The sequence below is a fragment of the Cyanobium sp. FACHB-13342 genome, assembly GCF_014697415.1.
GTDB lineage: Bacteria > Cyanobacteriota > Cyanobacteriia > PCC-6307 > Cyanobiaceae > Cyanobium_A.
In genome coordinates this window covers 161938-266544 of record NZ_JACJRT010000007.1, presented here as the reverse complement: position 1 = coordinate 266544, position 104607 = coordinate 161938, and the positions used below count along the sequence as shown (strand labels likewise).

The window sequence follows — 104607 nt, the reverse complement described above, 5'->3', positions numbered from 1 at the left end:
CCGCATCGGCCTGGCCCGCAAAGCTGCTTTCGATCTCCTTCTGGATCAGGCTGCGGCGGCTTTCGAGTTGCTGAATCTCCTCCTGCAGGGCCTGCCGCCGTTGGCGCAGTTCGGTGAGGGCCAACGCCGGCCAGTCGGGTTCGGAGCTGGCGGCATCGGGGCCGGGCCCTGGAGAGCTTGCCTCTTCAAGACTGGGGTCGGCAGGGCTGGGGTCGTCAGGCATCGCTGGGGGGATCGGAACGCTCCGGGGGGCTGGGCTGGCTCAGGTGCTGCTCCAGTTGCTCGCGCAGTGTGGCGGCATCGAAGAGCACTGGCAGCAGATGGATGCTGGCCTGTTCACGGAAATAGAACAGCACCGGTAGTCCTGGCCAGAAGAGTGTCCAGCCCAACCAGGCGGCATAGGGGAAGCGGCGCAGCAGGCTCTGCTGACGCCACACCAACAGGGCATCCGGGCCGAACTCCAGCCGCAGCAGCCAGGTCTGCAGCAGCAGAAACAGGCCAAACAGGGCCACTCCCAAACTCAGCCAGGGGGCGCCGCCCCAGAACGGCCACAGGCCAAGGCAGGCCAGTCCCAACACGATCACCCCGAGGGGCACGCCGATGCGCGGGGCCAACACCACGCCGCTGGATCCAGGAGAGAGGGCAGTCATCAGCTGAACAGCAGTTTGGTGAGCAGGGCGTCCATCAGGGCGACGGTGACCAGGATCATCACCACGGCGCCGGTGGTGCTGGTGCCCACCTCCTTGGGACCGCCCCGGGTGGTGAGCCCCCAGCCGCAGGCAATCACGGCGATCTGCAGGCCGAAGACCACCGCCTTCAACAGCATCGATGGCAGGTCGTCGGGCTCCATCCAGGTGCGCACCGAGTTCCAGAACACCGCGGGGGGAATGCTGTACAGCAGGGTGCTGCTCACCTGGCCGGACCAGATCCCCACCCAGAAGAAGAGCAGGCATTGCACCGGCGCCATGATCACCATGGCCACAACCCGGGGCACCACCAGGTACTCCACCGGGTCGGTGCGCAGCATGGTGATGGCGTCGATCTGTTCGGTCACCTTCATGGTGCCGATCTGGGCTGCATAGGCCGTGGCCACCTTGCCGGTGAGCAGGGTGGCGGTGAGCAGCGGAGCGATTTCCCTTGACAGCCCGAGGGCCAGCAGGCCGCCCACCGTGGCACTGGCCCCCTGTTTGGACAACTCCGCTGCCACCTGGATGTTGAACACGGTGCCGGCCGCCAGGGCGGTGATCAGCACGATCAGGAAGCTGCCGGGCCCGGCTTCCATCAGCTCCTGCATCAGGTCGTTGAAGCCGATGCGCCCCTTGGCCACAGCGCTCATCGCCTGGCCACCGATCAGCAGGCTGGCCCCCAAGCGCAGCAGCCAGCGGGGGGCCTTCAGCCAGACGGGACGCTTCATGGCTGGAGGGCTGTCATGGCTGGGGGCCGGTCATGGCGAAGCGGGCCGGTGGAGATGCAGGCCTTTCTCAGGCCAGCGTCGCATCACCAGGAGGCCCACGACGATCAGCACGGCCGGAATCAGACCCATGCAGAGGCGGATGGTGGCAAGGGCGGTGCCCGGTTGCACCAGGCCTGCGCTGGCTTGGTAGCCACTCAGGCTCAGCACGTTGCCGAGGGCGAACACGGCCACGCCGATGCCCAGTTTCTGGGTCACCACCATCCAGGCGGTGTAGAGCCCGGCGGGCTTGTCAGGGTCGGCGTCGACCGCATCGGGCAACAGGGCCCAGGGAATCAGGTAGGCGGTGGAGGCTCCGAGGCCGGTCACCATGATCGTGAGCAGCAGCAGGCCCACGCCGATGCCATTGCTGACGCTGGCCAGGGGCGCGGTGTTGGCATCCAGGGGGATCAGCAGGGTGGCCCCGACGCAACCGGCGATCCACAGGCCCGTGCCCCAGCGCAGGGCACAGACGCGACCATGGCGGCCCGCCACCCGGCTCCAGAGCTGCAGTCCGGCCAGGGCGCTGAGCTGGAAGGGGATCAGGATCCAGGTGCTCCAGCTCTCCGGCAGGTGCATCACCACCGCCAGGAAGATCAGCGACACGGGCTGCATCAGCTGCAGGGCACACCACAGCAGCAGGTAGAGCCCCAGCACTTTGACGAAGCGTGGGTTGCCGGCGATCCGACGCAGCTGGTGGCGGATCGGTTCGGGCTGGCCGGTGGGTCGCTGGCAGCTGCGGGCAAAGGGGGCCAGGCCCCAGCAGCACAGCAGGGTGAACACCGTCAGGGTGAGCCCGGACACCAGGCCCATACGGAGGTACCCCGTGGCTCCCTGTCCGAGCAGCAGGGCGCCGAGGACCAGGCCCGCCAGGCCCGCCAGGATCGACCCGGTGAAGCGGCTGGCATTGAGCTCGGTGCGCAGCTGGGTGGAGCTGGTGAGTTCGGAGGCGAGGGCGGAATAGGGGAGGTTGACGCAGGTGTACAGAGCCATCGCCACCAATTGGATCGCCACCAGCACGGTGAACTTCTGCCAGTCCCCGCCGGGTGGGACCCACCACATGGCCACGAGGGCCAGGCCGAGGGGGATGGCGCTGCCGGCCATCCAGGGCAGACGGGGGCCCCAGGGATGCTTGCTGTGGTCGCTCAGCCAGCCCACCAGGGGATCGTTGATGCCGTCCCACACCTTGAGCACCATCAGCACCAGGCCGGCCATCCAGGCCGGCAGCCCCACCACGGCGGTGTAGAAGACAAACAGATAGAAGCCCAGCTGGGTGGCCGCCATGCCGGTGCCGATGTCGCCCAGGCCATAGCTCCAGACCAGCCGCCGCCGGGCCCCCTTCCCTAGGGATGCAGGGGCTGCCGCTTGGGATTCAGGCGTCAAGGGCGGCGGTGGCGAGCTGGGGGCGCAGGCCATAATGCAGCAGCTTCAGGTTTCGGGCCCCCGGCGGAGGCGGCGAACCGGAGGCGGCACGTACATCTGTACTGCTGCGGGCGTAGTTTAGTGGTAAAACCTCAGCCTTCCAAGCTGATGATGCGGGTTCGATTCCCGCCGCCCGCTTCCCGTTCCGCCGTTGCTGGCCGCTGATGGCGCCCTGTCACTGAGCGCCTTCAGCGGGGCTCCCCCATGCTGCCGACCCGCACGGTGGAGCCCCGGTCGCTGGCGAGCACCTCGATGCCGCAGCGGATGCGCTCCCGGAGGCCGCCCACGTGGCTGATGATGCCGATCATGCGGCCACCCTCCCGCAGCCGGTCGAGTTCGTCCATCGCCAGCTGCAGGTTGTCGGGATCCAGGGTGCCGAAGCCCTCATCGATGAACAGGGCCTCCAGCCGCACCCCGCCCGCATGGGCCTGCACCGTGTCGGCGACCCCGAGGGCCAGGGCCAGGGAGGCCTGGAAGGTCTCGCCCCCCGAGAGGCTGCTCACCTCCCGCTCCTCGCCGGTATAGGCATCGAGCACCCGCAAGCCAAGGCCCGCTTGCCGTCCACCCCGGCTGCCGCCATCGGTGAGTCGCAGTTGGTAGCGGCCGGAGGTCATCAACTCCAGCCGTTGGTTGGCATAGCTGCAGATGTCCCCCAGGTAGGCCGAGAGCACCCAGCGCTGCAGGGAGATGTAGGGAGTGGCCCGGCCCTGGCAGCGGTCAGCCACGCCGCTGAGCAGCTGGGCCCGTTCCTGGACGCCGGCCAGGGCCTCGGCCCCCAGGCGGTGCTCGCCGGCGAGCCGCTGGATCTCGGCCTGGGCTCCCCGGGCCTGGGTGTCGCGCCGGGTGGCTTCCATTCGGGCCCGATCGGCCGCGGCCGTGGCGGCCTGGGCGGCGGCGGTGTCGGGCCGCTGCTCCGGCAGGTCGGCCAGATCGGCGCTGGCCAGTAGCCCCTTGAGTTCGATGACCTCGGTCTCGTAGGCCTGGATGCGTTGGGCCCAGTGCTGACGCACGCTGTCGTCCTTCAGAGCCTCCTGCACGGCCTGGCCATCGGCGAACTCCGATGCGGCCAGGTCCTGGGTCAGGCGGCCTGAGGCCTGCTCCAGCCGACTCGCGGCCGCGGTGCTGGCTGCGGTGCTGGTGGCGAGGTGTTTCAGGGCCGTCTCCAGGGGCCCGAAACCCTGCAGCACCTGCAGGGGATCGACGCCCTCACCCAGGTCCCGGCTGATCGCGGCGCCCAGGTTGGTGGCCCGCTCGCTGGCTTCGACGGCACTCCGCGTCTGCAGGGCCAGCTCCGTGCCGGCGCTCTGGATCGTGTCCTGCAGGGTTTGCAACGCCTGGTCGTCGGCCTGGATCGCCAGCTCCAGGCTGCTGGCCTGGGCCGCCAGCCCCTGGGCTGCGGCGAGGGCCGCCGCCGCTGCCCGAGCGGCCTCTGCGGCCGCCTCGGGATCCGTTGCGGCCACGCCGGCTTTCTCCAGCACCGCCTTGCAGTCCCCCTGGGCTTGCGCCACGGCCACCGCGGCCGCCTCAGCAGCCCGGCTGGCGGCTTGTACCGCCTGCTCCGCTGCCGCGAGTGCCGCATCCGTGCTGGCCGGATCCGTGGCTTGGGCGGGGGCGGGATGGTCCAGGGCGCCGCACACGGGGCACGGTGCCCCTGGTTCCAGGCCCCCGGCCAGTTGGGCCGCCATGCCCGCGATCTGACGCCGCCGGCACGCCTCGAGGGCCGCCTGGGCTTCGGCGAGTTGCCGGTCGGCCCGCCCCTTGGCGGCAAGGCTGTCCCGTTCGCGCTGCTGGGCTCCGGCCAGGGCCTCCGCTGCCCGGGCGCGTTCGAGGCACTCCTGGGCGGCCCGCTCCAGGCCGTTGAGCTGATCCCCCGCCGAGCGGGCCTGGGCCAACCCCTCAGCGGCCACCTGGCGGCTCTGCTGCCGTCGCTCCCGGTCGGCGACGCTGCGGTTGAGGCGTTCCTCCGCCTGGCCCGCGGCGCTGCGGGCCGCCGCCGCCTTGGCCCGGGCCTGCTCCGCCTCCTGGGCCTGGCTGACCAGGGCCGCCACTTCGGTTCGCCGCACCGCCAGGTCACTGCGGGCAGCCGCCAGGGCGTCCAGGCTGGGCAGCGCCATCAGATCGAGGGCTTCCACGGAGAGCGGCAGGGCCCTGGCCCCATCCCGGGCCCGGATCGTTTCCAGGCGCTGGCTCTGGAGGCCGCTCTGCAGGGTGGCCAGCGCCTCCCGGGCCTGCCGTTCAGCCTCCACGCTCGGCCGCAGCTGCTCCGCCCGCTCGGCCCGGCCCAGGCGCTGGCGGTAGTCCTGCACCGCCGGCTGCTTGGCCTCCAGGTCCGTCAGCCGGGTGCGGGCCACGGCCCGGCGATCCCAGCGGTCCGCCAGCTTGTCCATCGCCGCCTGGGCTGTTTGGGCCCCGTCCAGGTGAGCGCTGGCCTGCTTGAGGCCGGCCTCCGTGCTCGCCACCACGGCGCCGATCCGCTCCACCAGGCGCTCCAGATCGGCCTGGGTGGCGGGTTCGGCCTCGGCTTCGCTCTCCGGGGCGTAGGGGCTCCAGGTGTGGGCAGCCTGGCGCCGCAGCACCTCCTGGGCCCGGGTCTGTTCGGCCACGGCGATGCGGCCGGCCTTGGCCCTGTCGTCGAGCCAACCGGCGGCCTGCTCGTAGATCACGGTGTCGAAGAGGGTTTTGAGCAGGGCTTCCCGCTCCTCGGCCCGGGCCCGCAGCACCTCGGCGAACTTGCCCTGGGGCAGCAGAATCACCTGGCGGAACTGGCCCACATTCAGCCCCACCAGTCCTTCCACTTCCCGGCTCACCTCGGTGCTCCGGCTGGCGATCGGCTCCCACTCGCTCCCCGCCAGCCGGAACAGCACCCCCTGGGCCGCCTTCTCGGTGGTGCCAGCCCCGCGGGACTTCAGGGCGGTGTAGGCGGGGGAGCGCTCCACCCGATAGCGGGCCTCCCCAGCGGAAAACTCCAGGCACACCCGCGGCACCGCCGCCGGATCGGCGTGATCCGATCGCAGGGTCTTGATGCTGCGATCCCCCGATACCTCGCCATAGAGCGCAAAGCACAACGCATCCAGCAGAAAGGTCTTGCCGGCGCCGGTGGGGCCGTGAATCAGGAACAGCCCCTCCTGGCTGAGGGCGTCGAAACCGATGTCGACCGGGTCGGCGTAGGGGCCGAAGGCCTCGATCTGGAGCCGATGGGGCTTCACCGCTCCCCTCCCCGGTCAACCGCCTCCAGGGCCTCCCGCAGCAGCTGGGCTTCGGCCGGGTGGGCCTCGCGCCCCTGCTGATCGGCGAAGAAAGCGGCTGCCAGGGCCAGGGGGGAACTGGCCTGGCGCACCTGCTGGTTGCGGCTGCTGGCCGTGGAGCGGAGCACTTCCGGGGGGCGGTGGCGCAGCTCGGCCACATGGGGAAAACGGGCGTGCAGGCGGGCCATGGCCTGCAGGGGCAGCACCTCATCGGTGAGGACGACCCGCACCCGCGCCTCCACCGCGTCGGCGTACTGGGGCGCACGGCACAGCTCCTCGAGGCAGCCTTCGATCGTGCACAGCTTGCGCCCGACCCCCAGGGGCACCCGTTCCACGCTGGCGTTGCCGTTGGCATCGAGCTCGACAATCCGCACCGATTTGGTGTGGTGCTGCTCGGAGAACGAGTAGGGCAGGGGGGTGCCGGAGTAGGCCACCCGGGGACCATCCAGTTGCTGGGAGCCGTGCAGATGCCCCAGGGCGACGTAGTCGAAGCCAGCAAAGGCCTCCACGCTCACCCGGTCGACGTTGCCCAGGGTGAGTTCCCGTTCCGACTCGCTGGTCTGTCCGCCCGCCACAAAGGTATGGGCCACCAGCACGGCGTGGTGATCGGGCCGGCCTTGCCGATCCCGGTGGATTCTGCCCAGGGCGAGCCGGGTCACATCCTCGTGGCGCAGGCGGGTCGGCGCGGCGTTGTCCCCTTCAGGGCCGCGGGCCAGCCAGGGGCCATCCACCGCCGGTTCGAGGTAGGGCAGGGGGTAGATCGCCACCGGTGCCCCGCCTCGGCGGGGCTGCACCAGCACCGGCTGATCCGCCCGCCGCACGTCGCCCCGGATCGTCACCCCTAATGCGGCCAGCAGCGGGTCGTAGATGGACACCCGCACATGGGAATCGTGGTTGCCCGCAATCGCCACCACCGCTGCCCCGTCCTGACGCAGGTGGGCCAGGGTGTCGTTGAACAGCAGCACCGCCTCGGCCGGTGGGATGGCCCGGTCGTAGAGGTCGCCGGCGATCACCACCGCATCCACCTCGGCCTCCCGGGCCAGCTCGACAATCCGCGCCAGGGCCGCCGCCTGCTCCTCCAGCAGGGAGGCGCCATGGAAGTTCCGGCCCAGATGCCAATCGGAGGTATGGAGCAAACGCATCAGGCCATCCCGGCTACAGCTCGCGATCTTTGAGTAGGGGAGCGGCCACCAGCAGCATCAGGCTGCGGCTCTGCAGGGGGGCCCCGGTTGGGTGCCAGGCCTCGGGTCGGGCGGGCAGGTCGTCGCCGGCGGGCAGGGCCGTGTCGATGACCCGCAGCCAGCCCTGGGGACAGCTTGGCAACTCGAAGTGCATGGCCTTGCTGTAGGCGTTCAAGCCACACCACACCAGGGGGCCCTGCTGGCTGTCGTTGAGGCTCCAGGCCAGCGTGTGCGACCAGCTCGCCCAGTCTGGCTTGCCCAGTTCGACCCCGTGCCACTGGCGCCAGAGGTGACCGCGATCGCCGCTGCGGCGCTGGGGGCGATCGTCGAGAGGCAGTTCGGGGTTGAACAGTCCCGCCAGGTGGGCCCGCAGCCTCAGCAGACGCCGCAGGAACAGCTGAAGGGCCTGGTCGCCCGCGTCGGGCTGCCAGTGCATCCAGCCGAGGGGATTGTTCTGGCACCAGGTGTTGTTGTTGCCGCCCTGGCTCCGGCGCACCTCATCCCCCATCAGCAGCATTGGCACCCCCGGTGCCAGCAGCAGGCTGGTGAGCAGGTTGCGCAGCTGGCGTTCCCGCAGGGCCGTGATGGCGTGGTCGCTGCTGGGACCCTCCACGCCGTGGTTCCAGCTGTTGTTGTGGTTGTCGCCGTCGCGGTTGTCCTCGCCGTTGGCCAGGTTGTGCTTGCCGTTGAAACTCACCAGGTCGGCGAGGGTGAAGCCGTCGTGGGCCGTCAGGAAGGTGATGCACTGACCGGGGTGCACCGGGTTGGTGCTGAACAGGTCCGGGCTGCCGGAGAGGCGTTGCGCCATGGTCCAGCAGGTTTTTTCATCGCCCTTCCAGAAGCGCCGTAGGTCGTCGCGGAAGCGGCCGTTCCAGGTGGCTACCCGGCGTGCGGGGAAATCGGCCAGGCGATAGAGGCCGCCACAATCCCAGGGCTCGCTGATCAGCTTGAGGTCGCTGAGGTCAGGGTCGGCCTCCATGTCCTCAAACAGGGGGGGCGCCTCCAGGGGGGTCAGGTTGTCCCCCCGGCTCAGGGCGATGCCCAGGTCGAAGCGGAAGCCATCCACCCCCAGTTCGGTGGCCCAGCAGCGCAGGGATTCGAGGATCAGGCGGCGCACCAGGGGGCGGTTGGCGGCAATCGTGTTGCCGCAGCCGCTCACGTCCTGGTAATCGCCCTTGGCGCTCTGCTGGTAATAGAGGCGGTCGCAGAAGCCCCGCCAGCTGAGGGTGGGGCCGTCCTGGTTGCCTTCGGTGGTGTGGTTGTAGACCACATCCAGCAGCACCTCGATACCGGCCCGGTGGCAGGCGGTCACCAGTTGGCGCACCTGGTCGCGGGCGCTGAGCGGGTCCTCCCCCACCAGGTAGTCGGGATGGGGAGCCATCCAGCTCAGGGGGCTGTAGCCCCAGTAGTTGTGGCGGCCGGCCGGGGCATCGTGGGGGTCGAAGGCCATCACCGGCAGCAGCTCGATGGTGGTGATCCCCAGCTCGCGCAGGTAGGGCAGGGTGGGAATCAGTCCCAGCAGGCTGCCCTGCTGGTCCGCCGGCACCGGACAGCCCGGTCCCTGGGTGAAGCCGCCCACGTGCAGCTCGTAGATCACGCTCTTCTGCCAGCTGTGGCGTGGTCTGGGGGCGTGGTGGAAATCAAACCGGTCGCGCTCGGTCACCACCCCCTTGAGGCAATGGCCGGTGTTGGGTGCGGCTCCCACGGCGGCCCCGCGCTGGTAGCTGCCCCAGCCGGCGATGGCCCGGGCACAGGGGTCGAGCAGCACCTTCGAGGGGTTGAAGCCATGGCCGCCGGGCTGCAGCGGCCCAAACACCCGGTAGCCGTAGCAGCAGCCCAGGCCGACCCCCTCCACTTCCACGTGCCAGTGGTCGGCGGAGCGGTGCCGCTGGTCGAGTTCCACCACCCGCTCCGGTTCCACCGCATCGCCGTCGGAGAACAACAGCAACTCCACCCGGGTGGCCAGGGGGGCAACCACCGAGAAATTCACCCCCCTGGGGGTGAGGCTGGCGCCGAGGGGCCAGGGATGGCCGATGTGCAGGCCCTGGGCAAGGGCAGGACTGTTGAATTGGACAGTCAAGGCACCGAACCTGGGTGTTGCAACGTTAGGCAGCTCCTTTCGTGGGGGCACCCGCCACCCCGTTGCGGTGCCCATCTCCTGATCAATCCCCCCTGCCCTTGGCCCCGCTCTCCCAGCCCCCCGAATCCGGCCGCCCCCCCCAGCTGGTGCGCCCCGGGCTGTGGCTGTTCGCGCCCAGCCGCGACAGTCAGGGGGGCAGCAGCTGGCTGCTGGAGGCCGGGGCCTGGGGCGGCCGCGGCGATCTGTTGGTCGATTGCCCCGGGTTCACCCAGGCCAACCTCGACTGCTTGCAGCGGCGCACGGCGGAGGTGGGCCCCGGCACGATCGTGCTCACCAGCCGTGAGGGCCACGGCCGCTGTCGCCGCATCCAGGAGGCCCTGGGTTGGTCGGTGCTGGTGCAGGAGCAGGAGGCCTACCTGCTGCCCGGGGTGCGGGCCTGCACCAGCTTTGGGTCGGAGCACACCCTGGCGCCGGGGGTGGCCCTGCTTTGGACCCCTGGGCCCACGCCGGGAGCCTGCGTGCTGCATGTGCACACCGGTGCGCTCGATGGCTTGTTCTGCGGCCGCCTGCTGGTGCCGACCGGGCCTTCAGCCCTGGCCCCCTTGGCCACGGCGCGCACCTTTCACTGGGGCCGTCAGTTGGCCAGTGTGGAGCGGCTGCGCCGTTGGTTGCCGGCCGGCTCTCCCGCCTGGATCGCCAGTGGTGCCGGCCTTGGGGCGCTGCGCGGCGACAAGCTCGTGATGGGGGGTGCGGCGCTGCTGGCGGGCCTGGATCTGGCGTCTTTGGCCCCCGCTGGGCGTTGAGCTGAAAGCCTTCTGTGGGGAAATTGTCACGACAACCGTTGCAGCGGCGGACTTTTGTGTTGCAGCCCCGTCCAGAGCCCCATACCATTGGCGCGCTCATCTCAGGGCCGGTCGGGGTTTTCCGACTCGTCACCCTCATCGCGATCCGACCGTCGCAACTCCACCGCAACCCGACCGCCACCCCCGAGGCTTTCCCGTCCTATGAACAAAGCTGATCTCGTCAACCTCGTTGCCGCCCGCACCGAGCTCACCAAGACCGACGTCTCCCAGGTCGTTGATGCCGCCATCGAAACCATCATCGATTCGGTGGTGGAAGGCAAGAAGGTGTCCATCCTTGGCTTCGGTTCCTTCGAGCCCCGCGAGCGTTCCGCCCGCCAGGGCCTGAACCCCAAGACCGGCCAGAAGATCAAGATCCCCGCCAAGCGGGTGCCTGCCTTCACCGCCGGCAAGATGTTCAAGGACCGCGTCCAGGGCTGATGGCCCTCCTGGGCCCAGGCCCAGGCAACGCTTTCTGTAGCGGCCCTGCGGGGCCGCTTTTTGTTGCCGTGCCATGCCCCTGCCCTCCCATCTCCAGGCCCTGATTGACAGGGGGCAGCGCCAGCGTGAGCAGGCGTACCGCGGCCGTTTTGCCCCCTCTCCCACCGGCCCCCTGCACCGGGGCAACCTGCGCACGGCCCTGCTGAGTTGGCTGCATGCCCGGCTGCGGGGTGGCGCCTGGCTGCTGCGCATCGATGATCTCGACACGCCTCGCAATCGGCCGGGGGCGGAGGTCTCGATCCTGGCGGATCTGGCCTGGCTCGGCCTGAACTGGGATGGCCCGGTGCTGCGCCAGAGCGAGCGGCGGGGGCTCTATGCCAGCGCCCTCTCAGGTCTGCGCCGGGCGGGCCGGCTCTATCCCTGTCGCTGCAGTCGCCGCCTGCTGGCCGATGTGTCGGCCCCCCACGGCGCCCTGGCCGTGTACCCCGGCTTCTGCCGGGACCAAGCCAGTGGCTGGGGTGTTGAGCGGGGGCGGCTGCCCAGCTGGCGGCTGCGGCTGGAGGCCGGGCCCTTGGGCTGGGCCGAGGCCTATGGCCCCCCCGGGGTTCTGGATGGCCCTGCCGCCATCGGCGATGTGGTGGTGCGCCGGGCCGATGGCTATCTCGCCTATCACCTGGCCACGGCGGTGGATGAACTCAGCCTCGGCATCAGTGATGTGGTGCGCGGCGATGACCTGTGGACCGCCACCGGTGCCCAGGTGGCGGTGATGGCGGCCCTCGGTGCGACGCCTCCCCGCTACGGCCATGTGCCCCTCTGGCGCGACGGAGCCGGGCGGCGGCTCAGCAAGCGGGAGGGGGCGGAGGGGCTGGAGGGCTATCGGCAGCGCGGCTGGGATGCCGCCGCGGTGGTGGGCGACCTGGCAGCCAGTGCGGGGCTGGTGGCACCGGGCAGCCGTATTAGCGCCGCGGAACTCCTCCAAGAACTCGGCCCGGAGCACCTGGATCGCGCCCTGACGGGCCCCCAGACTTAAGGAAGCTTTCGGGATCAGGTGGGGAAAAGCGGACCACACTTATGGACAACAAAGTGTCCCCAGGTGGGGGTATCGCGATGACCGCCCATCCCTTCTCCAACCCTCTTCAGGCCAGTTCGGTGAGCCATTGTCGATGTCGCCAATGCGGAGGCAGCGGCATGCTGCGTCTCGACGACCAGCGCTACCGAACCTGCCTCGATTGCCTCGGCCAGGGCCAGGTGGTGCGGGCACTTGGGGTGACGCCCGCCGCCATCACGACCGCCGACATCCTGCAGCGACGTGCAGAGGTGGTGATCAGCCTTTCAGCTTCTTCTTCCGCCAGATGAAGAAGGCAGCGGTCGCCACCACCACGGCCAGGGGCGCCGCCGTCAACAGCAGCAGAATCACCGCGGTCCAGTCGGTGTACATCGCTCAGACGCCAAACCGTGGCCATCATCCCAGGAGGCGGTCCCTCTGGGGGCCAAGCCTGTGTGATCAGAACCTCTGTGCACCGATCTTCGGGGCACCTTCCTCGACTCCACCCGTCCTGACTCCCAGGTTCTGGCGATGACGTCTCAGCTCGCTCCGATCCGGCCCTTGCTGCCCCGTCTGCGGCTGGCCTTCCGCCTGGGGCCTGCCCTTGCCCTTGCCCTGGTGGGGCTGGGGTTGGCTCCCGTTCAGGCCGGCGTGGAATTTGACAACTGCCAGCCCGCCGGCGATGGCGGCATCACCTGCGACACCCGCCCCACCGGCAATACCCAGATGGACGATGAGGCGGCCCGCTACGGCCTGTTCAACGAGGCCAGTCCGGGCTGGAGTGAATTCGATCCCGACCAGGGTTTCGAGGACGATTTCGGTGGCAACGAAACCTGAGCGCCCTGCCCCCCACGGCCTGGGGGATTCGCTGGTCGAGCGTCTCCACGCCGTTCAGCAGGAGCATGGCTATCTGCCCCGGGAGGAGTTGCAACGGCTGGCCCGGGCCATGGCCCGCCCCCTCAGTGAGGTGATGGGCGTGGCCAGTTTTTATCACCTGTTTCGCCTGGTGCCGCCAGGGCTGCATCGCTGTGTGGTGTGTCGCGGCACGGCCTGTTTTGTCAGGGGTGCTGAGCGGTTGGAGGCCACCCTGCGGCAGCGGGGGGTGGCCTTTGAAACGGCCAGCTGCGTGGGGGCCTGCGGCCAGGCGCCGGTGGTGGTGCTGGATGGGGCCGTGGGCAGCGGCGACCCCGGGGAGCTGCCATGGCAGTGACCTGGCGCTGCTGCGATGCCACCGCCTGCCGGGCCGCGGGCGCGGCGGCCTTGCGGCAGCGGCTCGAGGCTGAGGTGGGTGCCGAGCGGGTCAAGCCGGTGGGTTGCCTGCGGTTGTGCGGCCAGGGTCCCCTGGCGGCGGCCGACCACGACGATGGCCGCAGCGAGTTGTTCGGTGGTGTGGCTGGGGAGCGTCGCCTCGATTGGGCCCATCCGTTCTTTGCCCTGCAGCGGCCGGTGGTGCTGGAGCGCTGCGGCCTCGTGGATCCGAGCTCCATCGACGACGCCCTGGCCCAGGGGGCTTACGCCACCCTGGCGGCGTGCCGCCTGCGCCCCGCCGCCGAGCTGGTGGAGGAGGTGGTGCGCAGCGGCCTGCGGGGCCGGGGTGGTGCCGGCTACCCCACCGGCCGCAAGTGGCAACTGGTGGCGGCCCAGAGCAACGCCTCCAAGGTGGTGGTGTGCAATGCCGACGAGGGTGACCCGGGTGCCTTCATGGACCGCAGCGTCATGGAGGGGGACCCCCACCGGCTGCTGGAGGGCATGGCGATTGCGGCCCAGGCCGTGGGCGCGGCGGAGGCTTACATCTATGTGCGGGCCGAATATCCCCTGGCGATCGAGCGGTTGCGCACGGCCATCGCCGCCGCCACCGACCGGGGGGTGCTGGCTGGCCTGCCGATCCAGCTGCGCATCGGTGCTGGCGCCTACGTGTGCGGGGAGGAAACGGCCCTGCTCCACTCGATTGAGGGCGGGCGGGGTACGCCGCGGCCGCGGCCGCCCTATCCGGCGGCGTCGGGCCTGTGGGGTTTGCCCACCCTGATCAACAACGTGGAGACCTTTGCCGCCATCCCCGCCATCCTGCGGGAGGGCGGCGACTGGTATGCCGCCATGGGCACGGCGGGCAGCAAGGGCACCAAGGTGTTTGCCCTCTCCGGCGCCATCACCCACACGGGCCTGATCGAGGTGGAGATGGGCACGAGCCTGCGCACCATCGTGGAAGCGATGGGGGGTGGCGGTTTGGGCGTGGTGAAGGCGGTCCAGACCGGCGGCCCCTCCGGCGGCTGTATTCCGGTGGAGCTGCTCGACACCCCGGTGGACTACGCCAGCCTGCAGCAGCTGGGCTCGATCATGGGCTCTGGCGGCATGGTGGTGATCGACGGGTCGATGGCGATGCCGGAGCTGGCTCGCTACTTCATGCGGTTCTGCGTGGCGGAGAGCTGCGGCAAGTGCCTGCCCTGCCGCGCCGGCACGGTGCAGTTGGAGCAGTTGCTGGATCGGTTTGTGGAGAAGCGGGCGTCGCCGGCTGATCTTGCCCAGCTCGAGCAGCTCTGCGGGATGGTGAAGGCCACCAGCCTCTGTGGCCTGGGCCAGTCGGCCCCCAACCCGGTGCTCAGCACCCTGCGCTTCTTCCGCGCCGAGTACGAGGCCGCCCTCGCCCCCGGAGTGGTGCCATGAGCGCGAAGCTGCCCGCGGTGCACGGGTCCATCAATGGTCAGGCCTTCACGGCCGCCGCCGATGCCACCCTGCTCCAGGTGATCCGTGGCGCCGGGCTGCAGGTGCCCACCCTCTGCCATCTCGATGGCCTCACACCCGTGGGGGCTTGCCGCCTCTGCCTGGTGGCGATCGAGGGACACCCCAAGCTCGAACCCGCCTGCGTCACCACGGTGGCCGACGGGATGGTGGTGCACACCCACACACCGGAGCTGGAGACCTACCGGCGCATGGCGGTGGAGCTGTTCTTCGCCGAAGGCAATCACGTGTGTGCCTTTTGCGTGGCCAACGGCTCCTGTGAGCTCCAGGACGTGGCCGTGGAGGTGGGGATGGACCACTCCCGCTTCCCCTACCAGTACCCCCAGCGCCACGTCGATGCCTCCCACCCCCAGTTCAGCCTCGATCACCACCGCTGCATCCTCTGCACCCGCTGCGTGCGGGTGTGCGATGAGATCGAGGGGGCGCACGTCTGGGATGTGGGCTACCGCGGCAGCACCTGTTCGATCATCGCTGGCCTGGATCAGCCCTGGGGCGACGTGGCGGCCTGCACCTCCTGTGGCAAGTGCGTGGATGTGTGCCCCACCGGGGCCCTGTTCCGCAAGGAGGACGGCACCGGCGAGAAGCACCCCCATCCGGAACGCCCTCGGCAGCTTGCAGAGGCGCGGTCGGAGCATCACTGGCAGAACCAATGACCACCCCTCCCCCCAAACTGCGATTCGCCACGGTGTGGCTGGCGGGCTGCAGCGGCTGCCACATGTCGTTCCTCGATCTCGACGAATGGCTCTTTGAGCTCGCCGAAGCCGTGGAGATCGTCTACTCACCGGTGGCGAGTGACACCAAGGTGTTCCCCCAGGGGGTGGATCTGTGCCTGGTGGAGGGGGCGGTGGCCAATGCCGACAACCTCGAGCTGGCCCTGCAGCTGCGGGCCCGCAGCAAGGTGGTGGTGTCGTTTGGCGACTGCGCCGTGACCGCCAACGTGCCGGGTCTGCGCAACCTCTGGGCTGGCGTGGATGGGGGTTCGCGCCAGAGCGTGCTCGATCGCGGCTACCTCGAGCTGGCCGACACCGGTGCCCAGCACCCCCATGCCCCCGGCATCGTGCCGGAGCTGCTGGAGCGGGTGTTGCCGCTGCACGAGGTGATCCCGGTGGACCACTACCTGCCGGGCTGTCCACCCTCGGCAGAGCGGATCCGCACCTTTCTCGAACATCTGCTGCGCGGCGAGGAGCCGGCGATGGAAGGCCCGGCCATGCTGGGTTTTGGTTGAGGGCGATCGCCATGGGCACCGATCCCACCCCCCGCACGATCACGATTGATCCGGTGACCCGGATCGAGGGGCACGCCAAGATCACCCTCCACCTCGATGAGGCGGGCCGGATCGCCGACGCCCGTTTCCACGTGGTGGAATACCGCGGCTTCGAAACCTTCTGCGAGGGCCGGCCGTTCACCGAGATGGCCGGAATCACGGCCCGCATCTGCGGCATCTGCCCGGTGAGCCATCTGCTTGCGGCGGCGAAAACCGGCGACAAGCTGCTGGCGGTGCAGCCCCCGCCGGCGGCCCGCAAGCTGCGCCGTCTGCTGAACCTGGCCCAGCTCACCCAGAGCCACGCCCTCTCTTTTTTTCACCTCAGCAGCCCCGATTTCCTGCTCGGCTGGGAGAGCGATCCGGCCCGGCGCAATGTGTTCGGCCTGATGGTGGCCGATCCCGACCTGGCCCGCGCCGGCATCCGTCTGCGCCAGTTTGGTCAGCAACTCATCGAGCGCCTGGCGGGGCGCAAGATCCACAGCGCCTGGGCGGTGCCCGGTGGGGTGCGCACGCCGATGACGGCGGCGACGGCGGCCTGGATCCGCGAGCGGCTTCCGGAGGCCCAGGCCACCGTGGCCAGGGCGCTGGAGCTCTACAAAGCGCTGCTGGATGGGCCCCTGCAGCGGGAGCAGCGCACGTTCGGCGACTTCCCGTCGCTGTTCATGGGGCTGGTGGCGCCCGACGGTGGCTGGGAATGCATCGAGGGGGCGATCCGCTTCATCGACTCCACGGGCCAGATCGTGGCCGATGGCCTCTCGGAAGACGATTACGCCAGCTTTCTGGGGGAGGCGGTGGAGAGCTGGAGCTACCTGAAATTCCCCTACTACAAACCCCTGGGCTACCCCGGCGGGATGTATCGGGTGGGGCCGCTGGCCCGGCTCAATGTCTGCGAGCGGATCGGCACGGCCTGGGCCGACCGGGAGCTGGCGGAGTTTCGCGCCCGCAGCGGCACCCCAGAGAGCGGCGGCCGGATTGTCACCTCGTCCTTTGCCTATCACCACGCCCGGCTGGTGGAGATCGTGGCCTGCCTGGAGGCGATCGGGCAGCTGGTGGAGGATGCCGAGCTGCAATCGCCCCATGTGCGGAGCCATGCCGGCCTCAACGCCACCGAGGCGGTGGGGGTGAGCGAGGCGCCCCGGGGCACGTTGTTTCACCACTACCGGGTGGATGACGACGGCCTGATCACCCGGGTGAACCTGATCATCGCCACCGGCCAGAACAACCTGGCGATGAATCGCACCGTGGCCCAGATCGCCCGCGCGTTCATCCCGGAGCCGGTCGCCGCTGGCGCCGAGATCCCCGAGCCCCTGCTCAACCGGGTGGAAGCGGGCATCCGCTGCTTTGACCCCTGCCTGAGTTGCAGCACCCACGCGGCGGGTCAGATGCCGCTGCGGATGGCGCTGGTGGATGCCGGTGGGCGGGTGTTGGCGGAGCGGGTGCGGGATTGAGGGAGCCCTTGACCTCAGCACGGCGTCTGGTGATCGGCATCGGCAACCCCCAGCGCGGTGACGACGGGGTGGGGGGCTTGCTGGCCGAGCAGGTGGGAGGCCGCAGCGTGCAGCAGCTCACCCCCGAGTTGGCTGCGGAGTTGGCCGAGCTGGAGGCGGTGTTGTTCATCGATGCCTGGCTGGCACCGGCCGGGGCCGGCCCAGAGCTGATCGCGATTGCCCCTACCAAGGGCGCGACAGGCAGCTCCGCCGAGAGCCACCGGCTCGAACCAGCCCAGCTGCTGGCGATCAGCCAGGCGCTCTACGGCCGCGCCCCCACGGTCCATCTGCTGCGGGTGCCGGCCGACAGCTTTGAACACGGCACGGCCCTGTCGCCCGAGCTGCAGGCCGCCCTGCCGGCGGCCCGTGCCCTGCTGCGCCAGTGGCTGAGCGGCCATGCATGAGCTCAGCCTGATGGAGGCGGTGCGCGATCAGGCGCTGGCGGCGGCCCATGCCGACGGTGCCATCCGCATCACGGTGATCAGCCTGCGGGTGGGCGAGCTGGCGGGGGTGGAGCTCGAGGCGCTGCGCTTCGCGTTCCCGGTGGCGATGGCGGGCACGATCGCCGCCGGCGCCGAGCTGCGCATCGAGAGCGAACCGGCCGAATGCCATTGCGCCGCCTGCAACGCCCCGTTCCCGGCCGCCGATGGCTGCTGCGACTGCCCCCGTTGCGGCGCCATCAGTCGCCAACTGTTGCGCGGCCGCGACCTGCGGCTGCTCGCCCTGGAGGTGGTGTGAAGGGGCGCCATCCTGCCCGGCCTCTCTAGCCTGGATGCAGGCCTTTGCTGATCGCCGTCATGTGCCGCGACTGCTCCTGCGGACAGCCGGCCCCTGAGTCCAACCCTGAGCCGCTCCCCGAACAACCGCGCCGGCTACCGCTGCACACGGCCCTGCTCCAGCGCAACGACGCCGGGGCCGCTGCCCTGCGCCAACGCTTCACGGCGGCCGGGGTCACGGTGGTGAACCTGCTCTCCTCCCCCGGCTCGGGCAAGACGGCCCTGCTGGAAGCCCTGGCCCAACGCCTGGGAAGCGCCGAGGGCGCCGCGCCGCGCCTGGCGGTGATCGTGGGCGATCTGGCCACCGACAACGACGCTCGCCGCCTGCAGGCCGCCGGGGTGCAAGCGGTGCAGATCACCACCGGCCAGGCCTGCCACCTGGAGGCGCCGATGGTCGCGGAGGGGGTGCATCGCCTCAGCCATCAGGGCGTGGCGCTGGGGCAATTGGAGCTGCTGGTGATCGAGAACGTGGGCAATTTGGTGTGCCCCGGCGCCTACGACCTCGGCGAAGGCCTGCGGGTGGTGCTGCTCTCCACCACCGAGGGCGAGGACAAGCCGCTCAAATACGCGCCGATTTTCCACGGCGCCGATCTGGTGCTGATCAGCAAGATCGACCTGGCCGAGGCGGTGGGCTTCGACCGCGCCGCCGCCCACGCCGCCATCGCCCGCGTGGCGCCCCACGCCCAGGTGCTGGAGGTGTCCGCCCGCAGTGGCGCGGGCCTCGACGCCCTGATCGCCGCCCTCGGGTTGGCCACACCGGCGGTGCGATGAGCCAGGCCCGCCTGCGCCTCTGGTGCCGCGGCGTGGTGCAGGGGGTTGGCTTCCGGCCGCTGGTGCACCGCCTCGCCAGTGAGCTGGCGCTGGTGGGGGAGGTGGAGAACGTCGCGGGCGCCGTGCGGCTCGAGTTGCAGGGGGAGCGCCGGTGCCTCGAGCTGCTGGTGCGGCGGTTGCCCGAGGCGTTGCAGCCCCCCGGCGCGTTGGAGCCATTGGAGCCGGACTGGCTCCCGCCCCGCGTTCCGGCGCCAGCTGGCCTGCGCATCGCCGCCGCTGCAGGTCAGCCGCTGGGGGAAGGCCTGGTTGCCCCGTCCCTCGCCGCCGACCTCGCCCCCTGCACCGCTTGCCTGGCCGAGCTCCACGACCCCGCCAACCGTCGCCACCGCTACCCCTTCATCAGCTGCAGCGCCTGCGGGCCGCGCTACTCGATCGCCACCGCCGAGCCCTACGCCCGCGCCCACACCAGCCTGGCGGGCTTTCCGCTGTGCGCTGCCTGCCAGCGGGAGTTCGATGATCCGGCTGATCGCCGCTTCCACGCCGAAACGATCGGCTGCCCCACCTGCGGCCCCCGGCTGGCGTGGCACGGGCCCGGTGGCGAGGCTGGTGGTGAGGCGGGTGGTGACCCCCTCGATCAGGCCCTGGACCTGCTGGCCGCGGGGGGCATCCTGGCCCTGCAGGGGGTGGGGGGCTTCCAGCTGCTGGTGGATGCCAGCAACGGGGCGGCGGTGGCCCGGCTGCGCCAGCGCAAGCACCGCCCCGCCAAGCCCCTTGCCCTGCTGGTGGCCGATCTGGAGGCGATCACAACCCTGGTGGAGCTATCGACGGACGAACGGCTCCAGCTGCAGCATCCGGCGGCGCCAATCGTGCTGCTGCGCCGCCGCCTCGGAGCGCCTGAGGCCCTTCCGGGTGTGGCGCCGGGCAGCGCGGCCCTGGGGGTGATGCTGCCCGCTTCGCCCCTGCACCAGCTGCTGGCGGCGGGGTTTGGCCGGCCCCTGGTGGCCACCAGCGGCAACCGCAGCGGTGAACCCCTCTGCTGCGATCCCGCCGAAGCCCTGGAGCGCCTGGCGGGTATTGCCGATGGCTTTCTGCTGCACAACCGTCCGATTGCGCGCCGCCTCGACGACTCGGTGCTGCAGGTGATCGAAGGGCGGCCGGTGCTGTTGCGCCGGGCCCGCGGCTACGCCCCCAGGGCCCTGGCCCTGCAGGCTCCGCCGGGCACCGCCCTGGCCTTCGGTGGCGACCTCAAGAATGCCCCCGCCCTGGCCCAGGGCGGCCGGGTGTGGCTGGCGCCGGTGCTCGGCGATCTGGCCGGCGGCCGGCAGATGCAGCTGATGCAGCAGGGGGTGGACCAGCTGTTGGGGCGCTATGGCTCCCAGCTGGATGCCCTTGTTTGCGATCTCCATCCCGGCTACGGCAGCCACCAGCTGGCGGCGGGGGCGGCCCGGCGGCGGGGGGTGCCGCTGCAGACGGTGCAGCACCACCGGGCCCATGGGCTGGCGGTGGCGGCGGAGCACGGTCTGGAACTGCCGCTGCTGGTGTGGGCCTGCGATGGGCTGGGCTACGGCGACTCGGCGGGTGGCCACCGGCTCTGGGGCGGGGAGCTGCTGCGGCTCACCGCTGCCGGCGCCGAGCGCTGGGCCTGCCTGCGGCCCTTCCCGCTGCCGGGAGGGGAGCGGGCGATGGCCGAACCACGCCGGGCGGCCCTGGGCTTGCTGGTAGCCACCGGGCCCGGGGCCCTGGCCCACCCCGGCGCCGCTGCTTGCCGCAGAGCCTTTGCGGAGGGGGAGTGGGAGCTGCTGCTGCAGGCCCTGGCCACGGGTTGCAACACTCCGCTCTGCTCCAGCACCGGCCGGCTGTTTGATGCGGTGGCCTCCCTGCTGGGCCTGTGCCAGCGCAGCAGCTTTGAGGGGGAGACGGGGCTGCGGCTGGAGGGGTTGGCGCTGCAGTCTGAGCCGATCCAGCCTGTGCCCATGCCCCTGCTGCCGGCGGCGGGGCTAGAGCTGGGCTGGCTCGATTGGGCCCCCCTGGTGCGCAGCCTGTTGGACTCCGGTGCCGCAGGGGTGTCGCCCCGGCAGCGGGCCGCGACGTTTCACGCCTCCCTGGCGGCGGGTCTGGCTGGGGCGGCGGCCCAGGCGGCGGCCCGCAGCGGCAATGGGCCCGTGCTGCTGGCCGGTGGCTGCTTTCAGAATCGCCTGTTGCTGGAGAGAACCAGCGCCGCTTTGCGGGCGGCGGGCCTGGAGCCCTACTGGGCCGAGCAGGTTCCCTGCAACGACGGCGGTCTGGCCCTGGGTCAGCTTTGGGCAGCTTTGGCCAATCTCCCTATAACGAAGGAAAGCGTGGAGGCCTCCCCATGTGCCTGGCCACCCCCGGCCTGATCCTCGCGGTGACCAGCCCCGCTGCCGCTGCCGGGCCCGGTGAAGCCTCTGAGCCGGACCTGTGGCGCCGCGCCGAGGTGGATTTCGGTGGGGTGCGTCAGTGGGTGAGCCTGGCCTGCCTGCCGGAGGCGGAGGTGGGGGATCGGGTGCTGGTGCACGTGGGCATCGCCCTGAGCCTGGTGCTGGACGAGCCATGAGTGCTGCCCTGGCCACGGCACCCCAGCTCACGATCGACGGCAACGAGGCCGTGGCCCGGGTGGCCTATCGCCTCAACGAGGTGATCGCCATCTACCCGATCACGCCGGCCTCGCCGATGGGGGAGTGGGCCGATGCCTGGGCGGCCGAGGGGCGGCCCAACCTCTGGGGCACGGTGCCCGCCGTGGTGGAGCTGCAGAGCGAGGCGGGTGCCGCCGGCACCGTGCACGGTGCCCTGCAGGCCGGGGCGCTCACCACCACCTTCACGGCCAGCCAGGGGCTGCTGTTGATGATCCCCAACCTCTACAAGCTGGCGGGGGAGCTGACGTCAGCGGTGTTGCACGTGGCCGCCCGCTCCCTGGCGGCCCAGGGGCTCTCGATCTTCGGCGACCACAGCGATGTGATGGCCACCCGCGGCACGGGCTGCGCGATTCTCGTCTCCTCCTCGGTGCAGGAGGCGGGCGACTTTGCGGCCCTGGCCACCCGGGCCAGCCTGCGCAGTCGCCTTCCGTATCTGCATGTGTTTGATGGCTTCCGCACCTCCCACGAAATCCAGAAGATTGAGCCCCTCAGTGACGACCAGCTGCGCCAGCTGATCCCCCCCACCGAGATCAGCGCCCACCGGGCGCGGGCCCTCAGTTCTGAGCACCCGGTGATCCGCGGCACCAGCCAGAACCCCGACGTCGCCTTCCAGGCGCGGGAATCGGTGAACCGCTTCGTCGACGCAGCGCCCGGGCAGCTGATCGAGGCGATGGACCGTTTCGGGGAGCTCACCGGTCGCCACTACCGCCCCTACGACTACGTCGGCCCCGCCGATGCGGAGCGGGTGCTGGTGCTGATGGGCTCCGGCTGCGAGACCGCCGTGGAAACGGCCGAGGCGCTGCAGGCTGCCGGCGAGCGGGTGGGGGTGCTGAAGGTGCGGCTGTTCCGCCCCTTTGCCGCCCGGCTGCTGGTGGAGGCCCTGCCGGCCAGCACCCGGGCGATCGCCGTGCTCGACCGCTGCAAGGAGCCGGGTGCCCCCGGTGAACCCCTCTACCTCGATGTGGTGGCGGCTTTGGCCGAAGAGTGGGTCGCGGTGCATGGCGCTGCGCTGCCGGCGGTGTTGGGCGGCCGCTATGGGCTGTCGTCGAAGGAGTTCACCCCGGCGATGGTGAAGGCGGTGTTCGATCACCTGCGGCCGCTGCTGGCACCCTTGCCGACGGCTCGGGAGGGCCGGCCGATCAACCACTTCAGCGTGGGGATTGACGATGACGTCACCCACCGCTCCCTGCCATTCGACGATGCCCTCGAACAGGGCTTCCACACCGACCAAGCCGAGGTGCGCGCCGTGTTCTACGGCCTGGGCTCCGATGGCACGGTGGGGGCCAACAAGGCGGCCATCAAGATCATCGGCGAGGGCACCGATCTTTGGGCCCAGGGCTATTTCGTGTACGACTCCAAGAAATCGGGGTCGGTCACGGTGTCGCACCTGCGCTTCGGCCCCCGGCCGATCCGCTCCACCTACCTGATCCAGCGGCCCACCTTCGTGGCCTGCCACCAGTGGGACTTTGTCGAGCGTTTCGATCTGCTGGCTGGCATCGAGCCCGGTGGTGTGTTGTTGCTCAACAGCCCCTTCGCCCCCGCCGACACCTGGGCGCGGCTGCCGGAAGCCCTGCGCGCCCAGATCCGCAGCAAGCGGCTCGCGGTGCACCAGATCAATGCCTATCAGGTGGCGCGGCAGGCGGGCATGGGGCCCCACATCAATACGGTGATGCAGGCCTGTTTCTTTGCCCTCAGTGGCGTGTTGCCGCGCCATGAGGCGATCGAACGCATTCGCGCCTCGATTCAGCACAGCTATGGCCGCAAGGGCGAGGCGGTGGTGGCGATGAACCTGGCGGCCCTCGACGCCAGCCTCGATCACCTGGAGCCCCTCGATTGGCAGGCCCTGGACGCCGCTGCCACGGCCCCGATCCCGGCACCGTTGCCGCAGGACCGCCTCGCCACGGCTCCGGCGTTTGTGCGCACCGTGATCGGGCCGATGCTGGAGCGCCGCGGCGATGCCCTGCCGGTGAGCGCCCTGCCTTGCGACGGCACCTGGCCGGTGGGTACGGCCCGCTGGGAGAAGCGCAACATCGCCGCTGCGGTGCCCGTCTGGGAAACCGACCTGTGCGTGCAGTGCGGCAAGTGCGTGATGGTGTGTCCCCATGCGGTGATCCGCGCCAAGGTGGGCGCCCCGGAGGCCTTTGCCTCCGCCCCCGAAGGCTTCCGCACCGCCCCCGCCCGCGACCCCGCCTTCGCCGGCCAGACCTTCACCCTGCAGGTGGCCTCAGAAGACTGCACCGGCTGTGCCCTGTGCGTGGAGGTGTGCCCCGCCCGCGACCGCAGTGAGCCGCAGCGCAAGGCGATCAACATGGCGCCGCAGCGGCCGTTGCGCCAGCAGGCCCGCGGCCACTGGGACTTCTTCCTGCAGTTGCCGGAGGTGCCGCGCGCCGATCTCAACCTGCACAAGATCGGCCAGCAGCAGCTGCAGCAGCCCTTGTTTGAGTTTTCCGGGGCCTGCGGTGGCTGCGGCGAAACCCCCTACCTCAAGCTCGCCTCCCAGCTGTTCGGCGATCGGATGCTGATCGCCAACGCCACCGGTTGCAGTTCGATCTATGGCGGCAACCTGCCCACCACCCCCTGGAGTGCCAATGCCGAGGGGCGGGGGCCGGCCTGGAGCAATTCCCTGTTTGAAGACAACGCCGAATTCGGCTACGGCATGCGGGTGGCACGCGACCAGCAGCGCCAGATGGCCCTCGATGGCTTGGAGCGGCTGGCGGGCCAGCTGCAGCCGGAACAACTCCCGCCTTCCCTGCTGGACGCCCTGCGCTGGGCCGACCAGAGCGATGAGGCCGGCATCGTCGAGCAGCGCCAGCGGGTGGCGGCCTTGAAGCAGCGGCTGCAGGCCGTGCTGGAGAGCACCCCAGGCGACGCCATCGCCGGGGAGGCCCGCCAGCTGCTGGAGCTGGCCGATGCCCTGGTGAAGACCAGCGTGTGGCTGGTGGGCGGCGATGGCTGGGCCTACGACATCGGCTTTGGCGGCCTCGACCACGTGCTGGCCAGTGGCCGGGATGTGAATGCCCTGGTGCTCGACACCGAGGTGTACTCCAACACCGGCGGCCAGGCTTCCAAGAGCACCCCCCGCGGTGCGGTGGCCAAGTTTGCGGCGGCGGGCAAGGCGGCCCCCAAAAAAGACCTGGGCCTGATGGCGATGACCTACGGCACTGTCTACGTGGCCAGCGTGGCCATGGGGGCCCGCGACGAGCACACCATCCGCGCGTTTCTGGAGGCCGAGAGCTACCCAGGGCCTTCGCTGATCATTGCTTACTCCCACTGCATCGCCCACGGCATCGACATGGCCCAGGGCATGGCGCACCAGAAGCTGGCGGTGGATTCGGGCCGTTGGCTGCTCTACCGCTACGACCCCCGCCGCGCCGAGCGGGGCGAGACACCCCTGCAGCTCGACAGCCCGGCGCCGAAGCGCTCCCTCGAGGAGGCGATGGAGCGGGAAAATCGCTTCCGCATGCTGCGCTACAGCCAGCCGGAGCGGGCCCGGGCCCTGGTGCGCCAGGCCCAGCGCGAGCTGGCGTGCCGCTGGGCCACCTATCGCGCCCTGGCGCAGCCCACCCCCAAGCCATGACCCCCGATCTCGCCACCACCTACCTCGGCCTGCCCCTGCGCACCCCCCTGGTGGTGGGGGCTGCGGCTCCCCTGAGCGACGATCTGGCCCAGCTGCAGGCCCTGGAGCGGGCTGGGGCGGCGGCGATCGTGCTCCATTCGCTGTTTGAGGAGCAGATCGAGCAGGAACAGCTCGACCTGCATCACCGCCTCGGCCAAGGGGCCGAGAGCTATGGCGAAGCGCTCACCTACGTACCGGAGCCATCCCTTTTCCATGGCGGAGAAGATCTCTACCTGCGCCAGCTGGAGCAGGCCCGCAAGCATCTGGCCGTGCCCCTGATCGCCAGCCTCAACGGCACCACTCCCGGCCGCTGGGTGGAATCGGCCCGGCGGATCGAGGCGGCCGGTGCCTCGGCCCTCGAACTCAACATCTACGCCATTCCCACCGATCCGGAGCTCTCCAGCGCCGCCATTGAGGCCGGGGTGGAGGAGATCGTGCGCCAGGTGCGTGCTGAGGTGGGCTTGCCCCTGGCGGTGAAGCTGAGCCCCTTCTTCACCAACCTCAGCGCCATGGCCAAGCGCCTGGCGGCGGCAGGGGCCGATGGGTTGGTGCTGTTCAACCGCTTCTACCAGCCCGATATCGACATCGAGACCCTGGAGCTGCGGCCCAACCTGCTGCTGTCCACCCCCCACGACCTGCGCCTGCCGCTGCGGTGGATCGCCCTGTTGCATGGCCGCCATCGCCTCGATCTGGCAGCCAGTGGTGGCGTGCACCGCGGCACCGATGTGGTGCGGCTGTTGATGGCCGGTGCGTCCGTCACCCAGGTGGTGGGGGCGCTGCTGCGCCACGGCCCCGAGCGCCTGGCGGGTTTGGAGGAGGAGCTGGCCACCTGGTTGATGGAGCACGAGGTGGCCTCGGTGGCCGAGCTGATCGGCTGCATGAGCCAGCGGCGCTGCCCCAACCCGGCCGAATACGAGCGGGCCCAGTACATGCGGGCCATCGCGGGGTACCGCCCGGCGGAGGCGCGCCAGGCGCCGGGGCCCTGGTGAGCCCCGCCGTGGCTGGTCGGGTGGGGGAGCTGGCGGCGGCGCTGGCGGCCACGGTGAGCCGTCCCTGGACGGTGATGGAGGTGTGCGGCGGCCAGACCCACGCGATCCTGCGCTGGGGTCTCGACCAGCTGCTGCCGCCGGGGCTGCGCTTGATCCATGGGCCCGGATGCCCGGTGTGCGTGACGCCGGCCGAGCGCCTCGATGCTGCCCTGGCGCTGGCGGCCCAGCCCGGGGTGATTCTCTGCTCCTACGGCGACATGCTGCGGGTGCCGGGCAGTGCCACCGCTGCTGGGGGGGCTGATCCCGTGGCGGCAACCGACCTGCTCGGCGCGCGGGCTGCTGGCGGTGACGTGCGGCTGCTGACCTCGCCCCTGGAGGCCATCGCCCTGGCCCAGGCTGCCCCCGATCGGCAGGTGGTGTTTTTGGCGGTGGGCTTTGAAACCACCGCCCCGGCTACGGCCCTGCTGCTGTGCCAGGCCCGGGCCCTGGGGCTCGCCAACCTCTCGGTGCTGCTGGCCCACGTGCGGGTGGCCCCGGCCATGGAGGCGCTGCTGCTGGAGCCCGCCAACCAGGTGCAGGGCTTCCTGGCGGCGGGCCACGTGGGCGCGGTGATGGGCACCACCGAGCTGCACCAGCTGGTGCAGCGTCACCGGGTGCCGGTGGTGGTGACCGGCTTTGAGCCGGTCGAGGTGATGGCGGGCCTGCTGCGGTTGGTGCAGCTGCTGGAGGCGGGCACGCCGGCCCTCGCCAATGCCTACGGCCGGGTAGTACGGGATCGGGGAAACGCTGCGGCCCAGGCCCTGCTGGAGGAGGTGTTTGAAGTGACGGATCAGCCCTGGCGCGGCCTGGGCCCCATCGCCGGCGGCGGGTTCGCCCTCGCCCCGGCCTACCGGCACTTCGATGCCCTGGCGCGCCTGGCCCCCCTGATGCCGAACCCGGGGTCTGCGGTCAGCGATGCAACTTCTGCCGCCTCCAGCCCCTGCATCAGTGGCCGGATCCTGCAGGGGCGGGCGATCCCGTCGGAGTGCCCGGCCTTTGGCGGCTCCTGCACCCCCGAGCACCCGCTGGGGGCGCCGATGGTGTCGAGCGAAGGAGCCTGCGCCGCCTACTACCGCTACCGGCGCCAGGCCGCATGAGGGGTGGCATGGCTGAGCGCATCCAGTTGGCCCATGGCGGCGGCGGCACCCTGATGCAGCAGTTGATCGACCAGGAGTTGCGGGCGCTCTACGCCGATCCGACCCAGGTGCTCCACGATGCCGCCCTGCTCCCGTTGCCCCCTGGCCCGTTGGCCTTCAGCACCGATGGCTACGTGGTGCAGCCCCTGGAATTCCCAGGCGGCGACATTGGCCGCTTGGCGGTAGTCGGCACCGCCAACGATCTGGCCATGGCCGGGGCCCGGGCGCTGCACCTGAGTGTGGCGATGATCCTGGAGGAGGGGTTGCCCCTGGAGCTGCTGCGACGCGTGGTGGCCTCGATGGCCGCGGCGGCCCGCGAGTGCGGCCTCACGATCGTCACCGGGGACACCAAGGTGGTGGAGCGGGGCAAGGCCGATGGGGTGTTCCTCACCACCAGTGGCGTCGGCCTGGTGGAGGCCCCTGAGCCGATTGATCCCCGGGCGATCCGCCCAGGAGACCAGCTGTTGGTGAGTGGCGACCTGGGACGCCACGGCGTGGCGATCCTGGCGGCGCGCTATGGCCTGAACCTGGTGCCGCCGGTGCTGAGCGACTGCGCCCCCCTCTGGCCCCAGGTGCAGGGACTGCTGGCGGCGGGCGTGCGGATCCACTGCCTGCGCGATCTCACCCGCGGCGGCCTGGCCAGCGCGTTGCAGGAGTTGGCCGTGGCGGCCGGCGTTGAGCTGGCGATCGAAGAGGCCTGTCTGCCGGTGGCCGAACCCGTGGCCCGCACCTGCGACCTGCTCGGTTTTGAGCCCCTGCATCTGGCGAACGAGGGGCGTTTCGTGGCGGTGGTGCCGCCCGAGGCCGCCGACCTGGCCTGCGCGCTGCTGGCCACCGGCGGTGGGGCCTGGATTGGCACGGTGCGACCGGCCCCGGGTGCCGGGGGACAGGTGTGGCTCACCACGGCCTTGGGCACGGACCGTCTGCTGATCCCGCTGAGCGGCGAGTTGTTGCCCCGGATTTGCTGAGGCCCGGTCCGGGCCCGTAATTGTTTAGATTTCACAACTGATCCGGTTGGCATCCGCCCCGGTGGAGGGTCCATGGACCTCACGCCTTTTCTCAACAGCCTGGAGGGCACCACCCTCGACCAGGTGCTGATTTCAGTGGCCATCAGCGGCAAGGTGGCCATCGCCATGAAGGGCCGTTTCCTGCTGCGCTCCGTGTGCGAGAGCTTCAAGGACCGCACCCGTATCGGCTGCGCCGTCACCGATGAGGTCACCTGCCTGAGCTACCTGGAGCGGGAGCCCTATGAGCTGCTGATCTGCACCGACTACCTCGAGGATGGCAGCGGTTTTGAGCTGGCCCGCAAGGCCCGCGCCGCCCAGCCGGGCCTGCGGGTGGTGGTGTTGGCTCTGGGAGATGTGATCCCGGCGCAGTATGTGGATGCCCCGTGGCTGGAGGCGGTAGTGGCGGAGGCCGATTTCATCGGCGATCAGCGGCCCCTGCAGGCGGCGGTGCTGGCGGTGATGGGACACCACTCCTACCGAAGCCCCTCGCTGCGCTCCGGCACCCTGCCCTATCTGAGTTGCCCCCGACTCACCAAGCGGGAATACGAGGTGCTGGATCTGCTGGCCAGTGGGCTCACCGATCGGGAGATCGCAGAGAGCCTGGTGGTGAGTGAGGAGACGGCGAAGACCTACACCAAGCGTCTGCTCAAGACCCTCGACGTCAACAATCGGCTGCAGGCGGTGCTCAAGGGCATGCGCTGCGGCATGGTCCAGCTTTAAGGGGCAGCCCCTCAATTGTCCCCGTATGGGGGGATCGGGAACCGGTCCGTTGGGCGCAAAGTGAATCCAGTGCCCACCTGGGTTCTGCGCTGACCCGAAGGCCGCCGGTTCCATGCCCCCATCCCTGCCTGCCCCCGCTCCCGGCCTCACCATTGGTGAGCTCGAAGCCAACTACTCCCTTTACTGCAAAGCCCTGCGCCTGCTGATCCGCGAGGGCAAGTCGATTGCCAAGGTGCGCCGCACCGTGTGCTGGCAGCGGCTGGAGATCCTCCACAACTGCCTGCCGGGCCAGTACCGCGAGCCCGACTACCTCTTTGCCCTGCTGCAGCGGGAGCTGAAAACCAGCCTGTAAGGGGTCACCGCCTGCCGCTCAGTCACCCAGGAGCCAGAGGGCCAGGCCACCGCCCCGTCCCCGGGCCAGGAGCCAGGCCGACTCCCCTTCCCCCTCCCGCGCGATGAGCGCGAAGAAGGGGCGCTTGCGGGGCTCCGGCGGCCCCGCAATGGCCTGCCGCCACAGGGTGTGATCGCCGCAGCGCACCTCGAGCTGGGTGAACCAGAACACCAGGAGAGGCCGCCGCCCCCGCAGCTGTCCTTCGCCGCTGAAGCAAAGCTGCAGGCCACCCACCTGCACGCTGTTGAGCACCGCCAATCCATCCCCCTCGGGGCTGGAGGTGATGGCCAGGGTGGCCTGGAGAGCGCGGAGCAGGGCGGCGGTTCGGATTTGGGGCTGGGTTTGCCGTTTGCTCCAGAGCTGATCCAGGCGCCAGCGGCCCTGAATGGTTTCGCGGGTCAGGCCGGAGCCCTGGCTGCGGCTGCGGCGCTCCCGTGCCAGCACCTCGTTGCCGCTCAGTTCAGGACGTGTCGGGCGGCTGGGGTTCAAGGTGGCTCAGTCGAAGTTGGCCTTGAGATATCGCTCCAGAAATGAGCCCGGAGGCAACTTGGGAGGGTCTTCAAACTTCATGCCCAGGTAGGTCTGGAAGGCGTCGTCGGAAAACCACATCAAGCGGGCCTGGAAGGTCACCAGACCCGTCCCCACCACTTCGGTGAGGGTGAGGTCGGCCAGGGTGCCCACCGGCAGATCCACCTGGCCATTGGCGATCACGCACAGGCCGGTGTTGCTGAGATCCCACAGGGTGGTGACCCATCGGCGACCGTCCGGGGCCTGGATCGATCCCCGGGGGGCGATGGCGAAGGGGATGACCTTGCGTTCGTCCTGACGATTGTCGGGGGTGCCTCGGCGGCTGATGCCGCTGCGGCGGTCCATGCCGCTGCGCCGTTCCTCCTGTTGCTCCTCGTTGAGCCAGTCTTGAACGCCCCGTCGCTCCTCATTGCTACGCCGGTCTCCGCCGCTGCGCCGCTCGGCCCCGTCAAGCTTCTGGAACCGACCTTCCCCCTCCATGGCTCTGCTGGTGACGTCGGTCGTGGGTCCCGACTCCTTTCATAGCTGACAGGTTCAGCCAGCGAAAGGGGGAACGGGCCACTCGCCCCAATGGCCAGCCGTTGGGGGCTAGATCGGGGTCCAAATGGACCGAAGCGAGTGAATTCCGGCCAGCCTTGGCTACTCAGCGAGGTCGGTCGCTTCTCTAAGGGTGGCTGGCGATGGCCAGAGCTGCCCTGCTGAAGCGTGGTGGTGCTGGTGGCCAGAGTGGAGTGATTCCGAACTCAGAAACAGAAGGGCAGGAACTGGGTGCGGCAGGCGGCGTAGCCGTCCACAAGGGCGCCCAGTCCGATCTGGTGGGCAATCCCCGAGCCCGTGAGTCCTTCGATCACGATGCCAATCACGATGCCGAGCATGGCGGCGCGACCGTTGAAGCGCTCCACCCGTTGGAGCTGTTCCATGTGAATCAGCTGTTCAGCACGATGCTGAAACCACTTGTCGTTGGCGGGGGTGTTGGTCATGGGGTGGGGGGATCAGCGGGATTTTGACGTCAGGTCGCTGGGGCGGCTCAGCACGTAGGTGGTCATGCCCGTGAGAACAACCACGAGGGCGATGACGGCGGTAATGGCAGCGGTGTAATCGGTGCTCATGGCGATCAACCCAGACCCAGCTGGGCGAGGATGGTCTGGCCGGTGAGCAGTTCGGTGCCGAGGCCGATCACGAAGCCGAGCATGGCCAGGCGGCCATTCCAGCTTTCGGCGAAGGCCACAAATCCAAAGCGGGGAGCGGGCTGGGCCATGGGTGTTGCGTTATGTTACGAAGACTGTAACAGATTTTTAACAGACTGAGAAGGACCCTGCCCCGTCTGAACGCCCCCTGATGGATTCGAACCATCGACCGGCTGCTTAGAAGGCTCAGGGTGTAATCACTGTAATCCCTTGCTGCATCTGGCGGTTGTGGCTCTAGTGCTTTGGGTGTGAGAAGTTATGTGAGAAGTTTTTCTGGTTTCCCGCGCTCCGGGCGCCTGGGGAATCTCTGGGCTTCGAGCAGCTGCTTCCAGGGCAGCTGCTCGATAGAGGGGATTGGAGAGGCATGCGCACATGCGCCCCGGAGGCTGCGGCGGGGCTAGAGAGCTGTGCTGGATGCGCTAACTCCCCCTCCCCCTTATTCAATGGAAGGGCCGGTTCCTTGAGCAAGGCGAGGGCTTAATCAAGGTTCCCGCGGAAGTGGCCCTGTCGATGTGCGGCGCCAAGTCACCAATCCGCTTTGAGCGCTCTTCTCCACAGCGTCCGGCTTGCCGATGTCAGCCGTGCCAAAAGTTCTGCGGGCACCGGCAAGGCTCCGTTCGGCAGCGGCCGTCCTTCAGCGTGCCACGGCAGTGCCGTGGCGTGTATCGGCCAGCCGCCGCCGCCCTCCGCGCCGGGGCCGGTGTGGGGTGGCGGGCTCAGCTGCTCTCCCGCGGCTGCGGTGGCCTAGGGGCTGCTCACCGGCGGTAGCTGCCATAGGGGCCCCAGCGATTCTCTCGCAGCTGCGCGGCGGGGCGGGTTGATTCGGCTCAGATCTGATGGTCTTGATTCTCAGCGAGCCGGGGCTCCTCTATGGAGCTCAGCTTTTCGTAGATCCATTGCATCGCAGTGGCTCTACTGCCTCCAGAGTGCATCTGTACTGGTAGAATAAGGGTTGCGCCAAAGGCCCCGAGCCCATCGCCTGCGGCAACCTCATCCCCTGATCTCGCCATCAAAGCCGCGTATCTCTGAGCGGTTGTGATGCCCCGATCAGTTGTCACTTTTGGCAGCTGATTCCATGGCTATTTGTCATTCACTCGAGCCACGTTCGGGCTCTGCTTACTCGCTTGTGATCGCGGCTGGTGGCGGCCGTGATCTGGCCTGGCCCCATCAACGGGTTGCCGCTGAGCTGCTCGCCCGTAGCGGCGGCCGGCTGGTGCACCTGCTGCTCCATGGCGGTGCCCGTGGCGCCGATGCCGCCATCGGCCGTGCTGCTCACCAGCTGGGCTGGTCGTCTCTGGTGATGCCGGCCCAGTGGGAGCGCCACGGCCGGGCCGCCGGGCCAATCCGCAATCGCGAGCTGCTCCAGCAGGCCATTGCCCGAGCGGAGGCTCACACCTCCCCCGGCTCGATCGCTTCGGTGCTGGTGGTGGCCTTCCCCGGCGGCGCAGGTACCGCCTCGCTGGTGCAGCAGGCCCGGAGCATGGCCGCCCGATCTCCAGTGCCGATCTCGGTTGCGCAAGTCAGCCCCTCGGCTGGGCTCTGGGCTGTTCCTGCCTCCGCCCGCTCCTGAAGCCTTCCGCCCTATCGGCGCTCCGTTCTGTATCTGGTCCATTCATTCCCCACACCCTCATGGCTGTTCTCACTCCCATCCCCGCCACTGCGCTGCCAAGCGCACCTCACGGTGCGACTGCTGTCCTGGAGTCGGCTCCCTCAGCGGCAGGTCCGGCCTGCTCTCTGGAGCGATCAGGCTCTCTCTGGCAGCTGGGCATCGAGGCCCAAGAGCTCACCACCGCGATCGGCCAGCTGGCCGAACAGCTCGAAACCGATGACCCCGAACAGCGTGCCCTGGCTCTGACTGAGCTAGAGGCGGCACTCCTTGCAGAAGAGGGAAACAAGGCGGCCCTGGCCGCTAAGGCCGATGCCACCTGCTGGGTGATCGAACACCTGCGTGGCCAGGCCGCTTACCGCCAGCAGCAGGCCAAGCGCCTCAGCGATCTGGCCCGCTCCGATGCAGGCCGAGCCGATGCCCTTGAGGAGTCGCTGATCTTTGTCCTCACCCAGCTGCAGCCCAGCGCCACCCGGTTCTCGTTCCCGAACCACGAGCTCAGCAGCCGCAAATCCACGGCCGTCGTGATCGACGACGAGCAGGCCCTCGATTCCGAATGGCTCGCCGTCACCACCACCAGCAAGCCCGACAAGGCAGCCATCAAGGAAGCCCTCAAGGCCGGCCGCCAGATCACCGGCGCCCAGCTCCTCTCCCGCCGCAGCTGGCGCATCCACTGAGGGGGGCAGAGCCCCCCGTCGACATGGGCCTGCTGCACGGGCGGGTCCACATCTCTCAAGACCGATCTCCAACCCTCCTCATCTCGGAGCACCGCCATGGCCCCCGCTGTCTTCTCCACTGAGCAGATCGCTGCTCTCTCCGCACCCCTTGATCGCGCCAAGGTCCAGACCCGCAGCCAGGCTGGTCGCTCCCTGGCCTACCTGGAGGGATGGCAAGCCATCGCGGAGGCGAATCGAATCTTTGGCTTCGATGGCTGGCAGCGCGAAACCATCGGCGTGCAGTGCGTCTCTGAGCGGGAGCGCACTCTGGGCAGCAGCAACCGCGCCGGCTGGGGTGTCACCTACACCGCTCGCGTTCGTATCCGTGTCGGGGATGTCATCCGAGAAGGCAGCGGTGCCGGCCACGGCATCGACGCTGACCTGGGCCAGGCCCATGAGTCCGCACTCAAGGAGGCCGAGACCGATGCCATGAAGCGGGCCCTGATGACTTTTGGCAATCCCTTTGGCCTGGCGCTCTACGACAAGCAGCAGCGGGAGGTCACCAGCTCAACTGCTCCCACATCAGCCCGCCAAGCACCGGCTTCTCAACGCAACAGCACTGCTGCCGAGCCCACGGCCGAGGTGGGTCTGGATCCCCTCGATCCGGAAACCGTCCAGCAGATTCTTGCCACGGTGCGGGGCCTGCCTCGCCCGGAGCTGGAGGGCTTCACCAAGGCGTTCCGCAAGCGGTTCCAGGTGCCAGCTGATGCCCCTTCGATCGCCGATCGGATCTGCCAGCGGCGTCACCACGACTGGATCGAAGCGTTTCTGGTGTCGCACCGATCGCTGCACCCTGCGGGCCAACGCCAGGCGCTGACGGCCTGAGCATCAGCGCTGCAGCAGCCAGCGCAGCAGCGACAGGCCGATGATCAGCCCGATGCCGGTGTTCCAAAGCCAGGACGGGCGCTCGGCCAACCGCTTCAGCCAGGCCGGCAGCTGATCACGCCACTGCTCCAGGGCCAGCACCGCCAGCAGCAGCACCAGCAGGGGGATGCCAATGGCCAGCACGAGTTCGCGGAGCATCGACACGCATCCTTTGCCTGAACCGTATTCAGGCTCAAGGGATGCGGCCGCCAACCCCAGCAATGCGTGCTAGTACAGACGTACGCATCTGGAGTCGGTCGTGGATGTTCCCTCGTCTCGGTCTATGGCCCTTGCGCCCAGGCTTGAAAACCCAATCGAGGAGTGGCCTTATCTCGACAGCGAGGTGCTGGTGAAGACCCGTAGCCGCAAGGTCTGCATGACCTGCCACTGGTTTCGCCACCACGCCGGGGTGAACTGCATCCCGGTGCTCACCTGCCAGCTGCACCAAGGGTTGATCGCCCATGGCGAGCATCTCACCAGCCGCTGTCAGGGTTGGACCGATGACATGACGCGTCAACAAGGCTGGGCGCCTGAGGTGGCTTGAACGGCCGATGAACGTGACGGGCAGGCACGGCCGACCGCCGCTTTCCCCGCAGGAGGGCTGGATCAGTGATGGCCGTCAGGTCCTGCATTTCCAGCCGCGCCGCTACGACCGCTGGAGCCAGAGCCTGGAGGTGACGCTTGGGGAGTTGATTCCCGGGCAGGCGGCACCCCTCCTGAAACGTCGCAAGGAGCTGACGCGGGAGCAGGCGATCAAGCTCTGGCAGCAAAAACGGCAGCAGGGCTGGCGGGCCTGTGAACCGCAGTGGAGCCCGCCGCAACCGCTGCGTCTGAAAACAACCCACTGAGACGCTTTCAGCCCGCCAGCATGGGTTCACGTCGTGGCCTGGCTGTGTTGTTCAACCCCTTTTGCCCGCTCAGCACGGCCAAGGTGCTGGCCCTCAAGGCCACCGTGCTGCTGCTGCTCACCCTGCTGATCAAGGCAAGGGTGCAGATCGCGGCTGGCTCGGCCTTGGGGATCTTGCTGCTGTTGGTGCAGACCCTGGTGTTCCTGGCCATCAGCGGTGGCTTGGTGCTGGCGGCTGGTGGAGCAGCGGTCTATGCCACGCAGCGGCGCCGGCCGGCCGCAGCCTGAGCCCGAGCCATGGCCGTTGAAATCGCCCTGGCCATGCTGCAGCAGGATGGCCGCTGGCTGATGCAGCTGCGCGACGAGATCCCCAACATCGTCGCGCCCGGTTGCTTGGGACTGTTCGGTTGGGCACCTCGCGCGCCGCACTCACCGCCCACGTGGTTATCAATCCTCAGCAACTGACGGCGGAAGGGCTCAGTCGTGATCAACTGCTGATCCTGGCGCAGCAGCAGTTGGCACGGCTGGGGGTTCGGAAGAGCACCCTGCAGCTGGAAACAATCCATCCAGTTGGGGAGTCAGTGCGCCAGTTGGCCCCCCGCGAACACTGAGCGCCAGCACAGCGCCTCATCACGGTCATGAACCTGGAGTTTTGCCGCCGCAGGCTTCCCAGCTGTTGAGCAGGCCAAACAGTTCAGATTGGAGGTTCTGCATCGCGACGATCTTCTCGCCGATCTCGCCGGCCTTGCTGCGGATCCGTGCCTTCAGATCACTGCAGGTGCAGATGCCTGAACGCCGCGCCTCGAGGATCCGGCGCACATCCGGCAGTGAGATCTCCATCGCCCGCAGGGTGCGGATCAGGGCGAGTTCAGCGAAGACGCCCTCATCAAACAGGCGGTAGCCGCCCTCGCTGCGGCTGCTCGGCTGAATCAAGCCCTCGTCGCAGTAGAAGCGAATGGTTTTGACCGTCAGGCCCGAGCGGCTGGCCACCGCGCCGATCTTTTCGAGCGCCCCGGGCAGCAGGCCCGCTGGATGTCGCGCAGCCACTTGACTCTCCCCCCGCTGGAGGGTGCAGGCTAAATGCTGGACGTTTCCCCTGCTGTTTTCATGCGACTCGCCGCCGTCTCCACTGCCCTGCTGGGCCTGCTTGGGGCTACAGCTCCGGCCCTGGCCCAGATGGATCCCCATCAACACCATCAGATGGCTGTTCCGGCTCCCGCGCCGGGATCAGCGCCGGCTGCCACACCCATGGATCACAGCGCCCACAACCATGACGTGGGCCCAGCGGGAAGCACCTATGACCTGCGCTGGCTCGATGCGATGGTCCAGCACCACACCGGCGCGCTGCGGATGAGTGAGTTTGTCTTCGACATCGGTGTGCCCGGTGTGGGCTCGCTGGGGAAGGACATCTGGCGGGATCAGGCCCAGGAGGTCAAGGCGATGGGGCAATGGCGTAAGGCCTGGTATCCCGAGGCCCCCGTCTATCCCGTGGCCCTGAAGGCCGGTGGGGATCCCAACAGCATGGGAAGCCTTGAGCGCATGAGTGCTGCCCAGATTCAGGCGATGCAGATGACGGGCTCCACGCCAACAAAGGACAACCGCGTCACCTGGTTTCTGGAAGGGATGATCGCCCATCACGGCGGTGCGCTGGTGATGGCTCACGATGCGCTCAAGAAGAGCAGCAACCCCACCATCCAACGCCTGGCGCGACAGATCATCGTCGCCCAACGCCGCGAGATTCTCCAGCTGCGCCGCATGCTCAGGCATGACGGGCTCGACAAGCCTGAGTACTACCAGTTCGATGCACTTTTCTCCTTCTGATCACCACCCGCGTCCTGTCAATCCTCTCCAGATGGCCTACCTGTTCTCACAGGTTCGGATCCATTGGATCCGCAAGCAACATTTCGCGGTTGGTGCCTTGGCACTGTTGTCTGTTCTGCAGCTGCCCAACCAGGCCCTGGCCCATGCCAAGGGCATGTACAAGACCCAGGCAGAAGCGGAGCAGCGGGCCAAGGAGCTCGGCTGCAAAGGCACACACCAGACCAACGGACTGTGGATGCCCTGCAGCGGTGAGGCGATGCTGCACAAGGAGCTGCGGCAGGAATGATGCCGATGCCGCGCGCCCTCAACGCCAGGTTCCGCCGCGCCCACCGAGTAGTGGTGCCCCTGGCGGCTGCCCCCCTGCTGCTCACGGCGGCCAGTGGCTCGCTTTACAGCCTGTTGCTGGAGCAGGGAATCGATGCCTTCTGGCTGGTCAAGATCCACACCGGCCGGTTTGGGCCGATCAACCTGCAGCCGTATTACTCGTTGCTCCTGGGTGTCCTCACCCTGGTGGTGATTGTTTCCGGGACTGCCATGCTCCTCTCCAGCAGCCGGACCCGAGCCTGATCGCCGCTCAGCGGCCGGCGAGCATCACGGCCCCCATGGCGGCCATGATCAGGTTCTCGGCGAAACTCACCACCCCAAGGGGTGTTTTTGAGTTGCCGCCCACACAGGCGCAGTTGAGCGCCAAGTGATCGCTGAACACCGCCTTGCCCACCGACACCATCCCCATCGCCCCAAGCCACACAGCTACGGCGCCCACCAGCTGGGAAGCGGCGGCGGGCTCGGGTTGGAGCAACACGCCGAGGCCCACCAGCAGCTCAATACCTGGGTAGAGGCGACCCCAGGGCCGCCAACGCTGGCTGAGCAGGTCGTACTTGCGGAAGCTGGCCGCAAACGCGTCCACATCCATCAGCTTGAGCATGGCCAGCAGGCAGATGGCGAACCCCATGAAGCCGCTCACCCCGGCGCTCAGCGCCAGCGCCATCAGGGCCGCAGTGCTGAACACCGCCACCACCGGCGTGTAGGAGATCACGGCCGTTTCCGGCCGGACGCCGAGCCGTGCGGCCAGCTCGGTGTACCCGCCAATCCGCTCAGGGCCGGCAAAGATCTGGGGCGTGGTCGCCACCCCCTGGGCCGCTTTGAAGGAGTCCACCGCCTCAGTGCTGGTGAGGCGATGGTCCTCAAAGGGAATGTGCCGCTCCTGCAAGAGGCGCACGGCCCGCAGGCCCCAGGGACAAGGGTGGTCCGGCAGATCCATCCGGTACAGGCGGACGGCATGGAGGCTGGTGGCGGCCATGGACGACGGGGAGGACAGGATCCCTCCAGCCTGAGGTCTGCAGCTACTGGAGAGTCAAGAGCGGTTGTGCTCGCATTCACCCCGCCGGGGTGCGGTTCCCCGCAAGATGGGCCCTGATGCCAGGCCCGTAAGAGAACTCATGACACCACCACCCTCCGCCGTGGCCCTGGCGGAGGCCTCCCGTTTCTGGTTCCAGCTCGGCTGGGTGAGCTTCGGTGGGCCGGCCGGCCAGATCTCCCTGCTGCACCGTGAGCTGGTCGACCAGCGGCGCTGGCTCTCAGAGCGGCGCTACCTGCATGCCCTCAACTACTGCATGCTGCTGCCCGGGCCGGAGGCGATGCAGCTGGCGACCTATCTCGGCTGGCTGATGCATGGCGTGCCCGGCGGCCTGATCGCCGGCGCCCTGTTCGTGATCCCCTCGGTGTTCGTGCTTACGGCCCTGGCCAGCATCTACGCCCTCTGGGGGCAGCTTCCGCTGCTGGCCTCGGTGTTCGCGGTGCTCAAGCCGGCGGTGCTGGCGATCGTGCTGATGGCGGCCTGGCGCATTGGCAAGCGAACCCTGCACAGCCCTTTGTTGGTGGCACTGGCGATCCTTGGCTTTCTGGCCCTGGCCCTGTTCAAGCTGCCCTACCCGCTGGTGGTGCTCGTGGCCGGCTTGATCGGCCTGGTGGTCGCCCGCTGGCGGCCCGCCTTGCTGCAGACGGGCGGCGCCCATGGTTCCGCGGCGGCCAAGGCAGACGCGGCTCAGGCGGTTGCTCTGCACGACGACCACACCGAAAGCCCTGAGCACGCCCGCCTCTCGCGCCGGCGGCTAGCCACCACGCTGCTGATCTGGGCGCTGGCTCTGCTGTTGCCCCTGGCAGGCCTGGCGATCGCCGGCGGCTGGAATGGTTCGCTGGCGCTGATGGCCCGCTTCTTCACGCGAGTGGCGTTGCTCAGCTTCGGGGGGGCCTATGCCGTGCTGCCCTACGTGGCCCAGGGGGCGGTGGAGCAGTTCGGCTGGCTTTCGGCCAGTCAGATGCTCGACGGGCTGGCGCTGGGGGAAACAACGCCCGGGCCGCTGATCATGGTGGTGGCCTTCGTGGGCTTCATGGGCGGCTGGAATCAGTCGATCGCCGCTGGTGCAACGCCCTGGCCCCTGGCCCTGGCGGCGGTGGCGGTCACGGTGTGGTTCACCTTCCTGCCCTCCTTCGGTTTCATCCTGGCTGGGGCGCCACTGGTGGAAGGGAGCCGCGGCGACCTGCGTTTCGGGGCGCCGCTGAGTGCCATCACCGCCGTGGTCGTGGGCGTGATCGCCAGCCTGGCGTTGTTTTTTGCCGGCCCGGTGCTGTGGCCCGGCGGTGCCTTCAACCCATGGGCGCTGCTGGTGGTGGGGGTGGCGTTGTTTGCCCAGCTGCGGCTGCGTTGGAGCGTCCTTCAGGTGATCGGCGCTGCCGCCCTCGTTGGAGCGCTGCTCACCGGACTGGCCAGGCTCACGGGCTGATCCGGTGTAGCCCGATGCACAAACGCAGGCCAGATGTTGCATCTACGGTCAAGGCACGATGATCCCCCTTGGTCGTGCACCACGACGAAGCGTTTCTGCGCAGAGCTGCTGAAGCCAAGGCCAGGGTTCCCGGGCTGGTTCCAGAGGACTTGGAGCAGCAGCTTGAGCGCGGAGCCATCCTGATCGATGTGCGTGAGCCGGCTGAAATCAAGTCCGGCACGATCCGCAACGCCCACAACATTCCACTGGACGTGTTGCTGCAGGAGATCGAGACAGTCATCCCCGATCGCTCGGTCCCGATTGTGTGTTTCTGTACAGGCGGCAACCGCGGTGCGATTGCGGCGGCTGCACTCCTCGACCACGGCTACCCCAACGTCCAGACCCTGGAACGTGGACTCGGTGGTGTGCCCGATCGGCTGCTTGAGAAGGGGTAAAGGCAGGTAAAAGCAGAGCCGCACGACTCGGTAGGGAGGTTGGAAGCGCTGGCTGGTTCGTCTGCCTTGCAGTCAGAACACGCCAGAGCCACCACACTGAATTCAGTCAGGCTCCTGCCATGGACGCTGCAGCGGCGACATCCGGCTCGATGGCCAAGGATCCGATCTGCGGCATGGTGGTGCCCGTGGCCACGGCCCTGTCGGCCAGGCGGGGTAGCCGCACCTACTACTTCTGCAGCCAGGGCTGCCGGCAGAGCTTCCTGGCCCCGGAACAGGAGCTGCGGCGGATGCGGCGTCGCGTGAGCATTGCCCTCTCCGGGGTGCTGGCGCTGGCGATCCTGCGGGCCGCCGCCTTCATCGCCCTGGCGGCGGGCGTCAGCCTGCTGAGCTGGGCACCCGTGGCCCAACTCCCCTGGCTCACCTGGGGGGTTTGGCTCTTCCTGCTGGCCACTCCCGTGCAGGTGATCGGCGGCTGGGGCTTCTACACCGGGGCCTGGGCCGCCCTGCGCCGCCGGGCCCTGAACATGGATGTGTTGATCGCGCTGGGCACCTCGGTGGCCTACCTCTACAGCGTGGTCGTCGTCTTTGCGCCCCAGTTGCTGCCGGTCGGCATCGATGAGCGGGGGGTGTATTTCGAGGTGTCGGCGGTCGTGATCGCCTTCGTGTTGATGGGCAAATACATGGAGGAGATCATCAAGCAGCGCTCCTCGGCGGCGGTGCGGCGGCTGCTGGATCTGCAGCCCGCCACCGCCACCGTGATCCGCGAGGGCCAGGAGATGACCGTGCCGGCCGAGGCCGTGCAGCGGGGTGATGTGGTGCTACCTGCATGCCCTCAATTACTGCATGGTGCTGCCGGGGCCGGAGGCGATTCAGCTGGCCACCTATCTGGGCTGGCTGATGCATGGCATCCCCGGGGGTCTCATCGCCGGTGGTCTGTTCCTGGCGCCATCGGTGCTGGTGCTGCTTTGCCTCTCCACGCTCTACGCGGTCGGAGCCCAGCTGCCCCTATTGGCTGCCGTGTTCTGGGCGCTCAAGCCGGCGGTCCTGGCGATCGTGCTGCAGGCCGGATTGCGGATCGGCCGCCGCACCCTGCACCATCCAGCCCTGGTGCTGGTGGCCGCTGCGGCCTTCGTGGCCCTGGCCTTGCTCAAGCTGCCCTACCCGCTCATCGTGGCAGCGGCGGCGCTGCTGGGTTGGGGCGCCGGACGCTGGAAACCTCAGTGGGTGCAGAAGCCCAGGGCCGAATCCCGCCAAGGCCAGGCGGCCAAGGCCGCTGCCGAGCCGCCCGCCATCCATGGCGACGACACCCCCATCCCGCCCCATGCCCGGCCCTCGCACCGGCGCCTCGCGCTGATGTTGCTCGTCTGGGGGCTGGCCACCCTGGTGCCCCTGGCCCTGCTCAGCGCCGGCTTCGGCGAGCAGGGTCTCCTGCCCACCATGGGGCGCTTCTTCAGCCGGGTGGCGCTGGTGAGCTTCGGCGGTGCCTACGCGGTGCTGACCTACGTGGCCCAGGCTTCGGTGGAACAGTTCGGCTGGCTCAGCGCTGCCCAGGTCGTGGATGGCCTGGCCCTCGGGGAAACCACACCTGGGCCGTTGATCATGGTGCTGGCCTTCGTGGGCTTCATGGGCGGCTGGAACGGCGGGGTGTTCGGCCCCCCTGGCACCTGGATCGGGGCAGCAGCGGCTGCTCTGGTGACGATCTGGTTCACGTTCCTTCCCACCTTCGGGTTCATCCTCTGCGGCGCTCCGCTGGTGGAGGCGACCCGCGACGATCTGCGCCTCGGCGCCCCGCTCACGGCGATCACCGCAGCGGTGGTGGGCGTGATCGTGAGCCTGGCGGTGTTCTTCGCCGGGCCTGTGCTGTGGCCAGCTGGCGAGCTCGATGCCCTGGCGCTCCTGCTGGCCGCCCTGGCGCTGACCCTGCTGCTGCGCTTCCGCTGGGGCGTCCTGCCCCTGATCGGTCTCGCCGCCCTGGTGGGACTGGGGCGCGGGGTGCTGCAGCTGGCGGTGGGCTGAGACTCCAGGCCTCCAGCCGCTGGACGGGCATGGTGCCTCCGATACCGGCTCAACGACTCAGGGTCCTTGATTGCGTCGGTCGTGCCTCAGGGATTGTTTGCTCGTCATGCGGCGACGGAGAAGCTGCATTGCCGACCGTTCAGCCGCCACGCAGCACCGAACTCAGCAACGAGAGGTTGATCGACACAATCACACTGGCGCACAGCCAGCCCGCGACCTGCAGCCAGAGCGGTGATCGGAGCTCGCCCATCAGGCCGCGCCGCCCGCAGAACCACACCAGCGGGATCACCGCGAACGGCAACTGCAGGGACAGCACCACCTGACTCAGCACCAGCAGGTTGGTGGTGGCCCGCTCACCGAACAGGATCACCGTGGCCATCGCCGGGATCAGGGCGAGGCCGCGGGTGAGCAGCCGCCGCTTCCAGTCCGGCAGACGGATCTGCAGGAACCCCTCCATCACGATCTGGCCGGCCATGGTGGCGGTGAGCGTTGAGCTCTGGCCCGCCGCCAGCAGCGCCACCCCAAACAGCACGCTGGCCAGAGAGGTGCCCAGCATCGGCGTCAGCAGCCGATAGGCCTCGCTGAGGTCCGTGACCGGCTGTGGCAGTCGTCCGTAGAAGCTGCCGGCGGCCAGCACCAGGATCGAGACATTGATCAGGAGGGCCAGGCTGAGGGCGATCAGCGTGTCCCAGGTGCTGAAGGCCAGGGCCCTGCGCGTTTCCCCCGCCGCCGCGCTCCAGTGGCGGGTCTGCACCAGGGAGGAATGGAGATAGAGGTTGTGGGGCATCACCGTGGCGCCAAGAATGCCGGCTGCCAGAAAGAGCTGCGTGCCGTCTCTGAGGCTGGAGGATTGGGGAAGGAATCCCTGGCCCACCTGGCCCAAATCCGGCTGCAGCAGAAACATCTCCACGGCGAAGCAACCGCCCACCAGGGCCACCAAGGCGATCACAAGCGCCTCGAGGCGTCGGACACCGAAACGCTGCAACGCCAGAAGCAGCAGGGTGTCGGCCGCCGTGAGGCCCACCCCCCAGGGCAGGGGCAGGCCGAAAAGGAGCTGCAAGGCGATGGCGCTGCCCACCAGCTCGGCCAGGTCGCAGGCGATGATCGCCATCTCGGCCAGAAGCCAGAGGGGGATCCGCCAGGACCGCGGCAGCAAACGGCTGCAGGCCTCGGCCAGGTCCATCCGTGTGGCGATGCCCAAGCGGCAGCACAGCGACTGGAGCACCATCGCCATCAGGCTGGAGAGTCCGATCACCCACAGCAGGCGGTACCCGAACTGGGAGCCTGCCGCCAGATCGGTGGCCCAGTTGCCCGGATCCATATAGCCCACGGCCACCAGGTAGCCGGGGCCCAGTACCCGTAGAAAGGTGCGCAGCGTGCCTAAACCGGCCGGAACGTCCACGACCCGAGGGGTGACGGGGGCGGAGTTGCCGAGTGGTGCATCAGGCATGGGGCAATGCCGAGGAGCTGGACGTTAAGGCGATCAAGGCTGTGAACCTGGTTGGGTATTGCTGACCTGACGACCGCTCTGGACAACAAACAGCAGCTTGGTCAGAACGCGCGGGATCCCTTGTAGCCACTGAGATCAGCCAACTGATCCAGTGATTTCACGCCAGAATCGAGCGTGCCATTGATCTCCCAGCTGGGGTAACCCTGAACGCCCTTCTGGGCGCAAAGCGTGCTCTGGCTGTTCTGGCCATCGGGAGCGCACTCAATCACGCTGATCTTGGCCGTTGCTTGCTTGCCAAAGAGCTCTTTTTGCTCACGGCAATGGGGACACCAATAGGCGGTATACAGCTTGGCGCCAATTGCGCTGAGGTGCTCTGCCAATTGGACCCTGGCGGGGCTGCTTTCCGCCTGGACAGCTGGAGCTGAGCCTGGACCGCCACTGATAGATGGTTGATCGGCCATGGCCGACCAGCCCAGGCCCAGAAGCAAGACGAGCAAAGCCGTGATCACGACACGGAACACGGTGGATGATCGCTCCTCTCCTCTGGCCATGATCAAGGCGAGAACAAAGAGAGAAAAGGAGAGAGCAGCGGATAGAACGCAAAATGCGCAGAATGCCTTTATCTGCAGCGCCATGATTCCCATCAGCACCGCGCTGAAGCAGGCCATTCCAGTGGTGATCAAGACCAGCAGAGTGACTGTCAGCGGCTCGCTCGTTCTGTTGTTTTTCCCGATCGGCAACAGTGGAAGCACAGCCAACAGAATCACCAGGCCATAGGTCAAGGATCCATACAGTGAGAGCGGCTGTCCCCAGATTGAGCCCCAGGCACTGCTGAGAACCTTGTCGCAGCCATCGCTGCCGCCCGGACAGGACAGGCTGCCGATCCAACCCCAGCGCTTGGCGGTGATCGAGCCGGTGTCGATCATCCCAATCGTGGCCAGAACGGCCATGCACAGCCGCGCCCAGGGCCGGCATTGGTGCTGGCCGGTTCGACGGCGGGAGAGTCGTTGGGTGAGCGAGGTGCTGTTCACAAGGATGGACGGTCGGCCTCGCCATTGAAAAGCCTAATGTGGCTTCAGGGTCAAGGGCCTAGTGTCGCGCCAGGGAGGCTTGTCCGCCCGACTTGTCAACCCAAGGGGAGGAATCCATGCAGATCGGCGAGTTGGCACGGTCTACAGGGGTGAAGATCGAGACCATCCGCTATTACGAACGCGAGCACTTGCTGCCGGTGCCGCAGCGCACGGATGGCAACTACCGCCTCTATTCGCCGCGGCATGTGGAGCAGTTGCGCTTCATCCGCTACTGCCGCAGCCTTGACATGAGCCTGGAGGAGGTGCGCATCCTGATCGGAGCGCGGGACGCACCAGCCGGGAGCTGCCGGACTGTGAACGCCTTGCTGGACGAGAAGCTGGCCGAAGTTGATGCGCGGGTCGATGAACTCCGCCAGCTACAGCATCAGTTGCGGAACCTCAGAGGGCTTTGTCCGCAACCTGATGAGGAGAAGACCTGCGGCATCCTGATGGAATTGAACCGTTCGGCTCGCATCGACAAGGATCAGATCTGATCGTTCCCGCCCACGCTCAGCCCTTGATCTTTCCTGGCGTGGGTGTGCGGAGCAGCCGCAGGCCATTGGCGATCACGATCAGGCTGGTGCCCATGTCCGCGAAAACCGCCATCCACATCGTGGCATTCCCGGCCACGGTGAGCACCAGAAAAATGATCTTGATTCCCAGCGCCAGCGCGATGTTCTGGCGCAGGATGCGAAAGGTGCGGCCAGAGAGGGAGATTGTCTCCGGTACGCGCGTCAGATCATCGTTCATGATCACCACATCGGCCGCTTCGATGGCGATGTGGGTGCCCGCGGCCCCCATCGCGAAACCGATGTTCGCCTGGGCTAGGGCCGGCGCATCGTTGATGCCATCGCCGGCCATGGCCGCGAATCCATAGCGGGCCTGCAGATCGGCCACCGCCTCGAGCTTGTCCTGAGGCAGAAGATTGCTTTTCACCTGCTCGATGCCGGCCACGGCCGCGATCGCACCGGCTGTGGCTGCGTTGTCACCCGTGAGCATCACCGGGGTGACGCCGAGGGCCCGCAGGGCTTTCATAGCGGGCGCGGAGCTGGGCCGAACGGTGTCGGCTACGGCGATCAGGGCGAGCACGCCGGTGTCATCCGCCAGCAGGCTGAGCGAGCGGCCCTGGCGCTCGTGAACCTGCATCGATGCTTCCAGTGCGCTGGAGCAAAGCCCCAGCTCCTCGATCCAGCGGTGGTTGGCCAGCATCAGCGGTCGCCCCTCGATCACGCCCCGCACCCCCCTTCCGGGGAGGGCCTCGAAGGCCTCCACGGCCAGCCGCTCGCCATCGAGGCCTGCGGCAATGGCCCGCGACACCGGATGGTCGGAGCGCTCCGCCAGGCTGCTGGCCCACTGTTTGAGAAGGCCAGCGTCTGCGCCTTCTAGGCGAGGGGAGAAGGCCACCAGCTTGGGCTGGCCCAGGGTGATCGTGCCTGTCTTGTCGAGGGCCAGCACCTTGATCTTGCGGGCCTCCTCGATATAGAGGCCGCCTTTGATGATGATGCCGCGACGGGCGGCGGCGGCCAGGCCGCTCACCACCGTGACTGGTGTGGCGATCACCAGCGCACAAGGGCAGGCGATCACCAGCAGCACCAGGGACTTGTAGATCGCCTGCATGGGGGTGAACCCCAGCAAGGGCGGCGTCAACAGAGCAACCGCCAGGGCCACCACGAACACCGCCGGGGTGTAGCGGGCCGCAAAGCGATCGACGAAGCGCTGGATCGGGGCACGGGAGGCCTGGGCTTCCTCCACGACCTGGATGATGCGCGCCAGGGTGCTGAGCGAAGCAGGTGCCGTCACCTGGATTTCCAGGGCGCCGCCCTGGTTGATCGTGCCCGCAAACACCTCATCCCCTGGGCCTTTGTCGACCGGCAGGCTTTCGCCGGTGATCGGTGCCTGGTTGATCGCACTCTCGCCGCTGAGCACCGTGCCATCGAGCGGCAGCCTCTCGCCCGGGCGGACACGCACCACATCGCCGATGGTCACAGCACTAGCCGGCACGCGCTGCCAGCGGCCATCGCTCTGGCGGATCTCCGCCTCATCGGGGGCCAGGGCCATCAGGCTGGTGATCGCCTGGCGGGCCCGCTCCACCGCCCGAGCTTCGATCGCCTCGGCCACGGCATAGAGCGCCATCACCATGGCGGCTTCCGGGAAGCGGCCGATCAGGAAGGCGCCCGTGACCGCCACGCTCATCAGCGCATTGATATTGAGCCGGCCCTGGCGGAGGGCCGCGAGGCCCTTGAGAAACACGGAGAAGCCCGCCAGGGCAATCGCGGCGATGGCGATCCCGCTCTCCAGCAGCTCATGGCCCGGGAAGGCGGGAACGACCAGATGCAGCAGCTCCGCTGAGATCGCCAGCACCAAGGCACCACTCAGGCGGAGACGTTCACGTCGCTGCCCCAGACGCGTCTGGGCCAAAGACGGCCGCTGATCGGGGCTGATCGGCTCCGGGTTGAATCCCAGCCGCCGGATCGCAGTAAGGGCGGAGCTCAGTGCAGCGGCTTCGGCATCGATCGCCAGAACGCGCTCGGCGAGCAGGAACCTCAGGCCGCGGATGCCGTCAACACCTGCGAGGGCATGGCGGATCTCGCCTTCCTCCGTGGCGCAATCCATGGCGCTGATCCGAAACAGCGCTTCTCTGCCGCTTGCCGGCTCCGGCTGCGGCTCCGTGGTGGCTCCGGCCTTCTGTCCGCTGGTTCCGCTGCTGCAGCAATGTTCCGCCATGGTCCTGTCATCCAGACCCCAGCAAACAGCCTGTAGTCACTCCAGGGTCAAGGGTTTGGACGGCACCGGGTGGCCGCTGGCTGGCTGTTGATCAACGCAGCTGGGGACACTCCCCTTCCCGCAACTCCTGAGCCAGCCCATCGGCCTGCCGGGCCAGCTTGGCTCCAGCCGCCGTGTAGAACCTGAACTGCTGGCGGTTGACGTAGAGAACCCGCTGGCTGCGCAGCAGCTGTTCTTCCACCTTGTAGCGGCAGTCGATCAGGGCCTGGTAGTCGATGGTCAGCGCGTTGCGGTCGTTGGCATTGGCCTGATCAGCCTGCTGGCTGAGGACCGGGCAGATCCGTTCGCGGATGGTGCGGACCAAGGCGATTTCGGCCTTCATCGCCTGCTCGGCCAGGGCATTGCGTTGATCCAGCAGGTTCCGACACGCCTCCGATTCAGCCGCCATCGCCGGAGCTGCCAGCCAGCAGCAGGTCAGCGAGAGGGTCAGGACCTGGCGCATCCACGGATCGCTTCGATACCTGCGCCCGTGGCTGCTATCGCCGTGACCCTTCTGAACCTGTTGCATCAGAACATTGTCCTGGGGGTGAGGCCCTCCGCAAGCCTCAGCCGCTCCTCATGGGGCTCAGAAGAGGCGATCACGCCAAGGATGGCGCCGTGATCTGCCCGGTCCTGAGGGTGTGATCCAACGGCCGTGCGGTGAATCCGTGAAGCAATGCCACGAAGGACCCTCGGACCATGCCGGCGTGGCCAGGGTGGAGATCAAGACTTCGGCAGCCTTGGAGGACGGATCCATGGCCCAGGTCCACCAGCGCTCCCCAGGGAAGCGATCCACAGTTGGTGTCTTGCTGGCGGCCTCAGGAGCCTGTGCCCTGGCGTGGATGATCAACACCCCTGGCCTGGCCCAGGGCTGGGGTGGAGGGCAGCGGCCTGGACCCGGTGTGGGCTGGGATGGGGCCGGACGAATGGGGCCGAACGATCAGCGCTTCATCGTGATGATGATTCCCCACCACGAGGGGGCGATCGCCATGGCGGATCTCGCCCTCAACCGCGCGAAGCGGCCCGAGATCAGGGAGCTGGCCAAGCGCATCAAGGCCATCCGCCGGACGACTGGGATCAGCTCTTGCAGGAAGCCACACAGGCCGCAGAACGCCTGCAGCAACTGAGGCATCGACTGCCCTGAGCTGACCCTGAAGCTGGCTGGCTCGGGGCCTCTCCAGTCTGAGGCCCTCCTGCGGTCGGGCCTCCGCTGGGATCGGTCCCGTCGCTGCGCCGCTCTCGGCGCCGATCGTCATGGCCACACGCTCTGCTGCTGGCATCCCGGCTTCCGCGGAATCACCGTTCTGCTCGCCCGAGGAAGATCCGTTCCTGCTGCTGGAATCCACGCTCCGCTCCGTGCAGGAGATCCTGCTGCGCCGGCGCGGGCTGGCGCTGCGGCGCACCTGGATCGAGCAGCCCTATGGAGAAGAGGAGATCACCCTGCTGGAGGAAGAGGTGATTCCCGCGATCCAGCAGTGCCTGGCTCGCATCGATGAGCTCGATGAGCGGCTGCTGGCCGAGCAGGAACTGCTGCGGCGCTCCCAGCTCGAGGCGCAGCGGCGGCTGATGCTGGCCTGAGGCCATCCCGGCCCGGCGGGCGTGATCATCATGCAGCGCCGGGCCTTAGCTCAACACGTACACATCGCCGCTGGTCTGATCCAGATACAGATCACCCGGCATGGAGCCGGGAATGGTGGTGGGTGCACCACTGCCGGTGAACCAACCGGTGCCGCGGTTGCCCTGGGGGCCACTGGGGCCCTCCACGCCCTGCAGGCCCTGGGGGCCGGGCTCTCCCTGCAACCCTTGCGGTCCTTGGGGGCCAGCGATGCCCTGGGGGCCCTGGATCGAGCCACCATCCACCCAGGTGCTGCTGGTGGCGTCCCAGACGCGGAAGGAGTCATCCGCCTGCACGATGTAGGCATCGCCCTGGGCGGCATCGGCGGGCAGATCCGCCAGGGTGGGCACATGCCCCTTAAAGGTGATGCCCAGGCCCGGGGCACCCTGGATGCCCTGCTGGCCCTGGGGGCCTTCTGGGCCGGCGACGCCCTGTATCCCCGCTGGTCCCTGCGGGCCTTGCACGCCCTGGGCACCATCGGCACCGGGTTGGCCTTGCACCCCCTGGGGGCCCTGGGGGCCGGGATCACCGTGCGGACCCTTGAGTGAACCGGAGGGAATCCAGGCCATGACAGAGCAGCGGCCCAAGGGCCAGAGAGAACACTCCCTATTGCCGATGGTGAGTTGAGCGGAGCGCAGCTCAGTGCTGCAGCACTTGCCACCAGGAGCCGCGCAGCACTGTCACCGCGGTGCCGGCCACCTCTGAGCGAAAACGCAGGCTGAGGTTGCCGGCATTGGCGCCGTTCTCCACCGTGCCGCTCACCTGGGCCCTGAGCACCGAGCTGCCGGCGGAGCTGGTACCGATCAGGGGTGTGTCGTAGCTGCTGGCGGTGAGGTTGCGGAAGGTGGTGAGCGATTCACCGGTCACCAGGTTGTGGAGCACCGCCTGCGGCCCGGCGGGGCCAGAGAGGGTGGTCACCAGACCGGTGTTGTTGGCGCCGCTGGAGAAGTAGAGCTCCGCCGCAAAGGAGAGCACCTGCTGTGCCGCCAGTGGTGTGGTGAACAGGGTGAGCCAGCTGGTGCTGGAGCTGGTGCTCAACGCCGCCGGTAGCCGCGCCAGCCGCAGCATCGAGGGCCCTTTGAGATTGGTGCTGTGGGTCCAGGGCATCAGCTCAGCTCCAGTTGGTAGACATCACCGCTGCGGGTGTCGAGATAGAAGTCACCGGCTTGGGCATCAGGGAGCACTCCGGGTGGCCCCTCGCCGCTCCACCAGCGGGTGCCGCCGCCACTGCCCGGCGGGGTGGCCCAGAGGCCATCGGCGCGTAGGAAGCGGATGCTGGAGCCATCGCTGGCGGGTACGCCGCCGCTGCTGGTGCCGCCACTCCAGCGCTGCAGCTGCCACTGCTCGCGGCGCCGGCCATCAAACGGTTGGCCGAGCAGGCCACTGCCGGGGATGAGCGGCTGAATCGCACCCGGCGGCAGGGGTGGCGTTGGCGGCCAGATCGGGCAGCCCAGCAGATGCACTGCCAGCTCGGCGCTGATGCCGCTGCCGCTCAGTTCCGCCGAAACCTTCCAGTCCTGAGCGCAGGCATAGGCATGACGCAACCGCGGCATGTTGTCGCCGCTGGGCCATGGCCAGGTTTCAACGGTGCCGTCGCCCCAATCCAGCGACAGCGCCGCTGGCAGTGGTGGCCGTGCTTTGAGCAGCAGCAACACCGCGGTGCTGCCAGCTGGGTCCAGGGGCACAGGTGCATCCGGCAGCCAGGCCAACTCCAGCGGTGCGGCGGGGATGGGAGCGCGGCGGTAGCCCTGCTGCTCCCAGCGGGGCACCTCAACGGGAGGCACCCACACGCTCTCGCCCGGGCAGCCCAGGGGCGGCAGCAGCCGGATCAGCTGCGGGCTGGCTGCTGTGCTGCTCGCTTGGGAGGGCAGAAAGGAGCGCACGGAAGCGATCACCCCTCAAAGCAGCGGGTCGTCGAGCAGCAGCGCCTCGTCTGTGGCGCTGGTCTCCAGCTCCCAGTTGGCTGCCAACTCGGTTTCGGCGACGTCTGGGGTTGCGTCAGCTGTGATCGGCTCTGGCGTTGCTGCGGCCGGCGGTGCCTCGATCAGGGCTGTAGGGGCAGCTGGCATCGGCGTGATCTGAACGCCGGTGGCGGCAGCGATCAGGGTCCAGCCCTGCTGCTGCCAGCCGCCCAGGTGCACTGGCCAGATGAAGCGCTCACCGCTGCCGTTGCTGATGCGCACCAGGCCGGCCGGCACGGTGGGATCCACCAGGTCGTGGCGGGTTGCGGCGGCGGGTGGCAGCTCGATCGCCGTGGGCTGCGCCGGCAGCGCCTCGGCTGCCGGTTCCTCTGCAGGGCTGGAAGAGCGTTTGCGGGCCATGGGCTCAGGCCGCAATCGTGGCCGTCAGGCCCGCGTGCATGCCCGCCGGGGTGGTCGGGGTCACGAGCGCCTTGGCGAAACACACCGCCGGCAGGTCGAGGTTGGGGAGATCCGCCGGTGCGATCTGGATGTCGTGCCCAGAAAGGAATGCCTCCACCCGGCCGCCTTCTGCCGGTAGGGCAACGCGGACAGCACTGATCCAGCTGCCGGTGGTGCCATCGCGCAGCACCGGTGCCAGCAGCAGCTCCACCTCCACCGCGGCAGGCGCGCCGGGGTGGGAGGCCACCAGCGAGAAGCGGGAGGCCGCATCGAGCTTGGTGTTGAGCAGCACCTCCTCACCGGAGAGGAAGGTGTGCTCGCTGTTGCGGATGGCGCTGCGGTTGGTCCAGCCCACCAGGGTGGTCTCCGCATCGATCAAGGGGTTGCCGTTTGTGAGGGCCATGGCTCAGGCAGCGGGGGTGATGTTGAACAGACGGCCGGCGGCACGGGGCTGCAGCACGGCAAAGCCCACGTACCAATCCACGCGGGTGCGGAACACCGGGGCATCGGGCACCTCGCCCAGATCGCGCACCGAGATGCCGTAGCGGCCCTGGAACGGACCCTGCAGGCCGGTCACGCCCTGATCACCAAAGGTGCAGCAGTAGATCGAGCTGGTGCCGCCCGCCTCGTCGTAGCCCATCACCTCGACGCCCTGGGCATCGCGGTCGACGGTGAGGATGTCGCAGTCCTGGTAGCGATGCACCGTCATCCCGTAGGAGTTGGTGCTGGTCTGGTACACACCACCGCCGATAGAGGCACGGGCGAGAGCATTGAGCTGGCGGCGCATCGCCTTGCTCATCACCAGCACCTTGCTGCCGCCGTAGGCGTTCACTGAATCGATCAGCTCATCAAGCCGATCGAAGTTCAGCGGTGCACCGGGTATGGCACCGGTGGCGTTGTTGATCGCCATCGGGTTGCCGGGCGGCAGGCGCTTGCTCAAGCCGTCAAAGGCGCGAGGGTTGCTGGCGGTGTCGCCGTTGATCACGGTCGCCTCCAACGTCAGGCGCATCGAGCGCACCTTCATCTCGATCTGGCTGGCGCGGGCCTCAGGGCCCATCAGGTCCACGATCGAGCGGTCCACATCGACGTCTCCGCCAAACAGGTGCACCGCTTCTGCGCGCTGGTCCACCACGCCGTAGCTCTGGGTGTAGCCCTCGTTCACGGCGCGGAAGCCCACCGAGGGCAGCTCCTGCTCGGCGGAATAGAAGAGGCCGCTGCCGGCGATGTTCATGAACGGCAGCCGGGCGAGCAGTTCGCCCTCCGAGAACGTCTTGAGCACAGCGAGGTGCTCAAGACGGTGCTCGTATTTTGCTGCCTCGATCAGGGTGAGGCCCATGGCACAGGTGGGGCCAGGCCCCAGTGATGTCAGGGGCTATTGCCGAGGCGACACGAACTGCCCCACAGGAGAGCGTTCAGCCTTGGCCGCCGATCACCCGCTGCAGCACCTGCTGGCAGTTCGTCTGCAAGGCCAGTGGCAGCCGTCCGATGCGCCGTTTCACGAGTGGCATGGCCAGCGTTGTCATGCGGCTGAGCCGCAGCCTTGAGCTCACCTTCAGGCCGGTGTCTGAGAAGCCTGGATGGTCGGCTGGGATGTCGAGCTCATCGCTGGCCGTTGGGCCGCTGATGTTGGAGCTGATGAAGGCCAGCAGCACATCCCCATGGCGATCACTGGTGGTGATCACCAAAGCCGGGCGAGGCTTGGCCGCCGGCCCATCCGTGAAAGGGAAGGCGACAAGCACGATGTCGTAGCGGCTGAGCATCAGCCGGCAACGATCGCTTCTCCGTCGGAGAAGCTGTAGAGCTCAGGTTCAGCGGCCAGGTCGTCAAAGGCTCCCCCGGCCATCGCCATCTCAGCCAGGGCACCGTGACTCAGGTCACTGTTGTCCTGCTCCAGCTGCCTGAGCAGCCAGCGGCGATCGTCAGCCGGCAGGCTGCGGATCACGGCGAGCAGGTTCTCGGTGAGCTGGGGGTTGGTCATGGCCCCCAGGCTAAGCAATCTGAACCGCAGGGATCACGGGCGCGGCGGTCTCAAGCAGCCCGACAGGTGACACGCAGGCAGGCCTGGATCAGTGGATGGATGCTGCGGCAACAGCAGAGGACTGCCCTGCTGCCATGTCTGCAAGCTCTCCCGCTCCGGCTGCCGTCACGCCTGCTGTCCAGGCGCCGTTCAGTGCTGAACGCTGGCGCCAGTTCTGGGACCACTGGAAGGCTCAGCCTCAGCAGCTCGCCGGCATCGAGCAGTTGCGCCAGGCGGTCATGGCGGCCGATCCACAGGTCCTCACCGAGGCCGCCCTCTGGCGGCAGACCTTTTCATCAGCTCCCCCAGCCTCGGCCCATGCCAATCCGCTGCCGGTGGCCTGGGAGAACCAGAACGACAACGCTTCAGGCACCGGCTATCGCGAGTGCTTCTCCAGCAGTTGCGCCATGCTCGCCCGCTTCTGGGGCAAGGTCAGTGGCGATGACGCCTACAACGTCATCCGTGCCCGCTATGGCGACACCACCTCGGCAGAAGCGCAGTTGGCGGCGTTGCGGTCCCTGGGGCTGACCGCCCACTTCGCCACCAACGGCCAGCGCGCAACGCTGGAGGAGCAGATCAAGCTGGGGCGGCCAGTGGCTGTGGGCTGGCTGCACCATGGCCCCGCTTCTGCACCCAGCGGCGGCGGTCACTGGAGCGTGGTGATCGGTTTCACCGAGACAGTCGCCATCCACAACGACCCCAACGGTGAGGCCGACCTGGTCCACGGCGGCTACACCGCCAACACCAATGGAGCAGGGCAGCACTACAGCTGGAAGAACTGGCTGCCGCGCTGGCAGGCCGATGGCCCCGGCACCGGCTGGCTGCTCACCTGCCATCCCTGACCCCAAGGAGCACAGCCATGGCTGGTGGGGAAGGATTTGATCGCGAGCGCTTCCTATTGCGGGCCGTGGCTGGGGTGTTCATCGCCCAGTTCGCGCTCTATGCCGCTGGCCTGGGCGGTTGCTTCTGGCTTGGTCTGCAGCGGCGGCTTGGCCCGGTGTGCAGCAGCTACGCCGAGAACCTGCAGCAGACCTTTGAGGCGGCGGTTGGAACCAGCCTGGCCTTGCTCGGTGGCGGCAGCATCGTCAGTGCCCGGCGCCGCGATCCAGACAACTGATGTCCGGGTCCAGCGGTCCGGCCATGGGGTCAGCGAGGAAGCACCAGCACTGCCCCGGAGCGCAGGGCTGCGCCCTGCTCGCCCCGCCCTGGCAAGGGCTGACGCGAGTCGGCTACGCCGACCCTGGCCAGGGCGTGTCGTCCGGGGCGATGGGACAGGTGTTCCTCGCCTCAGTCCCATGGCCTCCTCTGCTCCTCTGGCTTGTCCGATCCGTCAGCTCGTGCTGCACTGCTATCCGGCTGGGCTCAAGGTCGCCGCTGCCGAGCGCGTCACGGTCTTCTATGGCCGCCGCGGCAAGCCCGTGAAGAAGCCGCGTTTCATTCCAGCTGAGCTGGCCCATCAGCTGGCCCGCAAGCTGGCCGCCAAACGACTCGGCACCGTCTCGGTGCTCTGAGGCGGCGGCCTTGTGGCCCGGCGTTGCCGGGCCTTTCTGCCCTTGGCCAGCCCACCTGCAGACCAGTGGCTGATCTCAGAGCCAGGGCCGGTAGAGGCTCCGTTGCCTGCGCGCTGCAGCACGAGCGGGAGCTGAGCCGAACTGGGGGCTGCTGCCATTGCGGCGCCGCCGCACCCACACGCCCTGACGGATCAGGCGGCGGTCGGCCTCATTGGCCTGCTGGATCGCCACCAAGCTGCCGTAGCCGGCTTTCTGCCTTGCATGAGCACGATCCCTAGCCTGGCTGCGATTCAGCGCCGGCACCACGGTGGCGGTGGAGCGACGGCTCCAAAAGGCCAGGTAGTAGTGCCAGCGCGTCATGACGCTCAGCTGCGCGGGCTGCGGCCATTGAGGGCAAAGCCAGCCCGGTAGAGCTCGCTGGCGCTCATCGCCTGCGGATTGATCACCTCCCCAAAACCGCTGGCGCCGAGGCTGCCGGCTGGAGTGCCCGCGGGCAAAGCGCCCGTGCCCATGGCGCCGCGCTGCTGGAACAGAAAGCCATACACGGGGTGGATGCGCAGCTGATCGAGGTAGTCGGCTGTGGTCATCGGCCGGCCGTCATCACCCAGCAGCGGCTGGCCATGGCCATCAAGGGGTTCGAGCACATCGCCGCCGTCCTTGCTGCTGCCCAGCCGGAAGCAGTCCCAGAGCATCGAGCGAAACACCTGAAAGAAGGTGCCGCGCCCATCGCCGCCGGTGCGCCCTTCCGCTTCTGAGAAAGCCCGCTCCAGCAGCCGCTCCTTGCGCAGCTCCTGCACCCGCTCATGGGCGGCATCGCGTTCAGCACTGACGGCGGCCACCCGCTTGGCGGCGGCCTCCTCCATCTGGCGTTCCCGCAGCTCCAGCTGCTGCTCGAGGTGCTGCTTCTGGCGTTCGGCCTCCTGCAGGCGGGCGTACTCCTCGGGATTGATCTCCGAGAAGCGGGTCAGCTGCTGCCGCAGCCCGCGCAGTTCTTTTTCGAGGTTATTGCTGCGGCGGCGCTCGGCCTTGAGGGCCTCGCTGAGGCCATCACCACCGGCCCCCTGGGTTGGTTCATTGGAGGTGGGTGCAGGATCCGAGCCACTGCTGTGGTCGCCCTGAGTGCTGTCCTGCTCGCTGGTCTCAGAGCCCTGGAGATCCAGGAGTTCGTTGCCATCACCTCCGCTGCGGGTGGTGGTGGTGCTGGGGGTTGTGGAAGCAGTGGCCATGACCCGTCTCGGCTGTCAGTGGATCGGCAGCCCATCGCGGCGCTGCCATCCCCTGTTGCCGAGGCAGGAATCAGACGACTCGATTCGGCTTGAGCGTCCCGAACACCCGCTCACCAATCAACGGCTGCACCAGGGCGCCGATGCCCCCAGAGCCGTAGTCGGCGCCAAACTCCAGCACCACGAAGGCCGTGTGCTGGGCGTAGGGATCCACATCAGCTGCGCCCGAAGGGTTGAGCAGGCTGAGATTGCCCAGCCAGATCAGCCCCTCGCAGGGGGCCACCACGGTGCTGGCACCGCTGGCAACGCGGCGGCCGTTCTGCTGCCAGCTCAAGGTGCTGCTCAGCCAGATGGCGCCTGGGTGAGGCGGCAGGCGGGTAGCCCGGCAGATCGTGCCGCTGTAGGTGAAGTCGCCGGTGTCGACCCCAGGTCCGTTCTCCTTGGCCGAGATGTAGCGCTGCCGGCTCAAGAAGCACTCGAGCACATGCGACGCCACCACCGCTGAGGTGGTGTCCCCTGGGATGGCGTTCTCCGCAAGAAGCAGGCGTGCATTGGCAAACGGCTGCAGGGGCGTCGCTGGCCAGGGCTGATCTGAGCGCGGATGCTGGCTGCTGGTGAACCGTCTGGGGCTTGTGGTCATCGCTCAACCCCGCAGCATCGGCGTGGTTCCCAGCAGCCCTGCGGCCTCGGCGGTGAACTGCATCCAGCTGTTGAGCGCAGGCAGGAGCAACAGCAGCTGCTCGGCGTAGCGGCGCCGCTGTCGCAGCAGGGCCATCGCGGGCGAACTGGGGCTGGCGTAAGTGGTCTCGCTTTCTTCGCGCAGCAGCGCTGTGTCGTAGGCGATCACGTCTGCTTTTTGCAGGGGCGCATCTCCAGCTGCGGCCACCGAGCCGGCGATCGGTCCCGAGTGGCTGCGCTTCTGAATCGGCTGCTCCTGCTCGCAGCCGCCGGCCAGCAGCTGCTGATCAATCAGGGCCACCGCATCCAGAAGCGCTCGGGCGCTCAACACCCCGGCCGGGTGCTGGCGCAGCAGATCCGCCATTGCTCGACCGATGGCATCCAGGCAGGGAACGGTGGCGGGCAGCGCCAGGCACTGGCGGATGGCCTCTTGGTCTTGCTGTTGCCACGTCGCACCACTTGAGGGGCTCGGTGCATTGCTGCTGATGGTCATGCAGAAGCCGGCGTGACACCGGCCAGATCCCCCAGCCATTGCCGCAGAGCCTGCTCGCTCACGATGCCGCGCTCATGCAGCTGCAGCATTTCTGCCACGGTCGGTTGCGGCTTGGGCGCTGGGGCGAGTGGGCTGATCTCCACCAGCAACGCCGGACCCTGCTGCAGGGGAACCGGTTCACCGGTGATTGCGCACCAATGAGCCAGCAACGACGAAAACATGGAGGCCTTCTGGATCGCCTGGCTCTGCAGCAGCGCATAGGCCTGCGAGGCCGCCAGCGAGATCTCGGTGGCGGTGCGTGGAGCCCCCTGGGCGCCAGAGGGAATCAGGGCGTCACGACGCATGCCCTGGTCGAGGGATTCCAGCCAGGCGCGGTGCTCGGCCAAGGAGCGGGCTTGGATCTCCACGAACTGGAAGCTGGCGCCCTCCGGCAGGTCGATCACGCTGTTGGGGCCCAGCACCACCGGCTCGCTGGTGCCACTGCCCATCGGGCCCACGACCCCTGTGCGCACACCCACCGGCAGAGCCGTTCGGTACAGGAGCTCCTGGTAGTCGCTCTGGCAGCGGAAGTGGTTGAGGTACTGATGCGCCAGACCCAGATGCGGCAGATCGCCCTCCCCAAAGGCAGCGCCATCACTGGCGTACCAGATCAGGGGCAGCTGGCTGATACCCCGGTAGTGCTGTAGTTCAGAGCGTTGCGGTCGCCAGCCAGATGGGGCCTGCGGGTCTGCCATGAGCTCGATGGTCTCGACGCTCATGCCCTCGCCATCGAGGGCAACTGATCCGTAGAGCCATGGATGCTGAGGTCGATCCGGGTCCAGGGGCTGGTCCTGGGCCTTGGGGTTGGGCAGCCGGAAGCTGACCGCGTCAGGCAAGGACTGGGGGCCAGGCAGGTGCCAGTTCAGGACGTCGCGGCGCTCCAGCAGAGCAAGGCGCGGCAGCGAGAGACGATCACCACGGCGCAGCGCCTGCTGCCGGTCGCCCTCGCTGGGCCAGAGGTGCTCAGGCGGCAGGACACCTATCTGCGCTGCCCCATCGCGGAGCACCAGCACGTCGGCCCGTTCGAGGAACACGCCCAGGTCGGTGCCGCGTCCATCCACATCACTGATCACCGCCTGCAGCGAGGCCGGCAGCTCCCGCCAGTGGCTGGAGGCCAGCATCCCCGCGAAGGTGCGCAGCGCATCGCGGAAGAACCCTGAGGGCAGGGCTGCCTCCAGCCGTCGGCGGTAGGCGCTCTCTGGCTCCCGTTCGCCGCGGGGCAGGTAGTGCTCCTTGCGGTCTGCGAGGAGGTCCCAGCAGTCCTGGATCAGCTCCAGGCGGGGGAGCAGGGCGGCCAAACGGGGGTGCAGAGGCCAGTGGCGTGGGTCTGGCGCGAAAGCAGACGGCACGGCGATGAGCAACGCTTTGAGCTATTGCCGGTATCGATAGTGGTCCTCAATCCGGGCGACGTTTCGTGTCCAGCAATAACTGCATGCACTAGCGCTACGCATCTGACTATCCACGATGATTTTGGTTTGCAAACGCCAAGAACACGAATGCAGGCATGATTCTTTTGTTGATTTCATGACTTACGGAAAATCCTGAGAAGCGAAGACATGCCCTCTTTCGGCTGGAATGCGCTCTGAGCGAAGGCGGCACAGCCCTATGCTGATTGGGAGTTTTATCTGCAGCCATGAACGATGACGCCAAGTCGAGGCTGATTAAGCACCTTGAGGAAAAATGGAGCTCCCAGAATTGCCCAATGTGCGGGCGCAGTAGCTGGAATGTTCCCTCCGAGGTCTATGAGATTAGGGAGTTTCATGGCGGAGGCCTAGTTGTTGGGCCCGTTCCAATTGTTCCCATACTTCCCGTCACTTGCTCAAACTGTGGGAACACAGTTCTTGTGAACTCAATTGTTGCAGGAATAACAAGCGCATCAGAGGAGGAAGGCGATGACTGACGAATCAAAGAAATTTGACGTCTCGATCGAGTACAGGATTCTCGGACTACGCAATCGAGTCGCTATTACGCTACCGGTCGACGAGTGGAACGATCTACGGAAGAAGGTCGCAGATATTGCCGATGGTGGATCACACTTTTATGCCGCCGGCAATTTACTGATTGGCTTCGGACTGTCCGCTCTACTTGCGGGTGGAACATTCCATCTTGCGCCACCCAAGATTTGCCCTCAAAGAAGCGCCAATGCCCAAGCATGCGTCCAGGATGAGGTTGTGACTTATTTGCCCGAGCTGGCTTCCTACACCGTTGGGCTAATTGCGCTATCTACGGGTGCATTGGCGTTCTTCTTTGGAAGAGAAAGTGTAAAGCTGCAAAAACGAAGCAAGCTAAGTGTCTGCTCAGACATGGACATGATCTTAAAGAGATACGAGGATCCATAGCCGCGCCTATTCTTGATGCGCTCGCGAAAGAGATGTCCCATCTCTTTCTGGTTCCGTCCTCCTTTTGGGCCCCAAGAAGGGGCCTGGATAATTCTGAAGCCGATGACAAAGGTGATTGATAGCCTGATTAGGCCTGCAAAGATCGAGGAATTAGAATTGCTTGCCAAGCTCTATTCGAAGCAGCTGTCGGCAACTGGATTTGGTAGTTGCAGCGAGCCAGGCAAGTGCGATGCTTTGATCTCGCTTGTGAAGTCCTTATGCGAAGAAAAGAAATTATGGGTAATAAGTGATAGCATTGGCCCTATCACACTGGGGCACTACGAGCCAGATTTAGCGCATGTCGTTGCGGTTGTCACCCGCGACGACATGGAGCGAAAAGGATATGGGACGAGGATGCTGCGTGCCCTGACAATACTTGACCCATTAGTGAAGGTTTGTCCAGTAACTAGTTCAGGAAAGGCACTGGCGAGAAAGTGCGGATTTTCCCCGAGAGACGAAGATGATCCTTTTTGGTTTTATAGCACTTCATCGATAAAGCTTTAAATGAGCTCCTCGTGTAACTCATGCATTGGAACTTTGAAAAGTGGCCAAAGCGGGCGACAGGGGATGGATCAATAGCTCATTTTGTTATTTACTGGAATGTGATACTACTTCGGCGGGAATAGGGCAATAAAGCGGAGCTCGTCTAAATTTATTCCTGCTTTTCGCTCTCCATCGCCACAACCCGAACCGCGCATGCTTGGCAGATTCCAGCCCAGCGATCAGCCGAGAGCCCCAATTGTTGCGGGATTTCGTGGGCTACAACCCCTTCTCTCAAAAGTTTCTGCCCCCGCGCATGCAGCTCCCGCCAACGCCCTGGTACCGAGATCAAAAAACCCTTATCCCGCAGGTAGTGGGTGATCTCGCCGTTCACGAACGGCCGGGCGTAGGCGATGAAGTGATTGGGACTGCGGCCCGGGCGATGGATGTCGTAACGCCGTGAGGCTTTGATCAGCCCGATTGCCGCCAGCTGCTCGAGGTCTTCTTTCGGGTGCCCGGTGCGGCGCGCATAGTTGGCCGCCACCTTGGCAGCAAAAGGCAGGTGCTCCACCACCAAAGCATCAGCAGCGGCATGAGGCGAGCGCAAAGGGCCTCGCGAACGAACTGATGTCGTTACGCGAGCAATGGTCTGCTGGGGCCTGGGGATGTGGGCCTGTGGTGTGGGGATCATCAGGAATGGGGGTAGGTCCCTCAGCGGGAGAACAGCAGCGGCCGGGGCGTGGCCTTGCCCTGGCTGCGCCAGTGCTGGCTCTGCAGCCAAATCACGCCCTGGCAGAAGGCATCCACCAGGTCGTCGTGGGCCCCGTTGGGAAAACCCAGCAGTTCGCTGATCAGGGCGTCGTTGCCGCTGCGAAACGCCAGCTGGCCGGCTTCCAGCAAGGGAGCCACCGCATGGGCGCGGCTCACCTTGCTGCCATTGGGCCGCACAGCAATCAGGCCAGGGATCTGGCGGCGCAGCAGCTGGCAGACGGCCGGGCCATTGGCCGCGTCTTCGATCAGCACCGCACCAGGACTCAGGCGTTTGTCCAGAGACGCAAGGGTCTGGCCGAGGAAGTTGACCACCCCCGGAAGGTCGAGGCGGTGGTGCTGGCTCCAGATCACCTCGATCCGGTGTTTGTCGTCTCTCTGCGGTTCGGCCGGAGAGCGCACCTGGGCGGCACTGGGGTGGAGCTGTTCACCCCGTGCCAGGGCCTGGGCTGCAGGGTGGTGGCGGGTCTCCTGATCCGGGAGCAAGCCGAGCAGGCAGAAGCCGCAGTAGTCGTTCTCAGCTCCCCCCTTGAAGCTCAGGTCACAGCTCAGAACCACCGTTGCAAAGGGCCGTTGCACCGGCCGACCGTCTGGTGAACGGTTGCTCGCAACGGTGCGGATCCAGGCGCGTTGAAACAGCAGGCCCTCTGCCGGAGAGGGGCGCTGCTGATACAGCGCGTTCCACCAGTAACTGCCGGTGCGGATGCGGATCTGCTCCAGCTCCACCAGCGGGAACCGTTCCGGGCAGAGCGGCTCACCGGGCTGGCGCCAGTCCGGCTCGACGGTGCATGTGGCCGGGAACTTGATCTGCTGCTGGGGCGGTTGAGCTATGGCCGGCAAGTTCAGCACCTGCCACTGCTGCGGAGCGTCACCGCTCTCCTGCGCCAGCAGCCAGCCGATCAGATCGTCCTGGTGCCAGCGGGTCAGCACCACCACCTGCGCGGCTCCAGCACTGCCGTTCACCCCCGGTTCAGCTCGCGTGAGCCAGACGGACTGGAACCACTCGATCAGCTTCTGGCGTTGGCCGGCGGAGTTGGCGTCTTCTGGACCCTTGTAGGGGTCATCGATGATCCCCAGCGCGTAGCCCTTGCCGGTGAAGGGGCCGCGTACGCCGGCGGCGATGCAGCCACCGCGCTCGGGCGTCAGCCAGTTGCCCACGGCGGTGGAGTCCTTGGAGAGGGGATGGCCGACGGCACGGTAGTAGTGCCGTGCCTCACGGCTATGGGCATAGGCCAGCTCCGCCGAATAGGAGGCGATCGCGCAGAAGCGTGTGGGGTAGCGGCTCACCCAGTAGGCCGGAAACAGCTTCGAGACCAGCAGTGATTTGCCCATCCGCGGGGGGCAGCAGACGATCAGGCGGTTGAGCTCGCCCTCGGCCACCCGCTGCAGCAGGGCGATCAGGCGCTCGGCCCAGGTGTGGAAGGCGTAGCCGGGATAAGCGGCCACGATGAAATCACGGAAGGCCTGCTGGACCTGGGGGCCGTTCTGCTGGCGGCCTGGATCCGGACCATCCAGCAGACCCCAGTCGGCCCAGCGGTCGCTGGCCGGATCAACAAGCAGGCCTGCCATCAGCTTCTGCCCCCTGCTGCCTGCCCGTCCAGTGCCTTGAGAGGGGCCCGCAGCAGCCCACCGATCTCGGCGATCACCCGAAAGGCTCCCACTGCAGCTGAGAACTGCTCGGCATCCATCGCCCGCCGAGCGCAGTCATTGAGGGCAAAGATCTGCTCGGCTTGGTGGCGGCGCCGGTCGCTGATCAGCTCCTCCACCATGCGCTCGCGGGCCAGGTTGAGGTAACGATTGATCGTCTGGGTGTTCTTCACCCCCCAGCTTTCACGAGCTTTTTCGGCGATCAACGCCAGCGGAATGCGCTGGGCGATCCAAAGCTGCGCTTCTGCCACACGCCGCTCCACCTCCAAACGCGAGGGCCGAGGGGGTGGCTGCATGAGCAGTCCCCGCGTGCGGCGCGGGGGGTTGGCATGCCCGATCGGGCGGGCGGGGTCGGTGGGCTCATACAGCGGCTGGCCGTTGTCGTCTTCTGCGCTGGCGGCAGAGCGCAGCTCTTCCACCGGATCAGGGGCGCTGTACTGGTGGGTGTGCCGCGCCATGAGTCAGAACGGCAGTGCCGGCGTCTTGGGGGCACGGATAGTCCAAAAGGGTTTGCCGCGCTTTTCAGTGGCGCTCCCTTGCTGGATGGCGGACTCCTTGGCGGCCTTGAGCTGCTGCTCGATCAGTTGCACCACCGGCGGGAAGTCGTAGCTCAGCCGCCCGGGGCTGTGGGCAAAGGCCCAGTCGTTATGGGAGAAGGCTGGATCCAGCTCGCCGGCGGCCATTGCCGAGTTGAGGGCCTCCAGCAGGGGCTCAAGTTGCTGCTCCAGCTCCTTCTGCTGCGCCTTGATCGCGGTGACGACATCCAGCAGGGCATCGAGATCATCCGCATCTGCGGGGGATGCCGATGGAGCAGCAGCGAGCAGGAGGTCCGCCATCAGAGTGCGCTAGATCGTTGACCCGGACAAATCCGAGCCTGCTCAATCTAGCGGCTCTGCATCACGAGCCAATGTCCCGATCTGCCTCGCGGGTGCCTGGACGATCAGAAGGGTCGGTGGCTCAGGCAGTAACGGCTCCAGGCCGCAGCCCAGGCCGCCAGGCATTGCTCACGGCTGTAGAAGCTGCTGGTGAACGCCTCGCCTGGCTTGCTCCAGATCGTCTGGCCCAGCTCGTAGTGGTTCCCCTGAGCGGCCTCCAGCACCATGTAGCCGCCGAGCTGGGCGGCGGTGGAATAGGGCCTGCCGTGGGCCGAGAGGGTCTTGAGGTCGTAGAGCACCCGCACCGGCTGGCCGTGGCGTTCACTCAGTGCCGGTGACACATAGGCCCCATCGAAGGCGCCGGCGATGTTGCGAGTAAGGCAGCAAGTGAGCCGTTCGCTGGCGATCACCTCCACCTCCTCCCAGAGCGGCAGCTGCAGCAAAGGCAGGATCCAGTCGCGGTACTGGTGATGGCCTGGCATGGTTTCGGCATCCAGCAGGGCCTCGCTGGCGCTCTTGCCCACCAGGAAGCGGGCCTGGCTGTAGTGCTCCAGAGCGGCATGCACCGTGGTGCCCCGCGGCTGCCAGATCGGCCGCTTGGCTTCGATGGCTCGTTTGGCGGTCTCGCTGAGGCCGTGGGCCAGCACGCCGGTGATCGACACCGGAAACAGGTGATCGCCCAGCCAGTAGCGATGGGCCTCCTCATCCCGCCAGAGGCCGGGGATGGGATCAAGCCAGGTGGAGGTGGAGGTGACCATGACCGTTTCAGCTGTGACGCGGCGTGACGATCGCCGTAACAGCCGAGAGGGCGGGCCAGCAAAAGCGTCTAGGGGTGGCTGTAACGCTGTAACCCTTTTTCAGAGATAGAAGCTTTAGCAAGCAGCAGTGTCTGGTTGAGCAGGTGTGCATTCGTCTTTGAATTCATAGGGGGCTCTATCGGATCCCCGGAGCGTTACAGCGTTACAGCAGCCCAGATCGGTTGCGGGGCAATTGATCTGGGCGTTACCTCTGCTGTTATGTCCGGCCCGTTTGTGACGGCTGCTCGTTACAGCTCGGTCAGGGGAATGGCGACCGCACGGCTGACCATGCCGGCGCCACAGAAGCGCACCGGTCCGGCCCGTTGCGCACCAGCCAGGCGCAGCAGCACCACCGGCCAGCTGTTCTGCCAGGCGGTATCAGCAAGAAACTGCTCGATGGCCTTGGCGGTGTTGCTCACCAGCAGCCGCTCCTGATCCACCCGCAGGCCATGGCGCCCAAGGGTCTGGGCGGCCAGGCCCGCGCTCACGTCGATGCAACTGGCATGGCAGGCGGCCAGCTCCACCAGTTCACCGATGGTGCGGGTGACGGGTTTGTCGTCGGTCTCCACCCGCACCTGCCGCTGCAGGATCGTCTGCATGCAGCGGGCCTCATCCGGCACTTCGGTGCTCTGGCTGTAGCTCTCCCAGTCGTGGCAGGCGATGCAGTGCTCCGCCTCCTCCTGGGTGGGTACCGCATCACTGAGCAGCGACCAGGCTCCGGCCATCAAGGTGCCGTACTGATCGCCCAGGCGCTGGGAATCGAAGTGCCGTGCCGCCGCAGCGGAAAACACCACGACCGATTGGCGGATCACCGGGATCAACGACACGGTGCGGGCGATCAACCGCCGCGCCAGCTCCGGGGTGATGTGGCGTTCGAGATCGCGATCGAGGCTCTGCCAGTGCACCTCCCGCTCCTCCTTGCCCATCTCGGTGGGGCTGCGCAGGGTCAGCTGCGCGAACCGGCTCTTGTCGGCACCCTGCTTGAGGGCGGTGGCGATCGAGGACATCAGGAACATCGAGCGCACCCGGTAGCGGCTCACATCACCGCTGGGGGAACCCTTCAGCATCTCGGCGCTGCTCTCGCTGCTGGCCACCCGCGCCAGCGAGAGGATCGCCTGCATCCGCTGCTGATCACCCTTCTCATTGCTCTCCGCCTCATCGAAGACCACGGGCACGGCGTCGCAGCAGATGGTCTGGCGCAGGCCGGCTTCTGTGGTCGCGCCCACCACCACCAGGCTCAGATCGCCGAGTAGCGGCGCCACGAAGCGATCGAGGATCTGGCTCTTGCCCGAGCCAGCGCCGGCGGTGAGCCAGAGGTGGGGCCGCCAGCGCAGGGCTCCGCAGATCGGAGCCAGCACCACCCAGCCCAGGAGCAGGGTGCCGGAGGCCGGCACCTCCCAGCGAAAGCGGTTGGCGATGCCCACGATCACGGCCGCCTCCTGCACGGTCAGAGGCTCTACGCCGCACGGTCCCTCCAAGCGTTTGAGGCGCTGGTAGATGTGCCGCGAGCGGAAGGGTTTGGTGATCGGGTGCTCCCCCTCGGGGGTGATTAAGCGATCACCGAGGTGCAGCACCGTGCGGCCTTCATCCCACCAGGCCCCGCGGCCGCGGATGCGCTCCACTGCAAAGATCCCCATCGCGGCCGAGCTCTTGTGCAGATCACTGGCCGCTGCCGGCCAGTTCACACCGGTGCGGCTGGGGTAGAGGCTCTCCCAATACTCCAGTGGTGCCAGGGCCACCAGGTGGGTGGCGGTGTGGCAACCGCGGGGCAGGCGGATCACCTGACCGGTGCTCCCCGGTTGATAGAAGTTCGCGTCGGCGTCGTACCCCAGGCACTGAAACGGCGTGGTCGGCCTGGGGGTTGCTGCCGGGGCCAGCGCCGGCAGCGAAGCACCATCGCCGCTGCCACCAGCACCTGTCTCTGAGGGTCTCCATGGCTGGGCTGCTTTCGCCAGCTGCCGAGCAGCCTGCCGGGGTGTCCAGTCGGCATCGGCCAGATCCCAGCCTTGGGGCAGATCTGCCGGTAGGGCCACCAAGTGCAGCTCGCAGTCGAGGGGATGCAGCAGGGCGGCCAGGCTCTGCATGGCTTCCACTCCGGCCGCATCCGCATCAGGCCAGAGCGTCACCGAGCGGCCGGCCAGCGGCGTCCAGTCCGCCTTGGCGATCGCCTTGGAGCCGTTGGCCCAAGTCAGCACCACATGGTCTGGGAACAGACGAGCGGCCGCATCGGCGGTGCCCTCCCCTTCCACCACCAGTACCGGGGCCTCGGGGCGCTGCTGCAGATCTGGCAGTCCGTAGAGCGGCCTGGGGGTGGGCCAGTCGCAGCTGAAGGCATCACGGCGGCTGGGGCGATGCCAGTCCCCGTCCAGCCAGACGCGATGCAGGAAGGCTTTGCCGCCGCTGCGCAGCCCGATCCGCTGGATCCAGAACAGCACTTCCCCTGCGCGATTGCGGTAGGCCCACTGGGCGGTGGCCCCGCGGTTCAACGGTGGCGGCGGGGCATCGGCGGGAGGTTTGTCAGGCATCCGCCAGGGCTTGCCGTTTCGGCTGGTGGCCCTGCCGGCACTGGTGCCCTGGTGATCAGGCACCAGGCCAAGGAAGGCCTCCACCTGCCGTGCTGCCTCCACAAAGCTCCAGCCCTGCCGGCGCATCAGCAGGTCGATGCCGGAGCCAGCGCCGCCGCGCTGGTCCTTGCCGCCGCACTGGTTGCAGAACCAGGAGCCGCTGCCGTCCTTGTCGTCAAAGCGGTAGCGATCCCTCCCTCCACAGAGCGGGCAGGGTTGATGGCGATTGCTGAGCTGCTCGCTGCTCAGCCCCGCCAGAGCAACCAAAATCTCCGGCCAGCGGCCCTGGGCCGCAGCAATGGCATCAGGGGCCATGGGTTCCGGCTCACCTGCTCGCTGCTGAGGTCGCGGCGGGATTCGGTGATGCCCGATCCGGTCTGTCCAGCAAGAGTTCGCGGTCCATGGCGGCATCCAGCACCTGCCGCAGTGCCGCCGAGCGACTGAGGGAGCCGTGACGCCTGCGGGCATCCAGCCAGGCGAGTTGCTGCTGGGTGATCGAGACACTCACCGGCAGGGCGTAGTCGGGCATCAGGCCATTGCTCGTGGTCTGCAGCCTAATAGCCTTGGCCATGCCTCGCTAGCCTGAGCCAAAGAAGGCGAGTGGCTAGCAGTCGTCCCGCTTGATCTGGTGCCAATGCCGTCAATCGTTCTGCGTGACTACCAGCTGCAGTTGTTGGTCGATCTCCGCGCCGCACTCAAGGCCCACCGCCGGGTCTGTGCCGTGATGCCCACCGGCGCGGGCAAAGGCCAGACCATCGGCGCCATCGCCCGCGGCGCTGCCCGCAAGGGCAGGAAGGTGCTGGTGCTGGCCCATCGGGCCGAGCTGATCGAGCAGCTCACGGGCACCGTTCGGGCCTGGGGGCTGGAGCCCGATGTGATCGCCCCTGGCCAGAGGCTGCAGGGCCGGCAGGTTTCCGTGGGCTCGGTGCAGACCGTGGCCCGGCGGCTGGGGCAGCTGCCTGTGCCGGATCTGATCATTCAGGACGAGGCCCATCACCTGGTGGCCGGCAACGTCTGGGGCCGGATCATCAACACCTGGCCAGAGGCGCATCTGATCGGCAAGACCGCCACGCCCGAACGCCTCGATGGCAAAGGGTTGGGCGTAGAGGCCGGCGGCTTTTTCGAGGCCCTGGTGCTGGGGCCCTCTGCGGCCTGGCTGGTGGAGCAGGGCTGGCTGGCCCGGCCCAAGGTCTTCTCCTGGCCAGGTGCCAGGAACAGCAAGGGGCAGGGTCCCGAACTCCAACAGCGGATGGGCGAGTACGACCTGGAGCAGGCGGCGCGCGCCTTCGGGGACCGGGCCGCGATCGGTGATGCGGTGTCGCACTACCGCCGCCGGCTGCACCCCGGCACGGCCATTTGCTTTTGCTGCACGATCCAGCACGCCGAGCAGATGGCTGGCGCCTTCCGCGCTGCAGGGATCAGGGCCGCGTCGGTGAGCGGTGGCACGTCAGCGGAGGAGCGCAAACGGTTGATCGCCGGGCTCGGCACCGGCGAGGTGGAGGTAATCACCAGCTGCATGATCATTTCCGAGGGCACCGACATCCCCTCGGTGGGCGGCGCGATCCTGATGCGCCCCACCGCTTCCCTGAGCCTCTATCTGCAGATGGTTGGCCGGGCCCTGCGTCCCGCACCGGGCAAGCAGGAAGCGGTGATCCTCGATCACGTCGGCAACGCCCATCGCCACGGCCTGCCCACCGATGAGCGCGAGTGGAGCCTGGCTGGCCGCCGCCGCCGGGAGGGCGTCTCGATTCCGATCAAAGACTGCCCGGTCTGCTTCTGCAGCTGCCCCAGTGCCGCCCAGGTCTGCCCCGACTGCGGCCATCTGTTTCCTGCCGAGGACCGCGATGAGCAGCGCCGTGGGCTTCAACTGCTTGAGGGTGAACTAGTCGAGATCAGCGGGTCGGATCGGCACCGCCCCAAGCTCCAGCAGGCCCGACCACGCCGGACGCACCCGGCCGCCGGCTGCCGCACCTTCGAGGACTTGCTGCAGCGGGAGCAGGAACGCGGCTACAAGCCCGGCTGGGCCCGCCACGTCTGGGCAGCACGGCAGCGCAGCACGTAATCGCTGGGCAAGCGAGCAGCCGCCAGAGGCCTTAGCGTTGACTGCAATGCTGTCAGTGCAAGCGGGAGTCATCCATGGCCAGCCTCACCATCCGCAACCTCGACGAGCGCACCAAAGCGCAGCTGCGCATTCAGGCCGCGCGCCATGGACGCTCGATGGAGGAGGAAGCCCGCACGATCCTCCGCACCGCCATCGAAGCCCGGCAGCCTGTCGCTGGAGGCAAGGGCCTGGGCACTCGCATCCATGAGCACTTCGCCCAGCTCGGTGGCGTGGAGCTGGAGCTGCCAGCAAGATCATCCCTGCCTATCCCCGCGCAGTTTGAGGGCGAATAGGAAGCGGAAACCTCGGGAGATCAGGCACCACAGGAAAGGAGTTTGCGGTGATCGTGCTGGATACCAATGTGATCTCAGAGCTGATGCGGCTGCAGCCGGAACCGCGGGTGCTGGCCTGGGCCAATGGCCTTGATCCAGAGGCAGTGGCGATCACGGCGATGAATGAAGCTGAAATCCTGCACGGTCTGTCCCGGCTGCCGGATGGCCGCCGTAAGCAGCAACTGCAGCAGAGCTGGGATGCGCTGGCGACCGAATTATTTGCGGGCCGAATTTGGCCCTTCACCAGCGAAGCGGCCCACTGGTACGGCGAACTGCTGCAGCGGCGGGAATGGCTGGCCCGACCGATGGCGACAGCGGATGCGGTGATCGCAGCCACGGCGCTGGCCCATGGCGCTCCCCTGGCCACAAGAAACGTGGCCGACTTTGCCGAGATCGGGCTGGAGTTGATCAATCCCTGGGACGTGCGCTGATCATCCCCTTCGCCCTGCCCGGCAACAGGAGGCATGGCCTCCTCCCCCAGCGAACACGAGATCCAGCAGCGCATCCGCTTGGCCTGCGGCCGCGGACCAGTGCGGCTCTGGCGCAACAACACCGGTGCCCTGATCGACCAGCAGGGGCGCTTCGTGCGCTTCGGGTTGTGCAAGGGCAGCAGCGATCTGATCGGTCTGCGCTCGCTGGAGATCACGCCTGAACTGGTCGGCCAGCAGATCGCTCAGTTCGTTGCCCTGGAGATCAAGACGAACTGCGGGGTCATCAGCACTGAGCAGCGCGCCTTCCTGCAGGCGGTGCAAGATCTCGGCGGCCTTGCAGCCGTCTGCCGCTCGGTTCAACAGGCCCAGGCAGTCCTGAAGCTGAGCGCCGTCGGCGAGCAAACGGCATGACTCGGCCCGAGCTTCGCGGGCAGCTGCAGGCGCTCGCTCGCCGTCATCCCGGTGCACACCCGTACACGCTGGCCCTGCGCTTCCAGGCTCAGACGGGCCGGATCCTGAGCGGCCAGCAGGTCAAACAGCTGCTGGCCGAGCCGGTGAACCACTCAATCCATGCCGCCAAGTCTTGACAGGCTCTGGCTTGCAATGGCAAGTAGGTCGTAGAATCGGGCTATGACATACGACATGGACCTGACGGGGCGCTCCTACCAGGCCGTCCTCGACTGGCAGCAGGAGTCACGTCGGGCCTTCGGGAAGATGCTGTTGAACTGGCGCCGCCGCAACGGCTGGACCCAGTACACCGCCTGTGAGTGGGGCGCGGAAGCGAAGTTTGAGGTGATCTCCTACGGCAACCTTTCAGTCATCGAGCAGGGCAAGGCTGGCGAGCTGCGCCAGAAAGCTTTTTTCCAGCTCGAAGAACTGAACCGAAGGTTGCTGGATAGCAATCGACGACTGGAAGGGGTCAAATCCCAGCGCATTCGAGAACAGCTCGAATATGCAGAGCCATTACGGGGCAACGACGGAAAACCCTGGGATGCCGTTGATTTCTGGAGCTGCTACATCGGATATCTGGCCGTCCCAGAGACTTACCAGGCAGTTCTCTCTCCCACGTTCTCGTCGAAAGAAGCCGAAGATCTCTGTCAGAACTGGAGGCGCCATGTGCGTCGTGTGATCAGAACGCGCGACGCCGACGTCACCGATGCCTTGGAGCAGCTCGCCGCGTCGGTGCCGGAGATGTACCGCAAGCGTTTTCGAGAGGTCCTGGCCCTCGACGACTACTCCACTTCCGAACTGGCGCAACTCTGGGTGCAAGACGAGCAGTTCCTTCCTGACGAGTGGATCCGAGCCTGGGAAGCCGACGACCCGGCAGGAGCGCCCAAGCCTGCCACCCGGCGACGCAGGAAGGAACCCGGATAAATCCGAGGACGCCAACCGATTGCGGCTCGCGTTAGAAAGCCGCTAAGCTCAGGCCAGCGGGCACGAGCCCGACACCCTGATGCCATGACGCAGATCCCCGCACGCGCAGACGTGCCAGCCGGCGCCCTTGAGTTGCTCGGCGAAAAAGGCAGCGCCGAGCGCGCCCTCACGGCCGCCCTGGCCTCCTTCCAGGAACAGGTGCAGGCTGTTCCGTCCCTTGACCTGGCCGCCGTGGTCGAAGCGGCCAGGCCGGCATTTGCCCAGGGCATTGCCTTCAGTAGCCAGCTGGTCGACATCCGTGGCCGCCACAAGCTGCGGGTCACGGTGATGCACGCCGGTGGCGCCGAGGTCAGCAGTGAGGAGTGGGCCGACGAGGTCGACGACCCACTTCAGGCTTCCGGCTGGATGCTGGCCATGCTGCTGGGCATTCCTTTGGACAAGCAGGCTATGCCTGTAGAGCCTGAGGCAACTTCTACTGTTGAGCTCGCTTCTGCTGGTGCGCAACGTCCCGCTCTGCCGGCGAAGACGTCCTCTGTTGAGGCATCCGAACCCTGTGCAGGCGCCGGTGGCGGTGATGTCGCTCTCGAGCCACTCACGGCCCAGGAGATTGAGGCCACGCACCAGCGCATCCTGGCCCTTCCCCAAGCCGCGCGGCGTGAGCTGACCACGGCGTTCCGTGAGCACTTCCAGGTGCCGCGCAATGCCCGCTCGATCGGTGATCGCATCACCCAGCACCAGCACAGCGCCTTCATCGACCGCTTCCTCGAGGAGTTCGAAGGCGCTCAGGCAGCTGCCGAGCCGTGAGCAAGCCCCGTCGCTATGGCGAGCAACCCCGCTCCCGGGCCGGTCGCCATGTCATCCAGACCCAGGTGCGCACCGACGTCTACCTGCAGGTCCGCGAGCTGATGGAGGCCCGCAACCTCTCGGCCAGCGGCGCCGTGCATCACCTGCTGCGCGAGCGCCTTGGCCTGCCGCCGCTGGCCCCATTCGATCAACCCCTCGCGTCCACCGTTCACCCCGAGTCAACCCATGGCTAAGACGATCTTCCGCACGCCCCTCGCCGAAGTGCGCTGGGCTCACCTGATCACGCCCCGGCACCAGCTCGACAAGAGCAAACCCAAGGCCTGGACCTGCGATCTGCTGCTTCCCAACAGTGACCAAACGGCGCAGTCCTTCCTGCTGGCGATGGAGGACCAGTTCATTGCTCTGCATGGCAGTCGCAAGCGCCGCGCCGAAAAGGGCTTCCCCTGGAAGCCGGATAAGGAAAAGCCCAGTGAGCTCACCGCGGTGCGCTTCAAGGTGCCGCAGTTCCAGCGGCGTGATGGCTCCCTGTCTGAGGGCCCCCGCATCGTCGATGCCAAAAAGCAGCCCTGGGATGGGGCCGCCATCGGCAACGGCTCCAAGGTCGTGGTGGCCTTCGACATCTACGACTGGGATGGCGAAAACGGCTGCGGCATGACCTTCCAGCCCCGCGCCGTCCAGGTCGTCGAGTTCGTTCCCTACGAGCAGGTCGATCCCACCGAGGGCTTCGAGGAACAGGAGGGTTACACCGCTGGAGGCGGCTGGGTTGTGGATGACGACGAGGAGGCCGCCTTCTGATGGCTGCTCCTCACTTGGTCAGCAACGGCGGCGCTGGGCGCCGCCCCCAGCTTCCGGCGTTCTGCCGCACCCGCCGGCCCACAACCGTCGCCGTCACGGTCAACAGCCTCACCGCTCTGCGACTGCTGGTGGTGGTGGGGCTGCTGTTTCAGCTGAGCACCCTGCTGCTGGTGATCGCCGGCCCCGTGCCGCCGCGGCTGCGAGCGGTCAGCACCAACAGCCCTTTTCCCCCAGCAGCAGGCGTCGCCGCCAGTGGGGCCCAGCCCATTTCACCGACCTCAGACCGATGAACACCACAACAACGTCGTCCCATCCCTCCACAACTGTCGCTCTGATGAGTCAGCAGGCTCTGGTCTCCCGTTCCTGGAACGGCACCCCGATCTCTCGGCGCACCAGCGATGGCTACGTGAATGCCACGGCCATGTGCAAGGCCAATGGCAAACGCTGGAAGGACTACCGCGAGTCCGACCGGTGCCAGCACTATCTGGATGCGCTGGAGAGCGTGGCCGGAATTTCCGTCCACGCCCTGGTTGAGTCCCGCTCAGGCGGCGCCGGTGGTGGCGGCACCTGGGTTCATCCCCAGGTCGCTGTCGACCTGGCCCGCTGGATCAGTGCGCCGTTCGCGGTGTGGATGGATGGCTGGTTCCTGGAGAGCGTCCAGCAGGCCCAACCGACTCCCGTCGAGACCCCTCCAGCTCGGATCCGGGAAGCCGACGTGATTGCCCTGGTGGAGCGGAGCATCAATCTGTTCGAGCGGCTGGGCGGCCTGGATCAGCGCGACCAGCTTCTGTTCAAGGACATCGTCCGCAGCAACGTGCTGACCGCCAGTGCTGGGTTGCTCCCCGGTGCGCCGACTGACGAGGAGCTCACCTTGGGAGATGCCTGGCTGGAGGTGTTCCAGCAAGCGCTGCCGCGCAGCCAGTTCTGCGCCGCCGGCAAGCTCGTGGCCAGGGCTTACCGCGAGGAGTTCGGCGAAGAACCCCCGTGTCGCCAACAGTTTGTTGACGGGGCCCCGCGCCAGGTCAAGAGCTACCGCCGCAGCTGGTTGGTCGACACGCTCCAGCGCTGCTGCGCGCAGCTGGCGAGGGCCTGATGGACACCCAGGTCACGACCACCCGCCAGCGGGTCTGGATCAGCACAGCTCAGGCCTGTGAGCTGCTTGGTATCAGCCGCGAAACCCTGCGTCAGCTGCGGCTGCGCGGGGTGCTGCAACCCGGCAAGCACTTCCGCCGCTGGGGCTGCACCGAAGGCAAAGGTCCCCTGCAGTGGCATGGGGAGAACATCGAGGCCTCGATCACCGGCTGGAGCCGCCGCCATCTCAAGCAGTGAGTGAGGTTGCAGGCGCGGCCGCTCTTCCTACGGTTCGTGAGAGCGGCCTGCCGATTGCCTGGTGTCTCTGCGAGCGCGTTTCATTGCCGTTCTGATCGGAGTGGGGGCCCTCTGCGGCAGTCCGGCTGTCGCCCAGGTCCTGAAGATGGACTACCAGAACAACCGCATGAGCGGTTCGTTACGCAGTGGCGCCTTGGAGGTCAACGCGCAGCAGCAGCGGCGGATCAACGAGTCCGGATCGAATGTGCTTCAGCCGGTGGCTGTCGTTCGTGTGAATGGCAACGAGGTCGGTCGGCTCGTTGGCGCTGAGAAATGGGGTGGCAGTCCAGCTGCGGTGGTCCAGATCGCAGAAATGGATCCGGAGAACCCCTACCCCGAAGTTCTGCTCTCTTCCTTCACCGGAGGTGCGCACTGCTGCAATCAGATCCAGGTGCTCACCAGCGATCGCAGCGGGCAGAGCTGGCGTGAGGTGACACTCGGGCCCTTCGACGGGGGCGATTCACCAGCAGAGGACCCGTTGCGGAATGGCCGCTTCCTGATCGTCGATGTCGACAACCGGTTCCTCTATCGCTTTGCCTGCTACGCCTGCAGCACCGCACCTGCCCGCATCTGGCAGCTGCAGGGCGATGCCTTTGTGGATGTGTCCCATCGGCCTGAGTTCAAACCACTTCATCGCCGCAACCTGCAGCGCATGGCCGAATGGTTCCAACAGAAGAACCCTGAATCACCCAATGGGTTTTTGGCCGGTTACGTCGCCAACAAGGCGCTGGTGGGCGAGCTGTATGACGGCTGGGATCGCATGACCCAGCGCTACGACTCCTCAGACTGGGGGTTGAAGGAGTGCAAGGGCGACCTGGATGACAACGGCAAGTGCCTGGGCCGGGAAATCGTCTACAGCTCTTTCCCGGAAGCCTTGCGGGCCTTTCTGATCGACACTGGTTACATCAAGCCAACCGGTGAGCAGTAGCGCTGCACAGCAGCAGGCTCAGGGCGTCATGCCACTGAGCCGTTGGGCCGCTTTGCTGAAGGCGTCATCCACCACGTCATCCCCACACCAGCGGCTGTAGGCCGCCAAATGGGTCTGAACGCTGTGACCCATTGCGGCGGCGACGACCTTGGGCGGCAGGTCACAGATCACGTGGGCCCGGTGGGCGTAACCGTGCCGGCAGGAATAGAGCACCAATTTTTCTCCCTGGGTTTCGTACTGCTGGCGTAGGTGTTGCCAGTGGTCTCTCCGCAGCAGGTAGCGACTGAAGGAATCCGAGCCGAAGCCAGCTCGCATGGGCGGGAGCTTTGCCGGATCAAAGGTTTCGAGGAGCTGCCATTCCGTGGCCCATTGGTCACAGGGCAGCAGCCGCAGGGGCCTGGGCTTGGTTTTGCCGCGAGAGGCAACCTTTTCATACGTGCACCAGAGCCGCCCCTGGCGAAGCTGCAGATGCTGCAGCTCTTCGGGTCGCAGACCAAAGGCGCAGAGCAGTTGAAAGGCAAACCGCCAGCGCGGGTCTGGGATGGCCTGCACCATCGCCAGGATGTCTGGCACGGCGATTGGCGTCGTGACCGCTCGGCTCTCCCGTGACCGGCCGATGATTGTTGAGAGGTCAGGCGGCGGAGCCCATTGGGCTGGAAGCAGCTTCTGGCTGGCCGCCCAACGCAGCAAAGCAGCGGTGTACTGGATTTGCAGTCTTCTGGTGCGACAGCCAGGGCGCTGACTCCACAGATCAGCTTGCGCTTCCAGCAGTTGGGTTGCGTCGCGGGCAGCCGGTGGCCCTTTCGCTGTCTTGAGGACCAGCGCCATTCGCGGCTTGTAAAGCCGTTCCCAGGTCGTTTCCTTGATTTCACCGCTGCGCAGCTTGTGCTGCTGGTAGCGGCGGATCAGGCCGGCCCAGTCAATCGAGATAGGGCGGCTGGCTGTTGCTGGAGATGGAACGCTCTGCTGCAGGTTTGAGGGCTGGCTGGCCATGGCTTCTGCCTGGCGCCTGGCCTCAGCCTCAGCCTTCGCTGTACTCAGCTCGGCGACGGAAAGCTCGAGAGGGGCCCCGTTTTGGAAGGCCTCGTAGACCGTCACCACGCCGTCTCGGATGGCTTCGAGTTGGTCCGACTCCCAGGGATATGGCAGGAGCAGCTGCTTGCGCTGCCCGTCCCCGGCGCGAGCCGTGATGTGAAGCCGGGCACGTCCCCTGAAATTCGACACCGTCCAGCCACTGCGGCAGCCCCTCTGGCCGAGGGCCCGCAGGACGCCGCCGCGGAGCAGAACATCCCATTCCGGGACCGCTGGCATGTGAGAAGGTATGTGAGAAGGTCCTTCTCACAGCCTGGCATGGGCGAGCAGAAGCCGGCAAAGCCTGTCAGCCCAAAAGCCAGTGTCAGAAAGGCTTTTGGGCCGAGAAAGCAGGCCCTGACTGAAACGCCCCCTGATGGATTCGAACCATCGACCGGCTGCTTAGAAGGCAGCTGCTCTATCCAGCTGAGCTAAGGGAGCTCGTGTGTTCATGATCGCGCACGCGGCCAGTCGCCCCTTTCAATCAGCCGTCCGCCAGAGTGGAAACCTTCTGGTGTGTGGGTCGTGCGTTCTTCCTCGGTGCTGGCTGGTGTGGCCCTGCTTGCCCTGGGAGCGCCTCTGGGGGCCCAGGCGGTCAGCCTCGAAGAGGCTTGCGGCAGGTTTGCCAGCAAGATCAGTGCGGCCCAGGCCGCTGGCGATCGCCAGAAGGCCCAGACCATCTACCAAGAAGGCAGCCAGCGCATCGCATCCAAGTTCAACCGCGCCACCTGTTCCAACGTCAAGCCGCCCACTCCCTGAGTGCCAAGCCGCCCTTAGAGTGGTCTGCTGCGCACGTTTCGTCCCATGGCTGCCACCCGGCTCACCGACAGCCAGAAAAGCGAGATCGTGGCGCGCTTTCGTGCCGGTGAGGGCAGTGCCGAGTTGGCGGAGGTGTATGGCTGCACGGCCGGCACGGTGAGCCGGGTGGCCAAGGCAGCCCTGGATCCGGCCGAATATGAACAGCTCAAACAGCAGCGCGGTCGCCCCACCAAGCCTGAATACACCGCTGAGCCCAAAGACTCCGCCACCGGAGACGTTTCCCTCAACCCAGCCAATTCCGCCACCGCGGAAGACGCCTCGGTGCTGGCGATCGACGATGCCGACGATTTCGGCGACGACTTCAGTGACGACTTCAGCGACGACGACTCCGCCGATCAATTCGTGGAGGTGCCGGTGCTGCTGGGAACCCACGCGGGCGAGCCAGCCCAGTGCCTTCCCCTAGCGCAGGCGCCCCTGCCGGCCAGCGTTTACATGCTGGTCGACAAGACCGTGGAGCTCCAGGCCAAGCCGCTCAAGGAATTCCCGGAATTGGGGCAGCTTCCTGATGGCGAGGAGGAGCGTCAGGCCTTGCTGGTGTTTGCCAATCCGCGCCAGGCCAAGCGCCACTGCGGCCGTTCCCAGCGGGTGATCAAGGTGCCCGACACCCGGGTGCTGGAGCGCACCGCCCCTTACCTGATCGCCCAGGGCATCAGCCGGGTGGTGATTGAGGGCAGCCTCTACTCCCTGCCTGGCAGCTGAGCGTTGCGGGGGGCCAGCAGCGCCGCGCTGCAGCCGCCGCTGATCACGCCGATCACCAGGGCCACCCCCACCAAAAACCCAGCCGGCAAGGGAGCGGTGCGGCTGAAGCCCAGGTTGAGGCTGGGGCGTTGGTCGAGGTTCTGGGCGCCCAGGCAGAGGATCGCCAGCAGCAGGCTGCCGCCCATCAGGCTGGCCATCAGCAGGCGCGCGCGCACAAACATCGGGCCAATGGGGCAGCTGCTGGCGGCAGTCTGCCGCTTCAGCTGTCGGGCTGCAGGGCGTGCTGGTGCAGCAGGGCGTAGAGCTCCCGCTTGCTGTGGCCGGTGCGTTCGGCCAGCACCTTGGCGGCGGCGTTGCTGCTGTGGCCCGCGGCCTGCAGGGCCTGAAGTTCGGCCATGAGGCTAGCGGCATCCCAGCTTGGCGGCGGTGGCGGCGTGGCGCCCCCCAGCACCAGGGTGCACTCCCCCTGGGGCGGCGTGCGGCGGAAGTGCTCCAGGGCTGCGGCCACCGTGGGGCCTACCTGCTCTTCGTGCCGCTTGGTGAGTTCGCGGGCCACCCGCAGGGGCCGATCCCCCAGCACCGCCAGTAGGTCCACGAGCAGATCCTGCAGCCGGTGCGGCGCCTCAAACAACACAACGGTGCGGGGCTCGGCGGCCAGCTCCTGCAGGCGCTGGCGGCGCTGGGTGGCCTTGGGCGGCAGAAAGCCCTCAAAGCAGAAGCGGCCGCTGGGCAGGCCGCTGCTCACCAGGGCGGTGGTGACGGCGCTGGGGCCGGGCACGCAGATCACCGCCACGCCTGCATCGCGGGCGGCCGCCACCAGCGCCTCGCCGGGATCGGAAATGCCCGGCAGGCCCGCATCGCTGATCACCGCCAGGGCCTCACCGGCGGCCAGGGCAGCCAGCAGTTCGGGGATGCGGGCGGTCTGGTTGTGGGCATGGAAGCTCACCAGCCGGGGCCCCTGCTCCTTCTGGCGCAGGCCCAGCTGGTGCAGCAGCAAACCACTGCGGCGCGTGTCTTCGCAGGCGATGCGGCTGACGCCGGCGAGCACCTGGCGGGCGCGGGGCGAGAGGTCGGCCAGGTTGCCGATGGGGGTGCCCACCAGATAGAGCACGCCGGGGGCGGGTTCGGGGGCTTGCACGGCGGGGGCGTGGGCTTGGGTGCGGGCTCCTGCACAATGCTGATCCCTGCCCCACCATGATGCCGGCTGCCCTCCCCCTGCCCTCGGGCATTGCGCTGGAGGGGCTGCTGGCGGAGCTGCGCCGGCTCAGCTGGGGGGCGGCCGACATCCTGCTGGCCTACGGCCGCGGCGAGCAGCCCCCCTACGGCTTTCCCCGGGCACTGCGTGTGGATGAGGGCGGCGAGGGCCCCGTGAGCGCGGCCGATCTGGCGGTGAACCGCTGGTTGCTGGAGGGGCTGGCCGCGGCGTTCCCCGCTGCCGATTGGACCGTGCTGAGCGAGGAGACCGCCAAGGAGCAGCTCATCGATGGCCAGCCCCTGGACGCCGAGTGGCTGTGGATCCTTGACCCCCTCGATGGCACCAAAGACTTCCTGCAGGGCACCGGCGAGTACGCCGTGCATCTGGCGCTCGTGCACGGCGGCACACCGGTGCTGGGGGTGGTGCTGCTGCCGGAGCTGGAGGAGCTGTGGCTGGGGGTGATGCCCTCCCTTAACGGGGCCAGCGGCGAGGCCTGGTGCGAAAACCGCGCCGGGGCCCGCAGTCCGGTGCGCTTCAGCGGCCGGCGGGCGTTCGGCGAGCTGGTGCTGGTGGCCAGCCGCAACCACCGCGATCAGCGGCTGGAGCAGCTTCTCGCGGCCCTGGCCCTGGGCGACACCAAGGCGATCGGCAGCGTGGGCGGCAAGGTGGCCACGATCCTGCGCGGCGACACCGATTTCTACATCTCCCTCTCCGGCAAGAGCGCTCCCAAGGATTGGGACATGGCTGCCCCCGAGGCGGTGCTGCGGGCCGCCGGCGGCGCCTTCAGCCATGCCGATGGGCGACCGCTCAGCTACAACACCGGCGACATCCGCCAGGCCGGCTGCCTAATCGCCAGCCATGGCCTGTCCCATGCCGAGCTGTGCACCAAGGCAGCGGCAGCGCTGGCCACGATTGATCCGGGTTTTGGAGTGTAACGGCGCGGGCATTTTTGTGTGAGTGGGGTGGTGATGTCGGTTGTTCTGGCTACCTTCAAGACTCCTTGACTGCGCAGCGTGACGGCACCTGCATCGCTGCACCGCCCATGGCTAAATCGCTCTTCTCTCCAACGACTTCCAGGTTTGTTTGAGAGTCCATTGCGCTGGTATCTGGCTTTGCTGTTGATTGGGGCCGTTGCCTCGATCGGCGTCGGCAATCCAATTGGCAAGTTTCAGATCCATCGGCTTGTGGAGGTTGGGCTGGCCCTTGGGATGCTGGCCTGGTGTTATCGGCCTCAGGCAGCCTCCTGGTTGGGTCGGCCAGTCGCCTCAGGTTGGTATGGACTGGGGCTGCTGGGGTTTTCGCTGGTCACGGTGGTGGCCAGTTTGTTGGGCCCCATTCCCTGGATTTCCCTAGGTTTTCTGGGATTGGTGTTGTTGCAGTTCGGGCTGATGCCATTGCTCGTGGAGGCTTGGCGACAGCGCACGGATGAGGGTTTTCGACTCCTGGCCCTCTTGGCTGTAGCCCTCGTTGGGATTGATGTGGGCCTCTGGCTGGTGATGCGGGCCTTTGAACTGCAGCCCTACGTCTGGCTGCGTCGACTGGCTCCGGGGGGCCGCGAGTTGCTTGAGGTTCCCTATCTCTATCTCAATTCCCGCTGGGCCAATCAGATCAGCGTGCTACTGCTCTGGACATTCATCCCATTGCTCCAGCAATTGCAGCAGGGCCTGATCCGGTATCGACGCAGGTTCTGGTGGGGGATCTGTTGGGCGGTACCGGTGCTCTGCTGTGCCCAATTTGTGCTCAGTCGTGGTGATGGGGCTTTCCTGGCAATGGGCCTTGGCCTGGCGGCCCTGTGGTGGCAGTGGCGTCGCAGCCCCGCCCCTCAGCGTGTGCTCTGGGTAACTGCTCTGCGCATGGGGCTGGTGGCGATGGCCATGGCGGTGGGTTTCTCGCTGCTGCTCGATGCGGGAAGCTTCCTGCAGGATTTCGCCAGCCGTAACGCGCAGGAATTCACCACTTCGCCGCAGACCTCTGGAATCCAGACCTCCGGCGTGCGTCTGGCCACTTGGGTTCTTTACCTTCGCAAGACCTGGCTCTCTCCTGTGTGGGGCCAGGGAATCCAGGCGATTCCCTGGGGATCCAGCCTCTGCGGGCCCCATAACATCTGGGTGGCTTTGCTGTACTGGTGCGGGTTCGCTGGCACGGGCTGTGCTCTGTTGCTCACCACAGGTTTTGTGCCCTGGGCAAAGACCCAATGGCGACAGGCCTCGCCGATGGCCCTCCCTTTCCTGGTGTCCTTGTTTTTTTACCAACTCGTCGACGATATTTGGTTGAGACCTCTGTCCTTGGCCTTACTGCTGGTGCTGATTCCCAGCCTGTTGCCCGCTGCGGCTGTTGCGTTGCCAGCTCCGCGCCTAGTGCAGCGCTTTACCCCCCGCTTTGGGCAGTGTCGATTGCTTGCGCTGATTGGGGTGTTGTTGATTGTTCTGTCGGTGGTGCTGCCTGGGGGCGTTCGCTGGGGACCTTCGGATTTGGTGTCCTTGCCCAGTACGGCCTGCTTGCTCTTTTTCTAACGATCACCGGCATCGGAAACGGGCAATGGGAAGGCGAACTGGGTAGCTGGCTAGATCGCCCATAACCCCGGTTGGCTCTTCCATGCGCACGAGATCCCATTCATGTTGTCGACCAGGAACCTCTCCTGGCTCGGTTTGAAGACAGAGCTGGCGGATATAGCTCCGTGCCAAGTTTTCTCGGTGGCGATGGGAGTAGAGGTTGTCGATGAATTTGCGCCAGCGTTGGGTGTGAACCCGATGCCCTAGGCGACGGGGATTTCCAGGGCCCGTGAAGGGCTCAAGCCCAGGCACCACGAAGCGCCTTTGGTGGCCGAGTGAACCTGGCGAAGAGGAGCCTGTCTCCACAACTTCAAACCAGTAATCAACGGGCTGGGGAAGGGGCGCAAACATTTTCCAGTGCTGGTGAATGCCAAGGGCCTTGATGGGTTCAAGTTCGGGGGCCAGGCCTGCTGGGCGGCTGCGGTCGCTCACTGTTGTGATCAAGGCCAGGGTGATCAGAAGGATCAACAGGGGGTTGTGGATCCGCTCGAGTAACCGGTACCGCGGTGGTTTAGGTGAGGGGACGTCGGGTTGTGGGCTCTGGGCCTGGGTGGTTGGCCTGCCTGGTTGGAGGCAGGCGACCAGCGGCCAAAACTCTCCAGGGATCAGGGCCACCAGACCGGCGAGGCTGATCCAGGGAAACAGTCCGAGTTCCAGAAAGGGGATGAAGCCCAGGTGCATGGTGGCCAGCACCATGAGGCCGCCCAGCCGCACCTGCCAGATCCGGGTGGGCCAGAGCAGGGCGATTGGTGCCAGCAGCTGAATGGCATAGGCCGTGATGGAGCTGAGGGTGGTGAATGGCTGAAAGCGGGCCGCCCAGGCGCCGAAGCGGGTCGCGAAATGATCCAGGTTGAGGGCATACCAAACGGCATCCCGCTGGATGACCCAGTGGTCGACACTTTTGTGGCTCACCGTCACCCAATAGATCAGGCAGATCTGCAGGGTGAAGGTGATGCTGGCCAGGGAGTACACCCCGTTGGGCGGCGGGGCTGCTGGCACCAGCCCCTGACGGGCATCCAGCGACCAGTGTTGGCCTAGGGGCAGAAAACAGGCCCAGATCATCATCACCATCAGGCTGCGATCGCCGCCATCGAGGATGTAAGGGTTGGCGTTGTGCAGCGAAAGGGTGAGCAAGGTGAGCGCAATGAAGCTTGGCCTGCTGCGCCAGCCCACCAGCACCGCTGCGGCCACTCCCATCTGCACAAGTAGAAGGGTGATGGCGGTTGTGCTCCCCCCGTGAAGCCGATGCACCGACCACAACCAGGCGGGGAACAGGGTGGGATCTTCGGGGTTGGGGAGGCCGCCGCTGCCGAGAAACACCTGCACAAGCGAAAGCCTTGTGCCCAGGTCGATGATCACCACCACGGCGATCAGGATCCGAAACAGGGCCAGGGAGCGGGTGTCGAGTCGGAACGGGGTGGCCAGGGGAGAGGAGATTTGCATGAAAAAAGCCGGCCACAGGGTGACCGGCTTCAGGTTGGCAGAGGTGAGCCTGCCTCGCTTCAGGCCGGTGCAGGGGCGTCCGCCTGGGGCACGCCGCGCAGGGTGAGGTTGATGCGGCCGCGGTTGTCGATTTCGCGCACGCGCACGGTCACCTGATCGCCCACGTTGACGACGTCTTCCACCTTTTCCACCCGGGCTTCGGAGAGCTGGGAGATGTGGATCATCCCCTCCTTGCCGGGCAGGATTTCCACGAAGGCACCGATCGGGATCACCCGGGTGACGCCACCGGTGAACACCTCGCCTTCGCTGATGCGACGGGTGAGGCCTTCGATGATGCGCTGGGCCTCTTCGGCCGCGGCACCGTCGTGGCTGGCGATCGTGACGATGCCGCCGTCCTCGATGTCGATCTTTGTGTTGGTGCGCTCGGTGATGCCCTTGATCGTGCGGCCGCCGGGGCCGATCACGGTGCCGATCAGCTCCGGATCAATCCGGAAGCTGAGCAGGCGCGGGGCGTGGGGCGACATGGTGTCGCGGGGCTTGTCGATCGCCTCAAGCATCTTCTCGAGGATGTGCAGGCGGGCCGGACGGGCCTGGTTGATCGCATCGGCCACGGTTTTCACGTCGAGGCCGGTGATCTTCATGTCCATCTGCAGGGCGGTGATTCCCTTCTCGGTGCCGGCCACCTTGAAGTCCATGTCGCCGAGGAAGTCCTCGATGCCCTGGATGTCGGTGAGGATGCGAACCTGGTCGCCCTCCTTGATCAGGCCCATGGCGGCGCCGCTCACGGGGGCCTTGAGGGGCACACCGGCATCCATCAGGGCCAGGGTGCTGCCGCACACCGAGCCCATGGAGGTGGAGCCGTTGGAGCTGAGGCACTCCGACACCACGCGCAGCACGTAGGGGAAGGATTCCTTGCTGGGTAGCACCGGCACGATCGCCCGCTCGGCCAGGGCGCCGTGGCCGATCTCGCGGCGGCCGGGGGAGCGCATCGGCTTGGTTTCGCCGGTGGAGTAGGGGGGGAAGTTGTAGTGGTGCAGGTAGTGCTTCTCGGTGGACGGGTTGAGGTCGTCCATCTCCTGGGCGTCGCTCGGGGTGCCGAGGGTGGCGCAGGAGAGCACCTGGGTGAGGCCACGCTGGAACAGGGCCGAGCCGTGCACGCGCTTGGGCAGCACGCCGGCGGCGGCACTGATCGGACGCACCTCGTCGAGGTTGCGGCCATCGACGCGCTTACCGTCCTTGACGATCTGGGCGCGCATCAGCTGCTTGGTGAGGCTCTTGTAGCTGTTGGCCAGGGCCTTGCCGCTAGCGGCGGCGCGGATCGGGTCGTCTTCGGCCAGGGCGGCGATCTTCTCGCTCACCTCGGCCTTGATCGCGTCGAGTTTTTCGTCGCGCTCGGGCTTGGTCTGGGAGAACTGCTTGAGCACCTCACCGATGCCCTTGGCACATTCCTTCTCCAGGAAGCTGGGCAGGGTGGCGTCCACCACCTGGGCCTCGGGGATCACCTGCTCGATGCCGAGTTCCTTGAGCAGGTTCTGCTGGGCCTTGATCAGCTCGCACACCGCTTCGTAGCCGAAGTCGATGGCCTCGATCACGTCCTGCTCGGGCAGCTGGTTGGCGCCGGCTTCCACCATGATCACGCCCTCGGGCGTGCCGGCCACCACCAGATCCAGCTCGCTGCGCTCGATCTCGCGGAAGCTGGGGTTGAGCACGAAGTCGTCGCCCAGCAGGCCCACCCGCACCGCGGCCATGGGGCCGTGGAAGGGGATCTTGGCGAGCAGGGTGGCCATCGAGGCGCCGGTGACGGCGAGCACGTCGGGTGGCACCCGCTCATCGAGCGATAGGCAGGTGGCCACCACCTGGATGTCATCGCGCATCCAGCTGGGGAAGAGGGGCCGCATCGGACGATCGATCAGGCGGCAGGTGAGGATCGCCCGCTCGGGGGGGCGCGCCTCGCGGCGGAAGAAGCTGCCGGGGATGCGACCGGCGGCGTAGAGCCGCTCTTCGTAGTCGCAGATCAGGGGGAGGAAATCGATGCCTTCGCGACCGCCGGAGCGGGTGGCGGTGACCAGAACCGAGGTATCACCACACTCGACCATCACCGAGCCCCCGGCCTGGGGGGCGAACCGACCGGTGGTCAGCCGGATCTCCCGACCATCGAAGGAGATCGACTGAGTTTGTCCTTGCACGTGAGCTTATGTCCTGTTGTTGTCAAGGACCATTCTCGCATTTGGCCTGCGGCCACAGGGGATTTCCTTCGCTTTTTCTCGCGTTTGGCCGCAGGCAGGCCCACAAAAAAAGGCGCCCGCAGGCGCCTGAATCAATGGGGTGAGCCAGCCATCACCAGGACGACTTGACCACGCCGGGCAGCTCACCCTTATGGGCGCGCTCGCGCAGTTGGTTGCGGCAGAGGCCGAAATCGCGGTAGACGCCCCGGGGCTTGCCGGTGGCCCAGCAGCGGTTGCGCACGCGGGTGGGGGCGCTATTGCGGGGCAGATCCTGGATCTTGCGGTGGATCTCCAGGCGCTCCATGGGATCGGCAGCAGCGTTGAAGGCGGCCATCAGGGCAGCCCGCTTGGCGGCGAAGCGCTGCACCATCTTCTTGCGCTTCACATCGCGCGCAATCATCGACTTCTTCGCCATGCGGCCTGGGCTGCGATCGGATACGTGATTTGAGCTTACCCTGCGGGCTTGCCCCCCATTGGGCAGAGGTCGGCGATCGGGCAGCTGCCGCAGCGGGGGCTGCGGGCGGTGCACACGGCGCGGCCGTGGAAGATCAGCCGGATGGAGAGGTCCTGCCAGTGGGCCTGGGGCACCAGTTTCATCAGGTCGGGCTCGATCCGCCGCGGCTCGCTGTGGCGGCTGAGCTTGAGGCGCTGGGCCAGCCGACTCACGTGGGTATCCACCGTGACGCCGGCGTTGATGCCGAAGCACCAGGCCAGCACCACCGAGGCGGTTTTGCGGGCCACGCCCGGCAGAACCAGCAGCTCCTCCATGGTGCGGGGCACCTCGCCGCCGTGGCGCTCCATCAGCAGGCGGGAGGCCCCCACGATCGCCTTGGCCTTGTTGCGGAAGAAGCCGGTGGACTGCACATAGGGCTCCACCTCGGCGGGCTCCACCGCGGCGGCGGCGGCCGCATCGGGGAAGCGCTCAAACAGGGCCGGGGTCACCAGGTTGACCCGGGCATCGGTGCACTGGGCCGAGAGCATGGTGGCCACCAGCAGCTCGTAGGGGGTGCGCCAGTCGAGGGAGCAGGTGGCGTGGGGGTAGAGGGCGCCGAGGCGCTCGAGCAACTCGGGAGCACGTTTGCGGGCACTGGCCAGGCGGGGCATCAGCGCGCCAGCAGCTGCTGCACCGCCGGCAGCTGGGAGGTGTCCTTCACGATCAGCACCACGCTGAGGCCCACCAGAAACACAAAGCCCGACTGCATGAATGCCATCTGGAAGCGCTCGGGCAGGGGCTTGCCCCGCAGGCCCTCGAGCAGCAGCAACACGAACTGGCCGCCATCGAGCAGGGGCAGGGGCAGGGCATTGAGCACCGCCAGGTTGATCGAGATCAGGGCGGTGAAGATGAACAGGCTGCTGCCGCCCTGCTTGGCCAGCGAGGCGCCCATTTCCACGATCTTCACCGGACCGCTCACCTGGCCGGCGGTTTCACCGAAGTGGGTGGCGAGGGTCACGAAGCCCTCCACGGTGCGGCCCAGCAGCAGCTGGAAGTCGTGGTTGGCCTGGCGGAAGGGCTCCAGCGGGCCGCGGGCGGGGCGGAAGGCCTCGGTGCCATTGGGTTGGAGCTGGGCGCCGATGCGGCCGATGCCGCCGAGGTCGGCGGGGGTGAGCTGCAGGGGCACGGTTTGGCCGTTGCGCTCGGCGTCGAGGCGCAGGGTCTGGTCGGGGGCGGCCTTGATGCGCTCCACCAAGGCCGCCACGGCGCTCTGGCCACCGCCGAGGGGGGTGCCATCGAGGCTCACGATGCGGTCGCCGGGCTGGAGGCCGGCGGCGGCAGCGGCCTGGCCGGGCTGCACGCCGCTCACCAGCACGCCGGGGGTGGCGCTGAAGCCGGCGGGGATGCCGAGCACCAGGCCCTGGCCGAGCAGCACGGCGTAGGCCAGCAGCAGGTTGGCGAGTACGCCAGCGGCAATCACCAAGGCGCGCTGGGGCAGGGGCCGGTTGGAGAGCAGGTTGGGGTCGTTTTTGGGGATGGGGCTGTCGTCGTCGTCATCGGGGAAGGCGACGAAGCCGCCGAGGGGAATGGCGCGGAGGGCGAATTGCACGCCGCGGCGCTGGCGCTCCAGCAGCACCGGCCCGAAGCCGATCGAGAAGCTGCTGACGCGGATGCCCTGCCAGGTAGCGGCAAAGAAATGCCCCGCCTCGTGCACCACGATCAGCCCCGCCAGGATCGCCAGTGCTGTGAGAACGCCCATCCAGGCCCTGCGGTGAATGGATCCATTGTGGTGGGTTCGGGGCGCCTGCCGTTAAGTCAGCCTTGCTGGTCCAGCTGCCTGGAGCTCCTGGGGCGGCGTTTTTTGAAAAGCATTGCGCCGCAAGCCGTCTCGGCGCGATGGCTCGCCGTTTTGGCCGGTAAAGTCCCCCATCCGATCGTTGCGCTGCTGCATGGCCCGCCCCCTCGCCGCCCTGGCCCTTGCTGCGTTGCTGCCTGGCCTGTTGCCCGCCGCAGCTGAACCGACCACGCCTGAGGCCGAAGCCCAATCCGAGGCCAAGACAGAAGCGCTCGCGGCTGAAGCCCAGAATCCGATTGCCAACCTGATCAGCGTTCCCTTCCAGAACAACCTCACCCCGGGGATGGGCCCCAATCAAGACAACACCCTCAATGTGTTGAACATTCAGCCGGTGGTGCCGTTTGCGCTCAGCAAAGACCTCACCCTGGTGACTCGCACGATCCTGCCGGTGCTGAGCCAGCCCACGGCTGCCGGCACCCAGAACGGCATCGGCGATCTCAACCCCAGCTTTTTCTTCGTGCCCAAGGGCAAGGGGCCCTGGACCCTCGGCTTCGGCCCCACCTTGGTGTTGCCCACCGCCAGTTCCGACAGCCTGGGCAGCGGCAAGTGGTCGGCGGGGCCGGCGGCGGTGGCGGTGTACAGCAAGGGCCCCTGGGTGGCGGGCGCGCTGCTGAACAACGTGTGGTCGTTTGCGGGCGACAGCGACCGCGGTGCGGTGAGCGCCTTTCTGCTCCAGCCGTTCATCAACTACAACCTGGCCAATGGTTGGTATCTGGTGACCTCGCCGATCGTCACCGCCAACTGGCGGGCGGCCAGTGGCAACCAGTGGATCCTGCCGGTGGGGGGTGGTGTGGGACGAGTGTTCCGGGTCGGGAGTCAGCCGATCAATGCGTCCCTGCAGGCCTTCGCGAATGTGGTGAAGCCCGACAACTTCGGTGACGTGACGATCCGCGCCCAAGTGCAGTTCCTGTTCCCGAACTGAGGCCAGCAGCCCAAGCGCTGCCCGGTGGTGGTGCTGGTGCTGGATGAATCCCGGGGAGGCGACATGGTGGCGGCCCGGCGGGGGGTGGTCTCGGTGGAAGATCTGCGCGGCCGCAAGGTGGCGGTGACCCCCTCCACCCTGGGCCCCTACGTGCTGAGCCGGGCGCTGGAGGAGGCGGGCATGGGGCTGAAGGATGTGCAGGTGGTGCCGATGCCGATGGGCGAGATGGCGGGGAGCCTGGCGAGATCTTCGATGTGCTGGTGGTGGATCCGTTGTTAGCGCTGCGCCACCGCAACGACCTGGTGCGGCTGCTGCGCACCTGGCAGGACGCCCACGACTACGCCGATCGCCATCCCGACGAAGCCGACCGGCTGATGGCGTTTCGCGAGAAGTTGAGCGTGTTGCGTTTCCGCGAAGCGGAGAAGGGCCTGTTCTATCCGAGCCTGCGGGAGCAGGGGCCCTTGCTGGAGCCGGGCGGGGTGCTGGCCGACAACCTGGCCGCCGTCAAGCGGGTGCAGGTGCACCTAGGCATGGTGAAACCCGGCGCCCCGATCCCCCGGGTCGACGATGAACCCCTGCGCCTGGCGCTCGGACGGACGTGACCCACCGAGCTGGCCCGCAAAAGCCACATCACGTTGCCCGCAAAAACCGGATTTGAAGCCCCGCATGTCCTGCATCAGCGAGCCTGAGTGCCTGTCTGCAGCCCTCGGATCGTGGATGGCGACCTGCGGGAGCTGTTGGGATCTCGGCGAGGGTTATGGCTCCATCCGCCTCCTGCAATGGGCTACACAGCCACCGGCAGTTGGGTCTTGAAGGGCTCGGCCAGCAGCTTGGCAAGACCGCCGGGGTTGCGGATGTCGACGCAGAGCAGGGTGGGGCCCATGAACTCCAGGGTGTAGCCATCCCCTTCCAGCACTAGATCGGGTATTCCCCGCAGGCTGGGGTGGCGAAACAGGATGGCGCCGCTGTCGGCATCCACGAGGCGCTCCATTCCTTCGAGTTGGGTGCTCAGGTGTTGGGGTTGATCCATCGTCCTGCTCCCAGGCGGTTGGTCACGGTTCGGTGGTCTGTGGGGTAGGTGGTGATCACCCTTTCTTCATCTTGGCTGAGGATGGCGATCCATGGGCGGTTTTCCCAGACGGTGACCACCACCGTGGCAGCTGTGCTCAGGTCCAGATGTCGCTGCCCTTGCTCGAAAGCTTCCTGCCAGCTGATCAGGCGATCACCGCAAATTCCGTAGGTCTCGAGCTTGTCGATCGCGTGCCGGCTGAGCTGCATGACTCCGCCATCACCCCCCGCTGATCGTGTCGCCGCCGAAGTAGGGCACCAGGGCGGCGGGGAGCTTGACGGAGCCGTCGGCTTGCTGGCCGGTTTCGAGCAGGGCGGCCATGGTGCGGCCCACGGCCAGGCCGGAGCCGTTGAGGGTGTGCACCAGCTGGGTGCCCTTGCCCTGCTTGAAGCGGATGGCGGCGCGGCGGGCCTGGAAGTCGTTGCACACCGAGCAGCTGGAGATCTCGCGGTAGGCGCCGGCGCCGGCCAGCCACACCTCGAGGTCGTAGGTGCGGGCAGCGGAGAAGCCCAGATCCCCGGTGCAGAGCTCGATCTTGCGGTAGGGCAGCTCGAGGGCCTCGAGCACGGCTTCCGCGTCAGCGGTGATCTGCTGGTGGGCGGCGGCCGACTCGTCGGGATGGCAGAACCAGTAGAGCTCCACCTTGTTGAACTGGTGCAGGCGGATAAGGCCGCGGGTGTCGCGGCCGTAGGAGCCGGCCTCGCGGCGGAAGCAGGGGGTGTAGGCGGCGTATTTGAGCGGCAGCTGCTCGGCGGCGAGCACCTCATCGCGGTGCAGGGAGGTGAGGGGCACCTCGGCGGTGGGGGTGAGCCAGAGGTCGTCGTCGGCGCAGCGGAAGCTCTCCTCGGCGAACTTGGGCAGCTGGCCGGAGCCGGTGAGGCTGGCGGAGTTCACCAGGATCGGCGGCAGCACCTCCCGGTAGCCCTTGCCGGCGTGCAGATCGAGCATGAAGCTGATCAGGGCCCGCTCGAGGCGGGCGCCGGCGCCCATCAGGGTGATGAAGCGGCTCTGGGCGATGCGCACGGAGCGCTCGGTTTCAAACAGCCCCAGCCGCTCGCCGATCTGCCAGTGCTCCTCGAGGCCGTCTTCCAGGCGGGGGCTGCCCCAGCGCTTGATCTCCACGTTCTCGGCCTCGGAGCGACCATCCGGCGCCTCGGGGGAAGGCAGGTTGGGCAGGGCGCTGAGGGCCTCGCGCAGCTGGAGTTCGAGGGCCTTCTCCTGCTCCTCCAGGCCCGCCACCTGCTGCTTGATGGCGTTGCCCTGGTCCCGCAGGGCCTGCACCTCGGGGCTGTTCGGTGCCGCTCCCCCCTGGATCTGCTGCCCCACCGCCTTGCCGATGCGGTTGCCTTCGGCTTGCAGCGTGCTGCGCTGTTCCTCGAGATCGCGCTCCTGGCGGGCGATCTGCTGGAGGGGGCCAAGATCGAGCGCCATGCCGCGCCGGGCCAGCTGGGTGGTGATCAGCTCAGGGCTGTCGCGCAGGAGGCGCTGGTTAAGCATCAGCTTCAAACTGTATAATCGCTTAACATAACAAGCAAGTGCAGGCTGAAGGAGAAGGTTGCGCCAGTGAGCGTAGGACTGAGAGAGGAATAATCTTGCGCTAAGCGTCGGAGTAGCCTAAGATCTACAAATACACCTAAGCTCAAGCAGTCAGGCGATGAGCCCCAAAAAACCAAATCCAATTATCTTTGCTTATGCTTTGCGCGCTTTGAAATACAAGCGCCATGAAGCCGGTTCGATTATTTTAGCAATACTTGCTTTTTTGGTTGTTATAATTGGTGCTGTGGCATTAGCATCCAGGGTATCTTCTGGTTATTTCGGTGCAGTTTCACAGGCTAGAAATCGCGAGGCAAGAGATGCTGCAGAATCGGGGGTTATTCAGATAATCGAAGAGCTTAACAGAGAAACAAACAGAAAGGCCTTGGTTGCAGGAAATAGCGTTGCTTGGTTAAAAAGCAATCCTAATCTTATCAACGCTTGCACCAAATTAAACTCTAGTGGAGTTGTTTCAGGCGCGGGAACTCAAATCTCTGACAAGTTAATTAATTATAAAAATCCCTCCATATGGCATAACGTAGTTTCTGGAAACACAGCTAGGCAATTTCAGCTTGATTTCGCTGGAACAGCTGTTGAATATAGGAATACAGATCGTTCCTTGCTTGCTTCAATCACTCCTGGGCTCGAGGCGGGTAGTCAAAAGAGTTTAATTAGGATTTCTGTGATTGGAAGAGTAATGCGAAACGGTCAAGAAGTTTCGCGAGCCCGCATCACTCGTGAATTTGAGGTGGTTCCCAAGTGCTGTCGCAGGTCCTTTGGGCAAAATCTAATTGGTGCTACTAATTATGGAAATGATAGCCTAAAGTGCTTTTCCGATGAATCCGCAGGAAATGGACTCATAGTTGGAATGAGCAATGGGATTGTTGATAGTAGCAAAAATACGCTGACAATTTTAAATGATAGCGTACCTCCTAAGCAAGTTAGCCAAGCAATATGCTGGGACGGAGGAACGCTGAATCTTGGGGGGGAAGTAACTAATCCAACACCAAATCCCACGTGTGGTGATGGAATGAGAATAGGTGGGGTTGCCGGTAATCCAAACAACACTGGCACCAGTCTGGTTCCAGTTGAGTTTCCTCTTACAATACCACCATTTCCTGTTGGCGGAGCCGAATCTTGGCCTGTTGTTGACGCATCTACCCGCAATCGTATAACCATAGTAGACGGCAAACCTGTTCAATGCAAATCAGATGGTACAGATTGTGTTGAATTGACAAATTGTCTTCCCTCGTCTCCCGGAGTATACGCTTGTCGCCTAAGTCAAATCTCAAAGATTGGCAATAACGGCCTTCTAATTGATTCATCGAATGGCCAATTTGAGTTTTATTTTGATGATAACGCAGCCAAAGCTGCTTCAAAGTTGCCGAAAACCGAAGCCACTAAATACATAGATTTGACTACGGGAACAGCGTTCTTGCGTCATGTTAAGTGTGCTCCAGGTGTAAGTCCTTGCAATACAAGCGCAACCATATTCGACTCCCAAAGAGTAACTGCCTTTGCGTTTAGTTCGGGTTTAGGTACATTTGAGCTTCAGGGTAATAATGGCTTGGCTATGGACATCATTGCCCCGTACGGATCGGTTGACTTTATAGGTAATTCTTCCTTCACGGGGAGGATATGGGTTAGCTCGTTATATATGAATGGCAGCGTTACTTTGCAAGTTCCTAAGACAAATCCAGGGTTTTGTGAAGCATCGCCTGACGGCTGCCCCCCGAAAGTGGGAGCATTGATTGACTATGTGGCTAGAAGTTATGCACAAGCTTCTGGCTTCTAGGGATGCCTATTGCATGAATCAAATGAAATACATTATCACAAGAAAATCTAAAAAAAACCTGAAAACTCCGATCGGATTTACTCTTATTGAGTTGTTGGTTGCGGTTCTGTTGCTCGCCTTGCTTATCTCTGCAGTTGCCTCATTATTTGGGATTACGGTTCGCTCCACATTGCGAACTGGTAATTTGGCTAAAAATCAATCTGCAATCGATTCAGATATATCAAGGCTCCGAAAAATATCTGAAGAATATACTTGCTGCTCGGGTGTTTGTGCGTGGCCAAAGCCCAACTCATGTGCTGCAAACTTTGGTTTTTCTGACTACTACTTTCCACAAAATCCTGCAAATCGGCAAAGTTTTGTCGATTCCTGTAAAGGTGGTGGTGGCGTAACATCTGCTCCTGATCTCACGGCTTCATTGGTTAACGAGCTCAGAAAAGTTCCTTTATCGACAAATGTCAGTCGAACTGTCGCTAAAGCAAGTGCCGCTTCTGGTGATCACCTAATTCTGGTGACTTATACTGCTGATGGCATTAATAGGGCATATAATATATATCCTGTTGTTGCAGCGTGGTGTCCATGAAGCATTCTAAGCGAGTTGGTCTTCCCGTCCGCCTTATTGCGTCTAATATTAGAGCTTTCAGTCTGGCTGAGCTTTTGGTAGTGGTAGCCATTATTGGAGTACTCTCTTCAATTATTCTTGGCATTAGCTTCTCTATTCTGAGGCGAGAGAGGGCTAACTCTGCGGCTATTGAGATTACTGGATGGCTTGAGAATTTGCGCAACATAGCGATGAAACGCGTAGATCCTGATGCTGAATCGGGCGGCTGTCCTGTTATTTTCTCTGAAAAAACGGTAATAAGTTCTCGCGATGCAATTGCTTCGTCGCCATGTCTTCCCGATTCTGATCTAAGGCTAGAAGCGGCTTCTGTAAGCGAATTTGACTTTCAATTTTCTGTGTTAAATGCAAGTTCTAATTCAAATGAACCCGATATTGTTTTCACTCCCCGAGGTACTGTGTTTTCTTCTGATCAAGAATCGCCGGTGCTAATAAAAATATTCCCCGAGGGCGGGCCGCTTAGATGCATTAGAATAGATGAAATCCTCGGAGTGGTAAGAATTGGGAAAAATAATTCGGCCCCTTCTATTTCAGTTGACTGCAATGACTTCTCGAGGTATTAGGATGCAGCTTTCTTGTATTGTGTTCGCCAGCCTTTTGTTTCGCAAGTTTGAGTCGAGGCGCGTCCAGCTGAACTATAGTTATGGTTTCTCTTTGCCTGAGCTTCTTGTTGTATTGTTGATTGGTGGGTTAGTAATTCCTGCAATAACTTCGCTGATGGTGCAGCATCTTCAGACTTCTGTGCGTTCTGAAGTTCAGCAGAGGTTGCGTGAAGAGGCTGGCAGGCTTGGCTATCTCTTGCAGGTTGAATCGAGTGAGGCAAGAGAAATAAAAGTTGCGCAAAATATGCCAGAGTGTGGTATTGCAAGCGGGATTAAATCTATCATTACCCTATATGTTCCCTGGCCCGAAGGTGACGTTCTTAACCCATTAAATACTTCCTACATACATTATTATCAAGATGGAGATAATCTGAGGCGTTGTGGACCCAGGACAAATGTTAATGGAACTCTAGACCACGGATTCCCTCCCGCTGGGCCTGTTTATGTGGATGCGATGCTTTCTAGGGACACTTTGTTAGAGCCAGTATTTGCGGCAAATGCATCTTGCAATAATGAAATAACAGATGGGCTTAGGCAGTTTGTTTATCAAATCAAGCAATCATCGACCTCTGCATCAAAATTCGCGATTGGTTGTGCTGTTGCTAGGGCAAAGTCTTTTTACGTTCAGGATCCGCCTCCGCCTCCGTAGCGCTCAATATCTAAAGAACTTGCACCACCTCGCTCACCTCGGGAATTGCCTCACGCAACTTCCGTTCAATGCCCATCTTGAGGGTCATGGTGCTGCTGGGGCAGCTGCCGCAGGCTCCCTGGAGGCGCACCTTCACGATCGGTCCATCGATTTCTACCACTTCCACGTTGCCTCCATCAGCCATCAGGTAGGGCCGGAGTTCATCGAGGGTGCGCTCCACGTTTTCGAGCGTCAGCGCCCGGGGGTCATGGCCAATGGCTTCAGGGGCGGTGGTGTCGCTGCTCATCGGGGCCAACTTGCTTTGAAGCCAGTCTACCCGGGGCGGTTCAGTCGAGGTGGAAGTGGGCAAACAGGTTGGGAGCCGGGTCTTGCCGCCCGTTGCTCTTCCAGCGCAGCACCAAGTCTTTGAGGTCTTTGTCGTAGCGCTTGCGCTTCTGGGCAATGCGAATCAGCAGCCATGCTCCTGGCACGATCAGCGGAAACAGCAGCAGCACGGCGATTTGAATATCCCGGCGGCTGTAGCCCTTGGCCGGGAAGCGGCGCCCCGTGGTGATTGCCCAGGCCAGGGCCCGGGTTTCCTCCGGCAGGTTGCGGAAATTGCGCTTGTTGGATTGGTCGTTGGCGTAGGGCGTGATCTCCAGCTTGGCCTTGCGGGTCACCTCCCGGGCAATCTCCCGCCGCAGGGCGATCACTTCCCGGGCCTTGGCCAGGGACACCCGGGCGATGGTTTGCCCCTCAGCGCTGATCAGGGTGAAGCTGGTGGGGCTGATTCGCGACTGCTCGAGCGACGCGTAGATGCCGTCGGCCAGCTTGCCCTCCTCCCGCGCCACATCCTGGGCGGCGGCAAATAACAGGTTGAGCCCTTCCTCCCGGCCCACCCGGCGGCGCTCCTGCTCGTTGCTGCCTTGGGTTGGGAGGTATCCAGGCGCCATGGATATAGCTGGTTTGAACAACTCTTGCCAGCAACTCTATGGCCCAGTGGGGAACCGAGCCAAGGCGGTGGGTCGGCAGGGGGATTGGCCCTGCTCGGGCGGGCCCCGTCTCCTAGGCTGGCCCCAGCCCCCATGCAGCCTCCGCCGGCGCGATGACCGACGTTCCCGTTCAGCGGATCCGCAATTTCTGCATCATCGCCCACATCGACCACGGGAAATCCACCCTGGCCGACCGTCTCCTGCAAGACACCGGCACCGTAGCCGCCCGGGACATGCAGGAGCAGTTCCTCGACAACATGGAGCTCGAGCGTGAGCGCGGCATCACCATCAAGCTTCAGGCCGCCCGCATGGAGTACACCGCGGCCGACGGGGAGACCTACATCCTCAACCTGATCGACACCCCCGGCCATGTGGACTTCTCCTATGAAGTGAGTCGCTCCCTGCAGGCCTGCGAAGGGGCCCTGCTGGTGGTGGATGCCTCCCAGGGCGTGGAAGCCCAAACCCTGGCCAACGTGTACCTGGCCCTGGAAAACGATCTCGAGATCATTCCCGTTCTCAACAAGATCGACCTCCCTGGAGCCGATCCCGATCGCATCGCCGAAGAGATTGAAGCGATCATCGGCCTCGATTGCTCCCATGCCATCCACTGCTCCGCCAAAACCGGCCTGGGGGTGCCCGAGATCCTCCAGGCCGTGGTGGATCGGGTACCCCCCCCGCCCGACAAGCTCACCGAGCCCCTGCGGGCCCTGATCTTCGACTCCTACTACGACCCCTACCGGGGCGTGATCGTGTACTTCCGGGTGATCTCCGGCTCGATCAGCAAGCGCGACAAGGTGCTGCTGATGGCCAGCAAGAAAACCTACGAGCTCGATGAGGTGGGGGTGATGGCCCCCGATCAGCGCCAGGTGGACTCGCTCCATGCCGGCGAAGTGGGCTACCTGGCCGCCTCAATCAAGGCCGTGGCCGATGCCCGCGTGGGCGACACGATCACCCTGGTGGCCAATCCCGCCGCCGAGCCCCTGCCCGGCTACACCGAGGCCAAGCCGATGGTGTTCTGCGGCCTGTTCCCCACCGACGCTGACCAATACCCCGACCTGCGCGAGGCCCTCGACAAGCTGCAGCTCTCCGATGCGGCGCTCAAATACGAGCCCGAAACCAGCAGCGCCATGGGCTTCGGCTTTCGCTGCGGCTTCCTGGGCCTGCTGCACATGGAGATCGTGCAGGAGCGGCTTGAGCGGGAATACAACCTCGATCTGATCGTCACCGCCCCCTCGGTGATCTATCAGGTGAACATGCTCGATGGCAGCACCCTGATGGTGGACAACCCCGCCACCCTTCCCGATCCGCAGAAGCGCGAATCGATCGAAGAGCCCTACGTGAAGCTCGAGATCTACACGCCCAACTCCTACAACGGCACCTTGATGGAGCTGTGCCAAGACCGGCGCGGTGAATTCATCGACATGAAATACATCACCACCGACCGGGTGACCCTCCACTACGAGCTGCCCCTGGCCGAAGTGGTGACCGACTTCTTCGACCAGATGAAATCGCGCACCAAGGGCTACGCCTCGATGGAATACAGCCTGATCGGCTACCGCAAAAATGAGCTGGTGCGCCTTGATGTGCTGATCAATGGCGAGAAGGCCGATCCGCTCACCACGATCGTGCACCGCGACAAGGCTTACAACGTGGGCAAGGGGCTGGTGGAGAAACTCAAGGAACTGATTCCGCGCCAGCAGTTCAAGATCCCGATCCAGGCGTCGATCGGCAGCCGGGTGATCGCCTCTGAGAGCATCAGCGCCATGCGCAAGGACGTGCTCGCCAAGTGCTACGGCGGTGACATCTCCCGCAAGAAAAAACTGCTGCAGAAGCAGGCCAAGGGCAAAAAGCGCATGAAGGCGATGGGCAAGGTGGACGTACCCCAGGAGGCCTTCATGGCCGTGCTCAAGCTGAATCAGTAGGGCGTCCTCGTTTCTTCTCGTGATTGAAGGGGGAAACAGGTGCTCTCTTGAACGCTGTACAGGCTGTACAGGCTGTACAGGCTGTACGGATTACAGGAGAGGCCAGGAATCAGGCCACCCATTTGTGGGGCAGGCCCAGGACCTCTGCAGCGTCGATCAGCGCCTTGTCGGCTGTCGTCAGGGTCAAACCTTCACGCTTGGCGATAGCCAGGTGCAACGCGTCGCCGCTTCGCAGCCTTGCCTGGCTTTGGCCCTGCTGCAGCCACTGCCGAGCTTGCAGGAAGTCGATGCCCCGTGGTTCCAGCAATTGCAGCCGTTCCTGCCGGAAACACTCAAATTCTGAGTGAATCGTTGCGGCACGCTCTGCCGTGAGGTCACCGCGTCGTACGCACAGGGCTACCACGCCGGCAAATTCGAGCAGCATCCAGTGGCTGATCCACAGTGGCGTCTTGCCTTGGTTGAGCAGCCACTGTTCAGCGGCTGGATAGCCGCTGTCTCCAAGAAACAGGGAGAGAAGGATGCAGCTGTCCACATAGGCATGGGCCACCGCTGGCACGCTCATTCCTCGTCCCGCAGTTCGCGCACCAGTGCCACCGCGCTCGAGGTTGAGGGGGCCTGGTTGTGATGGAAGCGTCTGAGCCGCTCGACCCAGGACGATGCTGGCTCCGCTGCGAGGGGCAGCGCTTCGCGCACCAGCCGTGCCACCGGTTGCCCGCGCCGGGTGATGACCACCTCATCACCCATTTCCACCGCGTCCAGGAGCGCGGAAAGCTGGGCTTTCGCTTCCGCCAGGCCAACGGAGCGCATGGTCAACAGGTCAACTGGTCAGGTTCAGCCTAGGGGCTGGTTGGCTTCGGCGCTGCCCCGTAGCGGGCGGCCAGGTCGGCGACGGGTAGGGGCTTGCTGAACCAATAGCCCTGGAAATACTGGATGCCCAGCTCCCGCAGTACCCGGAAGGTGGCCTCGTCTTCCACCCCCTCGGCCACCAGGTGCAGGGCCATCTGGGTGGACATGCCGGCGATCACCTCCACGATCTGGCGGGCGTAGGGGTCGTCGTGCAGCGCCAGCACGAAGGAGCGATCGATCTTGATCTCGTTGGGCTGCAGGGTGTTGATCAGGTTGAGGGAGGAGTAGCCCGTGCCGAAATCATCGAGGGAGAGCTCGATGCCGGCCTGGCGCAGGGCCTGCAGGTTGGCTTCGCTGGTGGTGGTGCGCTCCAGGATCGACACCTCGGTGATTTCTAGTGTCACCAGGGCCGGATCCACGCCCGAGCGCTCGAGCATGCCCAGCAGCCGGACCTGCAGCTGGGGGTCGCCCAGCTGGGAGGGGCTGATGTTGGTGGAGAGGCGCAGCGCCGGGTTGGATAGTGCCTGGCGCAACTCCAGAAAGCCGTCGAGGCTGGCCTGGAAGAGGTAATCGCCGAGTTCGCGCATCATCCGATAGCGCTCGGCCATGGTGATGAACACATCCGGGGCAATGAAGCCCCGGCTGGGGTGGTGCCAGCGGGCCAGGGCCTCCACGCCGCGCAGCCCCTGCTCCCCATCCACCACCGGTTGGAACGCCATGCTCAGGCCACCGGAGCGCACGGCGTCCCTGAGGTCGGCGTAGAGCTGGTAGTCGTCATAGCTGCCCTTGGTGGTGGCCACGTCGAACACCGCGACCCGGGCATGTTGCTGGTGCTTGGCCAGGTCCATGGCCACATCCGACTGGCGCAGGATCGCCTCCGGATCGCTGCTGTCGGGATCCACCACGCTCACGCCGATGCTGATGGAGATGTCGATGCTGACGCTGCCCAGGTCGGCCAGCTCCTCAAACATCGCCATGATCCGGCAGGCGAACAGGTGGGCATGGGCCTTGAGGGTTTGTTCGGAGGGGTTCTGGATCGCCGAGAGATCCATCAACACCGCAAACTCATCGCCGCCCAGCCGGGAGAGGAAATCCCCGGCGCGAATCGTGGTTTTGAGCCGTTGCGACACGGCCATCAGGGCCCGGTCGCCCGTGGCATGGCCGTAGGTGTCGTTGATCGCCTTGAACTTGTCGACGTCGATGAACAGCACGGCGAAGCGCTTGCGGCCCCGCTTGGCGCGGGCCAGCTCAATCTGCACCTGCTCGATGAAATGGCGCCGGTTGGGCAGTTGGGTGAGGGCATCCAGCAGGGCCAGCGAGCGGGCCGATTGCAGCAGCCACTCCATGCGGCTGGTGAGCTGGCTCATCTTGAATTTGATCTCCCCCCGCTCAAAGCTGTCGGGCTGCATGCCCAGCTGCTGCAGCATGGCGTCGAGGTCGCGGCTGGTCTGGCGGATCCGGCCGGCGGTTCGTCGTTCCTGGCGGGCCTGCACCAGCAGCTGACGGCGCCGGTCGAGCATCAGGATGATGCGGCTCACCAGCAGCCCGGCCAGCAGGAGGGCGAGCAGCAGGAGCTCCTTGCCGAGGTGCCGGGCCAGCAGGGCGATCAGCAGGCCGGTGAGCACCACCAGCAGCAGCAGCATCCGGCGCTGCCGCGCGGAGCGAGGGGCATCCTGACGCTCCTGCTTCCACCAGGATTGGAGCGGTTTGGGCACGGCGGGCAACAGGGGGCGCATTGGCGGGCGCATCGCAGCTCGCGCGTGGCCACAAATTAGCGGCGTTCTCAGGATTTGGCCCCTGTGGGAATGCTGAGCGGGTTCCGTTGCAGGAGGGGGTATGCCCCGTCGCGTCCATCGCCCCGCCGCCGATGGCGGCTTTCTGTTGCCGTTGGCGGCCAGTACGTCGCTGGTGTTGGTGCTGAGCAGCCTGTCGCTGCAGGCCGCCGCCCTGCAGGCGCGCGGTCAGGTGCAGGGAGGCCAGCGCCTGCGCCAGGCGGAAGATGCCCTGATGTCGGCGGCCCAGCACTGGGTGGCTGGTGCGGCGGGCCAGCTCGCCGGCGGGGAGCTGGAGGGGCAGACGGGCCAGGTGGGGTCGGTGGCCTATCGCCTCGTGGCCTGGGAGGGCCCCCGCTGGCCGGAGCCCGCGGGGCTGGACGGGCTGCAGCGCAGCCAGGCCGTGGCCACGCTCGAGCTGGTGCCCACGGCCGAGCAGCCGCGCCCGTTGCGGGCCGCCTTCGCGTTGGAGTTGGCTCGGCCGGTGGCCCCTGCCGCCGGTGGGGTGCGGCTGCTGGCGCTGCGGGAGCTGGGGCTGCGCGGCCGCGCGGCCCAGGGGGTGGCGCCATGAACCTGGTGGAAGCGCTGGTGGCCTCGGCGATGCTGGTGAGCTCGTCGAGTTGCTCGCTGCAGCTCTGGGCCGGTAGCACCAGTTGGACGCGCCAGGCGGAGGGGCGTCAGCAGCAGCTGGCCCAGCTCGATGCCGCCCTGCTCAGCAGCCAGAGCCAGCTGGTGGCCTTGGCCGGTGCGCCGATCGCAGCCGATTGCACAGCGGCCAGCACCTGGCTGGCGGCCCACTTGCAGGCCCAGCCCGCTCTGCCGGGGGTGGAGCTGCAGGTGCGGGCCGAGCCCGGGGCCCTGGTGCGGCTGCAGGTGGCCGGTGGCGAGGGCGCGCAGCGGCAGCGCTGGTTCAGCCCGGCGGCCTATGGGCTGTGCGGGGAGTCCCAGCCGGCGGAATCGATCGCACCGGACACCACCTCAGCGGAGCCAGACCATGGGGCGCTCTGAGCCACGCCAGGCCGGGGCGGGCTTCAGCCTGCCCGAGCTGCTGGTGGCGGTGGCGGTGCTCGGCCTGTTGGCTGCGCTCGCCCTCGATGGTGGTCAGCGCAGCCTGGCCCGCATGCGGGTGGAGACGGCCACGCGGCGGCTGGGCTGGGGCCTGGAGCAGGCGCGCCAGCAGGCCCAGAGCCTGGGGCAACCCTGTGCGCTGGAGTTGGGCCCCGCGGGTTGGCGTGAGCCCAGCGGCGGCAGCTTGCCGGGCTGCGGCGGGGTGCTGGCCGATGGGGATGGTGCGGGAGAGGCCGCTGGGGTGGCGCTGCAGCACAACCTGCCTGCTGCCCTGCGTTTCAGCAGCAACGGGCTGGTGCTCGACGGCGGCACCGTGGTGGTGAGTGCTGCGGGTACGGAGTTGCGCCGCTGCCTGGTGATGTCGCTGCCGCTGGGGGTGGTGCGGCTGGGCCGTTACACCGGCCCGCTGGGCGACGACCCCAGGAGCAGCGCCTGCCGGGCGGAGGAGACGTTGTGATTTGCCTTCCTTTGCGAGCGGCTCAGGGGAGTAGGGGCTTTTCCCTGGTGGAGCTGCTGCTGGCCCTGGCGATCGGCTGCGGCCTGAGTGGGGTGCTGCTGCATGCGCTGGTGGCGGAAGGTGCCAACAGCCAGCGCTTTGGCCGGCTGTTGCGGGAGCGCGCTGTGGCCCAGCGCACCCTGGAGTTGGTGCGGGGTGATCTGCTCCAAGCAGGCGGGCTGGCCGATCCGCTGGTGGTGCGCCCCGCCTGCAACCTTGCCGGCCGCACGGTGGTGCTGCATTTGGCCCCCGCTGCGGGCAATCCAGACGCCGTGCCGATCACCTACTCGCTGGGCAAGCCCGCCGAGCCGATCTGGCGTGGCCGGGTGCTGATGCGCTGCGGCCCGGCCTACGGCCTCCATGGCGAGTTGGGTCGCGGCGCGGCCCAAAACCGTGTGGTGATCGATGCGCTGGCGCCAAGCGAGGGATTTCGGGCCCAGCCCGATGGGCCTACTGGGCTGCTGCAGCTGGAGCTGCAGCAGGTGTGGGGCGATGGGGGCAGTTTGCACACCCAGTTGCCGGTGGCGCTTGCCTTAGCTGAATGACCATTGAGAGCTGTGGTGGGTTGCTGCCCTCGAAGCGTTGATCGAGTTGTTCAGTCTCGGTGTTCTCGCCCTGGAACAAATTGGTCGTTTTGGGGCTGCACCACATTGGCAAGAGCGGCATCCCCGACGGCGTGCTGCTCAATCTGATTGGACACCACCACGAACGGCTGGGAGGTGGTGGTTGTCGATAATGACTTCGGGTGGATTCGATTTTGCTGCAGGATTGCATTGCCGCTCCATGCAATGTTTGCCATTCATTTCCAGGTCGCTGGTTCACCTTCGAAGAGGGGGAAGGCGACTGAGGGCTCTGAATTTATTCGAGTTGAATCGACTTGGGTATATGCAAAGAAAAACCCGGCCTTGAAGGCCGGGTTTGAGTCTTTATTGGATTAAGTAATCGTATTGATTACCAAGTTCCAGTTGTGCAACCAAAGTCAGCGGTGCATGATTTAGTCACAGTGCCATCGGAAGAAATGCTAGTCCTGTATGTCCAGCCTTTGCCGTCAACTTCGGCTTCCCATTCGCCAACGGGGTTTGCGGCTGGATCGCAGTCACTTGCTTGGTCGCTTTCGGAATCAGGTGTAAGTATAATAGAATTGCCACCGCCACCGGTGGTTTGATTCCAAGGCCCGACGGGATCTACGAGGTAGGCTTGGCACTCTTTTGCTGCCGCAGAAACCAAGGACTTTGCAGAGTTGGCCTTGGCCTTGTCGGCTTGATTTAGGTATGCCGGCAGGGCAATGGCGGCCAAAATGCCGATGATGATAATAACGACCAGCAGCTCAATCAACGTGAAGCCGGCCTGCAGGGGGTTCTTGGAGCGTTGGCGCTTGGCCAGGGTGGAAATCAGCAGGTGGTTGGAGCTCAGGCTTGAGGCCATGGAGTGAGGGCCTGGACAGCCCGGATAAATGAACTTCCCTAAGTTTGAGGGATCGGGCTGCGATGGAACAGGGTGGCAACCTGAGCGTTTTCTGAAAATTGGCTGAAAATGCCGGCATCGCTCTCTCTGGTGCAGGCCGCCCTCGATGCGCATCTCGCCCTTGCGGCTCTGGCTGCAGTCCACCTCGTTGTTGGCGGTACTGGCGGGCTACAGCTTGCTGCTCCTGCTCAACCAGGGTGTGGCCGGCCTGCAGCGGCGCCTGGCCCATGAGCAGCTCGTGGGGGAGTTGGTGGGCGAGCTGCAGAGTCGGGCCACCAGCGGCGATCAGCTGGAGCCATTGCTGCGTCAGGCCCTGTTGCCCAGCCTGCGGCTGCGGGTGCTGCGCGGGGCTTCCTCTAGGGCCAACCCTCCCGAGTTGCAGCAGGGCGATGGCGAGGGCTGGCTCACCAGCACCCAGCCCCTCCAGCTTGAGGATGGCTCCACCTTCACCCTGATGGTGGAGCAGAACGTTTCCGCCTCGCTGCAGCAGGAGCGTTTGGCGTTCTGGCTGCTGGCGGTGGCGGCGGGGGTGTCGAGCCTCTTTACCAGTGGCTTGCTGCGGTTGGTGCTGCAGCGGGGCCTAGTGCAGCCCCTGCAGGAGTTCACGGCTCTGCTCGATTCCACCCAGGCCCCGCCGGTGCCCGGCGACCAGATTCCCGTGGCCGACCAACCGGAAGAGCTCCAGCCGATCGCCGCGGCCTTCAACGATCTGCAGGATCGCCTGTCCACCTCCTGGGAGAGGCAGCGCTCCTTTGTGGATGGGGTGGCCCATGAGTTGCGCACACCGATCACCCTCATCTCGGGCCATGCCCAGCGGCTGTTGCGGCAGCCCAACCTGGAGGTGGTGGCCCCCTCCCTGCGGCTGATTGAGCAGGAGTCCCAGCGCATGGGCAACCTGGTGAGCGATCTGCTGGATCTGGCTCGCCAGGATTCCGGCCGGTTGGTGCTGCGCCGGCGGCCGATCTTGGCCGACGAGGTCCTGGTGCAGGCCTATGAGCGGTTGGCCCCGAGCAGCGGCTGGCGCTTGCAGTTGGAGCCCCCAGCATCAGAGCTGCCGGTGGGCCTGGGTGATCCGGAACGGCTGCAGCAGTGTCTGGCGGCCCTGATTGAGAACGCCCTCCACTACAGCCCCACGCCCCTGCCGGTGAGCCTGGCGGCTGATCAGCTCGGCGATGCCCTGGTGCTGCATGTGCGGGATCAGGGCCCGGGGGTGGCTCCCAGTGAACGGGAGACGATCTTTGAGCGCTTCGCCCGCGGCAGCGCCGCCATCAACGCCAACAGCCGGGGCAGCGGCATCGGCTTGGCCGTGGTGCGCCTGCTGATGGAGGGGATGGGTGGCTCCGTGATGGCGGCCGATGCCCCCGGCGGCGGCGCTGATTTCCAGCTGTATCTCCCGGTGGTCAGGTCTTTGGGGGTCCCTCCTTCAACATGAAGCCCACGCCGCGCACCGTCTGGATCAAGGTGGGCTGGCCCTCGCGCTCCAGCTTGCGCCGCAGCGCCCGGATGTACACATCCAGCACGTTGTCGTCGCCCACCCACTGGTCGCCCCACACGGCGCTGAGGATGGCTTCGCGGCTGTGCACCCGGTTGGGCTCGCGCAGGAGCAGCAGCAGCAGCTCAAATTCCCGGCCGGAGAGC

The 104607-nt window shown here is 66.4% G+C and carries 133 protein-coding genes and 2 tRNA genes (2 of these 135 cut by a window edge); 75 read left to right on the top strand and 60 right to left on the bottom strand.

Translation table 11 applies throughout. From position 1 onward, the window contains the following. The 4 genes in view from H6G16_RS05245 to H6G16_RS05230 are tightly spaced (at most 48 nt apart) and all read right to left on the bottom strand, a layout consistent with a single transcriptional unit that may run on beyond the window. On the bottom strand, positions 1 to 223 hold the beginning of the coding sequence (locus H6G16_RS05245; RefSeq protein WP_190389228.1) for a DUF3086 domain-containing protein. 716 nt of this gene lie to the left of the window's left edge; 223 of the gene's 939 nt are visible here — the first part of the coding sequence; its start codon is at positions 221 to 223; its stop codon lies beyond the left edge, outside the window. Beyond that, positions 216 to 650 carry a DUF3119 family protein gene (locus H6G16_RS05240; protein ID WP_190389227.1) on the bottom strand — a complete coding sequence of 145 codons (435 nt, stop codon included), beginning with the start codon at positions 648 to 650 and terminating at the stop codon, positions 216 to 218. The genes H6G16_RS05245 and H6G16_RS05240 overlap by 8 nt, the downstream gene beginning before the upstream one ends. Further along, positions 650 to 1396 carry an ABC transporter permease gene (locus H6G16_RS05235; protein ID WP_190389290.1) on the bottom strand — a complete coding sequence of 249 codons (747 nt, stop codon included), beginning with the start codon at positions 1394 to 1396 and terminating at the stop codon, positions 650 to 652. Before H6G16_RS05235 ends, H6G16_RS05240 begins: the two co-directional genes overlap by 1 nt. A gap of 48 nt (positions 1397 to 1444) precedes the next feature. Next, positions 1445 to 2833, bottom strand: coding sequence for an MFS transporter (locus H6G16_RS05230; protein ID WP_242036183.1), 1389 nt, complete (start codon positions 2831 to 2833; stop codon positions 1445 to 1447). A gap of 106 nt (positions 2834 to 2939) precedes the next feature. On the opposite strand from H6G16_RS05230, the gene H6G16_RS05225 reads away from it, so the two are divergent. Next, positions 2940 to 3010, top strand: a tRNA-Gly gene (locus H6G16_RS05225). Positions 3011 to 3060: 50 nt separating this feature from the next. Here H6G16_RS05225 and H6G16_RS13270 read toward each other — a convergent pair. Genes H6G16_RS13270 through H6G16_RS05210 form a run of 3 tightly spaced genes read right to left on the bottom strand, consistent with a single transcriptional unit; the run spans position 3061 to position 9339 of the window. Further along, on the bottom strand, positions 3061 to 6078 hold the full coding sequence (locus tag H6G16_RS13270; protein WP_190389225.1) for an AAA family ATPase: 3018 nt from the start codon (positions 6076 to 6078) through the stop codon (positions 3061 to 3063). Next, positions 6075 to 7259: an exonuclease SbcCD subunit D gene (locus H6G16_RS05215; protein WP_190389224.1), complete on the bottom strand. Its 1185-nt coding sequence runs from the start codon at positions 7257 to 7259 to the stop codon at positions 6075 to 6077. The genes H6G16_RS13270 and H6G16_RS05215 overlap by 4 nt, the downstream gene beginning before the upstream one ends. Positions 7260 to 7272: 13 nt before the next feature. Next, positions 7273 to 9339, bottom strand: a complete 2067-nt coding sequence (locus H6G16_RS05210; RefSeq protein ID WP_242036210.1) for an isoamylase — start codon at positions 9337 to 9339, stop codon at positions 7273 to 7275. Positions 9340 to 9476: 137 nt separating this feature from the next. Here H6G16_RS05210 and H6G16_RS05205 point away from each other — a divergent pair, with 137 nt between their 5' ends. The 21 genes from H6G16_RS05205 to H6G16_RS05105 all read left to right on the top strand — a co-directional run bounded on the left by H6G16_RS05205 (position 9477) and on the right by H6G16_RS05105 (position 29250). After that, complete coding sequence (locus H6G16_RS05205; RefSeq protein WP_190389222.1) at positions 9477 to 10181, top strand: MBL fold metallo-hydrolase; 705 nt, start codon at positions 9477 to 9479, stop codon at positions 10179 to 10181. Between the two features lie 201 nt (positions 10182 to 10382). After that, the gene (locus tag H6G16_RS05200; RefSeq protein WP_094561421.1) at positions 10383 to 10658 is read left to right on the top strand and encodes an HU family DNA-binding protein; all 276 of its coding nucleotides are present in this window, start codon (positions 10383 to 10385) and stop codon (positions 10656 to 10658) included. A 73-nt stretch (positions 10659 to 10731) separates the two neighbouring features. Then, positions 10732 to 11688 (top strand): tRNA glutamyl-Q(34) synthetase GluQRS, encoded by a 957-nt coding sequence (gene gluQRS, locus H6G16_RS05195; protein WP_190389221.1) that lies wholly within the window; start codon positions 10732 to 10734, stop codon positions 11686 to 11688. 77 nt (positions 11689 to 11765) lie between these two features. Continuing rightward, on the top strand, positions 11766 to 12014 hold the full coding sequence (locus H6G16_RS05190; RefSeq protein WP_190389220.1) for a hypothetical protein: 249 nt from the start codon (positions 11766 to 11768) through the stop codon (positions 12012 to 12014). Positions 12015 to 12234: 220 nt separating this feature from the next. Further along, positions 12235 to 12540: a hypothetical protein gene (locus tag H6G16_RS05185; RefSeq protein WP_242036182.1), complete on the top strand. Its 306-nt coding sequence runs from the start codon at positions 12235 to 12237 to the stop codon at positions 12538 to 12540. Continuing rightward, positions 12524 to 12913, top strand: coding sequence for an NAD(P)H-dependent oxidoreductase subunit E (locus H6G16_RS05180; protein ID WP_190389219.1), 390 nt, complete (start codon positions 12524 to 12526; stop codon positions 12911 to 12913). The genes H6G16_RS05185 and H6G16_RS05180 overlap by 17 nt, the downstream gene beginning before the upstream one ends. Next, on the top strand, positions 12904 to 14364 hold the full coding sequence (locus H6G16_RS05175) for an NADH-ubiquinone oxidoreductase-F iron-sulfur binding region domain-containing protein (RefSeq protein ID WP_190389218.1): 1461 nt from the start codon (positions 12904 to 12906) through the stop codon (positions 14362 to 14364). Before H6G16_RS05180 ends, H6G16_RS05175 begins: the two co-directional genes overlap by 10 nt. Further along, entirely contained in the window at positions 14361 to 15092 is a 732-nt protein-coding gene (gene hoxU / locus H6G16_RS05170; protein ID WP_190389217.1) for a bidirectional hydrogenase complex protein HoxU, read from the top strand. The genes H6G16_RS05175 and hoxU overlap by 4 nt, the downstream gene beginning before the upstream one ends. Then, a complete protein-coding gene (locus tag H6G16_RS05165) occupies positions 15089 to 15664 on the top strand; it encodes an oxidoreductase (RefSeq protein WP_190389216.1) in 576 nt (191 codons plus the stop codon). Before hoxU ends, H6G16_RS05165 begins: the two co-directional genes overlap by 4 nt. Positions 15665 to 15675: 11 nt before the next feature. Beyond that, positions 15676 to 17151 carry a Ni/Fe hydrogenase subunit alpha gene (locus H6G16_RS05160; RefSeq protein ID WP_190389215.1) on the top strand — a complete coding sequence of 492 codons (1476 nt, stop codon included), beginning with the start codon at positions 15676 to 15678 and terminating at the stop codon, positions 17149 to 17151. Positions 17152 to 17159: 8 nt separating this feature from the next. Then, positions 17160 to 17594, top strand: coding sequence for a hydrogenase maturation protease (locus H6G16_RS05155; RefSeq protein ID WP_190389214.1), 435 nt, complete (start codon positions 17160 to 17162; stop codon positions 17592 to 17594). Continuing rightward, positions 17587 to 17928, top strand: a complete 342-nt coding sequence (hypA, locus tag H6G16_RS05150) for a hydrogenase maturation nickel metallochaperone HypA (protein ID WP_190389213.1) — start codon at positions 17587 to 17589, stop codon at positions 17926 to 17928. Before H6G16_RS05155 ends, hypA begins: the two co-directional genes overlap by 8 nt. Before the next feature lie 59 nt (positions 17929 to 17987). Then, positions 17988 to 18737 (top strand): hydrogenase nickel incorporation protein HypB, encoded by a 750-nt coding sequence (hypB, locus tag H6G16_RS05145; protein WP_190389212.1) that lies wholly within the window; start codon positions 17988 to 17990, stop codon positions 18735 to 18737. Further along, positions 18734 to 21115, top strand: coding sequence for a carbamoyltransferase HypF (gene hypF / locus H6G16_RS05140; RefSeq protein WP_190389211.1), 2382 nt, complete (start codon positions 18734 to 18736; stop codon positions 21113 to 21115). The genes hypB and hypF overlap by 4 nt, the downstream gene beginning before the upstream one ends. After that, positions 21091 to 21312 carry a HypC/HybG/HupF family hydrogenase formation chaperone gene (locus tag H6G16_RS05135; RefSeq protein WP_190389210.1) on the top strand — a complete coding sequence of 74 codons (222 nt, stop codon included), beginning with the start codon at positions 21091 to 21093 and terminating at the stop codon, positions 21310 to 21312. The genes hypF and H6G16_RS05135 overlap by 25 nt, the downstream gene beginning before the upstream one ends. Further along, complete coding sequence (gene nifJ / locus H6G16_RS05130) at positions 21309 to 24968, top strand: pyruvate:ferredoxin (flavodoxin) oxidoreductase (RefSeq protein ID WP_190389209.1); 3660 nt, start codon at positions 21309 to 21311, stop codon at positions 24966 to 24968. The genes H6G16_RS05135 and nifJ overlap by 4 nt, the downstream gene beginning before the upstream one ends. Further along, complete coding sequence (locus H6G16_RS05125) at positions 24965 to 25996, top strand: dihydroorotate dehydrogenase-like protein (protein WP_190389208.1); 1032 nt, start codon at positions 24965 to 24967, stop codon at positions 25994 to 25996. The genes nifJ and H6G16_RS05125 overlap by 4 nt, the downstream gene beginning before the upstream one ends. Further along, complete coding sequence (hypD, locus tag H6G16_RS05120; RefSeq protein WP_347238798.1) at positions 25993 to 27132, top strand: hydrogenase formation protein HypD; 1140 nt, start codon at positions 25993 to 25995, stop codon at positions 27130 to 27132. The genes H6G16_RS05125 and hypD overlap by 4 nt, the downstream gene beginning before the upstream one ends. Before the next feature lie 8 nt (positions 27133 to 27140). After that, positions 27141 to 28139: a hydrogenase expression/formation protein HypE gene (gene hypE / locus H6G16_RS05115; protein ID WP_190389207.1), complete on the top strand. Its 999-nt coding sequence runs from the start codon at positions 27141 to 27143 to the stop codon at positions 28137 to 28139. A 72-nt stretch (positions 28140 to 28211) separates the two neighbouring features. Then, entirely contained in the window at positions 28212 to 28898 is a 687-nt protein-coding gene (locus H6G16_RS05110; RefSeq protein WP_190389206.1) for a response regulator transcription factor, read from the top strand. A 112-nt stretch (positions 28899 to 29010) separates the two neighbouring features. After that, entirely contained in the window at positions 29011 to 29250 is a 240-nt protein-coding gene (locus H6G16_RS05105) for a DUF3136 domain-containing protein (protein ID WP_190389205.1), read from the top strand. 18 nt (positions 29251 to 29268) lie between these two features. On the opposite strand, the gene H6G16_RS05100 is transcribed toward H6G16_RS05105, so the two are convergent. The 4 genes from H6G16_RS05100 to H6G16_RS05085 all read right to left on the bottom strand — a co-directional run bounded on the left by H6G16_RS05100 (position 29269) and on the right by H6G16_RS05085 (position 31075). Further along, positions 29269 to 29778 carry a hypothetical protein gene (locus H6G16_RS05100; RefSeq protein WP_242036180.1) on the bottom strand — a complete coding sequence of 170 codons (510 nt, stop codon included), beginning with the start codon at positions 29776 to 29778 and terminating at the stop codon, positions 29269 to 29271. Positions 29779 to 29784: 6 nt separating this feature from the next. Further along, the gene (locus tag H6G16_RS05095; protein WP_190389204.1) at positions 29785 to 30297 is read right to left on the bottom strand and encodes a PilZ domain-containing protein; all 513 of its coding nucleotides are present in this window, start codon (positions 30295 to 30297) and stop codon (positions 29785 to 29787) included. A 263-nt stretch (positions 30298 to 30560) separates the two neighbouring features. Continuing rightward, positions 30561 to 30797: a high light inducible protein gene (locus tag H6G16_RS05090; protein ID WP_190389203.1), complete on the bottom strand. Its 237-nt coding sequence runs from the start codon at positions 30795 to 30797 to the stop codon at positions 30561 to 30563. Between the two features lie 134 nt (positions 30798 to 30931). Continuing rightward, positions 30932 to 31075: a high light inducible protein gene (locus tag H6G16_RS05085; protein WP_190389202.1), complete on the bottom strand. Its 144-nt coding sequence runs from the start codon at positions 31073 to 31075 to the stop codon at positions 30932 to 30934. A 1055-nt stretch (positions 31076 to 32130) separates the two neighbouring features. Between H6G16_RS05085 and H6G16_RS05080 the strand changes: the two genes are divergently transcribed. From H6G16_RS05080 to H6G16_RS05070, 3 genes are all read left to right on the top strand, one after another. Continuing rightward, positions 32131 to 32574 carry a hypothetical protein gene (locus tag H6G16_RS05080; RefSeq protein WP_347238797.1) on the top strand — a complete coding sequence of 148 codons (444 nt, stop codon included), beginning with the start codon at positions 32131 to 32133 and terminating at the stop codon, positions 32572 to 32574. Between the two features lie 59 nt (positions 32575 to 32633). Continuing rightward, entirely contained in the window at positions 32634 to 33287 is a 654-nt protein-coding gene (locus H6G16_RS05075) for a siphovirus Gp157 family protein (RefSeq protein WP_190389200.1), read from the top strand. Positions 33288 to 33383: 96 nt separating this feature from the next. Continuing rightward, positions 33384 to 34151 carry an RAD52 family DNA repair protein gene (locus H6G16_RS05070; protein ID WP_190389199.1) on the top strand — a complete coding sequence of 256 codons (768 nt, stop codon included), beginning with the start codon at positions 33384 to 33386 and terminating at the stop codon, positions 34149 to 34151. A gap of 3 nt (positions 34152 to 34154) precedes the next feature. Here the strand turns inward: H6G16_RS05070 and H6G16_RS05065 are convergent, their stop codons facing one another. Beyond that, complete coding sequence (locus H6G16_RS05065) at positions 34155 to 34349, bottom strand: hypothetical protein (protein WP_190389198.1); 195 nt, start codon at positions 34347 to 34349, stop codon at positions 34155 to 34157. A 124-nt stretch (positions 34350 to 34473) separates the two neighbouring features. On the opposite strand from H6G16_RS05065, the gene H6G16_RS05060 reads away from it, so the two are divergent. Genes H6G16_RS05060 through H6G16_RS05040 form a run of 5 tightly spaced genes read left to right on the top strand, consistent with a single transcriptional unit; the run spans position 34474 to position 35648 of the window. Next, on the top strand, positions 34474 to 34734 hold the full coding sequence (locus tag H6G16_RS05060; protein ID WP_190389197.1) for a galactose oxidase: 261 nt from the start codon (positions 34474 to 34476) through the stop codon (positions 34732 to 34734). A 7-nt stretch (positions 34735 to 34741) separates the two neighbouring features. Then, on the top strand, positions 34742 to 35038 hold the full coding sequence (locus H6G16_RS05055) for a DUF1651 domain-containing protein (RefSeq protein ID WP_190389196.1): 297 nt from the start codon (positions 34742 to 34744) through the stop codon (positions 35036 to 35038). A gap of 20 nt (positions 35039 to 35058) precedes the next feature. Beyond that, positions 35059 to 35325 (top strand): hypothetical protein, encoded by a 267-nt coding sequence (locus H6G16_RS05050; RefSeq protein ID WP_190389195.1) that lies wholly within the window; start codon positions 35059 to 35061, stop codon positions 35323 to 35325. 9 nt (positions 35326 to 35334) lie between these two features. After that, on the top strand, positions 35335 to 35502 hold the full coding sequence (locus H6G16_RS05045) for a hypothetical protein (protein WP_347238796.1): 168 nt from the start codon (positions 35335 to 35337) through the stop codon (positions 35500 to 35502). Next, entirely contained in the window at positions 35478 to 35648 is a 171-nt protein-coding gene (locus H6G16_RS05040) for a hypothetical protein (RefSeq protein ID WP_190389194.1), read from the top strand. Before H6G16_RS05045 ends, H6G16_RS05040 begins: the two co-directional genes overlap by 25 nt. Positions 35649 to 35673: 25 nt before the next feature. Here the strand turns inward: H6G16_RS05040 and H6G16_RS05035 are convergent, their stop codons facing one another. After that, positions 35674 to 36084 carry a MerR family transcriptional regulator gene (locus tag H6G16_RS05035; RefSeq protein ID WP_347238795.1) on the bottom strand — a complete coding sequence of 137 codons (411 nt, stop codon included), beginning with the start codon at positions 36082 to 36084 and terminating at the stop codon, positions 35674 to 35676. A gap of 60 nt (positions 36085 to 36144) precedes the next feature. Here H6G16_RS05035 and H6G16_RS05030 point away from each other — a divergent pair, with 60 nt between their 5' ends. From H6G16_RS05030 to H6G16_RS05020, 3 genes are all read left to right on the top strand, one after another. Then, positions 36145 to 36858, top strand: a complete 714-nt coding sequence (locus tag H6G16_RS05030; protein ID WP_190389192.1) for a DUF305 domain-containing protein — start codon at positions 36145 to 36147, stop codon at positions 36856 to 36858. Positions 36859 to 36964: 106 nt separating this feature from the next. Continuing rightward, positions 36965 to 37144: a DUF3721 domain-containing protein gene (locus H6G16_RS05025; protein ID WP_242036178.1), complete on the top strand. Its 180-nt coding sequence runs from the start codon at positions 36965 to 36967 to the stop codon at positions 37142 to 37144. 5 nt (positions 37145 to 37149) lie between these two features. Continuing rightward, entirely contained in the window at positions 37150 to 37425 is a 276-nt protein-coding gene (locus H6G16_RS05020) for a hypothetical protein (RefSeq protein WP_190389286.1), read from the top strand. Between the two features lie 7 nt (positions 37426 to 37432). Here H6G16_RS05020 and H6G16_RS05015 read toward each other — a convergent pair whose 3' ends face one another. Then, on the bottom strand, positions 37433 to 38158 hold the full coding sequence (locus H6G16_RS05015) for a MauE/DoxX family redox-associated membrane protein (protein ID WP_190389190.1): 726 nt from the start codon (positions 38156 to 38158) through the stop codon (positions 37433 to 37435). Between the two features lie 139 nt (positions 38159 to 38297). Between H6G16_RS05015 and chrA the strand changes: the two genes are divergently transcribed. Together chrA and H6G16_RS05005 are read left to right on the top strand one after the other, a co-directional pair. After that, positions 38298 to 39641 carry a chromate efflux transporter gene (gene chrA / locus H6G16_RS05010; protein WP_190389189.1) on the top strand — a complete coding sequence of 448 codons (1344 nt, stop codon included), beginning with the start codon at positions 38298 to 38300 and terminating at the stop codon, positions 39639 to 39641. Positions 39642 to 39790: 149 nt separating this feature from the next. Beyond that, complete coding sequence (locus tag H6G16_RS05005; RefSeq protein WP_199289188.1) at positions 39791 to 40075, top strand: rhodanese-like domain-containing protein; 285 nt, start codon at positions 39791 to 39793, stop codon at positions 40073 to 40075. Positions 40076 to 40301: 226 nt separating this feature from the next. Here the strand turns inward: H6G16_RS05005 and H6G16_RS13030 are convergent, their stop codons facing one another. Then, the gene (locus tag H6G16_RS13030) at positions 40302 to 40526 is read right to left on the bottom strand and encodes a hypothetical protein (protein WP_242036177.1); all 225 of its coding nucleotides are present in this window, start codon (positions 40524 to 40526) and stop codon (positions 40302 to 40304) included. A 114-nt stretch (positions 40527 to 40640) separates the two neighbouring features. Next, positions 40641 to 40829, bottom strand: a complete 189-nt coding sequence (locus H6G16_RS13025) for a hypothetical protein (protein ID WP_242036176.1) — start codon at positions 40827 to 40829, stop codon at positions 40641 to 40643. A gap of 56 nt (positions 40830 to 40885) precedes the next feature. On the opposite strand from H6G16_RS13025, the gene H6G16_RS04995 reads away from it, so the two are divergent. Further along, a complete protein-coding gene (locus H6G16_RS04995) occupies positions 40886 to 42091 on the top strand; it encodes a chromate transporter (protein WP_190389187.1) in 1206 nt (401 codons plus the stop codon). 139 nt (positions 42092 to 42230) lie between these two features. Here the strand turns inward: H6G16_RS04995 and H6G16_RS04990 are convergent, their stop codons facing one another. Beyond that, positions 42231 to 43541, bottom strand: a complete 1311-nt coding sequence (locus H6G16_RS04990) for an Nramp family divalent metal transporter (protein ID WP_190389186.1) — start codon at positions 43539 to 43541, stop codon at positions 42231 to 42233. Between the two features lie 101 nt (positions 43542 to 43642). Further along, entirely contained in the window at positions 43643 to 44491 is an 849-nt protein-coding gene (locus tag H6G16_RS04985) for a vitamin K epoxide reductase family protein (RefSeq protein ID WP_199289187.1), read from the bottom strand. A gap of 197 nt (positions 44492 to 44688) precedes the next feature. On the opposite strand from H6G16_RS04985, the gene cadR reads away from it, so the two are divergent. Continuing rightward, positions 44689 to 45105, top strand: coding sequence for a Cd(II)/Pb(II)-responsive transcriptional regulator (cadR, locus tag H6G16_RS04980; RefSeq protein WP_190389184.1), 417 nt, complete (start codon positions 44689 to 44691; stop codon positions 45103 to 45105). A gap of 16 nt (positions 45106 to 45121) precedes the next feature. Here cadR and H6G16_RS04975 read toward each other — a convergent pair whose 3' ends face one another. Both H6G16_RS04975 and H6G16_RS04970 read right to left on the bottom strand, forming a co-directional pair. Then, on the bottom strand, positions 45122 to 47224 hold the full coding sequence (locus H6G16_RS04975) for a cation-translocating P-type ATPase (protein WP_190389183.1): 2103 nt from the start codon (positions 47222 to 47224) through the stop codon (positions 45122 to 45124). A gap of 202 nt (positions 47225 to 47426) precedes the next feature. Further along, positions 47427 to 47837: a hypothetical protein gene (locus tag H6G16_RS04970; protein ID WP_190389182.1), complete on the bottom strand. Its 411-nt coding sequence runs from the start codon at positions 47835 to 47837 to the stop codon at positions 47427 to 47429. Positions 47838 to 48300: 463 nt separating this feature from the next. On the opposite strand from H6G16_RS04970, the gene H6G16_RS13020 reads away from it, so the two are divergent. Continuing rightward, positions 48301 to 48501, top strand: coding sequence for a DUF305 domain-containing protein (locus H6G16_RS13020; protein WP_242036175.1), 201 nt, complete (start codon positions 48301 to 48303; stop codon positions 48499 to 48501). A 127-nt stretch (positions 48502 to 48628) separates the two neighbouring features. Further along, on the top strand, positions 48629 to 48952 hold the full coding sequence (locus H6G16_RS04960; protein ID WP_190389181.1) for a hypothetical protein: 324 nt from the start codon (positions 48629 to 48631) through the stop codon (positions 48950 to 48952). Positions 48953 to 48997: 45 nt separating this feature from the next. Here the strand turns inward: H6G16_RS04960 and H6G16_RS13015 are convergent, their stop codons facing one another. After that, complete coding sequence (locus H6G16_RS13015; RefSeq protein ID WP_242036174.1) at positions 48998 to 49339, bottom strand: collagen-like protein; 342 nt, start codon at positions 49337 to 49339, stop codon at positions 48998 to 49000. Here H6G16_RS13015 and H6G16_RS13010 point away from each other — a divergent pair, their 5' ends adjacent. Beyond that, positions 49340 to 49537, top strand: a complete 198-nt coding sequence (locus H6G16_RS13010) for a hypothetical protein (RefSeq protein WP_242036173.1) — start codon at positions 49340 to 49342, stop codon at positions 49535 to 49537. It begins immediately after the preceding gene. A 91-nt stretch (positions 49538 to 49628) separates the two neighbouring features. Here H6G16_RS13010 and H6G16_RS04950 read toward each other — a convergent pair whose 3' ends face one another. The 7 genes from H6G16_RS04950 to H6G16_RS04920 all read right to left on the bottom strand — a co-directional run bounded on the left by H6G16_RS04950 (position 49629) and on the right by H6G16_RS04920 (position 53327). Then, positions 49629 to 50096 carry a hypothetical protein gene (locus tag H6G16_RS04950; protein WP_190389179.1) on the bottom strand — a complete coding sequence of 156 codons (468 nt, stop codon included), beginning with the start codon at positions 50094 to 50096 and terminating at the stop codon, positions 49629 to 49631. Then, positions 50096 to 50884 (bottom strand): hypothetical protein, encoded by a 789-nt coding sequence (locus H6G16_RS04945; RefSeq protein ID WP_190389178.1) that lies wholly within the window; start codon positions 50882 to 50884, stop codon positions 50096 to 50098. Before H6G16_RS04945 ends, H6G16_RS04950 begins: the two co-directional genes overlap by 1 nt. A gap of 3 nt (positions 50885 to 50887) precedes the next feature. Next, on the bottom strand, positions 50888 to 51310 hold the full coding sequence (locus H6G16_RS04940; protein WP_190389177.1) for a hypothetical protein: 423 nt from the start codon (positions 51308 to 51310) through the stop codon (positions 50888 to 50890). A 4-nt stretch (positions 51311 to 51314) separates the two neighbouring features. Then, positions 51315 to 51752: a hypothetical protein gene (locus H6G16_RS04935; protein WP_106502083.1), complete on the bottom strand. Its 438-nt coding sequence runs from the start codon at positions 51750 to 51752 to the stop codon at positions 51315 to 51317. A gap of 3 nt (positions 51753 to 51755) precedes the next feature. Next, positions 51756 to 52685, bottom strand: coding sequence for a major capsid protein (locus tag H6G16_RS04930; RefSeq protein ID WP_190389176.1), 930 nt, complete (start codon positions 52683 to 52685; stop codon positions 51756 to 51758). 76 nt (positions 52686 to 52761) lie between these two features. Further along, complete coding sequence (locus tag H6G16_RS04925) at positions 52762 to 53109, bottom strand: type II toxin-antitoxin system PemK/MazF family toxin (protein WP_190389175.1); 348 nt, start codon at positions 53107 to 53109, stop codon at positions 52762 to 52764. Beyond that, entirely contained in the window at positions 53109 to 53327 is a 219-nt protein-coding gene (locus tag H6G16_RS04920; protein WP_190389174.1) for a hypothetical protein, read from the bottom strand. Before H6G16_RS04920 ends, H6G16_RS04925 begins: the two co-directional genes overlap by 1 nt. A 134-nt stretch (positions 53328 to 53461) precedes the next feature. On the opposite strand from H6G16_RS04920, the gene H6G16_RS04915 reads away from it, so the two are divergent. From H6G16_RS04915 to H6G16_RS04905, 3 genes are all read left to right on the top strand, one after another. Next, positions 53462 to 54208 (top strand): C39 family peptidase, encoded by a 747-nt coding sequence (locus H6G16_RS04915; RefSeq protein WP_199289186.1) that lies wholly within the window; start codon positions 53462 to 53464, stop codon positions 54206 to 54208. A gap of 17 nt (positions 54209 to 54225) precedes the next feature. Further along, on the top strand, positions 54226 to 54483 hold the full coding sequence (locus H6G16_RS04910; RefSeq protein WP_190389172.1) for a hypothetical protein: 258 nt from the start codon (positions 54226 to 54228) through the stop codon (positions 54481 to 54483). A 178-nt stretch (positions 54484 to 54661) separates the two neighbouring features. Next, a complete protein-coding gene (locus tag H6G16_RS04905) occupies positions 54662 to 54877 on the top strand; it encodes a hypothetical protein (RefSeq protein WP_190389171.1) in 216 nt (71 codons plus the stop codon). A 75-nt stretch (positions 54878 to 54952) separates the two neighbouring features. On the opposite strand, the gene H6G16_RS04900 is transcribed toward H6G16_RS04905, so the two are convergent. The 5 genes from H6G16_RS04900 to H6G16_RS04880 form a co-directional block, all read right to left on the bottom strand. Next, the gene (locus H6G16_RS04900; RefSeq protein ID WP_190389170.1) at positions 54953 to 55237 is read right to left on the bottom strand and encodes a hypothetical protein; all 285 of its coding nucleotides are present in this window, start codon (positions 55235 to 55237) and stop codon (positions 54953 to 54955) included. 5 nt (positions 55238 to 55242) lie between these two features. Continuing rightward, the gene (locus H6G16_RS04895) at positions 55243 to 56103 is read right to left on the bottom strand and encodes a hypothetical protein (protein ID WP_190389169.1); all 861 of its coding nucleotides are present in this window, start codon (positions 56101 to 56103) and stop codon (positions 55243 to 55245) included. 70 nt (positions 56104 to 56173) lie between these two features. After that, positions 56174 to 56740, bottom strand: coding sequence for a hypothetical protein (locus H6G16_RS04890; protein ID WP_190389168.1), 567 nt, complete (start codon positions 56738 to 56740; stop codon positions 56174 to 56176). A gap of 3 nt (positions 56741 to 56743) precedes the next feature. Next, positions 56744 to 57271 carry a hypothetical protein gene (locus H6G16_RS04885; RefSeq protein WP_190389167.1) on the bottom strand — a complete coding sequence of 176 codons (528 nt, stop codon included), beginning with the start codon at positions 57269 to 57271 and terminating at the stop codon, positions 56744 to 56746. After that, the gene (locus H6G16_RS04880) at positions 57268 to 58608 is read right to left on the bottom strand and encodes a DUF4055 domain-containing protein (RefSeq protein WP_242036172.1); all 1341 of its coding nucleotides are present in this window, start codon (positions 58606 to 58608) and stop codon (positions 57268 to 57270) included. Before H6G16_RS04880 ends, H6G16_RS04885 begins: the two co-directional genes overlap by 4 nt. A gap of 594 nt (positions 58609 to 59202) precedes the next feature. Here H6G16_RS04880 and H6G16_RS04875 point away from each other — a divergent pair. Both H6G16_RS04875 and H6G16_RS04870 read left to right on the top strand, forming a co-directional pair. Then, positions 59203 to 59649: a hypothetical protein gene (locus H6G16_RS04875; protein ID WP_190389166.1), complete on the top strand. Its 447-nt coding sequence runs from the start codon at positions 59203 to 59205 to the stop codon at positions 59647 to 59649. A gap of 102 nt (positions 59650 to 59751) precedes the next feature. Beyond that, positions 59752 to 60192, top strand: coding sequence for a hypothetical protein (locus tag H6G16_RS04870; RefSeq protein WP_190389165.1), 441 nt, complete (start codon positions 59752 to 59754; stop codon positions 60190 to 60192). Positions 60193 to 60340: 148 nt separating this feature from the next. On the opposite strand, the gene H6G16_RS04865 is transcribed toward H6G16_RS04870, so the two are convergent. The 7 genes from H6G16_RS04865 to H6G16_RS04835 form a co-directional block, all read right to left on the bottom strand. Beyond that, positions 60341 to 60739: a sigma factor gene (locus tag H6G16_RS04865; RefSeq protein ID WP_347238794.1), complete on the bottom strand. Its 399-nt coding sequence runs from the start codon at positions 60737 to 60739 to the stop codon at positions 60341 to 60343. Between the two features lie 140 nt (positions 60740 to 60879). Continuing rightward, entirely contained in the window at positions 60880 to 62505 is a 1626-nt protein-coding gene (terL, locus tag H6G16_RS04860) for a phage terminase large subunit (RefSeq protein WP_190389163.1), read from the bottom strand. Next, a complete protein-coding gene (locus H6G16_RS04855; protein WP_190389162.1) occupies positions 62505 to 63041 on the bottom strand; it encodes a hypothetical protein in 537 nt (178 codons plus the stop codon). The genes terL and H6G16_RS04855 overlap by 1 nt, the downstream gene beginning before the upstream one ends. A gap of 3 nt (positions 63042 to 63044) precedes the next feature. Then, positions 63045 to 63419, bottom strand: coding sequence for a hypothetical protein (locus H6G16_RS04850; protein ID WP_190389161.1), 375 nt, complete (start codon positions 63417 to 63419; stop codon positions 63045 to 63047). A gap of 104 nt (positions 63420 to 63523) precedes the next feature. Continuing rightward, positions 63524 to 64216, bottom strand: coding sequence for a hypothetical protein (locus tag H6G16_RS04845; protein WP_190389160.1), 693 nt, complete (start codon positions 64214 to 64216; stop codon positions 63524 to 63526). 287 nt (positions 64217 to 64503) lie between these two features. After that, complete coding sequence (locus H6G16_RS04840) at positions 64504 to 67134, bottom strand: primase-helicase zinc-binding domain-containing protein (RefSeq protein WP_190389159.1); 2631 nt, start codon at positions 67132 to 67134, stop codon at positions 64504 to 64506. 10 nt (positions 67135 to 67144) lie between these two features. After that, entirely contained in the window at positions 67145 to 67348 is a 204-nt protein-coding gene (locus tag H6G16_RS04835) for a hypothetical protein (RefSeq protein ID WP_190389158.1), read from the bottom strand. A 105-nt stretch (positions 67349 to 67453) separates the two neighbouring features. On the opposite strand from H6G16_RS04835, the gene H6G16_RS04830 reads away from it, so the two are divergent. From H6G16_RS04830 to H6G16_RS04770, 13 genes are all read left to right on the top strand, one after another. Next, a complete protein-coding gene (locus H6G16_RS04830; RefSeq protein WP_190389157.1) occupies positions 67454 to 68881 on the top strand; it encodes a DEAD/DEAH box helicase in 1428 nt (475 codons plus the stop codon). A 74-nt stretch (positions 68882 to 68955) separates the two neighbouring features. Beyond that, entirely contained in the window at positions 68956 to 69213 is a 258-nt protein-coding gene (locus H6G16_RS04825; RefSeq protein WP_190389156.1) for a plasmid stabilization protein, read from the top strand. A gap of 47 nt (positions 69214 to 69260) precedes the next feature. Beyond that, positions 69261 to 69683 carry a PIN domain-containing protein gene (locus H6G16_RS04820; protein ID WP_190389155.1) on the top strand — a complete coding sequence of 141 codons (423 nt, stop codon included), beginning with the start codon at positions 69261 to 69263 and terminating at the stop codon, positions 69681 to 69683. Between the two features lie 33 nt (positions 69684 to 69716). Further along, positions 69717 to 70094, top strand: coding sequence for a VRR-NUC domain-containing protein (locus H6G16_RS04815; protein WP_190389154.1), 378 nt, complete (start codon positions 69717 to 69719; stop codon positions 70092 to 70094). Continuing rightward, positions 70091 to 70270 carry a hypothetical protein gene (locus tag H6G16_RS04810; protein ID WP_190389153.1) on the top strand — a complete coding sequence of 60 codons (180 nt, stop codon included), beginning with the start codon at positions 70091 to 70093 and terminating at the stop codon, positions 70268 to 70270. The genes H6G16_RS04815 and H6G16_RS04810 overlap by 4 nt, the downstream gene beginning before the upstream one ends. Before the next feature lie 43 nt (positions 70271 to 70313). After that, positions 70314 to 71057, top strand: a complete 744-nt coding sequence (locus H6G16_RS04805; protein ID WP_190389152.1) for a hypothetical protein — start codon at positions 70314 to 70316, stop codon at positions 71055 to 71057. A gap of 84 nt (positions 71058 to 71141) precedes the next feature. Beyond that, positions 71142 to 71861: a hypothetical protein gene (locus H6G16_RS04800; protein ID WP_190389151.1), complete on the top strand. Its 720-nt coding sequence runs from the start codon at positions 71142 to 71144 to the stop codon at positions 71859 to 71861. Next, the gene (locus H6G16_RS04795) at positions 71858 to 72094 is read left to right on the top strand and encodes a hypothetical protein (RefSeq protein WP_190389150.1); all 237 of its coding nucleotides are present in this window, start codon (positions 71858 to 71860) and stop codon (positions 72092 to 72094) included. The genes H6G16_RS04800 and H6G16_RS04795 overlap by 4 nt, the downstream gene beginning before the upstream one ends. Further along, positions 72087 to 72656, top strand: coding sequence for a hypothetical protein (locus tag H6G16_RS04790; RefSeq protein WP_190389149.1), 570 nt, complete (start codon positions 72087 to 72089; stop codon positions 72654 to 72656). Before H6G16_RS04795 ends, H6G16_RS04790 begins: the two co-directional genes overlap by 8 nt. Then, complete coding sequence (locus H6G16_RS04785) at positions 72656 to 72946, top strand: hypothetical protein (protein ID WP_190389148.1); 291 nt, start codon at positions 72656 to 72658, stop codon at positions 72944 to 72946. The genes H6G16_RS04790 and H6G16_RS04785 overlap by 1 nt, the downstream gene beginning before the upstream one ends. 44 nt (positions 72947 to 72990) lie before the next feature. Beyond that, positions 72991 to 73749, top strand: a complete 759-nt coding sequence (locus H6G16_RS04780) for a KilA-N domain-containing protein (protein WP_190389147.1) — start codon at positions 72991 to 72993, stop codon at positions 73747 to 73749. Beyond that, positions 73749 to 73985, top strand: a complete 237-nt coding sequence (locus tag H6G16_RS04775) for a helix-turn-helix domain-containing protein (protein ID WP_190389146.1) — start codon at positions 73749 to 73751, stop codon at positions 73983 to 73985. Before H6G16_RS04780 ends, H6G16_RS04775 begins: the two co-directional genes overlap by 1 nt. A 61-nt stretch (positions 73986 to 74046) precedes the next feature. After that, complete coding sequence (locus tag H6G16_RS04770; RefSeq protein ID WP_190389145.1) at positions 74047 to 74952, top strand: hypothetical protein; 906 nt, start codon at positions 74047 to 74049, stop codon at positions 74950 to 74952. An 18-nt stretch (positions 74953 to 74970) separates the two neighbouring features. Here H6G16_RS04770 and H6G16_RS04765 read toward each other — a convergent pair whose 3' ends face one another. Both H6G16_RS04765 and H6G16_RS04760 read right to left on the bottom strand, forming a co-directional pair. Continuing rightward, a complete protein-coding gene (locus tag H6G16_RS04765; RefSeq protein WP_190389144.1) occupies positions 74971 to 76263 on the bottom strand; it encodes a hypothetical protein in 1293 nt (430 codons plus the stop codon). A gap of 127 nt (positions 76264 to 76390) precedes the next feature. Further along, a tRNA-Arg gene (locus tag H6G16_RS04760) sits at positions 76391 to 76464 on the bottom strand. Between the two features lie 84 nt (positions 76465 to 76548). On the opposite strand from H6G16_RS04760, the gene H6G16_RS04755 reads away from it, so the two are divergent. After that, complete coding sequence (locus H6G16_RS04755) at positions 76549 to 76782, top strand: hypothetical protein (protein WP_190389143.1); 234 nt, start codon at positions 76549 to 76551, stop codon at positions 76780 to 76782. Positions 76783 to 76827: 45 nt separating this feature from the next. Continuing rightward, on the top strand, positions 76828 to 77541 hold the full coding sequence (locus H6G16_RS04750) for a hypothetical protein (protein WP_190389142.1): 714 nt from the start codon (positions 76828 to 76830) through the stop codon (positions 77539 to 77541). Here the strand turns inward: H6G16_RS04750 and H6G16_RS04745 are convergent. Beyond that, positions 77520 to 77762 carry a hypothetical protein gene (locus H6G16_RS04745; RefSeq protein ID WP_190389141.1) on the bottom strand — a complete coding sequence of 81 codons (243 nt, stop codon included), beginning with the start codon at positions 77760 to 77762 and terminating at the stop codon, positions 77520 to 77522. The two genes, H6G16_RS04750 and H6G16_RS04745, sit on opposite strands and share 22 nt — an antisense overlap. Positions 77763 to 77800: 38 nt before the next feature. Beyond that, on the bottom strand, positions 77801 to 78679 hold the full coding sequence (rsmI, locus tag H6G16_RS04740; RefSeq protein ID WP_190389140.1) for a 16S rRNA (cytidine(1402)-2'-O)-methyltransferase: 879 nt from the start codon (positions 78677 to 78679) through the stop codon (positions 77801 to 77803). Between the two features lie 56 nt (positions 78680 to 78735). Here rsmI and H6G16_RS04735 point away from each other — a divergent pair, with 56 nt between their 5' ends. Both H6G16_RS04735 and H6G16_RS04730 read left to right on the top strand, forming a co-directional pair. Next, positions 78736 to 79671 (top strand): 3'(2'),5'-bisphosphate nucleotidase CysQ, encoded by a 936-nt coding sequence (locus H6G16_RS04735; RefSeq protein ID WP_190389139.1) that lies wholly within the window; start codon positions 78736 to 78738, stop codon positions 79669 to 79671. Between the two features lie 312 nt (positions 79672 to 79983). Continuing rightward, positions 79984 to 81249 (top strand): hypothetical protein, encoded by a 1266-nt coding sequence (locus tag H6G16_RS04730; RefSeq protein WP_190389138.1) that lies wholly within the window; start codon positions 79984 to 79986, stop codon positions 81247 to 81249. 3 nt (positions 81250 to 81252) lie between these two features. Here the strand turns inward: H6G16_RS04730 and H6G16_RS04725 are convergent, their stop codons facing one another. The 5 genes from H6G16_RS04725 to rseP all read right to left on the bottom strand — a co-directional run bounded on the left by H6G16_RS04725 (position 81253) and on the right by rseP (position 87148). Continuing rightward, entirely contained in the window at positions 81253 to 82731 is a 1479-nt protein-coding gene (locus H6G16_RS04725) for an HTTM domain-containing protein (RefSeq protein WP_190389137.1), read from the bottom strand. A gap of 59 nt (positions 82732 to 82790) precedes the next feature. Further along, complete coding sequence (locus tag H6G16_RS04720; protein WP_190389136.1) at positions 82791 to 84917, bottom strand: polyribonucleotide nucleotidyltransferase; 2127 nt, start codon at positions 84915 to 84917, stop codon at positions 82791 to 82793. Between the two features lie 151 nt (positions 84918 to 85068). Further along, positions 85069 to 85371: a 30S ribosomal protein S14 gene (rpsN, locus tag H6G16_RS04715; protein ID WP_190389135.1), complete on the bottom strand. Its 303-nt coding sequence runs from the start codon at positions 85369 to 85371 to the stop codon at positions 85069 to 85071. 35 nt (positions 85372 to 85406) lie between these two features. Beyond that, positions 85407 to 86060, bottom strand: a complete 654-nt coding sequence (gene nth, locus H6G16_RS04710; RefSeq protein WP_190389134.1) for an endonuclease III — start codon at positions 86058 to 86060, stop codon at positions 85407 to 85409. Beyond that, the gene (rseP, locus tag H6G16_RS04705; RefSeq protein ID WP_190389133.1) at positions 86060 to 87148 is read right to left on the bottom strand and encodes an RIP metalloprotease RseP; all 1089 of its coding nucleotides are present in this window, start codon (positions 87146 to 87148) and stop codon (positions 86060 to 86062) included. The genes nth and rseP overlap by 1 nt, the downstream gene beginning before the upstream one ends. 190 nt (positions 87149 to 87338) lie before the next feature. Between rseP and H6G16_RS04700 the strand changes: the two genes are divergently transcribed. Genes H6G16_RS04700 through H6G16_RS04690 form a run of 3 tightly spaced genes read left to right on the top strand, consistent with a single transcriptional unit; the run spans position 87339 to position 88768 of the window. Further along, complete coding sequence (locus H6G16_RS04700) at positions 87339 to 88166, top strand: neuromedin U (protein WP_190389132.1); 828 nt, start codon at positions 87339 to 87341, stop codon at positions 88164 to 88166. A gap of 24 nt (positions 88167 to 88190) precedes the next feature. Continuing rightward, complete coding sequence (locus tag H6G16_RS04695; RefSeq protein ID WP_190389131.1) at positions 88191 to 88445, top strand: ABC transporter substrate-binding protein; 255 nt, start codon at positions 88191 to 88193, stop codon at positions 88443 to 88445. Next, positions 88427 to 88768: a hypothetical protein gene (locus H6G16_RS04690; protein ID WP_190389130.1), complete on the top strand. Its 342-nt coding sequence runs from the start codon at positions 88427 to 88429 to the stop codon at positions 88766 to 88768. Before H6G16_RS04695 ends, H6G16_RS04690 begins: the two co-directional genes overlap by 19 nt. 182 nt (positions 88769 to 88950) lie before the next feature. On the opposite strand, the gene H6G16_RS04685 is transcribed toward H6G16_RS04690, so the two are convergent. Genes H6G16_RS04685 through serS form a run of 3 tightly spaced genes read right to left on the bottom strand, consistent with a single transcriptional unit; the run spans position 88951 to position 90732 of the window. Beyond that, the gene (locus H6G16_RS04685) at positions 88951 to 89196 is read right to left on the bottom strand and encodes a hypothetical protein (protein ID WP_190389129.1); all 246 of its coding nucleotides are present in this window, start codon (positions 89194 to 89196) and stop codon (positions 88951 to 88953) included. Next, on the bottom strand, positions 89175 to 89444 hold the full coding sequence (locus tag H6G16_RS04680) for a hypothetical protein (protein ID WP_190389128.1): 270 nt from the start codon (positions 89442 to 89444) through the stop codon (positions 89175 to 89177). Before H6G16_RS04680 ends, H6G16_RS04685 begins: the two co-directional genes overlap by 22 nt. A 10-nt stretch (positions 89445 to 89454) precedes the next feature. Further along, positions 89455 to 90732 carry a serine--tRNA ligase gene (gene serS, locus H6G16_RS04675; protein WP_190389127.1) on the bottom strand — a complete coding sequence of 426 codons (1278 nt, stop codon included), beginning with the start codon at positions 90730 to 90732 and terminating at the stop codon, positions 89455 to 89457. 157 nt (positions 90733 to 90889) lie between these two features. Between serS and H6G16_RS04670 the strand changes: the two genes are divergently transcribed. Genes H6G16_RS04670 through H6G16_RS04655 form a run of 4 tightly spaced genes read left to right on the top strand, consistent with a single transcriptional unit; the run spans position 90890 to position 94430 of the window. Then, positions 90890 to 92563, top strand: coding sequence for a hypothetical protein (locus H6G16_RS04670; RefSeq protein ID WP_190389126.1), 1674 nt, complete (start codon positions 90890 to 90892; stop codon positions 92561 to 92563). Beyond that, positions 92541 to 93143 carry a prepilin-type N-terminal cleavage/methylation domain-containing protein gene (locus H6G16_RS04665; protein WP_190389125.1) on the top strand — a complete coding sequence of 201 codons (603 nt, stop codon included), beginning with the start codon at positions 92541 to 92543 and terminating at the stop codon, positions 93141 to 93143. The genes H6G16_RS04670 and H6G16_RS04665 overlap by 23 nt, the downstream gene beginning before the upstream one ends. Continuing rightward, positions 93140 to 93742 (top strand): prepilin-type N-terminal cleavage/methylation domain-containing protein, encoded by a 603-nt coding sequence (locus H6G16_RS04660; protein WP_190389124.1) that lies wholly within the window; start codon positions 93140 to 93142, stop codon positions 93740 to 93742. Before H6G16_RS04665 ends, H6G16_RS04660 begins: the two co-directional genes overlap by 4 nt. A gap of 34 nt (positions 93743 to 93776) precedes the next feature. Next, complete coding sequence (locus H6G16_RS04655) at positions 93777 to 94430, top strand: prepilin-type N-terminal cleavage/methylation domain-containing protein (RefSeq protein ID WP_190389123.1); 654 nt, start codon at positions 93777 to 93779, stop codon at positions 94428 to 94430. A 10-nt stretch (positions 94431 to 94440) separates the two neighbouring features. On the opposite strand, the gene H6G16_RS04650 is transcribed toward H6G16_RS04655, so the two are convergent. Next, a complete protein-coding gene (locus tag H6G16_RS04650; RefSeq protein WP_190389122.1) occupies positions 94441 to 94716 on the bottom strand; it encodes a NifU family protein in 276 nt (91 codons plus the stop codon). Between the two features lie 40 nt (positions 94717 to 94756). After that, positions 94757 to 95362: a hypothetical protein gene (locus H6G16_RS04645; RefSeq protein ID WP_190389121.1), complete on the bottom strand. Its 606-nt coding sequence runs from the start codon at positions 95360 to 95362 to the stop codon at positions 94757 to 94759. A 152-nt stretch (positions 95363 to 95514) separates the two neighbouring features. On the opposite strand from H6G16_RS04645, the gene lepA reads away from it, so the two are divergent. Continuing rightward, positions 95515 to 97323 carry a translation elongation factor 4 gene (lepA, locus tag H6G16_RS04640; protein ID WP_190389120.1) on the top strand — a complete coding sequence of 603 codons (1809 nt, stop codon included), beginning with the start codon at positions 95515 to 95517 and terminating at the stop codon, positions 97321 to 97323. 109 nt (positions 97324 to 97432) lie between these two features. On the opposite strand, the gene H6G16_RS04635 is transcribed toward lepA, so the two are convergent. From H6G16_RS04635 to H6G16_RS04625, 3 genes are read right to left on the bottom strand one after another with little or no spacing between them, the layout of a single operon-like run. Beyond that, positions 97433 to 97885 carry a type II toxin-antitoxin system VapC family toxin gene (locus tag H6G16_RS04635; RefSeq protein WP_190389119.1) on the bottom strand — a complete coding sequence of 151 codons (453 nt, stop codon included), beginning with the start codon at positions 97883 to 97885 and terminating at the stop codon, positions 97433 to 97435. Next, positions 97882 to 98130, bottom strand: a complete 249-nt coding sequence (locus tag H6G16_RS04630) for a type II toxin-antitoxin system prevent-host-death family antitoxin (protein ID WP_190389284.1) — start codon at positions 98128 to 98130, stop codon at positions 97882 to 97884. The genes H6G16_RS04635 and H6G16_RS04630 overlap by 4 nt, the downstream gene beginning before the upstream one ends. Before the next feature lie 29 nt (positions 98131 to 98159). After that, entirely contained in the window at positions 98160 to 99884 is a 1725-nt protein-coding gene (locus H6G16_RS04625; RefSeq protein WP_347238802.1) for a bifunctional diguanylate cyclase/phosphodiesterase, read from the bottom strand. A 121-nt stretch (positions 99885 to 100005) separates the two neighbouring features. Here H6G16_RS04625 and H6G16_RS04620 point away from each other — a divergent pair, with 121 nt between their 5' ends. Genes H6G16_RS04620 through H6G16_RS04605 form a run of 4 tightly spaced genes read left to right on the top strand, consistent with a single transcriptional unit; the run spans position 100006 to position 102050 of the window. After that, positions 100006 to 100512, top strand: a complete 507-nt coding sequence (locus tag H6G16_RS04620) for a hypothetical protein (protein ID WP_190389117.1) — start codon at positions 100006 to 100008, stop codon at positions 100510 to 100512. Beyond that, entirely contained in the window at positions 100509 to 100949 is a 441-nt protein-coding gene (locus tag H6G16_RS04615) for a hypothetical protein (protein ID WP_190389116.1), read from the top strand. The genes H6G16_RS04620 and H6G16_RS04615 overlap by 4 nt, the downstream gene beginning before the upstream one ends. Then, entirely contained in the window at positions 100936 to 101466 is a 531-nt protein-coding gene (locus H6G16_RS04610; protein ID WP_190389115.1) for a GspH/FimT family protein, read from the top strand. The genes H6G16_RS04615 and H6G16_RS04610 overlap by 14 nt, the downstream gene beginning before the upstream one ends. Then, the gene (locus H6G16_RS04605; protein ID WP_347238793.1) at positions 101463 to 102050 is read left to right on the top strand and encodes a prepilin-type N-terminal cleavage/methylation domain-containing protein; all 588 of its coding nucleotides are present in this window, start codon (positions 101463 to 101465) and stop codon (positions 102048 to 102050) included. Before H6G16_RS04610 ends, H6G16_RS04605 begins: the two co-directional genes overlap by 4 nt. Positions 102051 to 102100: 50 nt before the next feature. Here H6G16_RS04605 and H6G16_RS04600 read toward each other — a convergent pair whose 3' ends face one another. Together H6G16_RS04600 and H6G16_RS13180 are read right to left on the bottom strand one after the other, a co-directional pair. After that, complete coding sequence (locus tag H6G16_RS04600) at positions 102101 to 102304, bottom strand: hypothetical protein (RefSeq protein ID WP_190389113.1); 204 nt, start codon at positions 102302 to 102304, stop codon at positions 102101 to 102103. 152 nt (positions 102305 to 102456) lie between these two features. Continuing rightward, positions 102457 to 102930, bottom strand: coding sequence for a prepilin-type N-terminal cleavage/methylation domain-containing protein (locus H6G16_RS13180; RefSeq protein ID WP_190389112.1), 474 nt, complete (start codon positions 102928 to 102930; stop codon positions 102457 to 102459). A gap of 145 nt (positions 102931 to 103075) precedes the next feature. On the opposite strand from H6G16_RS13180, the gene H6G16_RS04590 reads away from it, so the two are divergent. Then, the gene (locus H6G16_RS04590) at positions 103076 to 104401 is read left to right on the top strand and encodes a HAMP domain-containing sensor histidine kinase (RefSeq protein ID WP_190389111.1); all 1326 of its coding nucleotides are present in this window, start codon (positions 103076 to 103078) and stop codon (positions 104399 to 104401) included. Here the strand turns inward: H6G16_RS04590 and H6G16_RS04585 are convergent. Then, positions 104370 to 104607, bottom strand: partial view of a response regulator transcription factor gene (locus H6G16_RS04585; RefSeq protein ID WP_190389110.1) — the 3' end only. It continues 461 nt past the right edge of the window; the window shows 238 of its 699 coding nt (coding positions 462-699); the start codon falls outside the window, past its right edge; the stop codon is at positions 104370 to 104372. The two genes, H6G16_RS04590 and H6G16_RS04585, sit on opposite strands and share 32 nt — an antisense overlap.

What these genes read in the sequence shown, in the direction of transcription:
- H6G16_RS04900 (WP_190389170.1), bottom strand. Translation starts at nt 55,237, where the DNA reads ATGACGCGCTGGCACTACTACCTGGCCTTTTGGAGCCGTCGCTCCACC.
- H6G16_RS04870 (WP_190389165.1), top strand. Translation starts at nt 59,752, where the DNA reads ATGACAAAGGTGATTGATAGCCTGATTAGGCCTGCAAAGATCGAGGAA.
- H6G16_RS04970 (WP_190389182.1), bottom strand. Translation starts at nt 47,837, where the DNA reads ATGCGCCAGGTCCTGACCCTCTCGCTGACCTGCTGCTGGCTGGCAGCT.
- H6G16_RS13020 (WP_242036175.1), top strand. Translation starts at nt 48,301, where the DNA reads ATGGGGCCGAACGATCAGCGCTTCATCGTGATGATGATTCCCCACCAC.
- H6G16_RS05135 (WP_190389210.1), top strand. Translation starts at nt 21,091, where the DNA reads ATGTGCCTGGCCACCCCCGGCCTGATCCTCGCGGTGACCAGCCCCGCT.
- H6G16_RS04685 (WP_190389129.1), bottom strand. Translation starts at nt 89,196, where the DNA reads ATGGATCAACCCCAACACCTGAGCACCCAACTCGAAGGAATGGAGCGC.
- H6G16_RS05050 (WP_190389195.1), top strand. Translation starts at nt 35,059, where the DNA reads ATGGGTTCACGTCGTGGCCTGGCTGTGTTGTTCAACCCCTTTTGCCCG.
- H6G16_RS04895 (WP_190389169.1), bottom strand. Translation starts at nt 56,103, where the DNA reads ATGGCCACTGCTTCCACAACCCCCAGCACCACCACCACCCGCAGCGGA.
- H6G16_RS04635 (WP_190389119.1), bottom strand. Translation starts at nt 97,885, where the DNA reads ATGAGCGTGCCAGCGGTGGCCCATGCCTATGTGGACAGCTGCATCCTT.
- H6G16_RS04700 (WP_190389132.1), top strand. Translation starts at nt 87,339, where the DNA reads ATGGCCCGCCCCCTCGCCGCCCTGGCCCTTGCTGCGTTGCTGCCTGGC.
- H6G16_RS04775 (WP_190389146.1), top strand. Translation starts at nt 73,749, where the DNA reads ATGGACACCCAGGTCACGACCACCCGCCAGCGGGTCTGGATCAGCACA.
- H6G16_RS05215 (WP_190389224.1), bottom strand. Translation starts at nt 7,259, where the DNA reads ATGCGTTTGCTCCATACCTCCGATTGGCATCTGGGCCGGAACTTCCAT.
- H6G16_RS05085 (WP_190389202.1), bottom strand. Translation starts at nt 31,075, where the DNA reads ATGGCCCAGCCCGCTCCCCGCTTTGGATTTGTGGCCTTCGCCGAAAGC.
- H6G16_RS05110 (WP_190389206.1), top strand. Translation starts at nt 28,212, where the DNA reads ATGGACCTCACGCCTTTTCTCAACAGCCTGGAGGGCACCACCCTCGAC.
- H6G16_RS05055 (WP_190389196.1), top strand. Translation starts at nt 34,742, where the DNA reads ATGAACGTGACGGGCAGGCACGGCCGACCGCCGCTTTCCCCGCAGGAG.
- H6G16_RS05015 (WP_190389190.1), bottom strand. Translation starts at nt 38,158, where the DNA reads ATGGCCGCCACCAGCCTCCATGCCGTCCGCCTGTACCGGATGGATCTG.
- H6G16_RS04725 (WP_190389137.1), bottom strand. Translation starts at nt 82,731, where the DNA reads ATGCAAATCTCCTCTCCCCTGGCCACCCCGTTCCGACTCGACACCCGC.
- rpsN (WP_190389135.1), bottom strand. Translation starts at nt 85,371, where the DNA reads ATGGCGAAGAAGTCGATGATTGCGCGCGATGTGAAGCGCAAGAAGATG.
- H6G16_RS04805 (WP_190389152.1), top strand. Translation starts at nt 70,314, where the DNA reads ATGACATACGACATGGACCTGACGGGGCGCTCCTACCAGGCCGTCCTC.
- H6G16_RS05240 (WP_190389227.1), bottom strand. Translation starts at nt 650, where the DNA reads ATGACTGCCCTCTCTCCTGGATCCAGCGGCGTGGTGTTGGCCCCGCGC.
- H6G16_RS05075 (WP_190389200.1), top strand. Translation starts at nt 32,634, where the DNA reads ATGGCTGTTCTCACTCCCATCCCCGCCACTGCGCTGCCAAGCGCACCT.
- H6G16_RS04670 (WP_190389126.1), top strand. Translation starts at nt 90,890, where the DNA reads ATGAGCCCCAAAAAACCAAATCCAATTATCTTTGCTTATGCTTTGCGC.
- H6G16_RS05060 (WP_190389197.1), top strand. Translation starts at nt 34,474, where the DNA reads ATGGCCCTTGCGCCCAGGCTTGAAAACCCAATCGAGGAGTGGCCTTAT.
- H6G16_RS04645 (WP_190389121.1), bottom strand. Translation starts at nt 95,362, where the DNA reads ATGGCGCCTGGATACCTCCCAACCCAAGGCAGCAACGAGCAGGAGCGC.
- terL (WP_190389163.1), bottom strand. Translation starts at nt 62,505, where the DNA reads ATGGCAGGCCTGCTTGTTGATCCGGCCAGCGACCGCTGGGCCGACTGG.
- H6G16_RS04790 (WP_190389149.1), top strand. Translation starts at nt 72,087, where the DNA reads ATGGCTAAGACGATCTTCCGCACGCCCCTCGCCGAAGTGCGCTGGGCT.
- H6G16_RS04925 (WP_190389175.1), bottom strand. Translation starts at nt 53,109, where the DNA reads ATGCTCAGCCGCTACGACATCGTGCTTGTCGCCTTCCCTTTCACGGAT.
- H6G16_RS05030 (WP_190389192.1), top strand. Translation starts at nt 36,145, where the DNA reads ATGCGACTCGCCGCCGTCTCCACTGCCCTGCTGGGCCTGCTTGGGGCT.
- H6G16_RS04830 (WP_190389157.1), top strand. Translation starts at nt 67,454, where the DNA reads ATGCCGTCAATCGTTCTGCGTGACTACCAGCTGCAGTTGTTGGTCGAT.
- hypE (WP_190389207.1), top strand. Translation starts at nt 27,141, where the DNA reads ATGGCTGAGCGCATCCAGTTGGCCCATGGCGGCGGCGGCACCCTGATG.
- H6G16_RS04765 (WP_190389144.1), bottom strand. Translation starts at nt 76,263, where the DNA reads ATGCCAGCGGTCCCGGAATGGGATGTTCTGCTCCGCGGCGGCGTCCTG.
- H6G16_RS04735 (WP_190389139.1), top strand. Translation starts at nt 78,736, where the DNA reads ATGATGCCGGCTGCCCTCCCCCTGCCCTCGGGCATTGCGCTGGAGGGG.
- H6G16_RS04825 (WP_190389156.1), top strand. Translation starts at nt 68,956, where the DNA reads ATGGCCAGCCTCACCATCCGCAACCTCGACGAGCGCACCAAAGCGCAG.
- H6G16_RS04990 (WP_190389186.1), bottom strand. Translation starts at nt 43,541, where the DNA reads ATGCCTGATGCACCACTCGGCAACTCCGCCCCCGTCACCCCTCGGGTC.
- H6G16_RS05160 (WP_190389215.1), top strand. Translation starts at nt 15,676, where the DNA reads ATGGGCACCGATCCCACCCCCCGCACGATCACGATTGATCCGGTGACC.
- H6G16_RS05070 (WP_190389199.1), top strand. Translation starts at nt 33,384, where the DNA reads ATGGCCCCCGCTGTCTTCTCCACTGAGCAGATCGCTGCTCTCTCCGCA.
- nth (WP_190389134.1), bottom strand. Translation starts at nt 86,060, where the DNA reads ATGCCCCGCCTGGCCAGTGCCCGCAAACGTGCTCCCGAGTTGCTCGAG.
- lepA (WP_190389120.1), top strand. Translation starts at nt 95,515, where the DNA reads ATGACCGACGTTCCCGTTCAGCGGATCCGCAATTTCTGCATCATCGCC.
- H6G16_RS04615 (WP_190389116.1), top strand. Translation starts at nt 100,509, where the DNA reads ATGAACCTGGTGGAAGCGCTGGTGGCCTCGGCGATGCTGGTGAGCTCG.
- H6G16_RS05200 (WP_094561421.1), top strand. Translation starts at nt 10,383, where the DNA reads ATGAACAAAGCTGATCTCGTCAACCTCGTTGCCGCCCGCACCGAGCTC.
- rseP (WP_190389133.1), bottom strand. Translation starts at nt 87,148, where the DNA reads ATGGGCGTTCTCACAGCACTGGCGATCCTGGCGGGGCTGATCGTGGTG.
- H6G16_RS04650 (WP_190389122.1), bottom strand. Translation starts at nt 94,716, where the DNA reads ATGAGCAGCGACACCACCGCCCCTGAAGCCATTGGCCATGACCCCCGG.
- chrA (WP_190389189.1), top strand. Translation starts at nt 38,298, where the DNA reads ATGACACCACCACCCTCCGCCGTGGCCCTGGCGGAGGCCTCCCGTTTC.
- H6G16_RS04680 (WP_190389128.1), bottom strand. Translation starts at nt 89,444, where the DNA reads ATGCAGCTCAGCCGGCACGCGATCGACAAGCTCGAGACCTACGGAATT.
- H6G16_RS13010 (WP_242036173.1), top strand. Translation starts at nt 49,340, where the DNA reads ATGCCCCTTAAAGGTGATGCCCAGGCCCGGGGCACCCTGGATGCCCTG.
- H6G16_RS04745 (WP_190389141.1), bottom strand. Translation starts at nt 77,762, where the DNA reads ATGTTTGTGCGCGCGCGCCTGCTGATGGCCAGCCTGATGGGCGGCAGC.
- H6G16_RS05175 (WP_190389218.1), top strand. Translation starts at nt 12,904, where the DNA reads ATGGCAGTGACCTGGCGCTGCTGCGATGCCACCGCCTGCCGGGCCGCG.
- H6G16_RS04620 (WP_190389117.1), top strand. Translation starts at nt 100,006, where the DNA reads ATGCCCCGTCGCGTCCATCGCCCCGCCGCCGATGGCGGCTTTCTGTTG.
- H6G16_RS04975 (WP_190389183.1), bottom strand. Translation starts at nt 47,224, where the DNA reads ATGGATTGCGCCACGGAGGAAGGCGAGATCCGCCATGCCCTCGCAGGT.
- H6G16_RS04665 (WP_190389125.1), top strand. Translation starts at nt 92,541, where the DNA reads ATGCACAAGCTTCTGGCTTCTAGGGATGCCTATTGCATGAATCAAATG.
- H6G16_RS04920 (WP_190389174.1), bottom strand. Translation starts at nt 53,327, where the DNA reads ATGACCAACCCCCAGCTCACCGAGAACCTGCTCGCCGTGATCCGCAGC.
- H6G16_RS05190 (WP_190389220.1), top strand. Translation starts at nt 11,766, where the DNA reads ATGACCGCCCATCCCTTCTCCAACCCTCTTCAGGCCAGTTCGGTGAGC.
- H6G16_RS04950 (WP_190389179.1), bottom strand. Translation starts at nt 50,096, where the DNA reads ATGCCCTGGACCCACAGCACCAATCTCAAAGGGCCCTCGATGCTGCGG.
- H6G16_RS04885 (WP_190389167.1), bottom strand. Translation starts at nt 57,271, where the DNA reads ATGACCATCAGCAGCAATGCACCGAGCCCCTCAAGTGGTGCGACGTGG.
- H6G16_RS04810 (WP_190389153.1), top strand. Translation starts at nt 70,091, where the DNA reads ATGACTCGGCCCGAGCTTCGCGGGCAGCTGCAGGCGCTCGCTCGCCGT.
- H6G16_RS04940 (WP_190389177.1), bottom strand. Translation starts at nt 51,310, where the DNA reads ATGGCCCGCAAACGCTCTTCCAGCCCTGCAGAGGAACCGGCAGCCGAG.
- H6G16_RS05065 (WP_190389198.1), bottom strand. Translation starts at nt 34,349, where the DNA reads ATGCTCCGCGAACTCGTGCTGGCCATTGGCATCCCCCTGCTGGTGCTG.
- cadR (WP_190389184.1), top strand. Translation starts at nt 44,689, where the DNA reads ATGCAGATCGGCGAGTTGGCACGGTCTACAGGGGTGAAGATCGAGACC.
- H6G16_RS04840 (WP_190389159.1), bottom strand. Translation starts at nt 67,134, where the DNA reads ATGGCCCCTGATGCCATTGCTGCGGCCCAGGGCCGCTGGCCGGAGATT.
- H6G16_RS04845 (WP_190389160.1), bottom strand. Translation starts at nt 64,216, where the DNA reads ATGGTCACCTCCACCTCCACCTGGCTTGATCCCATCCCCGGCCTCTGG.
- serS (WP_190389127.1), bottom strand. Translation starts at nt 90,732, where the DNA reads ATGCTTAACCAGCGCCTCCTGCGCGACAGCCCTGAGCTGATCACCACC.
- H6G16_RS04935 (WP_106502083.1), bottom strand. Translation starts at nt 51,752, where the DNA reads ATGGCCCTCACAAACGGCAACCCCTTGATCGATGCGGAGACCACCCTG.
- hoxU (WP_190389217.1), top strand. Translation starts at nt 14,361, where the DNA reads ATGAGCGCGAAGCTGCCCGCGGTGCACGGGTCCATCAATGGTCAGGCC.
- H6G16_RS04630 (WP_190389284.1), bottom strand. Translation starts at nt 98,130, where the DNA reads ATGCGCTCCGTTGGCCTGGCGGAAGCGAAAGCCCAGCTTTCCGCGCTC.
- H6G16_RS04660 (WP_190389124.1), top strand. Translation starts at nt 93,140, where the DNA reads ATGAAGCATTCTAAGCGAGTTGGTCTTCCCGTCCGCCTTATTGCGTCT.
- H6G16_RS05020 (WP_190389286.1), top strand. Translation starts at nt 37,150, where the DNA reads ATGCCGCGCGCCCTCAACGCCAGGTTCCGCCGCGCCCACCGAGTAGTG.
- hypA (WP_190389213.1), top strand. Translation starts at nt 17,587, where the DNA reads ATGCATGAGCTCAGCCTGATGGAGGCGGTGCGCGATCAGGCGCTGGCG.
- H6G16_RS04750 (WP_190389142.1), top strand. Translation starts at nt 76,828, where the DNA reads ATGGCTGCCACCCGGCTCACCGACAGCCAGAAAAGCGAGATCGTGGCG.
- H6G16_RS04600 (WP_190389113.1), bottom strand. Translation starts at nt 102,304, where the DNA reads ATGGCAAACATTGCATGGAGCGGCAATGCAATCCTGCAGCAAAATCGA.
- H6G16_RS04875 (WP_190389166.1), top strand. Translation starts at nt 59,203, where the DNA reads ATGACTGACGAATCAAAGAAATTTGACGTCTCGATCGAGTACAGGATT.
- hypB (WP_190389212.1), top strand. Translation starts at nt 17,988, where the DNA reads ATGTGCCGCGACTGCTCCTGCGGACAGCCGGCCCCTGAGTCCAACCCT.
- H6G16_RS04890 (WP_190389168.1), bottom strand. Translation starts at nt 56,740, where the DNA reads ATGACCACAAGCCCCAGACGGTTCACCAGCAGCCAGCATCCGCGCTCA.
- H6G16_RS04960 (WP_190389181.1), top strand. Translation starts at nt 48,629, where the DNA reads ATGGCCACACGCTCTGCTGCTGGCATCCCGGCTTCCGCGGAATCACCG.
- H6G16_RS04785 (WP_190389148.1), top strand. Translation starts at nt 72,656, where the DNA reads ATGGCTGCTCCTCACTTGGTCAGCAACGGCGGCGCTGGGCGCCGCCCC.
- H6G16_RS05165 (WP_190389216.1), top strand. Translation starts at nt 15,089, where the DNA reads ATGACCACCCCTCCCCCCAAACTGCGATTCGCCACGGTGTGGCTGGCG.
- H6G16_RS04905 (WP_190389171.1), top strand. Translation starts at nt 54,662, where the DNA reads ATGGCCTCCTCTGCTCCTCTGGCTTGTCCGATCCGTCAGCTCGTGCTG.
- H6G16_RS04815 (WP_190389154.1), top strand. Translation starts at nt 69,717, where the DNA reads ATGGCCTCCTCCCCCAGCGAACACGAGATCCAGCAGCGCATCCGCTTG.
- H6G16_RS05045 (WP_347238796.1), top strand. Translation starts at nt 35,335, where the DNA reads ATGGCCGTTGAAATCGCCCTGGCCATGCTGCAGCAGGATGGCCGCTGG.
- H6G16_RS04850 (WP_190389161.1), bottom strand. Translation starts at nt 63,419, where the DNA reads ATGGCGGACCTCCTGCTCGCTGCTGCTCCATCGGCATCCCCCGCAGAT.
- H6G16_RS04800 (WP_190389151.1), top strand. Translation starts at nt 71,142, where the DNA reads ATGACGCAGATCCCCGCACGCGCAGACGTGCCAGCCGGCGCCCTTGAG.
- H6G16_RS04610 (WP_190389115.1), top strand. Translation starts at nt 100,936, where the DNA reads ATGGGGCGCTCTGAGCCACGCCAGGCCGGGGCGGGCTTCAGCCTGCCC.
- hypF (WP_190389211.1), top strand. Translation starts at nt 18,734, where the DNA reads ATGAGCCAGGCCCGCCTGCGCCTCTGGTGCCGCGGCGTGGTGCAGGGG.
- H6G16_RS04590 (WP_190389111.1), top strand. Translation starts at nt 103,076, where the DNA reads ATGCGCATCTCGCCCTTGCGGCTCTGGCTGCAGTCCACCTCGTTGTTG.
- H6G16_RS04995 (WP_190389187.1), top strand. Translation starts at nt 40,886, where the DNA reads ATGTGGTGCTACCTGCATGCCCTCAATTACTGCATGGTGCTGCCGGGG.
- H6G16_RS04985 (WP_199289187.1), bottom strand. Translation starts at nt 44,491, where the DNA reads ATGGCCGTTCTGGCCACGATTGGGATGATCGACACCGGCTCGATCACC.
- nifJ (WP_190389209.1), top strand. Translation starts at nt 21,309, where the DNA reads ATGAGTGCTGCCCTGGCCACGGCACCCCAGCTCACGATCGACGGCAAC.
- H6G16_RS05125 (WP_190389208.1), top strand. Translation starts at nt 24,965, where the DNA reads ATGACCCCCGATCTCGCCACCACCTACCTCGGCCTGCCCCTGCGCACC.
- H6G16_RS04915 (WP_199289186.1), top strand. Translation starts at nt 53,462, where the DNA reads ATGTCTGCAAGCTCTCCCGCTCCGGCTGCCGTCACGCCTGCTGTCCAG.
- H6G16_RS04930 (WP_190389176.1), bottom strand. Translation starts at nt 52,685, where the DNA reads ATGGGCCTCACCCTGATCGAGGCAGCAAAATACGAGCACCGTCTTGAG.
- H6G16_RS04835 (WP_190389158.1), bottom strand. Translation starts at nt 67,348, where the DNA reads ATGCCCGACTACGCCCTGCCGGTGAGTGTCTCGATCACCCAGCAGCAA.
- H6G16_RS05185 (WP_242036182.1), top strand. Translation starts at nt 12,235, where the DNA reads ATGACGTCTCAGCTCGCTCCGATCCGGCCCTTGCTGCCCCGTCTGCGG.
- H6G16_RS04910 (WP_190389172.1), top strand. Translation starts at nt 54,226, where the DNA reads ATGGCTGGTGGGGAAGGATTTGATCGCGAGCGCTTCCTATTGCGGGCC.
- H6G16_RS13180 (WP_190389112.1), bottom strand. Translation starts at nt 102,930, where the DNA reads ATGGCCTCAAGCCTGAGCTCCAACCACCTGCTGATTTCCACCCTGGCC.
- H6G16_RS04780 (WP_190389147.1), top strand. Translation starts at nt 72,991, where the DNA reads ATGAGTCAGCAGGCTCTGGTCTCCCGTTCCTGGAACGGCACCCCGATC.
- H6G16_RS04855 (WP_190389162.1), bottom strand. Translation starts at nt 63,041, where the DNA reads ATGGCGCGGCACACCCACCAGTACAGCGCCCCTGATCCGGTGGAAGAG.
- H6G16_RS05095 (WP_190389204.1), bottom strand. Translation starts at nt 30,297, where the DNA reads ATGGAGGGGGAAGGTCGGTTCCAGAAGCTTGACGGGGCCGAGCGGCGC.
- H6G16_RS05105 (WP_190389205.1), top strand. Translation starts at nt 29,011, where the DNA reads ATGCCCCCATCCCTGCCTGCCCCCGCTCCCGGCCTCACCATTGGTGAG.
- H6G16_RS05090 (WP_190389203.1), bottom strand. Translation starts at nt 30,797, where the DNA reads ATGACCAACACCCCCGCCAACGACAAGTGGTTTCAGCATCGTGCTGAA.
- gluQRS (WP_190389221.1), top strand. Translation starts at nt 10,732, where the DNA reads ATGCCCCTGCCCTCCCATCTCCAGGCCCTGATTGACAGGGGGCAGCGC.